The sequence below is a fragment of the Enterococcus sp. LX10 genome (assembly GCF_023539285.1).
Lineage (GTDB): Bacteria > Bacillota > Bacilli > Lactobacillales > Enterococcaceae > Enterococcus > Enterococcus faecalis.
Genome location: NZ_CP092784.1, coordinates 2,244,149 through 2,330,000, shown reverse-complemented (window position 1 = coordinate 2,330,000; position 85,852 = coordinate 2,244,149). Strand labels below are relative to the sequence as shown.

91 protein-coding genes, 2 tRNA genes, 2 rRNA genes, 1 pseudogene and 2 riboswitches (2 of these 98 cut by a window edge) are annotated in these 85,852 nt (G+C 37.9%); of the genes and pseudogenes, 83 read left to right on the top strand and 13 right to left on the bottom strand.

Features of this window, described 5'->3' with window-relative positions:
- The 29 genes from MKZ30_RS10995 to MKZ30_RS10850 form a co-directional block, all read left to right on the top strand.
- Window positions 1-21 (top strand): 23S ribosomal RNA (locus MKZ30_RS10995) (it extends 2,892 nt beyond the left edge of the window).
- 96 nt (window positions 22-117) lie between these two features.
- A 5S ribosomal RNA gene (gene rrf / locus MKZ30_RS10990) occupies window positions 118-233 on the top strand.
- Window positions 234-239: 6 nt separating this feature from the next.
- Window positions 240-313 (top strand) — tRNA-Asn (locus MKZ30_RS10985).
- Window positions 314-505: 192 nt separating this feature from the next.
- Window positions 506-1,510 carry a cell wall glycolipid biosynthesis glucosyltransferase BgsA gene (gene bgsA / locus MKZ30_RS10980; RefSeq protein WP_002416427.1) on the top strand — a complete coding sequence of 335 codons (1,005 nt, stop codon included), beginning with the start codon at window positions 506-508 and terminating at the stop codon, window positions 1,508-1,510.
- A 46-nt stretch (window positions 1,511-1,556) separates the two neighbouring features.
- Window positions 1,557-2,780 carry a cell wall glycolipid biosynthesis glucosyltransferase BgsB gene (gene bgsB, locus MKZ30_RS10975; protein ID WP_010821089.1) on the top strand — a complete coding sequence of 408 codons (1,224 nt, stop codon included), beginning with the start codon at window positions 1,557-1,559 and terminating at the stop codon, window positions 2,778-2,780.
- A 72-nt stretch (window positions 2,781-2,852) separates the two neighbouring features.
- Window positions 2,853-3,743, top strand: a complete 891-nt coding sequence (locus MKZ30_RS10970; protein ID WP_002359377.1) for an NAD(P)-dependent oxidoreductase — start codon at window positions 2,853-2,855, stop codon at window positions 3,741-3,743.
- A 100-nt stretch (window positions 3,744-3,843) separates the two neighbouring features.
- Window positions 3,844-4,074 carry a YkuJ family protein gene (locus MKZ30_RS10965; RefSeq protein WP_002379802.1) on the top strand — a complete coding sequence of 77 codons (231 nt, stop codon included), beginning with the start codon at window positions 3,844-3,846 and terminating at the stop codon, window positions 4,072-4,074.
- A gap of 389 nt (window positions 4,075-4,463) precedes the next feature.
- A complete protein-coding gene (fabT, locus tag MKZ30_RS10960) occupies window positions 4,464-4,904 on the top strand; it encodes a fatty acid biosynthesis transcriptional regulator FabT (protein WP_002362455.1) in 441 nt (146 codons plus the stop codon).
- 15 nt (window positions 4,905-4,919) lie between these two features.
- A complete protein-coding gene (locus MKZ30_RS10955) occupies window positions 4,920-5,885 on the top strand; it encodes a beta-ketoacyl-ACP synthase III (protein WP_033600830.1) in 966 nt (321 codons plus the stop codon).
- A 52-nt stretch (window positions 5,886-5,937) separates the two neighbouring features.
- Entirely contained in the window at window positions 5,938-6,165 is a 228-nt protein-coding gene (locus tag MKZ30_RS10950; protein ID WP_002356278.1) for an acyl carrier protein, read from the top strand.
- Between the two features lie 136 nt (window positions 6,166-6,301).
- On the top strand, window positions 6,302-7,258 hold the full coding sequence (fabK, locus tag MKZ30_RS10945; RefSeq protein ID WP_002356279.1) for an enoyl-[acyl-carrier-protein] reductase FabK: 957 nt from the start codon (window positions 6,302-6,304) through the stop codon (window positions 7,256-7,258).
- A 32-nt stretch (window positions 7,259-7,290) separates the two neighbouring features.
- Entirely contained in the window at window positions 7,291-8,220 is a 930-nt protein-coding gene (gene fabD / locus MKZ30_RS10940) for an ACP S-malonyltransferase (RefSeq protein WP_033600836.1), read from the top strand.
- Window positions 8,221-8,223: 3 nt separating this feature from the next.
- Window positions 8,224-8,961 carry a 3-oxoacyl-[acyl-carrier-protein] reductase gene (fabG, locus tag MKZ30_RS10935; protein WP_002356283.1) on the top strand — a complete coding sequence of 246 codons (738 nt, stop codon included), beginning with the start codon at window positions 8,224-8,226 and terminating at the stop codon, window positions 8,959-8,961.
- An 18-nt stretch (window positions 8,962-8,979) separates the two neighbouring features.
- A complete protein-coding gene (gene fabF, locus MKZ30_RS10930) occupies window positions 8,980-10,215 on the top strand; it encodes a beta-ketoacyl-ACP synthase II (protein WP_002382453.1) in 1,236 nt (411 codons plus the stop codon).
- A gap of 1 nt (window position 10,216) precedes the next feature.
- The gene (accB, locus tag MKZ30_RS10925; RefSeq protein WP_033600834.1) at window positions 10,217-10,705 is read left to right on the top strand and encodes an acetyl-CoA carboxylase biotin carboxyl carrier protein; all 489 of its coding nucleotides are present in this window, start codon (window positions 10,217-10,219) and stop codon (window positions 10,703-10,705) included.
- A 3-nt stretch (window positions 10,706-10,708) separates the two neighbouring features.
- Window positions 10,709-11,134, top strand: a complete 426-nt coding sequence (gene fabZ, locus MKZ30_RS10920; RefSeq protein ID WP_002356286.1) for a 3-hydroxyacyl-ACP dehydratase FabZ — start codon at window positions 10,709-10,711, stop codon at window positions 11,132-11,134.
- 7 nt (window positions 11,135-11,141) lie between these two features.
- Complete coding sequence (locus tag MKZ30_RS10915; RefSeq protein WP_033600833.1) at window positions 11,142-12,512, top strand: acetyl-CoA carboxylase biotin carboxylase subunit; 1,371 nt, start codon at window positions 11,142-11,144, stop codon at window positions 12,510-12,512.
- 94 nt (window positions 12,513-12,606) lie between these two features.
- On the top strand, window positions 12,607-13,473 hold the full coding sequence (gene accD / locus MKZ30_RS10910) for an acetyl-CoA carboxylase, carboxyltransferase subunit beta (protein WP_002356293.1): 867 nt from the start codon (window positions 12,607-12,609) through the stop codon (window positions 13,471-13,473).
- Window position 13,474: 1 nt separating this feature from the next.
- A complete protein-coding gene (locus tag MKZ30_RS10905; RefSeq protein ID WP_002362363.1) occupies window positions 13,475-14,263 on the top strand; it encodes an acetyl-CoA carboxylase carboxyl transferase subunit alpha in 789 nt (262 codons plus the stop codon).
- A gap of 221 nt (window positions 14,264-14,484) precedes the next feature.
- Window positions 14,485-15,012, top strand: a complete 528-nt coding sequence (locus MKZ30_RS10900; protein ID WP_002356296.1) for a YqeG family HAD IIIA-type phosphatase — start codon at window positions 14,485-14,487, stop codon at window positions 15,010-15,012.
- Window positions 15,009-16,118 carry a ribosome biogenesis GTPase YqeH gene (gene yqeH / locus MKZ30_RS10895; RefSeq protein ID WP_002381381.1) on the top strand — a complete coding sequence of 370 codons (1,110 nt, stop codon included), beginning with the start codon at window positions 15,009-15,011 and terminating at the stop codon, window positions 16,116-16,118. Before MKZ30_RS10900 ends, yqeH begins: the two co-directional genes overlap by 4 nt.
- A gap of 23 nt (window positions 16,119-16,141) precedes the next feature.
- On the top strand, window positions 16,142-16,453 hold the full coding sequence (gene yhbY / locus MKZ30_RS10890) for a ribosome assembly RNA-binding protein YhbY (protein ID WP_002376442.1): 312 nt from the start codon (window positions 16,142-16,144) through the stop codon (window positions 16,451-16,453).
- 17 nt (window positions 16,454-16,470) lie between these two features.
- Window positions 16,471-17,130, top strand: coding sequence for a nicotinate-nucleotide adenylyltransferase (locus MKZ30_RS10885; protein ID WP_002365150.1), 660 nt, complete (start codon window positions 16,471-16,473; stop codon window positions 17,128-17,130).
- Window positions 17,108-17,698: a bis(5'-nucleosyl)-tetraphosphatase (symmetrical) YqeK gene (gene yqeK, locus MKZ30_RS10880; RefSeq protein ID WP_002356300.1), complete on the top strand. Its 591-nt coding sequence runs from the start codon at window positions 17,108-17,110 to the stop codon at window positions 17,696-17,698. Before MKZ30_RS10885 ends, yqeK begins: the two co-directional genes overlap by 23 nt.
- A 46-nt stretch (window positions 17,699-17,744) precedes the next feature.
- Complete coding sequence (gene rsfS / locus MKZ30_RS10875) at window positions 17,745-18,083, top strand: ribosome silencing factor (RefSeq protein ID WP_033072556.1); 339 nt, start codon at window positions 17,745-17,747, stop codon at window positions 18,081-18,083.
- Window position 18,084: 1 nt separating this feature from the next.
- Window positions 18,085-18,825 carry a class I SAM-dependent DNA methyltransferase gene (locus MKZ30_RS10870; RefSeq protein ID WP_002356302.1) on the top strand — a complete coding sequence of 247 codons (741 nt, stop codon included), beginning with the start codon at window positions 18,085-18,087 and terminating at the stop codon, window positions 18,823-18,825.
- A gap of 80 nt (window positions 18,826-18,905) precedes the next feature.
- Complete coding sequence (locus MKZ30_RS10865; protein WP_161633693.1) at window positions 18,906-20,093, top strand: nucleotidyltransferase; 1,188 nt, start codon at window positions 18,906-18,908, stop codon at window positions 20,091-20,093.
- 86 nt (window positions 20,094-20,179) lie between these two features.
- Window positions 20,180-20,899 carry a YebC/PmpR family DNA-binding transcriptional regulator gene (locus MKZ30_RS10860; protein WP_002356305.1) on the top strand — a complete coding sequence of 240 codons (720 nt, stop codon included), beginning with the start codon at window positions 20,180-20,182 and terminating at the stop codon, window positions 20,897-20,899.
- 429 nt (window positions 20,900-21,328) lie between these two features.
- Complete coding sequence (locus tag MKZ30_RS10850) at window positions 21,329-22,159, top strand: DUF6287 domain-containing protein (RefSeq protein ID WP_033601222.1); 831 nt, start codon at window positions 21,329-21,331, stop codon at window positions 22,157-22,159.
- Window positions 22,160-22,585: 426 nt separating this feature from the next.
- On the opposite strand, the gene MKZ30_RS10845 is transcribed toward MKZ30_RS10850, so the two are convergent.
- Together MKZ30_RS10845 and MKZ30_RS10840 are read right to left on the bottom strand one after the other, a co-directional pair.
- A complete protein-coding gene (locus tag MKZ30_RS10845; RefSeq protein ID WP_010827747.1) occupies window positions 22,586-23,530 on the bottom strand; it encodes an endo-beta-N-acetylglucosaminidase in 945 nt (314 codons plus the stop codon).
- A 157-nt stretch (window positions 23,531-23,687) separates the two neighbouring features.
- Window positions 23,688-24,269, bottom strand: coding sequence for a YdcF family protein (locus MKZ30_RS10840; RefSeq protein ID WP_002359392.1), 582 nt, complete (start codon window positions 24,267-24,269; stop codon window positions 23,688-23,690).
- A 121-nt stretch (window positions 24,270-24,390) separates the two neighbouring features.
- Here MKZ30_RS10840 and MKZ30_RS10835 point away from each other — a divergent pair, with 121 nt between their 5' ends.
- The 9 genes and pseudogenes from MKZ30_RS10835 (at window position 24,391) to MKZ30_RS10795 (ending at window position 33,949) form a co-directional block, all read left to right on the top strand.
- Complete coding sequence (locus MKZ30_RS10835; RefSeq protein WP_010816743.1) at window positions 24,391-25,254, top strand: aminoglycoside 6-adenylyltransferase; 864 nt, start codon at window positions 24,391-24,393, stop codon at window positions 25,252-25,254.
- Window positions 25,255-25,400: 146 nt separating this feature from the next.
- Window positions 25,401-26,846, top strand: a complete 1,446-nt coding sequence (locus MKZ30_RS10830) for a L,D-transpeptidase family protein (protein WP_249958765.1) — start codon at window positions 25,401-25,403, stop codon at window positions 26,844-26,846.
- Window positions 26,847-27,010: 164 nt separating this feature from the next.
- Window positions 27,011-27,190, top strand: a complete 180-nt coding sequence (gene thmT / locus MKZ30_RS10825; protein ID WP_002356318.1) for a 2-hydroxymuconate tautomerase — start codon at window positions 27,011-27,013, stop codon at window positions 27,188-27,190.
- 396 nt (window positions 27,191-27,586) lie between these two features.
- On the top strand, window positions 27,587-29,524 hold the full coding sequence (gene thrS, locus MKZ30_RS10820) for a threonine--tRNA ligase (RefSeq protein WP_002359397.1): 1,938 nt from the start codon (window positions 27,587-27,589) through the stop codon (window positions 29,522-29,524).
- A 164-nt stretch (window positions 29,525-29,688) separates the two neighbouring features.
- Complete coding sequence (locus MKZ30_RS10815; protein ID WP_033600455.1) at window positions 29,689-31,827, top strand: penicillin-binding transpeptidase domain-containing protein; 2,139 nt, start codon at window positions 29,689-29,691, stop codon at window positions 31,825-31,827.
- 125 nt (window positions 31,828-31,952) lie between these two features.
- Window positions 31,953-32,102, top strand: a complete 150-nt coding sequence (gene rpmG / locus MKZ30_RS10810) for a 50S ribosomal protein L33 (protein ID WP_002356321.1) — start codon at window positions 31,953-31,955, stop codon at window positions 32,100-32,102.
- A 95-nt stretch (window positions 32,103-32,197) separates the two neighbouring features.
- A tRNA-Ser gene (locus MKZ30_RS10805) sits at window positions 32,198-32,287 on the top strand.
- An 89-nt stretch (window positions 32,288-32,376) separates the two neighbouring features.
- A pseudogene (locus tag MKZ30_RS10800) lies at window positions 32,377-32,629 on the top strand (hypothetical protein).
- A gap of 255 nt (window positions 32,630-32,884) precedes the next feature.
- On the top strand, window positions 32,885-33,949 hold the full coding sequence (locus tag MKZ30_RS10795) for an FUSC family protein (RefSeq protein WP_033600456.1): 1,065 nt from the start codon (window positions 32,885-32,887) through the stop codon (window positions 33,947-33,949).
- 277 nt (window positions 33,950-34,226) lie between these two features.
- Here MKZ30_RS10795 and MKZ30_RS13405 read toward each other — a convergent pair whose 3' ends face one another.
- The 3 genes from MKZ30_RS13405 to MKZ30_RS10780 all read right to left on the bottom strand — a co-directional run bounded on the left by MKZ30_RS13405 (window position 34,227) and on the right by MKZ30_RS10780 (window position 37,543).
- A complete protein-coding gene (locus tag MKZ30_RS13405) occupies window positions 34,227-34,958 on the bottom strand; it encodes a DUF4950 domain-containing protein (protein WP_502799339.1) in 732 nt (243 codons plus the stop codon).
- Window positions 34,959-35,311: 353 nt separating this feature from the next.
- Window positions 35,312-36,877 carry a glycosyltransferase-like membrane protein gene (locus tag MKZ30_RS10785; RefSeq protein WP_033600458.1) on the bottom strand — a complete coding sequence of 522 codons (1,566 nt, stop codon included), beginning with the start codon at window positions 36,875-36,877 and terminating at the stop codon, window positions 35,312-35,314.
- 90 nt (window positions 36,878-36,967) lie between these two features.
- On the bottom strand, window positions 36,968-37,543 hold the full coding sequence (locus tag MKZ30_RS10780; protein WP_002379789.1) for a DUF805 domain-containing protein: 576 nt from the start codon (window positions 37,541-37,543) through the stop codon (window positions 36,968-36,970).
- Between the two features lie 165 nt (window positions 37,544-37,708).
- On the opposite strand from MKZ30_RS10780, the gene MKZ30_RS10775 reads away from it, so the two are divergent.
- The 6 genes from MKZ30_RS10775 (at window position 37,709) to MKZ30_RS10750 (ending at window position 41,452) form a co-directional block, all read left to right on the top strand.
- Window positions 37,709-38,479: an alpha/beta fold hydrolase gene (locus MKZ30_RS10775; protein WP_010816737.1), complete on the top strand. Its 771-nt coding sequence runs from the start codon at window positions 37,709-37,711 to the stop codon at window positions 38,477-38,479.
- Window positions 38,480-38,566: 87 nt separating this feature from the next.
- Window positions 38,567-39,109 (top strand): 5-formyltetrahydrofolate cyclo-ligase, encoded by a 543-nt coding sequence (locus tag MKZ30_RS10770; RefSeq protein ID WP_002385677.1) that lies wholly within the window; start codon window positions 38,567-38,569, stop codon window positions 39,107-39,109.
- Between the two features lie 10 nt (window positions 39,110-39,119).
- Window positions 39,120-39,830: a rhomboid family intramembrane serine protease gene (locus MKZ30_RS10765; protein ID WP_002362481.1), complete on the top strand. Its 711-nt coding sequence runs from the start codon at window positions 39,120-39,122 to the stop codon at window positions 39,828-39,830.
- Window positions 39,831-39,847: 17 nt separating this feature from the next.
- Window positions 39,848-40,066 (top strand): YqgQ family protein, encoded by a 219-nt coding sequence (locus MKZ30_RS10760; protein ID WP_033600460.1) that lies wholly within the window; start codon window positions 39,848-39,850, stop codon window positions 40,064-40,066.
- Window positions 40,067-41,038, top strand: a complete 972-nt coding sequence (locus MKZ30_RS10755; protein ID WP_002356333.1) for an ROK family glucokinase — start codon at window positions 40,067-40,069, stop codon at window positions 41,036-41,038.
- Window positions 41,039-41,053: 15 nt separating this feature from the next.
- Window positions 41,054-41,452: a rhodanese-like domain-containing protein gene (locus MKZ30_RS10750; protein ID WP_002356334.1), complete on the top strand. Its 399-nt coding sequence runs from the start codon at window positions 41,054-41,056 to the stop codon at window positions 41,450-41,452.
- 51 nt (window positions 41,453-41,503) lie between these two features.
- On the opposite strand, the gene MKZ30_RS10745 is transcribed toward MKZ30_RS10750, so the two are convergent.
- The gene (locus tag MKZ30_RS10745; RefSeq protein WP_002407937.1) at window positions 41,504-41,902 is read right to left on the bottom strand and encodes a hypothetical protein; all 399 of its coding nucleotides are present in this window, start codon (window positions 41,900-41,902) and stop codon (window positions 41,504-41,506) included.
- Window positions 41,903-42,069: 167 nt separating this feature from the next.
- Entirely contained in the window at window positions 42,070-42,606 is a 537-nt protein-coding gene (locus tag MKZ30_RS10740; protein ID WP_033600462.1) for a hypothetical protein, read from the bottom strand.
- 309 nt (window positions 42,607-42,915) lie between these two features.
- Here MKZ30_RS10740 and MKZ30_RS10735 point away from each other — a divergent pair, with 309 nt between their 5' ends.
- Together MKZ30_RS10735 and MKZ30_RS10730 are read left to right on the top strand one after the other, a co-directional pair.
- Window positions 42,916-43,266, top strand: a complete 351-nt coding sequence (locus MKZ30_RS10735; protein ID WP_002362343.1) for a DUF488 domain-containing protein — start codon at window positions 42,916-42,918, stop codon at window positions 43,264-43,266.
- 13 nt (window positions 43,267-43,279) lie between these two features.
- On the top strand, window positions 43,280-45,118 hold the full coding sequence (locus tag MKZ30_RS10730; protein WP_033600463.1) for an FAD/NAD(P)-binding protein: 1,839 nt from the start codon (window positions 43,280-43,282) through the stop codon (window positions 45,116-45,118).
- A gap of 162 nt (window positions 45,119-45,280) precedes the next feature.
- Here the strand turns inward: MKZ30_RS10730 and MKZ30_RS10725 are convergent, their stop codons facing one another.
- Window positions 45,281-45,448 carry a DUF3042 family protein gene (locus tag MKZ30_RS10725; protein ID WP_002356337.1) on the bottom strand — a complete coding sequence of 56 codons (168 nt, stop codon included), beginning with the start codon at window positions 45,446-45,448 and terminating at the stop codon, window positions 45,281-45,283.
- A 267-nt stretch (window positions 45,449-45,715) separates the two neighbouring features.
- Between MKZ30_RS10725 and galE the strand changes: the two genes are divergently transcribed.
- The 8 genes from galE (at window position 45,716) to thiD (ending at window position 53,232) form a co-directional block, all read left to right on the top strand.
- Complete coding sequence (gene galE / locus MKZ30_RS10720) at window positions 45,716-46,708, top strand: UDP-glucose 4-epimerase GalE (protein ID WP_002388439.1); 993 nt, start codon at window positions 45,716-45,718, stop codon at window positions 46,706-46,708.
- Window positions 46,689-47,939, top strand: a complete 1,251-nt coding sequence (locus MKZ30_RS10715; RefSeq protein ID WP_025191181.1) for a UDP-glucose--hexose-1-phosphate uridylyltransferase — start codon at window positions 46,689-46,691, stop codon at window positions 47,937-47,939. Before galE ends, MKZ30_RS10715 begins: the two co-directional genes overlap by 20 nt.
- A 71-nt stretch (window positions 47,940-48,010) precedes the next feature.
- A complete protein-coding gene (gene dnaX, locus MKZ30_RS10710; protein ID WP_033601109.1) occupies window positions 48,011-49,771 on the top strand; it encodes a DNA polymerase III subunit gamma/tau in 1,761 nt (586 codons plus the stop codon).
- A 20-nt stretch (window positions 49,772-49,791) separates the two neighbouring features.
- Window positions 49,792-50,106: a YbaB/EbfC family nucleoid-associated protein gene (locus MKZ30_RS10705; RefSeq protein ID WP_002382484.1), complete on the top strand. Its 315-nt coding sequence runs from the start codon at window positions 49,792-49,794 to the stop codon at window positions 50,104-50,106.
- Window positions 50,107-50,253: 147 nt separating this feature from the next.
- A riboswitch (TPP riboswitch) is annotated at window positions 50,254-50,342 on the top strand.
- 140 nt (window positions 50,343-50,482) lie between these two features.
- Window positions 50,483-50,971, top strand: a complete 489-nt coding sequence (thiW, locus tag MKZ30_RS10700; RefSeq protein WP_002356342.1) for an energy coupling factor transporter S component ThiW — start codon at window positions 50,483-50,485, stop codon at window positions 50,969-50,971.
- Window positions 50,955-51,773: a hydroxyethylthiazole kinase gene (gene thiM, locus MKZ30_RS10695; RefSeq protein ID WP_002382486.1), complete on the top strand. Its 819-nt coding sequence runs from the start codon at window positions 50,955-50,957 to the stop codon at window positions 51,771-51,773. The genes thiW and thiM overlap by 17 nt, the downstream gene beginning before the upstream one ends.
- The gene (gene thiE, locus MKZ30_RS10690; protein WP_002368794.1) at window positions 51,770-52,405 is read left to right on the top strand and encodes a thiamine phosphate synthase; all 636 of its coding nucleotides are present in this window, start codon (window positions 51,770-51,772) and stop codon (window positions 52,403-52,405) included. Before thiM ends, thiE begins: the two co-directional genes overlap by 4 nt.
- The gene (gene thiD / locus MKZ30_RS10685) at window positions 52,402-53,232 is read left to right on the top strand and encodes a bifunctional hydroxymethylpyrimidine kinase/phosphomethylpyrimidine kinase (RefSeq protein ID WP_002382487.1); all 831 of its coding nucleotides are present in this window, start codon (window positions 52,402-52,404) and stop codon (window positions 53,230-53,232) included. Before thiE ends, thiD begins: the two co-directional genes overlap by 4 nt.
- A 92-nt stretch (window positions 53,233-53,324) precedes the next feature.
- Here thiD and MKZ30_RS10680 read toward each other — a convergent pair whose 3' ends face one another.
- Window positions 53,325-53,681, bottom strand: coding sequence for a winged helix-turn-helix transcriptional regulator (locus tag MKZ30_RS10680; RefSeq protein ID WP_002356348.1), 357 nt, complete (start codon window positions 53,679-53,681; stop codon window positions 53,325-53,327).
- Between the two features lie 144 nt (window positions 53,682-53,825).
- On the opposite strand from MKZ30_RS10680, the gene MKZ30_RS10675 reads away from it, so the two are divergent.
- A complete protein-coding gene (locus tag MKZ30_RS10675) occupies window positions 53,826-54,998 on the top strand; it encodes an MFS transporter (protein WP_002382489.1) in 1,173 nt (390 codons plus the stop codon).
- Between the two features lie 69 nt (window positions 54,999-55,067).
- Here the strand turns inward: MKZ30_RS10675 and MKZ30_RS10670 are convergent, their stop codons facing one another.
- Window positions 55,068-56,429 carry an MFS transporter gene (locus MKZ30_RS10670; protein ID WP_002382490.1) on the bottom strand — a complete coding sequence of 454 codons (1,362 nt, stop codon included), beginning with the start codon at window positions 56,427-56,429 and terminating at the stop codon, window positions 55,068-55,070.
- A 163-nt stretch (window positions 56,430-56,592) separates the two neighbouring features.
- Window positions 56,593-57,378 (bottom strand): TraX family protein, encoded by a 786-nt coding sequence (locus MKZ30_RS10665; RefSeq protein WP_033601110.1) that lies wholly within the window; start codon window positions 57,376-57,378, stop codon window positions 56,593-56,595.
- A 178-nt stretch (window positions 57,379-57,556) separates the two neighbouring features.
- A riboswitch (TPP riboswitch) is annotated at window positions 57,557-57,647 on the top strand.
- Between the two features lie 104 nt (window positions 57,648-57,751).
- On the opposite strand from MKZ30_RS10665, the gene MKZ30_RS10660 reads away from it, so the two are divergent.
- The 14 genes from MKZ30_RS10660 (at window position 57,752) to dinB (ending at window position 68,851) form a co-directional block, all read left to right on the top strand.
- Entirely contained in the window at window positions 57,752-58,315 is a 564-nt protein-coding gene (locus tag MKZ30_RS10660) for an ECF transporter S component (protein WP_002359429.1), read from the top strand.
- A complete protein-coding gene (locus MKZ30_RS10655; RefSeq protein WP_033601111.1) occupies window positions 58,312-59,670 on the top strand; it encodes an ABC transporter ATP-binding protein in 1,359 nt (452 codons plus the stop codon). Before MKZ30_RS10660 ends, MKZ30_RS10655 begins: the two co-directional genes overlap by 4 nt.
- A complete protein-coding gene (locus MKZ30_RS10650) occupies window positions 59,661-60,314 on the top strand; it encodes a CbiQ family ECF transporter T component (RefSeq protein ID WP_002359432.1) in 654 nt (217 codons plus the stop codon). Before MKZ30_RS10655 ends, MKZ30_RS10650 begins: the two co-directional genes overlap by 10 nt.
- Window positions 60,315-60,325: 11 nt before the next feature.
- Window positions 60,326-60,988, top strand: a complete 663-nt coding sequence (tenA, locus tag MKZ30_RS10645; protein ID WP_002362330.1) for a thiaminase II — start codon at window positions 60,326-60,328, stop codon at window positions 60,986-60,988.
- A gap of 175 nt (window positions 60,989-61,163) precedes the next feature.
- The gene (recR, locus tag MKZ30_RS10640) at window positions 61,164-61,760 is read left to right on the top strand and encodes a recombination mediator RecR (protein ID WP_002356363.1); all 597 of its coding nucleotides are present in this window, start codon (window positions 61,164-61,166) and stop codon (window positions 61,758-61,760) included.
- A 208-nt stretch (window positions 61,761-61,968) separates the two neighbouring features.
- Window positions 61,969-62,607, top strand: a complete 639-nt coding sequence (gene tmk, locus MKZ30_RS10635; protein WP_002356366.1) for a dTMP kinase — start codon at window positions 61,969-61,971, stop codon at window positions 62,605-62,607.
- Between the two features lie 19 nt (window positions 62,608-62,626).
- The gene (gene darA, locus MKZ30_RS10630) at window positions 62,627-62,956 is read left to right on the top strand and encodes a cyclic di-AMP receptor DarA (RefSeq protein ID WP_002356367.1); all 330 of its coding nucleotides are present in this window, start codon (window positions 62,627-62,629) and stop codon (window positions 62,954-62,956) included.
- A gap of 1 nt (window position 62,957) precedes the next feature.
- Window positions 62,958-63,908 carry a DNA polymerase III subunit delta' gene (gene holB, locus MKZ30_RS10625; RefSeq protein WP_002382494.1) on the top strand — a complete coding sequence of 317 codons (951 nt, stop codon included), beginning with the start codon at window positions 62,958-62,960 and terminating at the stop codon, window positions 63,906-63,908.
- 116 nt (window positions 63,909-64,024) lie between these two features.
- Window positions 64,025-64,864, top strand: a complete 840-nt coding sequence (locus MKZ30_RS10620) for a PSP1 domain-containing protein (protein WP_002356371.1) — start codon at window positions 64,025-64,027, stop codon at window positions 64,862-64,864.
- The gene (locus MKZ30_RS10615) at window positions 64,857-65,204 is read left to right on the top strand and encodes a DNA replication initiation control protein YabA (RefSeq protein WP_002356372.1); all 348 of its coding nucleotides are present in this window, start codon (window positions 64,857-64,859) and stop codon (window positions 65,202-65,204) included. The genes MKZ30_RS10620 and MKZ30_RS10615 overlap by 8 nt, the downstream gene beginning before the upstream one ends.
- Window positions 65,205-65,315: 111 nt before the next feature.
- The gene (gene rsmI / locus MKZ30_RS10610; RefSeq protein ID WP_002359438.1) at window positions 65,316-66,188 is read left to right on the top strand and encodes a 16S rRNA (cytidine(1402)-2'-O)-methyltransferase; all 873 of its coding nucleotides are present in this window, start codon (window positions 65,316-65,318) and stop codon (window positions 66,186-66,188) included.
- A gap of 14 nt (window positions 66,189-66,202) precedes the next feature.
- Window positions 66,203-66,865, top strand: coding sequence for an ABC transporter ATP-binding protein (locus MKZ30_RS10605; protein ID WP_002356375.1), 663 nt, complete (start codon window positions 66,203-66,205; stop codon window positions 66,863-66,865).
- Window positions 66,849-67,607 carry an ABC transporter permease gene (locus tag MKZ30_RS10600; RefSeq protein WP_002356377.1) on the top strand — a complete coding sequence of 253 codons (759 nt, stop codon included), beginning with the start codon at window positions 66,849-66,851 and terminating at the stop codon, window positions 67,605-67,607. Before MKZ30_RS10605 ends, MKZ30_RS10600 begins: the two co-directional genes overlap by 17 nt.
- Before the next feature lie 128 nt (window positions 67,608-67,735).
- A complete protein-coding gene (gene dinB, locus MKZ30_RS10595; RefSeq protein WP_023894966.1) occupies window positions 67,736-68,851 on the top strand; it encodes a DNA polymerase IV in 1,116 nt (371 codons plus the stop codon).
- 44 nt (window positions 68,852-68,895) lie between these two features.
- On the opposite strand, the gene nrdG is transcribed toward dinB, so the two are convergent.
- Complete coding sequence (gene nrdG, locus MKZ30_RS10590) at window positions 68,896-69,492, bottom strand: anaerobic ribonucleoside-triphosphate reductase activating protein (protein ID WP_002356379.1); 597 nt, start codon at window positions 69,490-69,492, stop codon at window positions 68,896-68,898.
- Between the two features lie 32 nt (window positions 69,493-69,524).
- The gene (gene nrdD, locus MKZ30_RS10585; RefSeq protein ID WP_002382497.1) at window positions 69,525-71,708 is read right to left on the bottom strand and encodes an anaerobic ribonucleoside-triphosphate reductase; all 2,184 of its coding nucleotides are present in this window, start codon (window positions 71,706-71,708) and stop codon (window positions 69,525-69,527) included.
- A gap of 405 nt (window positions 71,709-72,113) precedes the next feature.
- On the opposite strand from nrdD, the gene MKZ30_RS10580 reads away from it, so the two are divergent.
- The 14 genes from MKZ30_RS10580 to MKZ30_RS10515 all read left to right on the top strand — a co-directional run.
- Window positions 72,114-72,881, top strand: a complete 768-nt coding sequence (locus MKZ30_RS10580) for an ABC transporter ATP-binding protein (protein ID WP_002356382.1) — start codon at window positions 72,114-72,116, stop codon at window positions 72,879-72,881.
- A complete protein-coding gene (locus tag MKZ30_RS10575; protein ID WP_002419276.1) occupies window positions 72,871-74,967 on the top strand; it encodes an FtsX-like permease family protein in 2,097 nt (698 codons plus the stop codon). The genes MKZ30_RS10580 and MKZ30_RS10575 overlap by 11 nt, the downstream gene beginning before the upstream one ends.
- Before the next feature lie 203 nt (window positions 74,968-75,170).
- Window positions 75,171-75,320 (top strand): teichoic acid D-Ala incorporation-associated protein DltX, encoded by a 150-nt coding sequence (locus tag MKZ30_RS10570; RefSeq protein WP_002356384.1) that lies wholly within the window; start codon window positions 75,171-75,173, stop codon window positions 75,318-75,320.
- A 14-nt stretch (window positions 75,321-75,334) separates the two neighbouring features.
- Entirely contained in the window at window positions 75,335-76,855 is a 1,521-nt protein-coding gene (dltA, locus tag MKZ30_RS10565; RefSeq protein WP_010816723.1) for a D-alanine--poly(phosphoribitol) ligase subunit DltA, read from the top strand.
- Complete coding sequence (dltB, locus tag MKZ30_RS10560) at window positions 76,852-78,057, top strand: D-alanyl-lipoteichoic acid biosynthesis protein DltB (protein WP_002382500.1); 1,206 nt, start codon at window positions 76,852-76,854, stop codon at window positions 78,055-78,057. The genes dltA and dltB overlap by 4 nt, the downstream gene beginning before the upstream one ends.
- Window positions 78,058-78,089: 32 nt before the next feature.
- Window positions 78,090-78,326 carry a D-alanine--poly(phosphoribitol) ligase subunit DltC gene (dltC, locus tag MKZ30_RS10555; protein ID WP_002356389.1) on the top strand — a complete coding sequence of 79 codons (237 nt, stop codon included), beginning with the start codon at window positions 78,090-78,092 and terminating at the stop codon, window positions 78,324-78,326.
- Window positions 78,326-79,600 carry a D-alanyl-lipoteichoic acid biosynthesis protein DltD gene (gene dltD / locus MKZ30_RS10550; protein ID WP_002356390.1) on the top strand — a complete coding sequence of 425 codons (1,275 nt, stop codon included), beginning with the start codon at window positions 78,326-78,328 and terminating at the stop codon, window positions 79,598-79,600. The genes dltC and dltD overlap by 1 nt, the downstream gene beginning before the upstream one ends.
- Window positions 79,601-79,812: 212 nt before the next feature.
- Window positions 79,813-80,895 carry a M42 family metallopeptidase gene (locus MKZ30_RS10545; protein ID WP_002367214.1) on the top strand — a complete coding sequence of 361 codons (1,083 nt, stop codon included), beginning with the start codon at window positions 79,813-79,815 and terminating at the stop codon, window positions 80,893-80,895.
- A gap of 20 nt (window positions 80,896-80,915) precedes the next feature.
- The gene (locus MKZ30_RS10540; RefSeq protein WP_249958763.1) at window positions 80,916-81,707 is read left to right on the top strand and encodes a DUF975 family protein; all 792 of its coding nucleotides are present in this window, start codon (window positions 80,916-80,918) and stop codon (window positions 81,705-81,707) included.
- A 144-nt stretch (window positions 81,708-81,851) separates the two neighbouring features.
- On the top strand, window positions 81,852-82,592 hold the full coding sequence (locus MKZ30_RS10535; RefSeq protein ID WP_002356393.1) for an MBL fold metallo-hydrolase: 741 nt from the start codon (window positions 81,852-81,854) through the stop codon (window positions 82,590-82,592).
- A 32-nt stretch (window positions 82,593-82,624) separates the two neighbouring features.
- Complete coding sequence (gene lplA / locus MKZ30_RS10530; RefSeq protein ID WP_002356394.1) at window positions 82,625-83,629, top strand: lipoate--protein ligase; 1,005 nt, start codon at window positions 82,625-82,627, stop codon at window positions 83,627-83,629.
- Window positions 83,630-84,241: 612 nt separating this feature from the next.
- Entirely contained in the window at window positions 84,242-84,931 is a 690-nt protein-coding gene (locus MKZ30_RS10525; protein ID WP_002381418.1) for an O-methyltransferase, read from the top strand.
- 240 nt (window positions 84,932-85,171) lie between these two features.
- Window positions 85,172-85,735: an alkyl hydroperoxide reductase subunit C gene (gene ahpC / locus MKZ30_RS10520; protein WP_002367212.1), complete on the top strand. Its 564-nt coding sequence runs from the start codon at window positions 85,172-85,174 to the stop codon at window positions 85,733-85,735.
- A gap of 96 nt (window positions 85,736-85,831) precedes the next feature.
- On the top strand, window positions 85,832-85,852 hold the 5' portion of the coding sequence (locus MKZ30_RS10515) for an FAD-dependent oxidoreductase (protein WP_129226132.1). It continues 1,662 nt past the right edge of the window; only the first 21 of its 1,683 coding nucleotides appear in the window; it begins with the start codon at window positions 85,832-85,834; its stop codon lies beyond the right edge, outside the window.

Here is an 85,852-nt window from a genome sequence, read left to right as displayed (position 1 = left end):
ATCGGTCGAGGACTTAACCAAAGAATGGATAAGTAAAAGCAACTTGGTTATTTTGATTCAAACTTCAATCCAGTTTTGAGTGAATGAAGATTCAACTCAATAAGAAACAACACCCAGTGTGGTGGCGATAGCGAGAAGGATACACCTGTTCCCATGCCGAACACAGAAGTTAAGCTTCTTAGCGCCGATTGTAGTGAAGGGTTTCCCTTTGTGAGAGTAGGACGTCGCCACGCGATTATTCCGGCATAGCTCAGTTGGTAGTAGCGCATGACTGTTAATCATGATGTCGTAGGTTCGAGTCCTACTGCCGGAGTTGAGCAAAAGCAAAAACCAACTTGGTTTTTGCTTTTTTTGTTTTATTCACTATTTTTTGATAAGCTTGAAGAAGGGACTTTAAAAACATTTATAAGATTAAAAGGATCCTACCGAAGATTGAATACATCAAATTTTAGCTATGGTATAATGTGTTTATTATAGTTAGTAAAGCAGAAAAGGAGGAGCGGGTTTGAAAATATTGTTATATTTTGAAGGTGAGAAAATCTTAGCTAAATCAGGCATTGGTCGAGCATTAGATCACCAGAAACGAGCGCTCTCTGAAGTTGGAATAGAATATACATTAGATGCTGATTGCAGTGACTATGATATATTGCATATTAATACATATGGCATAAATAGCCATCGTATGGTCAGAAAAGCACGCAAACTAGGAAAAAAAGTTATTTATCATGCCCATTCGACAGAAGAAGACTTTCGTAATTCCTTTATTGGGTCTAATCAACTAGCACCATTAGTAAAAAAATATCTTATCAGTTTGTATTCCAAAGCGGATCATTTAATTACACCAACACCGTATTCTAAAACATTGCTGGAAGGTTATGGCATTAAAGTGCCTATTTCGGCGATCTCAAATGGTATTGATTTATCACGTTTTTATCCTTCAGAAGAAAAGGAACAAAAATTCCGAGAATATTTTAAAATAGATGAAGAGAAAAAAGTAATTATTTGTGTGGGATTATTTTTTGAACGCAAAGGAATCACTGATTTTATTGAAGTTGCACGACAGTTACCAGAGTATCAATTTATCTGGTTTGGTGATACACCAATGTATTCTATCCCTAAAAATATCCGACAATTAGTTAAAGAAGATCATCCAGAAAATGTTATTTTCCCAGGTTATATTAAAGGAGATGTCATCGAAGGGGCGTATGCGGCAGCGAATCTCTTCTTTTTCCCTTCGCGTGAAGAAACGGAAGGAATTGTTGTTTTAGAAGCATTAGCTAGTCAGCAACAAGTTTTAGTGCGTGATATTCCAGTTTATCAAGGCTGGCTAGTGGCTAATGAAAATTGTTATATGGGTCATTCTATTGAAGAATTTAAAAAATATATTGAAGGCTTATTAGAAGGGAAAATACCTAGTACTAGACAAGCAGGCTATCAAGTAGCAGAGCAAAGAAGTATCAAGCAAATTGGTTACGAGTTAAAAGAAGTCTACGAAACAGTCTTATCTTAACAAATATTGAAGACAGTTATTGTTAGATGAAATGGAGGTAATGAGAGTGAAAATTGGTTTTTTTACTGATACGTATTTCCCGCAAGTGAGTGGGGTAGCGACTTCTATTAAGACCTTAAAAGATGAATTAGAAAAGCACGGCCATGAAGTGTATATTTTTACGACAACCGATCCTAACGCGACTGATTTTGAAGAAGATGTCATACGAATGCCTAGTGTGCCATTCGTATCTTTTAAAGATCGCCGAGTAGTGGTTCGCGGCATGTGGTACGCCTATTTAATTGCCAAAGAATTGGAATTAGATTTAATTCATACACATACTGAATTTGGTGCGGGTATTTTAGGGAAAATGGTTGGGAAAAAAATGAAAATTCCTGTCATCCATACGTATCATACGATGTATGAAGATTACTTACATTATATTGCTAAAGGAAAAGTTGTCCGTCCATCACATGTTAAATTCTTTTCAAGAGTGTTTACAAATCATACGACAGGTGTTGTTTGTCCCAGTGAACGTGTAATAGAAAAATTACGGGATTATGGAGTGACCGCACCAATGAGAATTATTCCAACAGGGATCGAAATTGATAAGTTTTTACGTCCCGATATTACTGAGGAAATGATCGCTGGAATGCGTCAACAACTAGGTATTGAAGAGCAACAGATTATGTTGTTATCGTTAAGTCGAATTTCTTATGAAAAAAATATTCAAGCAATTATTCAAGGGTTGCCACAAATTATTGAAAAATTACCACAAACTCGTTTAGTAATAGTTGGAAATGGTCCCTATCTAGAGGATTTAAAAGGATTAGCAGAAGAACTAGAAGTCAGTGAATACGTTCAATTTACGGGTGAAGTGCCAAATGAAGAAGTCGCGATTTATTATAAAGCTGCTGACTATTTTGTCAGCGCCTCAACGTCGGAAACACAAGGCTTAACTTATACAGAAGCGATGGCTGCTGGTGTTCAATGTGTTGCAGAAGGGAACGCCTATTTAAATAATTTATTTGATCATGAAAGCTTAGGCAAAACTTTTAAGACAGACAGTGATTTTGCCCCAACATTGATTGACTATATACAAGCAAATATTAAAATGGACCAAACTATTTTAGATGAAAAATTATTTGAAATTTCTTCTACAAACTTTGGCAACAAAATGATTGAATTTTATCAAGACACATTGATTTACTTTGATCAACTTCAAATGGAAAAAGAAAATGCGGACTCAATAAAAAAAATTAAAGTAAAATTTACATCTTTAAGAAAATAAACTGCAAAACTTTCCTCCTTCGTTTATACTGAAGGAGGAAAGTTTTTTATTTTAAGAACGGAGGAAGCTACTATGTCTAAAATCGGCTTTATTGGAACGGGTGTCATGGGGAAATCAATTATTCGTAATATGATGAAAAACAATTTATCTGTCAATGTTTATAATCGAACAAAAAGTAAAACAGATGATTTAGTTGCTGAAGGAGCAGTTTGGTATGATACGCCAAAAGCAATTGCGGAAGCCAGCGATATCATTTTTACAATGGTTGGCTTTCCTTCAGATGTTGAAGGCGTGTATTTTAATGAAACAGGGATTTTTCAAGCAGATCTTACAGGTAAAATAGTAGTAGATTTAACCACAAGTACGCCCACCTTGGCTGAAAAGATTGCCAAAAAAGCAGCAGAAGTGGGTGCTCATGCGTTGGATGCGCCAGTTTCTGGTGGTGACTTAGGTGCTAAAAATGGTACTTTAACAATTATGGTTGGTGGTGATCAAGAAAGTTATGAGACCGTCTTACCAATTTTCAAAACATTTGGTAAAACATTTATGCTACATGGCTCAGCTGGAAAAGGGCAACACACTAAGATGGCGAATCAGTTAATGATTGCAGGCACAATGACCGGTTTGACTGAAATGCTCGTTTACGCAAATGCGACAGGATTAACTTTAGAAAAAGTTCTGGAAACAGTCGGTGGTGGCAGTGCTGCAAACTGGTCATTAAGTAATTATGGACCACGTATTTTAAAAGAAGATTATACGCCAGGCTTTTTTGTTAAACATTTTATCAAAGATTTAAAGATTGCGTTAGATGAAGCAAAAAAACTTGACCTTCCATTACCAGCGACGCAAAAAGCGACAGAATTATATGAAAGCCTTGCAGATAAAGGGTTTGAAAATGATGGCACACAGGCCTTAATTAAGCTTTGGTGGACAGATGGCAAGCAACCAACGAATAAAAATTAAAGAACAACAAAAAAATCAAAAAAAATGACGAAAAATCATGCAAGTTAGGCAATGTTTTGTTACAATGGTACAGAACTAGTTTGCAAAAGGAGGCCCACTGATGAAACATTCACAACTTGTGGCGATTATTAAGAGACTGGAAGCAATGATCGAAGCAGCAGATAATGAAGTACAAGTACGCCGCTTTGAACGTGAAGGCGTAGAGAAATGTATTGTAAGTTTTGATAAATCAACAGAAACATTTGAATTAACAGAATCTGATACGCACCAAAGCTATCAATTCGATAACATCGATATTGTAGCAATGGAAATTTACGACTTAATTCAATAATTAATCGTCCTACATTTTAATAAGGGAGTGGAGTAGAAGCACCAAAGCTTCTGGTTCACTCTCTTCTCGTATTATCCAGTCAAGTTGTAGCAATAGCTTAGTGGGAGTTTAAGAATTATATAACAAAAATCACTGGCACTTCTCAATCAGGGGAGTGCCAGTGATGCTTTTTAGTTGCACTTCTTTCCTTTTTCTGTGAAAATAGTTTGGGTATCAAAGTAATTGATCCTTTTTTTAAAAGCCTCGTCCCTTGAAAATGCGCCTTTTTTGAAATGTTTGAAGAATATTTCATTAAAAATATAGAAAATTCTCTTGCATTCTTTGCTTATTTACGATATAGTTTGAACATCAAATGTTTTGATAATCAAAGTATATGGATGGTGCACAGAATGGAACCTAATTTAGAAACAGTCAACGATTACTTAGTCAGTGTCTTTAATGACATCTTAACGATTGAAGAATCTGAATTGAAAAAATCACAATTTAATGATTTATCCATTACGGAGATGCACACAATCGAAGCAATTGGTATGTACAAGAAAAAAACGTCTTCAGAAGTAGCCAAGGAACTGTCAATTACCGTTGGAACACTTACTGTAGCGATTAACAACTTAGTTAAAAAAGGCTATGTTGAACGTTTGCGTAGTGAAGATGATCGACGTGTAGTAAAGCTTGGCTTAACCAAAAAGGGAAAATTACTTTTTAGAGTCCATCAGCATTTTCATCGTGAAATGGTTAAAAACATTTTGAAAGGCATGGAGCAAGAAGAAGAACAAGCGCTGTTAAGAGCACTAAAAAATCTTCATGATTTCTTGCAAGAATACAAATAAAAAGTGAGGATCCCCATGAAGAATTATGCACGAATTAGTTGTACAAGCCGTTATGTTCCAGAGAATTGTGTCACGAATCACCAACTGAGTGAAATGATGGATACCTCTGATGAATGGATACATTCGCGAACAGGCATTAGTGAACGTCGTATCGTTACGCAAGAAAATACGTCTGATTTATGTCATCAAGTCGCAAAACAGTTATTGGAAAAATCTGGAAAGCAAGCAAGTGAGATTGACTTTATTTTAGTTGCAACAGTGACACCAGATTTCAATATGCCTTCTGTTGCTTGCCAAGTGCAAGGCGCAATTGGCGCCACTGAGGCATTTGCTTTTGACATCAGTGCAGCGTGTTCTGGTTTTGTCTATGCCTTAAGCATGGCAGAAAAACTAGTCTTAAGTGGTCGTTATCAAACAGGTCTAGTAATTGGTGGCGAAACATTTTCCAAAATGTTGGATTGGAACGATCGCTCCACAGCGGTGCTTTTCGGTGATGGGGCTGCCGGCGTCTTGATTGAAGCGGCTGAGACACCGCATTTTCTAAATGAAAAATTACAAGCAGATGGACAACGGTGGGCGGCTTTAACGTCAGGCTACACGATCAACGAAAGTCCTTTTTATCAGGGGCATGAGCAGGCTAGTAAGACGCTACAGATGGAAGGACGTAGTATTTTTGATTTTGCGATTAAAGATGTTTCACAAAATATTTTATCCCTCGTGACGGACGAAACCGTGGATTATCTTCTACTACATCAAGCAAATGTGCGCATTATCGATAAAATTGCACGTAAGACGAAGATTTCCCGCGAGAAGTTTTTAACGAATATGGATAAATATGGCAATACCTCAGCTGCTAGCATTCCTATTTTGTTGGATGAAGCAGTTGAAAATGGGACCTTAATTTTAGGTTCCCAACAACGCGTGGTGCTAACAGGATTTGGCGGCGGCTTAACATGGGGCTCACTGCTCCTAACGCTGTAAAAAACTGTTCACATATAAATGAAGAAAATGACTATTTTGGAGGAATATACACATGGTATTTGAAAAAATTCAAGCAATTATCGTAGAAGAATTAGGAAAAGATGCTGAAGAGGTACAATTAACTACAAACATTCAAGAAGAATTAGACGCGGATAGCTTAGATTTATTCCAAATCATTAACGAAATCGAAGATGAATTTGATGTGAAAATCGAAACAGAAGATGGCATCCAAACCGTTCAAGATTTAGTAACATATGTAGAAAAACAACAAGCAAACTAATACATGAAAATAGGGGGCTGGGACATTTAATTGCTAAATGACCCAGTCCCTAAAAAAACAAGTAAATAAGCTGGAAAAATCCTTTTTTACTTGAATGAAGTGTACTTATCTTAGAACTAAAGGACGTATAAAATCAATGAATCAACAGTTATGTGAGTTGCTTGGAATTAATTATCCCATTTTTCAAGGCGGTATGGCTTGGGTAGCCGATGCTTCATTAGCAAGTGCCGTGTCAAACGCTGGTGGATTAGGGATTATTGCTGGCGGCAATGCCCCAAAAGAAGTCGTAAAAAAAGAAATTAAAAAAGTTAAAGAATTAACGGAACAACCCTTTGGTGTCAATATCATGTTACTTTCACCTTTTGCCGATGAAATTGTCGATTTGGTTTGTGAAGAACAGGTTCCTGTCGTAACGACAGGTGCGGGCAATCCAGCCAAATACATGGCTCGTTTTAAAGAACATAACATTAAAGTAATCCCAGTAGTTCCTTCAGTTGCTTTAGCAAAAAGAATGGAAAAAATTGGTGCCGATGCTGTCATTTTTGAAGGAATGGAAGCTGGTGGACATATTGGCAAGTTAACCACTATGAGTGGCTTACCGCAAATCGTTGACGCTGTGTCAATTCCTGTGATTGCAGCAGGTGGGATTGGTGATGGTCGTGGTATGGCTGCTGCCTTTATGTTAGGTGCTGAAGCAGTCCAGTTAGGCACACGTTTTTTAATTGCCAAAGAATGCAACGTTCATCCAGATTATAAACAGAAAGTTTTAAAGGCACGTGATTTAGATGCAGTAATTACCTGTCAACATTTTGGCCATCCAGTGCGTACTTTAAAAAATAAATTAACTGCTCAATATAATCAATTAGAAAAGCAAGAACTCCAAAAAGAAGTGCCTGATTTAGAAATGTTTGAAAAAATTGGTCAGGGCGCTTTGCGCAAAGCTGTCGTTGACGGGGATATGGATTACGGTTCCGTCATGGCGGGACAAATTGCCGGGTTAATAAAAAAAGAAGAAACAGCCCAAGAAATCATTGATTCACTCATGTCTGAATGCAAAGCGATTGTACATAAGATGAATCAGCGTTGGGGCTAAGTGAATAATTTTAACAAAAAATGAGGTGTCGTATGAAAACAGCGATTTTATTTAGTGGACAAGGAGCCCAGTATCAAGGGATGGGTGAAGAATTATATCACCAAGAAGCGATTGTTCGGGAAACCTTCGATGAAGCAAGTCATATCTTAGGTTATGAGATGGCAGAACTTTGTTTTACTGAAAATGAACGTTTAAATGAAACAGAATATACGCAACCTGCTATTTTGACAGTCAGTGTCGCATTTTACCGTCTTTTGCAACAAAAAGGACTAACGCCTGATGTCGTAGCGGGTTTAAGCTTAGGGGAATATAGCGCATTGGTTGCCAGCGGGGCTTTGCGCTTTTCAGAAGCAGTGGCCTTGGTCCAAAAGCGCGGTCAGTACATGACAGACGCAGCACCACAAGGAACTGGCAAAATGGTTGCTGTCATGAATGCTGAGCGTGAAGTAATTGAAAAAGCCTGTCAAGAAGCCAGTGCTTTCGGAATTGTGGCTCCAGCAAATTATAATACACCACAACAAATCGTGATTGGTGGTGAGGTTACTGCTGTTGATCAAGCGATGACACTTCTAAAAGAAGCTGGTGTAAAGCGAATGATTCCGTTAAATGTGAGTGGCCCTTTCCATACGGAGCTGTTACAACCAGCATCAAAAAAGTTGGCTCAGGATTTAGCAAAATTGAACTTTCAAACGATGCAAATTCCTGTCATTAGTAATACGACTGCCGAAATTATGCCTCAAGAGGCAATTCAAGCGTTATTGGAAAAGCAAGTCATGTCTGCGGTACGTTTTGAAGACAGTATCGAAACGATGAAGGCTATGAACGTAGGAACGATGATTGAAGTTGGTCCAGGGAAAACATTAACTGGTTTTGTTAAAAAAATTGACAAAACAATTGAAATGCACCGTGTGGAAGATGTTGCAACATTAACAGAAACGTTAACAGCACTTACTGGGAGGTAAAAAATGGAATTAACAGGAAAAAACGTATTTATTACTGGAAGCACTCGTGGGATTGGCAAAGCAGTTGCGTTGGCTTTTGCGAAAGAGGGCGCCAATATTGTTTTAAACGGTCGGAGTGAGATTACGCCAGAACAACGACAAGAAATTGAAGCCTTTGGGGTAAAATGTATTGGCCTTTCTGGAGATATTTCCGATTTTGATGCAGCAGGTGAGATGATTCAAGCAACCGTTGACCAATTAGGCTCGATTGATATTCTGGTGAATAACGCTGGGATTACGAATGATAAATTATTATTACGAATGACAAAAGAGGATTTTAATGCCTGTTTAGATATTAACTTGGTAGGAACTTTTAACATGACCCAACAAGCGGTTAAACGTATGATGAAACAACGAAGTGGTCGGATTATTAATATGGCTAGCGTTTCTGGTTTAATGGGAAATGTTGGTCAAGCAAACTACGCTGCGAGTAAAGCAGGTGTCGTTGGTTTTACTAAATCGGTGGCACGAGAAGTTGCGCCGCGCGGTATTACCTGCAATGCGATTGCACCAGGGTTTATCCAAACAGAAATGACGGATGTTTTATCGGAAAAAGTTAAAACACAAATGAATGCGCAAATTCCCTTACAAACGTTTGGGCAAGTCGAAGATGTCGCAGCTACAGCGATTTTCTTAGCTAAAAGTCCCTATATTACTGGGCAAGTCGTGAATGTTGATGGCGGCTTAGTCATGCACGGATAAACGAAAGGAGTCAAAAGGATGAATCGAGTAGTTATTACTGGTTACGGTGTCACCTCGCCGATTGGCAATGAACCTGAGACTTTTTTAGAAAGTTTGAAAACAGGGAAAAATGGTATCGGACCGATTAGTAAATTTGATGTTAGTGAAACAGGTGTCACCTTAGCAGCTGAAGTGAAAGACTTTCCAATGGAAAAATATTTTGTTAAAAAAGATGGCAAACGCATGGATAAGTTTTCGTTATTTGGCATTTATGCGGCCTTAGAAGCAATGGCTATGAGTGGCTTGGATACCAGTCAACTAGATGTGGATCGGTTTGGCGTTATGGTGGGTTCCGGGATTGGTGGTTTGGAAACAATTCAAAATCAAGTAATTCGGATGCACGACAAAGGACCTGAACGTGTGGCACCGTTATTTATTCCAATGGCGATTGGAAACATGGTGGCGGGAAATATTGCTTTACGTGTTGGTGCCAAAGGAATTTGTACTTCAACAGTGACAGCTTGTGCTAGTGCAACTCATTCAATTGGGGAAGCGTTCCGCAATATCAAACATGGCTACTCCGATGTCATTATTGCTGGTGGAGCAGAAGCGCCTATTACAGAAATCGGTATTTCAGGATTTGCTTCCTTGACCGCTTTAACAAAGGCGACTGACCCAGAAAAAGCCTCAATTCCCTTTGATAAAGAACGTAGTGGATTTGTGATGGGAGAAGGTGCGGGTGTCTTTATTTTAGAATCATTAGATCATGCTCTAGAACGAGGCGCAACTATTTTAGGTGAAGTGGTTGGCTATGGTGCTAATTGCGATGCCTATCATATGACATCACCAACACCAGATGGGAGCGGCGCAGCGAAAGCCATGGTACTAGCAATGGAAGAAGCGGGGATTTCTCCAGAAAAAATTGGCTATATTAACGCCCATGGAACAAGCACACAAGCCAATGACAGTGCAGAATCTAAAGCTATTGAATTGGCTTTAGGTAATGCCGCAAAAACGGCGTATGTAAGTAGTACGAAGAGTATGACGGGACATCTCTTAGGCGCCGCTGGTGGAATTGAAGGAATTGCTACCCTAAATGCTTTACAACATCAATTTATTCCGCCAACCATTAATGTGGAAAATCAAGATGAAGCAATTACGGTGAACGTTGTTTTAAACGAAAGCAAAGAGCATAAATTTGATTATGCTTTAAGTAACTCGCTAGGCTTTGGTGGCCACAATGCAGTTATTTGCTTAAAACGCTGGGAGGATTAACATGCAGTTAGAAGAAGTAAAAGCATTATTAACACAATTTGATCAATCAACTTTAACCGAATTTGATTTACGAGAAGGCTCGTTTGAATTATATATGAATAAAAATACAGCTTCTGGACGAAGTGCCGTAGAACCAGTGGCGCAACCACAAGAAACACCAGTAGCCGCTAGTAGTGTGTCAGTGCCTGTTGAAACAGTTTCTGTCGTTGAAGAAACGCCAACTAATACACCGACAGCCAATGAAAAGACAGAAGAAATTCCGTCACCCATTGTAGGAATCGTTTATTTACAACCAGCACCAGATAAAGAGAACTTTGTCAAAGTAGGAGACACTGTTAAAACGGGTGACGTTGTGTGTATCGTTGAAGCGATGAAATTAATGAATGAAATTACGGCGACAGTTGACGGTGTGATTACTGAAATATTAGTCAACAATGAAGATGTGGTTGAATTTGGTCAGCCGCTATTCCGAGTTGCTAAAGGAGAATAAAACATGAAATTAACAATTACAGAAATTCAAGAAATTTTACCACATCGCTATCCCTTTTTATTATTAGATAGTGTTGAAGAAGTCATTCCCGGGGAACGCGTTGTAGCGAAAAAGAATGTAACGGTTAATGAGCAAGTTTTTCAAGGTCATTTTCCTGGGAATCCTGTTTTGCCAGGAGTTTTAATTATTGAATCGTTGGCTCAAGCAGGCGCCGTGGCATTACTTTCAATGCCTGAATTCAAAGGGAAAACGGCATACTTTGGTGGATTAGATAAAGCAAAATTTAGACAAAAGGTAACACCAGGCGACACATTAATTTTAGAGGTTGAACTTTTAAAAGTCCGCGCTTCTGCTGGAATGGGTAAAGGTGTGGCAAAAGTTAATGGAAAAAAAGTTGCCGAGGCTGAATTAACCTTTATGATTGGATAGGTGAAAAATGTTTTCGAAAGTATTAATCGCAAACCGCGGAGAAATCGCTGTTCGTATTATTCGTGCCTGTCGCGAATTAGGCGTTCAAACAGTTGCTGTTTACTCTGAAGCGGATCAAGAAGCGTTACACACACAGTTAGCAGATGAAGCCATTTGTATTGGACCGGCGAAAGCAACTGATTCTTATTTAAATGTTCAAGCTGTTTTAAGTGCAGCGATTGTTACCAATGCTGAAGCGATTCATCCAGGGTTTGGTTTCTTATCTGAAAATAGTCAATTTGCTTCAATGTGCGAAGAATGCAACATTACTTTTATCGGTCCTAAAGCAGAAACGATTGATGCGATGGGCAATAAAATAAACGCACGTCAACTGATGCAAAAAGCCAAGGTACCTGTTATTCCTGGGAGTGATGGCGTCATTGATTCTGTCGAAGAAGCGTTGACGATTGCTGAAGAAATTGGTTACCCAGTGATGTTAAAGGCAGCTGCTGGTGGTGGCGGAAAAGGAATCCGAAAAGTTCTTTCAAAAGAAGAGTTACCGAAACACTTTACTTCAGCGCAGCAAGAAGCTAAAGCCGCATTTGGTAATGATGATATGTATTTAGAAAAAATTATTTATCCAGCACGTCATATCGAAGTGCAAATTCTAGGTGATCAATATGGGCATGTGATTCACTTAGGGGAACGTGATTGCTCACTACAAAGAAATAATCAAAAAGTGTTAGAAGAATCACCATCGATTGCTATTTCTGAAGAAAAGCGTCAGATGTTAGGCGAAACGGCCGTTCGAGCGGCACAAGCTGTGCATTATGAAAATGCCGGAACCATTGAATTTTTGATGGATCCAGCTGGCGCCTTTTATTTCATGGAAATGAATACCCGCATCCAAGTCGAACATCCAGTTACGGAAATGGTAACAGGGATTGATTTAGTCAAAGCACAATTAGAAATTGCTTCAGGTGAACCTTTAGGCTATACCCAAGAGGATGTTACCATGACTGGGCATGCGATTGAGTGCCGAATTAACGCTGAAAATCCTGCCTTTAATTTTGCTCCTTCACCAGGTAAAATTCAAAATCTCTTGTTGCCTAGTGGTGGAATGGGCTTGCGTGTAGACAGCGCTATGTATTCAGGGTATTCAATTCCACCTTATTATGATTCAATGATTGCGAAAGTCATCGTACATGGTGAAAATCGTTTTGATGCCTTGATGAAAATGCAAAGGGCTTTAAATGAAATTGTAACAGAAGGTATTATTACGAATGCCGAATTCCAATTGGATTTAATTACACATGACAATGTTTTGACAGGTGACTATGACACAAGCTTTTTACAAGAAACATTTCTACCAAATTGGGAGCCAGAAAGCAATCATTAAAGAAAGAACGCCGCAAGAGCTCTCTTGCTTGGAAAGATCAGTGATCTTTTGAAAGGAGCTGAGCTCTTGCCGCTAAAATACGAGGAGTAAGCAAATGGCATTATTTAAAAAGAAAAATTACATTCGCATTAATCCAAATCGTGCTGATGCAAATGATGCATCAAAGAAGCCTTCTGTTCCAGATAATATGTGGGCAAAATGCCCTTCTTGTAAGCGAACACTGTATACAAAAGAAATGGGTGCAGAAAAAATCTGTCCGCATTGCGGCTATAGTTTTCGGATTGGTGCATGGGAACGATTAGCGATAACCGTTGATGAAAAAAGTTTCCACAATTGGGACAGTGAATTAGTGACAAAAGATCCACTAAATTTTCCAGGTTATCTTGAAAAAATTGAAAAAATGCAAGAAAAAACTGGACTAGATGAAGCTGTCTTAACGGGAGAAGCAACAATCGAAGGACAAGCTGTTGCAATAGGAATCATGGACGCTAATTTTATCATGGGCAGTATGGGAACGATTGTTGGTGAAAAAATCACACGCTTGTTTGAGCGGGCGACAGAAAAGCATTTACCAGTGGTGATTTTTACTGCATCTGGTGGTGCCCGTATGCAAGAAGGAATTTTTTCATTGATGCAAATGGCGAAAATTTCGGCCGCTTTGCAACGGCATAACAAAGCAGGCTTGCTGTATCTTACGGTATTGACTGATCCAACGACTGGCGGTGTTACCGCAAGTTTTGCGATGGATGGCGATATTATTTTGGCAGAGCCTCAGAGTTTAATCGGTTTTGCTGGCCGCCGTGTAATTGAACAAACGATTCGTCAAGAGTTGCCAGATGATTTTCAAAAGGCCGAGTTTCTTTTAGAACATGGTTTTGTAGATCAGATTGTGCCAAGAAATCTTTTGCGTCAACGATTGAGCGACTTGTTACGTTTACATTCTTTGGAAGGGTGGCGCTAACATGGAAAAGAAAACAGCCAATGATGTTGTTACCTTGGCAAGAGCCCAAGATCGTTTGACAACTTTAGAATATATAGAAGCAATTTTTGAGGACTTTTTAGAATTTCATGGGGATCGTTACTTTGCCGATGATTTAGCTGTAGTCGGTGGTGTTGCTACTTTGCAAGGGAAACCAGTTACAGTGGTAGGTATCCAAAAAGGTCGAAATCTACCAGAAAATATTGAACGTAATTTTGGTTCACCTAATCCTGAAGGGTATCGCAAAGCGTTACGTTTAATGAAACAAGCGGAAAAATTTAATCGCCCAGTCATTACCTTTGTGAACACTGCTGGTGCCTATTGTGGGATTGGTGCCGAAGAGCGGGGAGAAGGGGAAGCCATTGCGCAAAACCTGTTAGAAATGTCTGATTTGAAAGTGCCAATCATTTCAGTCATCATTGGTGAGGGTGGCAGTGGCGGTGCTTTAGCGTTAGCAGTCGCAGATGAAGTTTGGATGTTGGAACACACGATTTATGCGGTTCTTTCGCCAGAAGGTTTCGCCTCTATTTTGTGGAAAGATGGCAGTCGTGCGAAAGAAGCAGCAGAATTGATGAAAATCACAGCGACAGAGCTGAAGGAATTAGCTATTGTAGATAAAGTAATTCCGGAAGTTATGAACGGTCAGCCTCTGGAACAAGCAAAAATTAATCGCATGTTACAAAAAGCGTTCATTTCAAAATTAACTGAATTAGCTAAATTAGATACGGAAACGTTACTAGAAAAAAGATACCAACGTTTTCGCAAATATTAGAAGTTACTACTCATCAACGAACTTTTCAGGGGTTGATGGGTGGCTTTTTTTATTTTTTCTTTTATTTTACTTGTTCTTTTACAAGGAACGACCGTCCTTTATAGAAATTTTCAGTAAAATGCAGTATAATACAATAGGTAGAGACTGAAGCATAATTGTTTAGTTATGTTTCAGTCTCTTAAAATCGAAGAAACTACATAGTGTCAGTGAGAGGAGTCACGATGTTTTCAAAATATAAACCGACATGGATGATTGATGCGATTTATAAAATTACCCCCGCACAATTAAAAAAACTGGGGATTAAGGCAGTACTAACTGACTTAGATAATACTTTAATTGCTTGGAATAATCCCGATGGAACAGAAGAATTAAAAACTTGGTTATTAGAGATGAAAAATGCAGGAATTACCGTCCTTGTTGTTTCAAACAACAAAGACAGCCGGATTAAACGCGTTGTTGAAAAGTTTGACTTAGATTATGTAGCACGTGCCTTGAAACCAACCGCACGTGGCTTCAAATTAGCAGAAAAAAAATTAGGCTTGAAGCCATCTGAAATGTTAATGGTCGGCGATCAGATTATGACAGATATTCGGGGAGCTAACGCAGCGGGTATACGCAATGTTTTAGTTCAACCGATTGTCGATACAGATGGCTGGAATACTAGAATCAATCGGTTCTTTGAACGGAAAATTATGAAATACTTATCAAAAAAACATCCAGAAATGACATGGAGAGGCGGATTAGAATGACAGAGGCAATTCATTGTATTGGCTGTGGTGCGATTATCCAAACGGAAAATCCTCATGAATTAGGCTATACACCAAAAACAGCTTTCGAAAAAGGAATGGAAACAGGGGAAGTTTATTGCCAACGTTGTTTTCGCTTAAGACATTATAATGACATTCAAGATGTCCAATTAACAGATGATGACTTTTTACGTTTATTGAATGGTTTAGGAACAGAAGATGCACTGATTGTGAACGTAGTGGATATTTTTGACTTTAATGGCTCTCTTATTCCAGGACTACATCGTTTTATCGGAGATAATCCTGTGTTGTTAGTTGGCAATAAAGTGGATATTTTGCCTAAATCATTAAAAAAACCTAAAATGGTTCAATGGATGAGAGAACGGGCCCATGAAGCAGGATTACGCCCTGTTGATGTTTTACTAACAAGTGGCAAGAAACCACAAGAAATGCAAGAGTTATTAGATACGATCGAAAAATATCGTGAAGGCCGAGACGTTTATGTCGTAGGTGTGACCAATGTTGGAAAATCAACATTAATCAATCAAATCATTCAACAAACAGTGGGTGTTCAAGATGTGATTACGACATCACAATTTCCTGGAACAACGCTAGATAAAATTGAAATTCCATTAGACGATGGCCACTTCTTAATCGATACGCCAGGAATTATTCACCGTCATCAAATGGCACATTACCTAGGTAAAAAAGACTTGAAAATTATTGCACCGCAAAAAGAAATCAAACCAAAAGTTTACCAATTAAATGCTGAACAAACCTTGTTTTTAGGTGGCTTGGCTCGCTTTGATTATGTCCAAGGTGCTAAAAGTTCCTTCATTGCCTACGTTTCCAATGACTTAAATTTACACCGAACAAAAACAGCAACCGCCGATGCTTTTTATGAAAAACATGTTGGTGGCTTATTGCAGCCTCCACGTGCCGATGAAGTCGCTGAGTTTCCTGAATTAGTGCGCTTTGAATTTTCCGTGAAAGAAAAAACGGATATTGTGTTTGCTGGTCTAGGTTGGATTACTGTCACAGAACCTGGTGTAGTCGCTGGTTGGGCGCCTAAAGGTGTCGATGTTTTACGTAGAAAAGCATTAATTTAAATTTTAGAGAGAAGGCAAACAATTTGAAACTTAGAGGAAAACAAAAACGTTATTTACGTAGTCAGGCACACCATTTACAACCTATTTTTCAAGTAGGCAAAGGTGGTTTGAATGACGCAATGATTACACAAATTGATGAAGCGTTGGAAAAACGTGAATTGATTAAAATTACGTTATTACAAAATACAGATGAAATAGCAGAAGAGGTTGCAGAAGAACTAACAGCAGCCATTCATTGCGATGTGGTACAAATTATTGGTCGCGTGCTGGTCTTATTCAAGCCATCAAGTAAAGAAAAATATCAAAAAATTTCAGCAGCAGTCAAAGAGATTTAATATTGGAGGGATGAACAATGGGAGAAAAAAGACAAGCGCGTCAAGGAGCGGACGTTCTCTTGCAAGAGGAACCGTTACGTTTTCAAACAAGAAAGCAAGTCGGCTTGTTAGGTGGTAATTTTAATCCCGTTCATTTAGCACATCTTGTCATGGCCGATCAAGTTCAAAATCAACTAGGTTTGGACAAAGTTTACTTAATGCCTACGTACTTACCACCACATGTAGACGAAAAGAAAACAATTAGCAGTGAACATCGGTTAGCGATGTTAGAACTAGCAGTGGCTGATAATCCCTGCTTAGATATAGAGCCAATTGAATTAATTCGCAAAGGCAAAAGTTACACGTATGATACAATGAAAGCCTTAAAAGAAGCCAATCCAGATACTGATTATTATTTTATAATTGGTGGAGATATGGTGGAATACTTGCCCAAATGGCATCGGATTGATGACTTACTCCATTTAGTTCAATTTGTCGGCATTCGGCGTCCTAATTATCCAACGGAATCTACCTATCCAATTATTTGGGTCGATGTTCCGCAGATGGCGATTAGTTCCACTTTGATTAGACAAAAAGTCAAAAGTGGTTGCTCAACACGCTATCTTCTTCCAGAGAATGTGATAAACTATATTCAAGAGAAGGGACTGTATCAAGATGAGCTGGATAACAAATTATGATGCTGCACAACGTGAATTATTAATGCAAAAAGTCCAAATGCAAATGAGTGAACGTCGCTTTCGCCATGTGTTAGGAGTCGAGGAAACAGCTGTGGCCTTGGCAGCGAAATATGGTGCCGATGAAGCGAAAGCCAGTATTGCTGCTTTGACGCATGATTACGCCAAAGAACGTCCAAACGATGAATTCGAGTTGATTATTCGCCGAGATGGTTTTGATTTGGCTTTATTAAACTATGGCAATGAAATTTGGCATGGCTTAGTTGGGGCGGATATTGTTCAACGGGAATTAGCCATTGATGACGAAGAAATCTTGCAGGCAATTCGTGTGCATACAACTGGGGCTGCTAAGATGAGCTTGCTAGATAAAATTATTTATGTCGCAGATTACATTGAACCAGGACGTGATTTTCCAGGTGTGAAAGAAGCCCGTGAAATTGCCCTTGTTGACTTAGATGCAGCGGTTGCTTATGAAACGAAACATACCTTGTTACATTTGATTGAACAAGAACATAAAATTTATCCAAAAACGTTAGAGACCTACAATCAATGGGTCGTTAATCAAAAATAAAAGAAGAAAGAATTACTAGGAGGGAACTATCATAGATAGCCAGAAAATTTTAGAAATTGCTGTCAAAGCAGCAGATTCAAAACGAGCAGAAGAAATTGTCGCATTAGACGTAAGAGAGATTTCATTATTAGCAGATTATTTTTTAATTTGCCAAGCCAATAGTGAACGTCAAATCAATGCGATTGTTGATGAAATTAACGAACAAGAAGCCAAAAATCAAGTAGAAGTCAAACGTGTGGAAGGTAAAGAAGGCGGAAAATGGATTTTAATTGATTTAGGCGATGTTATTGTCCATGTATTCCAATCTTCAGAACGTGCCTTTTACAACTTAGAAAAATTATGGTCAGATGCCCCAATGGTTGATCTAAGCGCTTGGGTCGACTAAAATGGCCTATGAAACGTTTGCTTTCGTCTATGACGAAGTGATGGACGAAAGCCTATACCAAAAATGGTTGGATTTTTCCAATCGTCATCTCCCACAAGGAACCCAACAAATTCTTGAAATGGCTTGTGGTACAGGCGCTTTAGCAGTTGATTTTGCAAAAAGTGGTTACGATGTGACGGCCTTAGACTTATCAGAAGAAATGTTGATGATTGCTAGTGAACGAGCTTTTGAAGAAGAAGTGCCAGTTCAATTTGTTCAGGGAAATATGCTAGATTTATCTGAAGTGGGACAATACCAAGCCATCACTTGTTTTTCTGATTCACTGTGCTACATGGCTAATCGCCAAGAAGTACAACAAGTGTTCGATGAAGTTTATCAAGCGTTAGAAGAGGAAGGAACGTTCATTTTTGATGTTCATTCTACTTACAAAATTGATTCAGTTTTTCCAGAATATAGCTATCATTATCAAACAGAAGAGTTTGCTTTTCTATGGGATAGTTATGCTGGTGAAAAAGAACACAGCATCGAACATTTCTTAACATTTTTTGTGAAAGAACAGGAAACAGATGAGCACTTTGTTCGGTATGATGAATTGCATCAAGAACGAACCTATTCGTTAGATAACTATTTACGAATGTTAGAAAGTGCTGGTTTCATGAATGTCAAAGTTTATGCAGATTTTACAGATGAAGCACCAACTGAAACAAGTGAACGCTGGTTCTTTGTTTGTCAAAGAGATTAATAAGATTTGGCTTATGAGCTTGGGACAGCGCTTAAAAACGTTTGTCTCTTTGCTGATAAGTCCATTTTTTTATAACGGAGGTGGCTAGAGTGAAAGCCTGTGGCATTATCGTGGAATATAATCCCTTTCATAATGGACATCGCTATCATGCCCAACAAGCTCGCCAACAAAGCGGAGCTGAAGTAGTGATTGCTATAATGAGTGGAAATTTTTTACAAAGAGGAGAACCAGCCTTACTAGATAAGTGGGCCAGAGCAGAAGAAGCTTTGCAAAATGGTGTGGATTTAGTCATTGAATTGCCGACAGCTTGGTCGGTACAGTCTGCGGATTACTTTGCCAAAGGCGGTATAAAGTTATTGCAGGCGTTGCAATGTGAGAGCTTATGTTTTGGAACAGATAGTACAAGCGCAATTGATTATGCGGCTTTCGGCCAGTTTGTCCAAGAAAATCAATCCTTAATTGATCAAACGTTCCACGCATTGACAGACAAACAATTGAGTTATCCACAAAAAATGACTGCTGTTTTTCGTCAAGTATATCCTGAAAGCAGGTTCGATTTTTCTTCGCCTAATCATATTTTGGGGATGAGTTATGCAAAGGAAAATGCCACGTATCCAACCCCGATGACGCTCTACCCAATTGCTAGAAAACAAGCAGGCTTTCATGATGCAACGATTTCTGGGAAAGTTGCTAGCGCCACGGCGATTAGGCAAAGTGTTTTTCAACAAGAAATAACGCAAGTGCTGCCAACGGTTCCTTCTATAACCGCACAACATTTACAAACACAAGCAATGATTTCATGGGAAAACTACTGGCCCTTCCTAAAGTATAAAATTGTTCAATCCTCGTTAGAAGAGTTACAAGCCATTTACCAAATGACGGAAGGACTTGAATATCGACTAAAAGATCAAATCCAAGCAGCAGGTTCTTTTCACGAATTAATGGAACACATGAAAACGAAGCGTTATACTTGGACAAGATTGCAACGATTAGCAACCTATATATTGTTAAATATGACCAAAGAAGAAGTTGAAACTGTTTGGCAAGACAGCTATCTCCATGTGCTAGGATTTACGCCAAAGGGACAAGCTTATCTAAAAGAAACCAAAGCACAGATTCAATTGCCGGTAATTTCCAAAGTATCTAAAGAAAACCGCGCAATGCTTTCGTTAGATATTCGCGCCAATCAACTATACCAGATGGGAGATTCTTCTTTAAAAGAACAAAATTTTGGTCGGTTTCCCTTACGATTTTCGCCAGATACCTAAAAAATACTTAACAAAAATCAGTTTCCCCAGTATAATAAACAAGGGATAAGATACTAACAACAAATCAGAGAAAGCGAAGTGAGAATATGGGCCGTAAATGGGCAAATATTAAAGAGAAAAAAGCTGCCAAAGACGCAAACAATAGCCGTGTTTATGCAAAATTCGGGATTGAAATTTACGTAGCAGCGAAGTCAGGAGACCCTGATCCTCATGCAAACCAAAAATTACGGTTTGTAATCGAACGCGCCAAAACATACAATGTACCAAAACATATTATTGATCGCGCTATTGAAAAAGCAAAAGGTTCAGCAGATGAACAATATTCTGAATTACGCTATGAAGGATTTGGGCCAAATGGTTCAATGGTCATTGTTGATGCTTTAACAAACAACGTGAACCGAACAGCAGCAGATGTGCGGGCCGCATTTGGTAAAAACGGCGGAAACATGGGTGTCAGCGGTGCTGTTTCCTACATGTTTGATAATACAGGTATCATTGGCTTTGCTGGTGACGATGCGGATGAAATTTTAGAATACTTAATGGAAAAAGACATTGATGTTCGCGATGTTGTTGAAGAAGACGGTCAAATTATCGTTTACACAGAACCAGAAGATTTCCACCATGCACAAGAAGCGTTAAAAGAAAAAGGCATTGAAGAATTCACGGTTACTGAGTTAGAAATGGTTCCACAAAACGAAGTAACATTAGAAGGCGACGATTTAGCGAACTTTGAAAAAATGTTAGACGTTTTAGAAGATTTAGAAGATGTTCAAAAAGTCCATCATAATGTAGATTTACCTGAATAATCCATTTGTTCGTTTGTTTTAAGATTTAGAAAGAGGTCGGGACAGAAGTGTTTAACTCCGAGAAATAAGAAGGAATTTCCGAAAATTGTTCTATAATTTTTGGAGAATTTCGGCTTATTTCCGAAGGACCTTCAACTCTTAGAGCTTTAGCTCTTAGAAGTTGTTGAGATCGGAGCAACGCGTAGTGTTGCTTCTGTTCCCGCCGTTTATCAATTTTTAAGCCTGGGAGAAAAATCCAAATTGATTTTTGTCCCAGGCTCTTTTTTTCATATAATACATAGAAAAAAGAAAGTTGATTGATAGGTCCATGTGACACAAAGCATTCAATGACAGGATTAACTTTTGTCTGTTCCATAAATATTTGTCTAAACAGTTGAATTAATAGTACAATAGTCTAGTAAGATAGATCATTGAACGGGGTGAATAGGCGTGAAAAAGGGAATGCTAGCGTTTTTTGTCGGGCTAGCGGTTTTATCATTAACTGCTTGTCGGGAACCAAAAGAAAAGAAAGTAACCGCTTCAACGGAGGCATCCTCTAAAGTTGAAGAGACGAATGAAAAAACCAGTGAAACAATTGATAAGACAAACGAACAAGCGAGCAGCAGTGTCGAGTCTAACGAATCAGTGAAAAATGAAGAGTCCACAGCTGATGAAGACAACAGTCAGCTAACTGTAGCTGATTTAGATACTACAGCGATTAATGCTGGCGATTTTACTACTTTAGTTGGAACATGGAAAAATGGTAAAGGAGAGAGTTTGATCATTCATCCTGATGGTAGTACAAATACCGGAGGAATGATTACGAAGGATTCACCTACTGATGAGTCGCGACCAATTACAAGCTTAAGTATTAGGTGGGGGCCTACTGGTGCTGCGCTATTATTATATAGAATTGGTGTTGAAAATCCTAACGGCGACCAATCGGATAAGACGAAACCGCGATTGTTAATTACTCAAGATAGTGGAAATTATCCTGCGGAAGAGTATTACTATCGTTCTTCTGAAGAGGAAAATCAAGACCAAAATGAAGAGGCAAAAATCATCGATACACAAGAAAAAGCAGAGGCATGTATCAGAAGTACACTGACTGATGCAGAAAATGATGATACGAACCTTGGATTTTTGGGTATGAATGGAAATGACTTCTTTTTTAGAGCCCAATCGAAACAGATGGTTGCAAATGGAGGGACAGGGACTGTCGGTTTTTACAGAGTATCACCACAAGGAGCAGTCAGAATAACGGATGCACAAGGCAACTAAAGATAGTCTCGTGGCAATCTATTTAATTCCTATAAAAGTAGCAAAATAAGAATGAAATGATCACAAAATCTTCACATTTAGTTTGTAAGATATAAGCATATCAACAAACAACCTTAACAACACAAAACACTTTTTCATTTTTAACTCCTTTCCCGTCCTTACCCAAAGGGCGGGTCTTTTTTTGTGTAAAACTATTCGCTCAAGATACCAAAAGAGCCTGGGACAAAAATCACTTTGGATTTTTGTCCCAGGCTTAAAAATTGATAAACGGCGGGAACAGAAGCAACTCCTTCGGAAATAAGCCGAAATTCTCCAAAAATTATAGAACAATTTTCGGAAATTCCTTCTTATTTCTCGGAGTTAAACGCTTCTGTCCCGACCTCTTTAACTCATTACATGTTGGCGCTTGTAGACACGAGATAATAATTAAGGTGTTGGAACAGTTGGTGAATAGTTCGTTTTTCGACCATAAAGTTCTTGTGTCGCCGCCGAGATATACGCAGATGAATCTTTTCCTGGGAGGTTATACATTAGATAAATACCATATTGCTCCGCTTTTGTACGTTTAGCATATTGCGCAGCTAGATTTTGATTGACACCAACTTCAACGGCAGAAGCACCTAAACGAGAAGCAGGCATCCCCGCAATTTGTGGCGGATTCCAGGTACTATAATAAGGATTCCAAGCATAATTAATTAAAGAACTCATTTGAGGATTAGCAGAAGAGTTCGCAGCCGCTGGTCCAATATTATAAAAAGTAATTAATTTATCATTGCCTAAGCGATTTCTTAAGGCTTGAAGTAACCAAATGAACGAAGAATTATTTGGTTGAGGCGTCCCATTTTTTCCGTATTCAGCATACTCATCATCAAAATCAATACCATCTAAATGATACGTATTAACGACTTGTTCTAATTGAGCTGCAAAGGCATCCGCACTTTCGTAAGTTGGGAAGTTAGCAAAGCCAGCGCCTTCATGGTTGCCTAAAATAGACAATAGGACTTTAGTGCCGCGTGCTTGAACTGGACGAATTTGTGTTTCAGCTTCGTTTAAAGTTTGTTGGACCCGTTCATTGAGATATAAGTAAGGTTTTTTATTGACCGTATCATAATTAATATTGGCTGCAAAAATAATCCCCATATCAAAAGCAGGTTGATTGGTTCCAGCTAAAGTATATTTTCCCACATTGTTAAAATCGTGGTTGTTTACTTCTACATACATGACTGTTTTAGGTGTAACAGTTGATGCTGCTTGTACTTCAAATGCAGGTAGTGCAAATAATAACCCACCGACTAAAAGGATCAAACTTAAAAAAGTTGAAATAATCCCTGTTTTCTTGTTAAAAAAATGAGTGCTCAATTGATGCCCCATAACTTTCTCCTCCTATAAAATAAATATTATTTGTAAGCGCTAACAAAGATATGTTATCATTTTTATAATTTAAACACAAGAAGAAGAGAACAAAAGTGAGCAAATCCACAGAATAAAAAAGCGTCCTTCGCAAAATGATCTTGCGAAGGATGCACTTTTACCAATCAAAGAGTAAGGCATAGCCTAAAGAAAGCAGCTCTCGACCAAAATTTTTGATATCTTTTGGAAAAGAAGAAGCCGCAGTGATGCCTGAAACATTTGAGATACCTGCTCGCTTGGCTAAAAGTTGCGAGCGATACATGTGAAAGTCACTAGTAACAATCACTAGCCGTTTAAAAGAAAGGAGTTTTTGTGAATTGACAATATTTTCTTTGGTGCGTGTGGCACGATTTTCTAAGAGAATCTGTTTTTCTGGAACACCTTTATTTAGCAAGTATTGTTTCATAACCGCGGCTTCCGTAGCCGGCTCATCTGCTCCTTGCCCTCCGCTAACAATAACGGGTGTCTCGGGGTGTTGTTTAATATAGGGGATAGCCACATCTAACCGAGCTTGCAAAACACGGCTGGGCAGTGCGGTTTCTTTAGACGTTCCTAAAACACGGGCCCCTAAAATTAAAATAGCATCTGGTTTATCGGTGGGTTGCGTATTTTTGCCAGTAAAAATAAGTAGACCTAAAATCAAAAGAATACAAAAGCCAAAACTGACAATGGATAAACTTGTTATTTTTAACCAATGCATGAAACATCCCTCCTTGTAATGTTAGTGTATACGAAGTACCATAGAAAAAGCGATAGAAAACAAAAGACTTATAAAAAAATCTATGTTTTAATAGAAACTTTTGAAGAGAGGGAGCGAATGCATGCGTACAGAAGAAGAAATGTTTCAACTTATTATGGATGTAGCAAAACAAGAAGAACACATTCGAGCTGTGGGAATGGTGGGTTCTCGCACGAATGTGAAAGCGCCAAAAGATAGTTTTCAAGATTTCGACATTGTTTATATTGTAGAACCATGTGCTGAGTTTTTTGAAACAGCAACGTGGACAGCAAAATTTGGTCAACCATTAATTATGCAACGTCCCAAGGAAATGACCTTATTTCCCACAGAACCGAAGACGCGGGAAACATTTTTAATGTTATTTGAAGATGGTCAACGTATCGATTTAACATTGTGTCCTCTCGCAGAAAAAGACAATTGGCATGAAGGCGATTCTTTAGCAATTATCTTGTTAGACAAAGATGAAAATTTGCCACCTTTACCTGTAGCATCTGATAAAAATTATACAGTAACAGCTCCGGATCAGCAGCAATTTAACGATTGTTGCAATGAATTTTGGTGGGTTAGTACGTATGTAGTTAAGGGGCTTTGTCGGAATGAACTATTTTACGCTGTCACACATCTCTATGAATATTGTCAGCAGGAACTGTTGCGCTTGCTTTCTTGGCAAGCGGCTTGGCAGGAACCGGAGCCAATTTCTGTTGGGAAACAATTTAAGTATCTGAAAAATTATGTCACTCCTGACACGATGGATCAATTAGCATCGTTGCTGGATTTTTCTAGTAAAGAAGCTTGTTGGAACAGCTTAATAAAGACACAAGCCTTTTTTGACGTCGTCGCTCAGGATTTTGCTAAAATGGCCCAGTTTACGTATCATTTACAAGAAGCAAAAAAAGTCACAGAGTATACAAATTCTTTAAGATTAAAGGATTTACAAGGAAAATAAGCTGAAAACAACGTAAAAATAGTGTATAATTGAAAAAATTAATCTGCGAGAGAAAGGGAACTTTTTTTGATTGTAGATCACCGCAGTTGTTTGTTGCCTAGACTCTAAGAAATAAACCTAAAATTATTGATATAAAGGATGAACAAATGAAAAAAGAAGAAATGCAAATGCGTAATACACGTCGTCAAAAATCAGGAAAAAATAATAAAAAGAAAGTAATTATTACTTCTTTGGTTGGACTAGCTCTGGTTGTTGGGGGCAGCTATGTTTATTTTCAAAGTCACTTTTTACCAACCACAAAAGTAAATGGAGTTTCTGTAGGCTGGTTAAATGTAAATGCCGCGGAAGAAAAATTAGCGCAAGTTAATCAAACCGAAGAAGTTGTGGTTCAAACGGGTGCAAAAGAAGAAAAAATTCAACTTCCTAAAAAATACCAATTGGATCAAAAATTTTTAAAAGACCATTTACACAGTAGCAAGGTGAAGCTACCGTTAAACGAGGCATTCAAAAAAGAACTAGAAGCCAAATTAGCGACTTTAAGTTTTCCAGAGGGGAAACCAAGCAAAAATGCGAGTATTCGTCGAGGCAATGGCACTTTTGAAATTGTTCCCGAAGAACAAGGCACAGTAGTGGACACACAGCGCTTAAATCAGCAGATTATTGCGGATGTTGAAGCGGGAAAAGGCAACTATCAATACAATGCCAAAGATTTTTATAAAGCCCCTGAAATTACAAAAGAGGATCAAACGTTAAAGGCAACATTGACAACGCTCAATAACAAGTTAAATAAAACAATTACAGTTGATATTAATGGTGAAAAAGTAGCCTTTGATAAAACACAAATTCAAAACGTGCTGAATGATGATGGCACAATCAATAAAGAAAAACTAACTACTTGGGTGACACAATTAGAAACAACATATGGTTCTGCTAATCAACCAGTTTTATTTACAGATGTTCACGGCACGACACGTCGTTTTAAAAACAACGGAAGTTATGGCTGGTCGATTGATGGGGCCAAAACGCAAGAACTACTAGTAAACGCGCTGAATAGCCAAGAACAAACGAATGCAATCACTGCTCCGTTGGTTGGCGATACCAAAGAAAATAGTAAAATAGCCAATAATTACATTGAAATTGATTTAAAAGATCAAAAAATGTATTGTTTCATTGATGGCAAAAAAATAGTCACCACAGATGTCATTACTGGCAGATATAACAAAGGAACCGCAACAGTACCAGGATTCCATACAATTTTATATCGGACAACCGATGTGAATTTAGAAGGTCAAATGCTCGATGGTTCTCGATACAGTGTGCCAGTAAAATATTGGATGCCGTTATTAAGTCAAGGGGGCGTTGTCACACAAATTGGGATTCATGACTCCGACCTTAAATTGGATAAGTATGGCGATAAAGAAGCCTTTAAAACCGATGCTGGTAGTAATGGCTGTATCAATACGCCAGGAACAGAAGTTTCAAAAATCTTTGATGTATCCTATGACGGAATGCCGGTAATTATTTACGGACATATCTATGATGATGCACCAGGTGAATTTGATAAACCTGTGGATTACGGCGAAGAAGTATAAAAAGAGATATTAGGTAAGACCGTACTTTGGTCCAGCGATGTATCTGAAAAGTAAAAATTGGAGACGTCAGCGTAACGACTGACGTCCCCAATTTTTTATTGACAAGCGTCATAACCCGCTCTATGATACAAACAGAACAAGCAATTTAAATTGGGGGAACGAAGATGCCATTTGTACATGTAGAATTAATTGAAGGCCGCACAGAAGAACAGTTAACTAATATGGTCAAAGATATTACAGAAGCTGTGTCAAAAAACGCTGGTGCACCAAAAGAGAATATCCATGTGATTGTCAATGAATTGAAAAAAGACCGCTATGCACAAGGCGGCGAATGGAAAAAATAAGTTTTCAGAGAATTTCTGTTGAATCACTTGCTTTTTCTGAAAATAAGTGGTTAAATAAGTGCATAAATGATTGATGAGAAAGACAACTGAACTTGCCCGCGATCTATTAGAGAGGAAAATCTTGGCTGAAAATTTTCCAGATTGGCACAAGGGATGACCACTTTCGAAACCTTTGTTGAAACAAAGGCGGTCGCACCGTTAACACGCTAGAGGAACACTGATTATTTGTGTTCAAAATTAGGTGGAACCACGATATTTTCGTCCTAGTATTCGTTAGAATACTAGGACTTTTTGTTTTTTAACAAGGGGAACAGGTGGCTGTTTCGTTTCATTGTGAAAAACAGGAACACAATGAAACGCTTCAAATCAAAAAAATTAAAAGGAGAGAATTTTATTATGTCTATTCACATTACTTTTCCAGATGGCGCTGTTAAACCGTTTGATTCTGGGGTTACAACATTTGATGTTGCTAAAAGTATTAGCAACAGTTTAGCCAAAAAAGCTTTAGCTGGTAAATTCAATGGTGTTTTAATCGATTTAGATCGTCCTATCGTAGAAGATGGTTCGCTTGAAATCGTGACACCTGATCATGAAGATGCTTTAGGAATTTTACGTCATTCATCAGCTCATTTAATGGCTAATGCCTTACGCCGTCTTTTTCCTAACATTAAATTTGGCGTAGGTCCTGCGATTGATTCTGGGTTCTATTATGATACAGATAATGGAGAATCCCCTGTGACAGCGGAAGATTTACCTGCAATTGAAGCCGAAATGATGAAAATTGTGAAGGAAAATAACCCAATCGTTCGTAAAGAAATCTCACGTGCAGAAGCGTTAGAATTATTTGCTGATGATCCTTACAAAGTTGAATTAATTACAGATTTACCAGAAGATGAAATCATCACTGTCTATGATCAAGGCGATTTTGTTGATTTATGTCGTGGTGTTCACGTCCCTTCAACAGGACGGATTCAAGTCTTTAAATTACTTTCAGTAGCTGGTGCTTATTGGCGCGGAAACTCTGACAATCACATGATGCAACGAATTTATGGCACTGCCTTTTTCGATAAAAAAGATTTAAAAGAATTTATCAAAATGCGCGAGGAAGCCAAAGAACGTGACCACCGTAAATTAGGAAAAGAATTAGATTTATTTATGGTTTCACAAGAAGTTGGTTCAGGGTTACCTTTCTGGTTACCAAAAGGCGCAACCATTCGTCGTACAATTGAACGTTATATTGTGGACAAAGAAATTAGCTTAGGTTACCAACATGTGTATACACCAATTATGGCAGATGTAGAATTATATAAAACATCTGGTCACTGGGATCATTACCATGAAGATATGTTCCCACCAATGGATATGGGCGATGGCGAAATGCTGGTATTACGTCCAATGAATTGTCCACACCATATGATGGTTTATAAAAATGACATTCATAGTTACCGCGAATTGCCAATTCGAATCGCTGAATTAGGGATGATGCACCGCTATGAAAAATCTGGTGCATTATCAGGGTTACAACGTGTTCGTGAAATGACTTTAAACGATGGCCATACTTTTGTTCGTCCTGACCAAATTAAAGACGAATTTAAACGTACTTTGGAGTTAATGGTGGCAGTCTATGCTGACTTTAACATTACGGATTATCGTTTCCGCTTAAGCTATCGTGATCCAAATAATACAGACAAATATTTTGATGATGATGCGATGTGGGAAAAAGCGCAAGCGATGTTAAAAGCTGCCATGGATGAATTAGAATTAGATTACTTTGAAGCAGAAGGCGAAGCTGCCTTTTACGGTCCGAAGTTAGATGTTCAAGTAAAAACAGCTTTAGGAATGGAAGAAACATTATCAACCATCCAATTAGACTTCTTATTACCAGAACGTTTTGACTTAACTTATGTTGGCGAAGATGGTGAAAATACACATCGCCCAGTTGTTATCCACCGTGGTATTGTCTCAACAATGGAACGATTTGTGGCTTACTTAACAGAAGTTTACAAAGGCGCTTTCCCTACTTGGTTAGCACCAATTCAAGCAACTATTATCCCAGTTTCTGTAGAAGCGCATTCTGAATATGCTTATGAAATCAAAGAACGTTTACAAGCACAAGGCTTACGTGTTGAAGTCGATGATCGTAACGAAAAAATGGGCTACAAAATTCGGGCCTCTCAAACACAAAAAGTACCTTATCAATTAGTGGTCGGGGACAAAGAAATGGAAGACGCAACGGTGAACGTCCGTCGTTATGGAAGCAAAGAAACGTCTGTCGAAGATTTATCAATTTTCATTGACAGCATGGCTGCTGAAGTTCACAATTACAGCCGTTAAAAAAAGAGAAAAAGTCAAAAGGACTTCTGAATTCAGAAGTCCTTTTGACTTTTTTCAACAACAAAATAATTAAATATTTCCTTAGAGCTGGGAATAATCCTGATTTTTTGACTATTTTTTGTTACAATGAGAATGCGAAACTTTTTAGTGAAGGGACTAGAGGTATGAAGAAAAACTCATTTATAGATAAAATAAAAAAAACAGATGCCGCAGCAAAGAGTCAACGAGGTAGAAAGCCACATATTCCTTTTCGATTGAACTTATTATTTTTTGTGATATTCACTTTATTTGTTTCATTAATTGTTCGTTTAGGGTATTTACAGATTGTAGAAGGAGAAGAGTTTAACAAAAAAATCACTGCCAATTCTTCACTACAAATCACGACACCATCCCCTCGAGGACAAATTTATGATTCACAAGGAAAAGTCTTGGTTTCTAACAAAGCCAATTTAGCAATCACTTACACACGAGGAAAAAATATTGAAGGAAAAGATATTTTACCGATTGCGAATAAAGTTAACGAACTTATTAACGTTCCAGTTGATCCAAACTTAACGGATCGTGACAAAAAAGATTATTGGTTAGCGAATCCTGAAAATTTAAAAGCAGCCCAAGCCCGCTTAACCGATCAAGATAAAGAAGATGAAAAAGGCAACAAAATTACGGACGAAGGCACATTATATGCCAAAGCAGTTGAAAAAGTCACCCCTGAAGAAATTGCGTTTGATGACCGAACCTTACAAGCAGTAACGATTTTTAAACGAATGAATGCCGCGTCACAAATGAACACGGTCTTCATCAAGAATGAAGGGGTAACAGAAGGTGAAATTGCGACAATTGGTGAACACACAGCGGAAATATCAGGTGTTTCAACAGGGACTGATTGGACGCGTGATTATTCTCAAAGTGGTGCATTACGTAGCCTGTTGGGTACCGTTTCAACTGAAAAACAAGGATTGCCAGCCGAAGAAGTCGATGAATATTTGAAAAAAGGCTATGCACGAAATGACCGTGTTGGAACTAGCTATTTAGAAAAACAATATGAAGACGTTCTACAAGGTAAAAAAGCAAAATCAGAAGTCGTTTTAGACAATAACGGAAAGATTGTTTCACAAACCCCAATTTCCAAAGGGGAAAAAGGCTCCAACTTAAAATTAACGATTGATTCAAATTTCCAAAACAAAGTTGATGAAATTTTACAACGAAACTATTCACAAATAGTCAAAACCATTGGACCATACTCAGAAAATGCATATGTCGTTGCTATGAACCCTCAAACAGGTGCTATTCTAGCAATGTCCGGAGTTAGTCATGATTTACAGACAGGAGAAGTCACACCTAATCCTTTAGGGCCTATTTTAAACTTTGAGGTACCTGGATCTGTTGTGAAAGCAGGCACTTTAACAGCTGGTTATGAGGCGAAAGTATTACAAGGAAATGATACTCTATTAGATGAACCAATTATTTTAGCTGGTACAAATCCAAAAGCTTCTTGGTGGAATAGTGGTGGTCGTAATGCACAAATGCAATTAACTGCTGAGCAAGCATTAGAGTACTCTTCTAATGCCTACATGATGAAAGTTGTGTTTAAACTAATGGGTGTAAATTACTATCCTAATATGGTCTTTCCGTATGAAATTGGCGATGATAAAGTTTTCAAAGAGCTAAGAAATGCTTATGCTGAATATGGAATGGGGATTAAGACAGGCATCGACTTACCTGGTGAAAGTCCTGGATATGTAAATAAAGATTTCAAAGATCCTGCTGAAGCGCCTAAAGGCGGAAATCTATTAGATTTATCATTTGGACAATATGATAACTACACACCGTTACAATTAGCACAGTACGTTTCCACTGTCGCAAATAATGGCATCCGCGTGCAACCCCATGTAGTAGAAGGAATCTATGGCAATGATGAAAATGGAGCTTTAGGAAAAATTTTGAAAGAAATCGAACCCAAAGTTTTGAATAAGGTAAATATTTCTCAAGACCAAATAGGAATTCTTCAACAAGGTTTTTATAATGTGGTACATGGAACTAGTCAATTTACTACGGCACCGGGTTTAAAATCAGACAAATTTTCAATTGCTGCTAAAACAGGGACCGCCGAAACGCAAGCAACAGATGCTAACGGAGTTGTTCACACAACGGTTAATAGTAACTTGGTAGCTTACGCACCTTACGAAAACCCTGAAATTGCAATTAGCGTTGTTTTACCACACTTAAATGATGAATCTTCTAAACCAAATCAAACGATTGCCAAAGAAGTTTTAGAAGCGTATATGGAAATGTACAAAAAATAAAATTTGTAAAGTAGAACTACTTTACAAATTTGCCCAAAAGGGTAGTCAAATGACAAAAAAAATGGTATGATATTCAAGTCTAAGAAATCTCTTGGAAAGATCAATTATTAGTAGGAGGGGAAAACATGCGCGTAAACATCACTTTAGAGTGTACTTCTTGTAAAGAACGTAACTACTTAACAAATAAAAATAAACGTAACAATCCTGATCGTTTAGAAAAACAAAAATATTGCCCACGTGAAAGAAAAGTTACTTTACACCGTGAAACTAAATAATTTAGTTAGATAGAGCCTAGAATCCTTGTTGTGTAAGGGTCTAGGCTTTTTATCTATTGATTCATTACATGTTCATTTGTAGATGGAATGTAGAGGGAGGATTACCCAAGTTTGGCTGAAGGGGACGGTCTCGAAAACCGTTAGGCGAGTAACATCGTGCAAGGGTTCGAATCCCTTATCCTCCGTACCGAGAAGCAGTTGAGTTATTCGTTGCAAATAAAACGACAGAGACGTACACTTAAAGTAGAAAAATACTTAAGAAGAGGTGTCTATTATGTCAAACTATGAAGAAAAAGAAGCGCAAGCATTAGCAAAAATTGCCGACGTTTTGAACAAATTGGATGCAAGTTTAGAAGAGTTGGGCTCGCTAGATGAGGATACAAAAAAACATAGTATGAAGAAATGGATTGTTGAAAAAAAAAGCCATTCATGAGATTAAAAAAATTGCACACGAAGCTGGTAAGTATGACAAGTATGATGAAAAAGAATTAGAAAAAGAAATGGATCTGTTGGAAAAGTTTATGTAAAAAAGCGCTAGCTTTTGTTCAACAGTTATTTAATTTTGAGTCTAGAATTAATCGTTTTGATTTTTTCTAGGCTTATTTTTTATGAAGTAAGCAAATCGTATCGGGAGAGGTATTGAATTAAGAAATAAAGCATGTATTGATTCAGAAAAAAAGTTGTAGTAAAATGTTCGTCACAACTACTTTTCTTATGATTTCATAGAAGGAAAAGTTGGAATAATGAATTGAGAAGAGTCGATTTTTAGGAGATGATTTTAGGTGACTTTTTATCAATTATTGCAGTTAGATCCATTTATTTTAAAACAAAAAATTCATCAAGCGGACACTAAAAAACAGCGGAGATATTTTTGGCGCGCCTTGTTAATAAGGGATATCTTATTAGTTTCGTTTGCGATTTTATGGGTGTCGACGATTACTTTTTTCTTTGGAAAAGCTGTAGCGCCTTTTTCAATTGTATTATTTTGTTTGCTGTTGAGTATCCGTTTCGTCTCATATGGCTACAGGGAAAAACAGGCCTTGCTTAGTTTAGGAATCGTGTTAACAATTCTAGGTGTTAGTCCATTAATTTCACTGATTTCTGTATCATTTTTACAATTGGGCCTTCATTTTATCTGCTTGCTGGCATTATTTTTCTTAACTGGTAAAAACCCTAAAATGGGTAATCCTGGCTTGTATACGTTCTCCTACTTATATTTAGTTGGCACGGTTCACTATCAATCGTTTCAGCAATTAGAACAAACTTTCTTTGTATTAGTGTTTGCTTATCTACTTTTAGCTTTTGTTTATCATGTGAAACATAAAAAATTGGATCAAGAGATTACTTTTATACAGATGGTTACAGAAAATGGTTTTTTTAATCAAAGAAATATTTGGTTTGGTTATTACGCTTTAGGCATTAGCTTATTACTTTTTATAGGAACGCACCTTCAGATTGACCGCTTTATGTGGGCAATATTTGCTAGTTCGTCATTATTTTCTGGGTATAATACGTTTAAATTGTCTGAACGAGCAAAAGAACGAATAATAGGGGTCGTTATTGGTTCTCTAGTATCGGCTATCTTGTTATTTTATATACCAACGAACCTACTTGGTATTTTAGGAGGACTTTGTTTAGGCTTATGCACATCTTATAAAAGTAAAACGATTTTTAATTGTGTTGGTGCTATCATGGCAGCTTCTATGATATTTGGGCTAGAAACAAGTCTTTACTTAAGAATTTTGTTAAATATGTTGGGGCTAGCTTACGGTTTGCTTTATCATTTTGTCTTTGTAAAAACTATGTCCTATTGCAATCGCAAGCAGTGGCTGAAATTGTCTGAATAAAAGGAGCCTAACATTCTTTCTTGAAAGAATGTTAGGCTCCTTAGACATTACTTTAATTATAGAGAATGGGGAAAGTTTCATTTTAGCGTATATTCCATATATGCTATTAATCAATGACCAACTGCTATATCCAATGTCGCAATTTTTGCTGAGTCAGTCGGTACAAGGTCTAGTTCCACTTCGTCAAACTGATTGCCATCAACTGGTATCCCAAAGTAAATGGTAGATGGTCCAGTTCTACTTTTATAGACTATTATCTATTAGTATACCTAAATTTCTATTTAATTCGTAATGACTGACCAGGATAAAAAACAGAAGTTTCAATGCCTGGATTTAATGCTAATAATTCTTCTAAGGTTAAACCATTTCTTTCGGCTAACTGTCGCCCACCTTCACCACTTCGTACCGTATCGTATATAGGTTGGTCTGATTTAGAATTTTGTATTTGTTCACTAGAATCAGAGTTTTGAGGTGGTTGCTGTTCAGATTGTTCAAAAACTTGCTGAGTTTGATTATTTCTTTCAATTAATTGTTCCAACGTAATATTACCTAGATAAGTGTATATTTGTCCATTAACAGTTAAAGTACCATCATTATTTTTCGTTACTGTTCGGGGCGTATTATTCAAAAGAAACGTCATTGTTTGATTACCATTCTCATCCACAGAAAAACTTACCTTTTGAAGAGGAACATTCGATTGAGTAATGTTAGTGAGTGTTCCGTCAGCATTTATAAAAAATAAGTTATCACTTTGAGGAATACCCCAACCGCCTATAAAATCAGCTAAGCTAACTTGTGGTAGCGGTTCTTTAGTAGTAGATGAAGAGGTAGATTGGTTTGTTTCAGATGAGACGTTTTGATAATTAGAGTTGGTTTCTTCCGTTTTATCTTTTTGAGTGGAAGAATCAATACTTTTCTTTATGTAAGGTTTCAAAACTAGTTTTGCTTGGTTATCAGAATTGTTTGTCTTAGTAGGAGTGAAAAGTAGATTTTGCTTTTCTTTTTTTATCTTGTAAGCTACTTCTTTTCCTTCATTTTCCCAACGAATTTGATTGTTTTTTAGATGGTATTTGACTTTGTATTCTATTTTATTTGCAATTTGTTTACCTAATTCTTCGCCTGCTTTTTCCAAATCATTTTTTGCAGTTGATGTGTGTTCATCTGTATTGATTTTGAAAGTAGCGGTATCTTCGCTGAATGATACAATCATTACTACTTCATCAACGTTGGAGTTTACGGCCCACTCGTTTGCCATTAGCTCTTTTGTGGTCACTTTATTTCTGCAAGAAGTAAGGGTCAGTAAGGATAAAAAAACAATCAACCCCAGTAAACTTTTTTTCATTTTTAACTCAATCCTCTTTTCTATTTTACTATTTTTTTGTATCTTCGAATCTCTCTCAACCCCAGCCAACCACTCGCTGATAATAAGTACCAAAACGGCATAAACTGGATTAGATAGCGAGAGCGGCCGCCTTCAAAGAGCAATAAATACAGAATAGCTCCAATGAAAGCTAATTTTAAAATCGCGTAGTTATTTTTTGAATCTTTTAGAGGGATACTGAACAATAGACCTAGTAATGTGAGTAAATAGAAAAAATGCATATAAATTCGTAGATAGTTACTTTTGGGATTTTGCGGATAATACAGTGACCGCAAGTGTTCTTGCCAACGATTTTTAGAAGGTGTTTCTGGAATTAAATCACCGCCATCCCAACCCCAGTCAAAATCACCATTGGCAGTATTATGACGATTTTTTTGAGCCAGAAAACGGAGATAACCGAAGAATCCTTTATTTTTTAAACGGTCTTGAATCGTTTTTATGGTATAAGCTTTTTTGGCTTCTTGTGTAGGCAACTGATTTACTGCTTGTGTATCTGCATCATTGTAACCGCCAGTTCCCGTCAAACCCATCATTACAAAAAGTGTCCAAGGTTTGGCTTGTTCTTTATCAATTTCCGTAATCGTTTGTTTTTCCACAAAAAATTGAAAACTATAATATGCGCTGGCGAAACCAGTCAGTAAAAAGAGAGCAACCACGGTTAATTTTACGATAGACTGTTTGTTCCGATTTACTAAAAGAAGTTGCAGCACTTTTATACAACTAAATGCAATAAAAAAGATAATAGACGAAGGTTTCATTAAAAAACACCAAGCTAGGCCAATTCCAATAAACAGTAATAAACAATATTTTACGAAGGGAGGGGAAACCTGGTCAAAAAGGCTATATGCAAAAAAGACTAGGTTGATGAACAATAAGACGGCCGTATCTGTATAAGGCGTTAGTAACCATGGAGATAATCCGAAAGAAAGAAAAAATAAACTGTAAGCAACGAAGGCCGTTAATGGATTAAAGACACGTTTAGAGGCATGATAAAAGAGAAATAAACTGCTATTAATAAACAAGCAATTAACCACTTGCCAACTAAACCAAGTATTGCTCCAGCTCTCTGTTACATCAATGAAACGCAAAAATTTATTAAGGTAATACATCATGAAAAAGAAAAATTCGTTATTGGGGTTTAAAGAAAGTACGATTTTTGAATAATCCTTATTTTCAGTGGTAATACTATGAAAGTTGTCAAAAACATCCCAACCAATCGGCACAGTAATCTGCGTCAGGAGTAAAAGTTGTAGTAAAAATAAACTGATCAAACTACAAATAATAACCACACGATCATGGGTTTTTATTAAGTGCCAGAGCGCTTGAATCTTAGTGTAAAGAAATTTTTTGTTTTTATAAATAATCAACAATAGAATAATTAATAGAGGAAGTAAAACAAGCAAGTGCTTAGGCTTTTCCCAAAGAATTTTTACCAGCGAATAGGGAGAGTTAATTGCGCCGTAAAAGACAAATAAAATAAAAAAAGTAAAAATATAATTTTCTAGATTCAGAATCCGTTTAAAAGTAGCCATATTTTCTCCTTCCATTTTTTTAGCTAGACTAGTTCTTATTTTATCATAAAGATTTTAAAATAAGAAAAAAGCCCTTCTTTTAAAAGAAAGGCTTAAAACTTTTCCTTACTTCACTTCTTTGTAACGGAAGAAGAAGCGTAAGACGCTATTTTGGCTAGTTGTTGTTAGTTTATCTGTCGGTAAGACTGTTAGTAAGAAGAAAAACAGACTAATCACAAGAGTGAAAAATAAGAAGACGGGACTGCCACCTGTTATCACAGTATCTGTTTGAACGTCATATTTAAAAGTTGACATAACAGAGAAAACTTGTGTATAGCTACAGGCAATAGAAAGTAGATATAAAACAAGCACGCCCCAACCTGTCATCCCAGCATCACGATAACGACGTACACACATTGCCCACGTTGGTAATAATAAAGCTAACCATAAAACAAGTGCAAAAAGCATCAACGGTAATAAGTTCCCAAAATCATAGGTTTCAAAATATTCAGCTGCTAAAATTGCTGACACGGCTTTGCCGACAATGGCAATATAAAAAATAAGTGCTAAAATGCTTAATACCAGTGTCATCCACCAATAACCAGCACGTGTGGTCCGACCTTTAAAATCAACATATCCACGAAAATAATCTTTAAAAGCTTGTCCAAATGTTACTTTGCCTTTTTCCTCAATTTTAACCATAAAAACACCCCTTTGTATTTAATAAAATGATTATAACGGAAAGTAATAAAATAGGAAAATGCGAATTCGCATATTTTGTGATTTTTTTGATAAATCATATAAAGAGCAGGTTTTATCAAAAAACGGTAAAATAAGAGAAGATATTTTATAATGGAGGAATCATGAATGAAAATCAGTATTAGACATCGCTACATAGCAAAAATTCCAGCATTAGAAGTGACAACAGAAGATCAAAAAAACGAAGCATTACCTCTAATTGTTTACTATCATGGTTGGCAATCGGCAAAAGAATTATCTTTAACACAAGCAAGAAAATTAGCACACGAGGGGTTTCGGGTCATTTTACCAGATGCCATGAACCACGGAGAAAGAAAAACAGGACCTATTTCCACGATTCCTTCGATTACATTTTGGAGTAGCATTCAATATAATTTGATTGAATTTCCAGTAATTATCCATCATTTTCATAAATTAGGGTTGATTAAAGAAAATTGGATTGGCGTGGGTGGTGTATCCATGGGCGGTATTACTACCAGCGCTCTTATGACCCAACATCCTGAGATTCAAGCTGCTGCTTGCTTAATGGGAACACCCTATCCGGCGCGCTATATTCAGCGAGTGATTCAACGGGCGAAAGAATTTGCTATTTTTGTGCCTAAAGACTTGCCACTATTGCTAAGTTGGGTGCATCAATACGATTTATCACAAACGCCAGAAAGACTGCAAGAACGACCGATGCTGTTTTGGCATGGAACGGAAGATGAAAAAATTCCCTATGAAGATATGGCTGATTTTGAACAATTAGTGTCTGGGAAAACGTATGCGAGAAATACGCAATTTATAACGGAAATCGGTGAGCGGCATTTAGTGAAAGGGGAAACAATGGATTTGGTTGTTGACTTTTTTAAAGAAGCGTCAAAAACGTTAGAAAAATAACGGGATTTTTCAAAGAGAAAAGGGGAATCAGCTTGTTTTTTAAGAACACTTTCTATAAACTTAACAGAAAAGGGGTTGAAGGTGTACATGGAGAAAAACAAGTTGAGAAAAGTGGGCTTAACTGCCCTGGAATGGCTAAAACAACATCCGGAAATTAAACAACATAAAGAATCAAGTCTCTATGAACAGTTGTTTGCTAGTCAGCAATGGCAACAAGCACAAACAATCGGAATGATTCGGTCGTTACCGCTAGAATTATCAACACAGCCAATTTTCGAACGGGCCATGCAAGAAGGCAAGCAAGTGGCGGTGCCGCGAACATTTAAAGGAGGCAAAATGTACTTTTATCAAGTTTTTCCAGAGACGGTTTATGACACCAGTGCATTTGGCGTGGAAGAACCTCCGTTAACAGCGGCAGAAATAACAGCTACAGCGATTGATTTATTGATTGTGCCAGGGATTGTTTTCAATCGGGCTGGCTATCGAATAGGCTTCGGCGGTGGTTTTTATGATCGTTATTTGGAACATTTTTCGGGCCATTCATGTAGTTTAGTTTTTAGTGAACAACTCCATGAACAATGGCAACCAGAAGCGTTTGATCAGCCAATCGAACAATTATTTATACAATAGGAGGAATGGAATGAATTATCAAACAGAAATGAAATTGAAACGGCTAAAAAATCAGCCGTTCATTACGTATGCCCTTTTAGGTATTTCAATCATTGTTTTCCTTGGATTGGAATTAACTGGAGGATCAGAAAATATTTTAAACTTAGTTAATTGGGGAGCAATGGTTCGTCCACTGGTAGCTCAAAATCATGAATACTGGCGGTTTATCACGCCAATGTTTCTTCACATTGGGTTTATGCATATTATTTTGAATATGGTTACTCTTTATTATATCGGCGCACAGGTTGAGGCAATTTATGGGCATTGGCGCTATTTGGGAATTTATTTATTGAGTGGGATTGCTGGAAATATCGCCAGTTTTGCCTTTGGGACACCCAACAGTGTCTCAGCCGGTGCTAGTACAGCGCTTTTTGGTTTGTTTGGCGCATTTGTTATTTTAGGACGCCATTTTAGAGACAATCCAGCGATTATGTATATGGTGCAACGCTATTCAATGTTTATTGTGATTAATTTGTTATTTAACTTGTTTAGTAGCTCTGTAGATATGATGGGTCATGTTGGCGGTCTAATCGGTGGACTATTAGTCGCGACGGCTTTTGCTGTTCCAAATCGTGAAGAAGCATTTAATAAGCACGAGCGAATTATGGCCACATTAATTTTTATTTTTCTTGTCGTAATTTGTCTGTTATTGGGTTTTAAAAAATACGGTTTACCTGTATAATAAGGAAGTGTTTTCGTATGGAAACGTTATATGATGTACAACAACTTTTTAAACAGTTTGGGATGTATATTTATGTCGGTGCACGGATTTATGATATTGAGTTAATGATGATTGAATTAAAAAAATTGTATGAAGGTCAATTGGTAGACCGAGATACGTATTTACAGGCCCAGCATATTTTGCAAAGAGAGCATCGAATAGAAGAATCTAGAGGGAAGCAGAAAGGAATCGACTAAATGGATAAGAAGATTATTGGGATTGATTTAGGTGGAACGACCATCAAATTTGCTATTTTAACAACCGATGGCGTTGTTCAACAAAAATGGAGTATTGAAACGAATATTTTAGAAGATGGCAAGCACATTGTGCCATCAATTATTGAAAGTATTCGTCACCGTATAGATCTTTATAATATGAAAAAAGAAGATTTTGTGGGAATTGGTATGGGAACACCAGGGAGTGTCGACATTGAAAAAGGAACTGTTGTAGGTGCCTATAATTTAAACTGGACGACTGTACAGCCTGTCAAAGAACAAATCGAATCTGCTTTAGGAATTCCGTTTGCCTTAGATAATGATGCCAATGTTGCCGCTTTAGGTGAGCGTTGGAAAGGCGCGGGGGAAAACAATCCCGACGTGATTTTTATTACTTTAGGAACAGGTGTCGGCGGAGGCATTGTTGCAGCAGGAGAATTACTCCACGGTGTTGCTGGCTGTGCTGGTGAAGTTGGGCATGTGACGGTTGATCCTAACGGCTTTGACTGTACCTGTGGGAAACGTGGCTGTTTAGAAACTGTTTCTAGTGCCACTGGTGTCGTTCGTGTTGCACGTCATTTATCAGAAGAGTTTGCAGGTGACTCTGAACTGAAACAAGCGATTGATGATGGACAAGATGTTTCAAGTAAAGACGTTTTTGAATTTGCCGAAAAAGGCGATCATTTTGCTTTAATGGTTGTGGATCGTGTTTGTTTCTATTTAGGCTTGGCCACAGGAAACTTAGGTAACACGTTAAATCCAGATAGCGTGGTTATCGGTGGAGGTGTTTCTGCAGCAGGAGAATTTTTACGTAGTCGTGTCGAAAAATATTTCCAAGAATTTACCTTCCCGCAAGTTCGAAATAGTACAAAAATCAAATTAGCAGAGCTAGGTAATGAGGCCGGCGTGATTGGTGCCGCTTCACTAGCATTACAATTTTCAAAAGAGAAATAGAGAGGGCTTTTTAGAATGAGTATTTTATGGGTAATCAATGGCATTTTGCTAGTTATTGTACTAGCGATGGTATTCAATGAATTATATTTGAAAATTATGGTGAAACGTTCAGCAAAAATGCTGACGGAAGAAGAATTTAAAGAAACAATGCGTAAAGCACAAGTGATTGACGTTCGTGAGAAAGATACATTTGATGCTGGGCATATTTTAGGGGCGCGCAGCATGCCATACAGCATGTTAAAAACAACAATTGGTTCTCTTCGTAAGGATCAACCTGTTTATCTTTATGATCAGAAGAAAGCTTTAAGTATTCGAGCAGCTAATTTATTACGAAAAAATGGCTATACTGATATTTATATTTTAAAAGGCGGCTATGATGGCTGGACTGGGAAAGTGAAAAAGAGAAATAGTTAATAAAAGAGACAGAACGTATTTATCATTAATGATAAATACGTTCTGTCTCTTTTATTCGTTTAAATTGTAATGTTCTCGAATGGCTTGACGAATTTCACCTAAAGTTGTGGCGTTAGGATCGGTGTCGCTATCATAGACGATTTCATCTGGTGTGCCTTCGCCTTGAATAACTTGTCCATGAATGAAGCCTTCTAAAGCATATAAAATCGTTGTATCATCTGCTGAACTTAACTGCACCATTTCACTCCATTTTTCGAGAGGGTTTTCTTGTTTTTCTGCATCTTTCAATGCTGCTTGAATAGTGGGGTTAATTTCAGTTTTTACTGCTTGCTGTGCTGACAAAGCATCTGCTTTAACTGTCAGCAAATTTTGTTTGAAAGTAAATAAGCACACGATGCTACTGACTAGGAAAAAAAGTATCAGCGCTGGGTATAGGTTCTTTTTTTTCATGTCAATACTCCTTTCTATAGTTACCAGTTCGCAACAAGATAGCTTGCACCAGGAATTGGGTTATAGGTATAATAGGTAGTCAAATTGCCTGGACCTGTATGGTAACGAGGAGAACCTGGGTAGACGCTAATTCCGTGAGCGATACCTGTTCTATACGTATTTCGTGCCTATGAAATACTACCAATCATAGCAGAGTCTTTAAATGTATACCAAAGAAGATAAGCTCCAGTGCCGCTTTGCGGAAAATAGTTATAACCAGCAAAGCGCCAACCGCGAGAACTGAAGGAATTTGAAGTAAGATAAGTATCTTTACGAACCATTATATTATAATTTTTGTTATTTGGTGCAGGTGAACCTCGTCTGATTAATGAAATAGTTAAGTCTTCGTTAAGTGAATATTTTTGTTTGTTTCGATACTCTTCGACTGTAATAGATAAAGGGGATGTTTCAGGTTCTACAACAGCAACTACATTTTGTGTATCAGGATCTATAATTTCAATGCCATTTCCAGAAACGATAGAACCATCAGGTAGAACAGCAATTTTTTCATCTGCCTGCATTTTATCAAGAAAAGTCTCCACACTATCAATATCTGGTGGTGATTGTTTTAATTCAGCGGCAGAAGTGACAATAGGAGGAAAAAACAAAGACAACAAACCAACACTTGTAAATCTGATAAAAATTTTTTCATAATACTCATCCATCCTTTTTTTATTTAATTAAATTGTAATAATTGTTGCTGTAGAAATCAATGGTTGTTTAATTATAAGAATTTATGATAGAACCAGTTATATTAACAAAATGATACAAGGTTTTTCAAAAAGCCATATTTAGTATCTCTTCGACTCATTTTTAGAATAGTATCAATTTTTTTATGGTTAAAAAATAATTTTTCTTTTTACTGCTAATATAAAGATATTCTTGATTTATTAGTATTTTAATTACAAGAACTTACTTTCTTTTTTGTCAGTCCTCACTTTTTGAGCTACAATAAAGAGAAGAGGTGAAGGCAGATGATTCAAATCAAGCGAGCATATGAAGCACCGACAGAGCAAGATGGCTACCGTGTTTTAGTTGACCGTGTTTGGCCACGAGGAAAATCCAAGGAATCTGAAAAGTTAGATGAATGGCTCAAAGAAGTGGCCCCAAGTACAGAGCTACGGAAATGGTTTAATCATGAAGCAAATAAATATCCTGAGTTTAAACAAAAATACCAAGAAGAATTGAAACATGAGCCAACTGCCACAGCGTTTAAGCAGTTACAGACAATTGTAAAAAATCAGCCAGTAGTCACGCTGGTCTATGGGGCGAAAGATACAGTGCATAATCAAGCGGTTGTCTTAAAAGAATTATTAGAAAAATAGAGTAGGTGATTGGATGAAAATTGCAATTGTAGGTGCTGGACCCAGAGGCTTATCAGCTGCAGAACGAGTCATTGAATGGGCTCGTAAAACGGAAATAAATGTTCAGCTCACGTTGTTTGATCCATACGGTCCAGGTGGGAAAATTTGGCGAGCAGAGCAACCTAATTATTTATTAATGAACACCGTGATTAGTCAAGTCACTTTATTTACAGATGAATCTTTTAGTGGCGAAGGACCAATTGTCAAGGGACCCACTCTCTATGAATGGACCCAAACAGAAGCTGCGCAGTACATTCAACAGCAACAACCCTATAATTATCTTGAGTTGTTGAAAGAATGTCATCGCCTTGGACCGAATGATCACTGCTCGAGGGCTTTTTATGGCATGTACCAAAAATGGTTTTATACGTATTTAGCCACGCGATGTAACGAACAAACATCGCTGACGTTTTTTAAAGAGCCAGTAACTGCTGTACGGGCAGGAGAGGATAACTATTATGTGTACACCCAATCCATTGAGTTTACGGCAGACAAAGTAATTTTAGCCATGGGTCACCAAGAAAATGAATTAACGACTGTTGAACAAGAGCTTGCGGACTACGCCAAGGAGCATCGTTTGTTTTATTCTTCCCCTAAAAATGCGGCGGATGCTTTATTGGCACTTGCCAATATACCCGCAAAACAACCTGTTGTGTTAAAAGGCTTAGGTTTGGCATTTTTTGACTATTTATCTGCCTTGACGATTGGCCGCGGGGGTGTTTTTTCTCGTCAAAATGGCCGCTTACGTTATGAACCTTCTGGAAGAGAGCCTATTATTATTGCTGGTTCTGGTCGCGGTTTTCCTTCTCATCCTCGAGGGAATAATCAAAAAGGCTACGGGGAAACCTATCAGCCTGTTTTTTTAACCGAAACGTATTTAGCTGAATGTCGTAAAAAAGGACAGGTTACAGGCGCAGAGTTTTTTGGGTATTTAAAAAAAGAAGTGGAATATGTGTATTACACTTGCTTAATCGAAGAAAAATATCCGCATCTTTCTAAAGAGGCCTTTCAACAGCTGTTTATTCAAACCAAGGGAGCGCCGGAAAGCTTAGCCCACTTTGAAAAACAAGATTGGTTTGATTGGCAAGCGTTAGAACATCCTGAAACAAAGAAAACCACTCATGAACGTTTTCGTTCGTTTTTACTAGAGTATTTAAAATGGGATATTCAAGAAGCAGAGAAAGGCAATCTTAGCGGTCCTTTGACCACTGCTTTAGACAGTTTAAAAGATTTAAGAGATCAGATTCGCTTTGTTTTGGATGAAGGGTTATTAACGAATGACGAGAGTCAAAAGTGGTTGTGGCATTGGTTTACCCCGTTGAATACCTTTTTGTCAGTGGGACCTTCTGTTGAAAGAACAGAAGAGCTACAGGCGTTAGTTGAACTGGGATTAGTCACGATTCTGGGGCCAGAAATGCGTGTCGAAATGAAAGCGGGTCAATTTATTACTTATGCTAATTTGTTTCCGGAAAATCGGTATAATAGTCACTTTTTAATTGAAGCACGCATTCCCAAAGTTAATAATGAAAAAAGTTTGAATCCTTTAACGAGGCAGTTGTTAGCCGATAAGCTAGCTACGCTCCATCAACTGGCATTAGCTGATGGTCAAATAGTCAAAACAGGTGCACTCTTGATTGTGCCTGCCACGAATCAAGTCATCACAAAAGATGGACAGGTGGCGACAGGCCTTTTTAGTTGTGGTATTCCAACAGAAGGGATTCATTGGTTAACAGCCGCTGCAGCTCGTCCTGGTGTGGATCCTTGGAATATGCGCGATATGGATCGGATTGCTGCCACTATTTTTAATAGTTAAGAAAAATAGTCAGCTCCTTTGGTAAAAAAGAAAGCATAACAAGTGGTCATCCATCGCTTTGATGGATGACCACTTGTTATGCTTAAGAGAATCAACCGAGCCAGAAGCGCTCCTGTTGATTTCTTGGCGTTAGATTTTTTATCTCAACGTCACAGCTATTTTTTAACGTGCAATACGTTTACGCATCGCTTTTTTACGGTTTTCTTCAATCATATCTTCTTTTTCTTCAATTGGATCAATGACTGTTTTTTTAATAGTTGTAGCCACACCGGCTAAAGCAGCAACTGTGATAGCAGTACCGACTAACATACCTGATACAAATTTTTTCATCGTTCATTCCTTCTTTCAAATTGTATTTGTTTCTATTATGACGGAAAAAAGCAAAAAAATCCAATAGTTACAATGATTTTTCATAAACTCTACGACTAATTTAGAGATTTGTTAAAATTTACCAAGTCTTTTCTGTATTTTGATAGGAAAAATGAATAAGGAGAAATGGCCAAATTAAATCCTGTTTACAAAATGAAATAATTCAGAAGTAGACCTTATTTAATGGTACAATAGAAAAAGAAATTAGAGAGTAAAAGGAGCGTATTTATGTCTATTTTAGTATTAGGTGGCGCAGGCTACATTGGCTCACATGCCGTCGATCAATTAATTTCAAAAGGATATGCCGTTGTGGTTGTTGATAATTTATTAACGGGACATCGTTCAGCAGTTCATGAACAAGCGACTTTCTATGAAGGCGATATTCGTGATAAAGCTTTTTTACGTAGTGTCTTTGAAAAGGAATCAATTGAAGGGGTGTTGCACTTTGCGGCCAATTCTTTAGTAGGAGAATCCGTGGAGAAACCGTTAATGTATTTCAATAACAATGTTCACGGCACTCAAATTGCCTTGGAAGTCATGCAAGAATTTGGAGTGAAACATATTGTTTTTTCTTCCACAGCGGCCACTTATGGCGAACCAAAAGCAATGCCTATTACAGAAGAAACCCCAACGAATCCTAAAAACCCGTATGGGGAAAGTAAATTAATGATGGAAAAAATCATGAAATGGTGCGACAACGCTTATGGAATGAAATATGTTGCTTTGCGTTATTTTAATGTTGCGGGAGCAAAAAAAGATGCCTCAATTGGTGAGGATCACACGCCAGAAACGCATATTGTGCCAATTATTTTACAAGTGGCATTAGGCCAACGAGCAGAGCTAAGTATTTTTGGGGATGATTATGATACACCCGATGGCACGTGCATTCGAGATTATGTTTATATTGAAGACTTGATTGCAGCACATATTTTGGCTTTAGAATACTTGAAAAATGGCGGCGAAAGTGACGTCTTTAACCTTGGTAGCAACAACGGCTATTCTGTTAAAGAAATGTTAGATGCTGCTCGCGAAGTAACAGGTCAAGAAATCCCTGCGACAATCGCGCCACGCCGAGCAGGGGATCCTAGTACATTAATTGCTTCTAGTGAAAAAGCCAAACGAGTTTTAGGCTGGCAACCAGAAGTAACTGAGGTCAAGGACATTATCGCCACCGCTTGGCAATGGCACCAAGCTCATCCACATGGATATCAAGAAAAGTAATAGGAGGAATGAATCGATGACCACGAGTCAAATGATTGCCGATTTTACCACACTTGCTATTCAAGCAGGTGGTTGGATGGAATTGGATCGCTTATATCTTCAGAACCGTTTATTATCAATGATTGGTGAACAAGAATTAGGCGAAGTAGACATACGGCCTGTGGCAACACCCGCCGCTGATTTGGCGGAACAATTGTGTCAAATTGCGAGTGCCAATCAACTTGTAAAAACAGAGCAACAAAAAGAACAGTTCGTGGTGCAATTGATGGATTTGTTGACACCGCCACCTTCTGTGGTTAATGCTTTTTTTGCACAACATTATGCCAAAGAGCCACAAGAGGCTACCGAGTATTTTTACCAACTTTGTCAAAAAAACGGTACGGTCATTGAACAGGAAGAACCTGTTGTTTTTTCAACAGTCTATGGTGATTTTTTAGCAAATAAGGTCCACAGTGAGGCGCCAAAAGCAACGCTCTCTGCACAAAGATATCCCCGCTGTGAATGGTGCATGGCAACAGAAGGCTACCAGGGAAGTCAGCAATTTCCTGCGACTACGAACCATCGAGTGATTCGAATGAACTTAGATGGCGAAAGCTGGGGGTTTTCCTTTGTAAAACAGGCACAATATCAGCAACAAGGTGTGATTGCGTTTGAAAAACATCAGGCAGCGAAACGTTCAGTTAAGACTTTTCAGCAATTGTTGAAAATTGTTGAGGTCTTTCCTCATTATTTTGCTGGGATTGATGCTGTCTTTGAACAAAATGAGCATGTCTATTATCAAACGGGTTTGCAACAATTTCCATTAGCCGAAGCGAGCATTTCAGAATATGTTGAGTTAGCTAACTATCCTTTAATCAACGCAGGAATGGTGAATTGGCCAGTTGCGACATTTCGCTTAGAGGGACCGAATGCGTCAGAAGTTGCCCAAGCCGCAAATGATATTTTTGAGCAATGGCAAACGCTGAAACTGCCAACGGATGAGATACAAATCGTTGCACGACGAAAAGAACTTTTATATGTCATGGACTTAATTTTTAGTCGACCTCAAGCAAAGCCTTCGTTAACGTTAGCAGAAGTCCAAGGTTTAATGACTTGGAGCAACCAGAAAACGCAGGCACTTGAAACTGTCGCTTCAGCGTATCAACAGCGACTAAAAGAAGCCAGTGCGTTTGCAGAAACAAGTGAAGGAAAAGCGGCTTTTTTAGCAATGGTTGCGCCGGTGACTCATTAAAAGAAAAAAGATGCCGAATGACTAAAAATCACGTATAATAGATAAGAATGAAAAATAAGGGAGGGTAAAAAATGGCTTATCAAGCACTTTATCGGGTCTGGCGTTCACAACGTTTCGATGACGTAGTAGGACAAAAAGCAATTACTCAGACACTGAAAAATGCGATAGTGCAAAAGAAAACATCTCATGCCTATTTATTTACTGGCCCTCGTGGTACAGGTAAAACCAGTGCCGCAAAAATTTTCGCTAAAGCGATTAACTGTAAACATAGTCAAGATGGTGAACCTTGTAATGTTTGTGAAACCTGTGTAGCCATTACGGAAGGTCGTTTAAATGATGTCATTGAAATTGATGCAGCGAGTAATAATGGCGTGGAAGAAATCCGTGATATTCGTGATAAAGCAAAGTATGCACCGACGCAAGCCGAGTACAAAGTTTATATTATTGATGAAGTTCATATGCTATCAACAGGCGCGTTCAATGCACTTTTAAAAACCTTGGAAGAACCACCACAAAATGTTATTTTTATCTTAGCAACGACTGAACCACACAAGATTCCGTTAACGATTATCTCACGGACGCAACGCTTTGATTTTAAGCGAATTAGTACGCAAGATATCGTCGATCATATGGCCCATATCATGCAGGAAATGGCTCTCGATTATGAGGAACAAGCCCTTTATGTGATTGGGCGTGCTGCGGAAGGTGGGATGCGAGATGCCTTGAGTATCTTGGATCAAACGATTTCATTTAGTGATGAAAAAGTAACACTGGAAGATGCAATGCAAGTGACAGGCAGCCTAACCTATGAAATGATGGATCATTATATTCAGTGTTGTGTCGCCGGTGATGTTGAACGAGCATTAGAAGGCTTGGAAAGTATTTTAGGCGAAGGCAAAGAAGCACGCCGTTTCTTAGAAGATTTGTTATTATATTGTCGAGATTTGCTGATGTATCAGCAAGCACCGAAGTTATTAGCAGAAAAAGCAGGAACTTTGACAGAAGCATTTAAGGAACTAGCTACACAAACACCTGCTGAAAAAATCTACCAACTAATCCAAATTTTAAGTGATACACAAAATGAGATCCGCTTTACCAACAATGCGAATATCTATCTGGAAGTAGCCACTGTCAAATTGGCTAAAACGGTGCAACCCAATAAACACAATACGCCAGAAACAGCTAATCAAGATGGTAGTGCAGAGGGAAATCCAGAATTAGCAGATTTACAAAATCAAATCGGGCAACTGAAGAAAGAACTGGCTGAATTAAAGAAACACGGTGTAACTACCAAAGAAGCAGATGCGCCACGTCAACAAGCACGACCACAAGCGCCAAAAAGTTCGTTCCGTGTACCCACAGAACGGGTATATCAAGTCCTAAACGAAGCGACTAGAACACATTTAATGAATGTGAAAAATGTCTGGGAAGACTTACTGCAAACATTATCTGTGACTCAACGAGCGATGCTCAAAGCTAGTGAACCTGTCGCAGCGAGTCCTAAGGGCATCGTGGTGGCATTTGACTATGAGATTGTTTGTGCTCGTGCAACATACGATGAAGAGATGCAGTTAGCTTTCAATAATAATTTAAGCCGTTTGATGGACTATACACCAGAGATGGTCTGCATTACTAGAGAAAGCTGGCCAAAACTAAGACAAAGTTTTATTAACCAAAATCAGGGCAGTTTGAATCATTCTGAACCTGAAAATGAAATGGCTCGTCTAGCGGACGAACCGCCTGCAACAAATGAACATTCACAAGAAAATCCAGTAGTAGATGAAGCAATTGCTATGTTTGGTGAAGAGCTTGTCGAAGTACTAGATGATTAATACGAAGGAGTCGAGGAATTATGATGCGAGGAATGGGCAACATGCAAGGCATGATGAAACAAGTACAAAAAATGCAAAAAGAAATGGCCAAAGCGCAAGAAGCGCTAAATGAAAAAGAATTTATCGGTGAAGCAACCAATCAACTTGTGACAGCGACATTTACTGGTGATCGCACAATGAAAGATTTGACCATTAAAGAGGACGTGGTTGATCCTGAAGACGTTGATATGTTACAAGATTTAGTCATTATGGCTGTCAACGATGCGTTAGTAAAAATTGAAAAAGAAACCGAAGCAACTTTAGGTAAATACACCAAAGGAATGCCAGGATTCTAAAAAATAAGACAAACGAAAGTATGAAAAACGTCATGCCCAAAAAATCGAACTTTTTGGGCATGACGTTTTTTCTGTTTTTGTGGGAAAACTCTTTGGCAATTTTAGTAGTCGCTTCCAAAAAACTATGCTATACTAAAGCCAATTAAAGAGAAACATTTGGGGTGCTATTAGCTGAGATTATACCCATGGAACCTGAAACAGTTAGGACTGGCGCAGGGAAATGTCTTGAAATTTTGACCGATTATTGCACCCAACTACGTTTATTTGTGGTTGGGTTTTTCTGTCTTTTTCAGTCGCGCCTCCTTTTGCTTCTCGCAGAAAGGAGTTTTTTTACGTGGAAAAAAATCGAATCCACAGAGTTACGTTACTGGCTTTAATGATTGCGATGGACGTTGTATTATCGCCGTTAATGCGAATTGAGGGAATGGCCCCTATGTCCAGTGTCATGAACATTATTGCCGGAGTTTTATTAGGTCCTCTTTACGGAACGCTCATGGCACTTGTCTGCGGCTTAATCCGTATGACATTCTTAGGTATTCCGCCATTAGCGTTAACAGGTGCCGTTTTTGGCGCGTTTTTTGCTGGTTTATTTTATCAATGGGGACAAAAATTAGGCTGGTCGATGCTAGGAGAAATTTTTGGTACAGGCATCATTGGCTCGTTATTGTCCTATCCTGTAATGGTTTGGTTTACTGGCAGTAAGCAGAATTTTTATTGGTTCATTTATACGCCACGATTTATTGGCGCCACACTGATTGGTTCAGTGATTGCTTGGCTTGTCTTAGTAAAACTGAAAGAAACTCGGGTATTTAAACAAACACAGGAATTATTTTTGGGAGGGTACTTTTATGAAAACAAGCGTTAAGTTTGAAACGATTTTTCCACTGACAACGGCACCATTAATTCAGTGCATTACGAATGAAATTACGTGTGAGTCTATGGCGAATGCATTACTTTATATTGATGCTAAACCCATTATGGCAGATGATCCCCGGGAATTTCCGCAGTTGTTTCAGCAAACCAGTGCCTTGGTTTTGAATTTAGGCCATTTATCACAAGAACGAGAGCAGAGCTTGTTAGCAGCTAGTGATTATGCTCGGCAAGTGAATAAACCGACCGTAGTCGATTTAGTCGGTTATGGCGCCAGTGATATTCGCAATGAAGTTGGGGAAAAGCTGGTGCACAATCAGCCAACCGTTGTGAAAGGGAATCTTTCAGAAATGCGGACTTTTTGCCAGTTGGTGAGTCATGGCCGAGGAGTGGATGGCAGCCCTTTGGATCAAAGTGAAGAAGCAATTGAGGAACTGATTCAGGCTTTACGTCAACAAACGCAAAAGTTTCCCCAGACGGTATTTTTAGCAACAGGGATTCAAGATGTTTTGGTTAGTCAAGAGCAAGTGATTGTCTTACAAAATGGTGTTCCTGAGTTGGATTGTTTCACTGGCACGGGCGATTTAGTCGGCGCATTAGTTGCCGCTTTATTAGGTGAAGGCAACGCGCCAATGACTGCGGCAGTAGCCGCAGTGAGCTATTTTAATCTTTGCGGAGAAAAAGCCCAGACTAAGAGCCAAGGGCTGGCCGATTTTCGCCAAAATACGTTAAATCAGTTATCTCTTTTAATGAAGGAGAAGGATTGGTTTGAGGCGGTGAAAGGACGAGTGCTATGAGAGAGCAATTGAAAGTTTATTTGGTGACAGGCCGGTATGATTTTAGTGATACTGAATTTTTAAAACGAATTGAAACTGCTTGTCGCAGTGGAGTGACATTGGTCCAACTGCGTGAAAAGGAAGTGTCAACACGGCGTTTTTACGAATTAGCAGTGAAAGTTAAAGCGGTAACAGATGCGTATCAGATTCCGTTGATTATTAATGATCGTGTCGATATTTGCTTGGCAGTGGATGCGGCAGGTGTGCATATAGGGGATGATGAATTACCGGTTGCTCTTGTGCGAAAACTGGTTGGGTCCACAAAAATCGTAGGTGTTTCAGCCAAAACGGTGGCACGAGGAGTTGAAGCGGAAAACGAGGGCGCCGATTATTTAGGCGTGGGCGCAATTTTCCCCACAACGACTAAGGACAGTCCGTTAACTTCTTTGCAGACACTTTCTGAAATTGCTGCAGCAGTCACGATTCCTGTTGTGGCGATTGGTGGGATCAAAGAAGAAAATATAGAACAACTTATGGGAACGGGAGTGGCTGGTGTTTCACTGGTCAGTGAAATTATGCTGGCTGAACAGATAACCGAGAAAGTTCAAGGGTTGATGCGTGTAACGGAGCGAATGTTGGAGGCGAGAAAATGACCGAATATAATTTGACCCCACAAGTAGTCACGATTGCTGGTTCTGATTCTGGTGGGGGAGCTGGCATGCAAGCAGATTTAAAAACATTTCAAGCACGGCAGGCATTTGGCTTAAATATTGTCATTGCATTGACGGCACAAAATACGTATGGCGTGCAAGATAGCTTACCGATTCCTAGTTCATTTATTGATGCACAATTTCAATCACTGGCGGCTGATTTTAAAATTGGGGCAGCGAAAACGGGGATGTTAGCAGATAGTGAGCGTGTCGAAGCTGTTGTTCGCAATTTGCAGAAAGTTGATTTTGGTCCGTTGATTGTCGATCCTGTAATGGTGGCTAAAGGTGGACACCATTTGTTAGAAGCCGAGGCAGTTCAAACGATTAAAGAGCAACTGTTGCCATTAGCAACGGTCGTGACACCTAATTTACCAGAAGCAGAAGTTTTACTAGAGACGACCATCAAGACAGAACAAGAAATGCAGACCGCAGCAAAAAAATTACAGCAATTGGGCACAAAAAATATTATTATGAAAGGCGGACATAGCACAAATCAACAAGCGGCTGATTATATATTAATGGAAGACGGTTCGAGCTTTTGGCTAAGTGCACCACGAATTGTAACGAAAAATACTCATGGAACAGGAGATACTTTTTCAGCGTGTATCGCAGCCGAATTAGCAAAAGGTACGCCGTTAGAAGCGGCGATTGTGATTGGCAAACAGTTTATACAAGGGGCCATTAGCCAAGCAATTTCTGTTGGACATGGCCACGGACCCACTAATCATTGGGCCCAATTAACGCAAGATATTCAAGTTATTAAAGCATAAGAAGAGCCTGGGGAAAAATCTAAAATGATTTTTCCCCAGGCTTTAAATAGCTTAAAGTTCCCTCTTAATATAGTTTATAAACGTTTTGTTCACTAATCTTCACATTTTAAATAAATTTCTTGGCCTTGTTCTTGCAAATGAGCCACGTGGGATTCTCCCCAATTACATAAGTTATCTAAGACAGCAGAGAGGCTTTGACCATAATCGCTTAAATAATATTCGACTTTTGGTGGAACTTGGTTGTAAACTTTCCGCTCGATAATGTTGTCTTCTTCGAGTTCCCGTAATTGTTGTGTCAGCATTTTTTGACTAATGCCAGTAATGCCGCGTTTTAAATCGCTGGGGCGCATGGCGCCGTGCCGTAAATTACACAGAATAATTGGTTTCCATTTGCCGCCAATAACATCCATCGTTGCTTCGACACCAATCGCATATGTACGAGTTTCCAAAAAACATTCCTCCTTAATAGGTTGATAATAAACAAAAGTTACTAAAAGGTACCTATGATACAAAAAAGTAGGTACTTATCAAAATTTCAATCTTAGTATATAGTAATTTTTGTTGAAATTCAAATGTTTTTTAGGAGGAAGAGAATGGAAAAGAAAATTTCACCAAATTTAACGCTCTTTGCATTAGCTATCAATGCTTTCGCAATCGGTTCAACAGAATTTATTAGTGTGGGTTTATTACCAATGATTGTTAAAAGTTTTCATATTAGTCTTTCCCAAGCAGGTTTGACTGTTTCTTTATACGCTTTAGGTGTGACGATTGGGGCGCCGTTATTAACAATTTTGACAGGAAAATGGAATCGTCGCTCATTAATGCTGGGGATTATGCTTCTTTTCATTAGTGGGAATTTAATTGCTGCGTTTGCGCCAACGTTTATTATTTTATTGGTAGGGCGGATACTTTCTGCATTGGCGCATGGTATTTTCATGTCTGTTTCGACTGTCATCGCCGCAGATGTTGTGCCGCCGTCACGTCGAGCTAGCGCTATTGCTATTATGTTTACGGGCTTAACGGTTGCAACAGTGACTGGCGTACCTTTAGGGACGTTTATTGGGCAACAAACAGCTTGGCATATGTCCTTTCTTTTTATAGCCAGTATTGGCTTGGTGGGACTGATTGCTAGTTATTTTTTAGTTCCCAAAAATTTACCGATACCAGGAAAGGTTGACTTAAAAGGAATCACGCGGATTTTTACGAACAAACCCCTCGTTTTCTCTTTTCTAATTACTGCTTTTGGTTATGGTGGAACGTTTGCTGCATATACGTACTTGTCACCGTTATTGGAAAATTTAGGCTTTTCAGCCAATGCGGTAGTGATTATTTTAGTTGTTTATGGCGTAATGGTTGCAATTGGCAATACAGTAGGTGGTCACTGGGCAAATAAAAAACCTTTAGATTCGTTAGTAAAAATGTTTAGCTTATTAATTCTGTCCTTAGTCTTTTTATTTATTACTGTTTTAATGGATAACAGTCTTCTAGGCTTATTAGCAAGTTTGATGTTGGGTCTATTTGCCTTTATGAATGTACCTGGTTTACAACTATATGTTGTAGAATTAGCGGAAAAGTATGTTCCAGAAGATATCACTTTGGCCTCAGCTTTTAATATTGCAGCCTTTAATATTGGGATTACCGTTGGCTCAATGACAGGTGGGGTAGTCACAGATCATTTATCAGTAACATATACACCGATTTTTGGTGGCTTTATCGTGTTGATTGCCGTCTTGTTCGTACTATATATTCGGAAGCAAGAAGCATAAAAAAACAACTATCTTTAGAAAACTAGAAAAAAACAGCTGGTCACTACGGAACGGACCAGCTGCTTTTTTTTAAGCTTTTTTGCGGAAATAATTCCAGCAAGCAATTAAAACAATTACTAATAAGGTTAACAAGAAAATCAGAGAAATGAGGGAGCCCATCGTTGTCCCCTGAGCAAAATTATCTGCGTGGTCTTGAGCGATATTAATAATCGTCGCTACGATGGCCGTCGCAATAGCGCCAGAAAATTGTTGAAGTGTATTAAATAACGTATTACCGTCGCCAAAATCTTTCTCCTCTAACAAGCTCATACCAGTCGTCATCATATTACTGTATGCAAAACCTAGACCAATCATATAGGTAACATGTCCAGCGACGAATCCTAATAAAACAGGCATCTCTAGTAAAATTGTTAAAGCTAGCCAACCGATTGTCGCCAAACTTAAGCCAAATAATATAGGTTTTTTAGCGCCGTATTGATCCAACACTCGTCCAGAAAGTGGTGCCAAAATGGCCCCGACTGTAGCACCTGGCAGCATGACTAGCCCAGCTACAAACGCATTTTTTCCAAGGACGATTTGAACAAAGTTTGGTAAGACAAAGGAAATACCTAACAATAAGAATTGACAAACTAAAAAGCCACATAAAAATAAAACGAAGGCGGGATTTTTTAAAATTGTCAAACGAACTAGTGGCTGTTCAGCGGTCGTTGCTCGTTTATAAAAAATAACAAAGCCAATAACGGCTGCCAGAAGTGAAAGCCAGCCAAACAATGTGCCAATTTTACTTAAAAACATCAACAAACCACTAAATAACAGGGCAATACCAATTAAACTAACCAAATCAAGAGTGGTGGTTTTTTTAACAGGTATTTCTGGAATAGCCGATAATCCCATAAACAAAGAAAGTAGTAAAATAGGAATTAAGAATAAAAAGATGGCGTGCCAAGACAGGGAAGATGTTAAGATTCCACCATACGTTGGACCAATGGCTGGAGCAATTGAAGTGGTCAATGTGCCTACCCCCATCATCGTTCCCCGTTTTTCCAGCGGGGTAAAGTTCAAAATAATATGAAACATCAGTGGCAAAGCAATCCCAGTGCTAGCCCCTTGGAAGAGTCGGCCTAATAACAAGATACTGAAAGATGGCGAATAGACATCAATCGCTAAACCAATCAAAAAGAAAAGATTCGCAACGATAAATAAGCGTCTTAGCGAATAGGTTTTTAATAAATAATTGGATAAGGGCACCATGATAGAAATAACTAATAAATAAATCGTTGTCACCCACTGCACGGTACCGGTGGAAACACCAAATTCCTTTGTTAATGTCGGAAAGGTTACATTCATTGCTGTTTCAATTAATACGCCAGCAAAAGACATAATTCCTGTCGCTAAAACGGCAGGGAATAATCGTACGTTTTTTTGTTCCATTTAATCACCTCTATAGTTTTCATTTTTTCGTAAAAAAATAGAAGCAGTTTCTATAAGAATAGAAACCGCCTCTCTCTCGACACGCAACTTGCGTGTTATCTGTACGATTTGTTTACATGTTGCATTGTAAACAGTTTTTAGGCAATCGTCAAGAAGAAAATAATTAACGTTGCATGAAGAAACTAATAATTGCAAAAATAGCAATGTGAGCTGGATAGAAAATATAAAAGAAATTCCGCATGCCACGGCCTTTTTCACCATTATAAAGAATAATTGGAATCGCTGCTAAAATCATCATCCATTGGTGATTCGCCCCGAATAGTTCTTGGAAATTATAGCTGGCTGCTGAAATCAACGCAACAACGCCAATCGCTGAAATTTGTAACCACTTTTTGTCATGGAATAAATAAAAAGCCACAGCCAAGAGAACAAATAAAAACCCGCCTTCTGTCATCATTAGTGATGGCACAATCAGATTGAAAAGTTGGAAACCAATTAAGATAGCAGGGTTGCTTAATATGTCTGGAGAACTAAAAACGACGAAAGGTAGAGCACTGATTAATAAAGGCACAATAAACCAAAGAAGCCCTTTACCAATTTGTTTTTGTTTAAAATAGTCCATAGACTGCATGTAGACCGTACCTAAAAATAACGTCCCAAAAATATTATTGATAATTAAGCCACCTGTTGAAAAATACGCATTTAAAATGCCGTTCAGAATCCCCATAATCCAGAAGCCTAACAACAACCGGAACATGTATTTTCGCCGATTGCTTGTGTGAATGAAGCCTTCAGAACTTTCAAATAAGAAAATAGGTGCAGCAATTCGTCCAATCCATCCGAACCAACCAGGCACGCCTAAAAAACTAAAAAATTGCAATAGATGGTCAAAGACCATTGAAATAACCCCAATGACTTTCAAATGAAAGCCAGTTAATGTTTTACCCATAGTATAAACGCCTCTCTTTCATAAAGAACAATATAACAAAGTTCAGAAAAACCAACCATTTATTTGCCTAACAGTTATCTTACAAAATTGTTTGATTTCTTCAGCTTTTGATGAAAGAAAAAAGTGCCAAGACTAGTTTTTATAATTATTCTATGCTATAGTAAAAGTACATTTTAATAAAAAACATTTGGGGTGCTGTTATGGCTGAGATGATACCCATTGAACCTGATGCAGTTAGTACTGTCGCAGGGAAATGCCGATTTACTTTGATTTTTCACGCACTCATTCTGTCCTAGGATGAGTGTGTTTTCTTTTATCAGGGTTTATTTAAGTCACTCCTTTTGCTTTTTGTTAAGAGAAAGGAGTTTTTTTATTGAAAAAATGGTCATTGCAACAAGTCGTCTTACTCGCTTTTTTAGCCTTTTTGTTTGGCGGTGTTTTTATGGGGGCAGGGTTCCTCTATGCGTTATTGAATGCTGCGCTGTTACCATTAGGACTGAGTCCATTTGCCAATGAGCTTTTATTTGGAATGTGGACCATGGTGGCACCAATTGCAGCGATGCTGATTCCACGAGCGGGAAGTGCTGTTTTGGCGGAAGTTTTAGCCGCTTTGGCAGAAATGCTTTATGGTTCGTATTTCGGACCTAGTGTATTAATTTCTGGTGTGATTCAAGGCCTAGGTAGTGAAAGTGGCTTTTTTGTGACACGCTACAAACGGTACGATACACTCACGTTATTTTATAGTGCGATTGGGACGACTATTTTTAGTTATGTGTATGAATACTTTAAGTTTGGTTATGGCAATTACGGTCTGGGGATGAACATTGCTTTAATTAGCGTTCGGTTCGTTTCCATTTGTTTCTTTGGTATTTTCTTAACGAAAGTTATTTTACGAATGTATCAGTCTGCGCAAGGGTTAGCTGTGAAGGCAAAATGAATAGTATCCAATTAAAAGCTGTGTCCTTTTCACGAGAACAACCCTTGTTTGAAAAGACAAATTTAGCAATTCCTCAAGGAACGTTTTCCTTATTAATTGGCGATAGTGGTAGTGGAAAATCAACGCTCTTACGATTGATTGCCGGATTTGCTCCGCTTGATTACCAAGGAGAAATTTTGATTGAAGGAATGGAGCGCCGACAATTATCAACTCGTGAAAAGGCGCAAAAAATTGGCATGCTGTTTCAAAACCCCAGTCAACAATTTACAATGAAAACCTTGGAACGAGAACTGATTTTTGCTTTAGAAAATTTAGGAATCTCGCCTGAAGAAATGAACCGAAAAATCCAAACAGCGCTTCAACTTGTTCAGACTCAAACCTTATTCACACGAGAATTAGCGACGTTATCTGGTGGTGAAAAACAAAAAGCGGCGTTGACAGTTCTGCTAGCAATGAACCCAGATATTCTTTTATTAGATGAACCTTTTGCAAGCATTGATCCAACCTCTCGAAAACAATTTATTCAAATTTTAGCAAGACTCCATCAAGCAGGCAAAACGATTTTGGTGTGCGACCACGATTTCAGCGATTACGCTGATGTTGTGGACCAAGTCGTCACGTTGAAAAATGGCCAGTTTGAAAAGCAACCGTTGACGTTTATCAAAACAAAACCGCAGACATTTCAACTGACAAATTCTGTGGTAAAACAACCAATGCTCCAATTGAAAAATTTTCGTTTGTATCAGGGAAAACGAGTGCTACTTGAAGAAAAAGAAGCGCTTTTGTTTAAAGGAATTACCACGTTGACGGGGCCAAATGGGGCGGGGAAATCCACCTTATTAAAAGCCATCGTTCAGAGACAAAAATATCAAGGAAAAATGTTCTTATCGGGCCGCCGCTTGCGGGCTTCAAAAAAATTGTATCAACACATGACATTAGCGGTGCAACAAGCCAATCGTCAGTTTGTCACGTTGACTTTACGAGAAGAGCTTTTGTTTGGTCAGAACATGACAGCAGAAAAAAGAAGAAAACAAGAGGAAGCCTTAACTTTTTTAGGTTTAAAAGAAAAACTAGAGCACAGTGTTTTTCAACTAAGTGAAGGGCAAAAAAAGATGGTGCAATTAATTAGTTTGCTGAGCTTAGATTTGGACTGTTTACTTTTAGATGAACCTTTTGCTGGATTAGATGAGCGAGCATGCAATTATTTTGTTGAATGGATCAAAGAAAAAAGTGCGCAACAAGATTTTCTAATCGTCACGCATCGGCTAGAACCTCTCTCTGGCGTGAGCAATTACCGAATAGAATTGCTGCATCAACAACTGATTATCTGGCAGGAGGGAACCACATGCAAATAAAGCAAACAAATGCAGCAATTTATGCTTCTTTGATTCTTATTTTGACCTTTGAATTATCTTTTTCTCAGTCAATTTTGGCAAATTTGGCGGTTTTTATGGGTTGTATCATTTTTTTAATAGGCCAGCGAAAATCCCGCTTACTGCTTTGGTTATTTTTCTTGCCACTTTTACCAGCAATCGGGACGTTTTGGTCTATTTATTTGCATGGTACGAGTAGTCAACAAGCCTGGCTTTTGTTTAGCCGAACGTATGCCTTTGCCGGTTTAGGACTAGCTTTTGCTGTAGGCGTTGATTTTGAAGAATTATTGTTGTTATTGGAACAAAAGGGGCTAGCACCAAACTTTGTTTATGGAATTTTAGTGGTGGTTCACGCCTTACCGGAAGTGAAAAGAGAAATTAATGATTTAAAAGAAGCAAGCCTACTCCGTGGCAAAACGTTTCATTTTTGGTCGCCGATGCTTTATGTTAAAACACTGCTCGTTGCTGTTTCTTGGCGAGATAAATATACTGAAGCAATGTCTGCCCATGGCTATGAAGAAGGAGCCACCAGAAGTCGAAAAGAGCATTTTGTGTCAGCAAAAGTCAGTCTTGGGCTTGCTATTTTGATCATCATTTTTACAAATTTGTTTATTTTTCTAACGTAAAGGAGAAACCTATGACATTTACAGAACAAGCCAAAGAACAAGCGCAAGCTTCTTGGCAAGGAAGTTTTCAGCATCCTTTTATCACAGAGTTACATGAAGGAACCTTGAGTCCAACGATTTTTCGCTACTATTTAATTCAAGATCATTACTATTTAAAACACTTTAGTCAACTTTATCGCTTGATTGCGGCACAAACGCAACAACCTCGATTGAAAAAATTACTCTTAACAAATGCGGAAAATCTCGCGTTGGGCGAATTAGCTATTCGTGAAACTTTTTTTGAAGAACTAGCGATTACGGAAGAAGAGGTTGCAGCGACACCGATTGCACCAACCGCGTATCACTATGTTTCTCATATGTATCGCCAACTTATTGAAGGAACGCCTAAGACGGCCGCAGCAAGTATGTTGCCTTGTTCTTGGCTCTATCAAGAAATTGGTGCACAGTTAGTCAAACAACACTCACCAGAGCCACTGTACCAACGTTGGATTGAAACCTATGCTGGGGAGGAAGCGTACCAACACGTCCAAGAGGAACGCCAACTGTTAGATCAATTATATGAAGAAAGTTCACCACAAGAACAAGCAGCTATGATCACCGCTTTTGTTATCAGCAGTGAGATGGAATACGCTTTTTGGGAAATGGCCTATACACACGAAACCTGGATTGGTTAATACAAAAGCAAGTCGTTTAGTGCTCGTAACTAACGACTTGTTTTTGTATTAGAAAGCAGTAATTGTCAGTTGCTTTTTTGACAGGGCGTGATAAGATATTCAGTGACGCAAAATCTGTTGTAACTCGCTCAGTAATAACAGAAACGCCTTGCTAAGAAAGGACTGTAGAAGCCTCATGAATTATCCAGAACCGATTGCAAAATTGATTGAAAGTTATATGAAATTACCAGGAATTGGTCAAAAAACAGCGACACGGCTTGCTTTTTATACAATTGATATGAAAGAAGAAGATGCTAATGCTTTTGCAAAAGCGCTAATTAGTGTCAAGAGAGATCTCCATTTCTGTAGTATTTGCGGAAATATTACTGAAGAAGATCCTTGTGAAATTTGCCAAGATAAAAATCGTGACCGTAGTATTATTTTAGTAGTGGAAGAGCCAAAAGACGTTATGGCAATGGAAAAAATGCGTGAATATCAGGGCTTGTATCACGTGCTCCACGGGGTGCTTTCACCGATGGAAGGAACAGGACCAGAAGATATTAATATTGCCTCTTTGATCAAACGATTGCACGATGATGAAGTGAAAGAGGTCATTATAGCAACCAATGCTACCACTGAAGGAGAAGCGACGGCGATGTATTTATCACGGCTCATTAAACCAGCTGGAATCACCGTTACTCGTTTGGCACACGGCTTGTCTGTCGGCAGCGATATTGAATATGCAGACGAAATAACCTTGCTGAAAGCAGTCGAAGGACGTCGAGAAATTTAAAAGAAACATCGTTGGAAAAAGAGGTTGAAATCGAAGTAGGTCGTTTCTGTGAGAAAATGTCGCAGTTCAAGCTTTTCCGTACTTCTTTTTCAGTTTCTTTTTTTCAGCGGATGCATCACTTTAAATAGGATATAAGGATTTCAATTAGACTGATAGAGCAAGATGAAGTATAATAGATACAAGTAAAAATTGATTGGAGTTTTCGCACGTGCAGGGTATTTTTATCACATTTGAAGGTCCAGATGGCGCTGGCAAAACCAGTGTTTTGAAGGAAGTTTCTGAAAGATTAGCTAAAGAGTCAAAACGAAAAATTGTCACCACAAGAGAACCAGGCGGCATACCGATTGCCGAAAAGATTCGAACAGTTATTTTAGATCCAAGAAATGACAGAATGGATGAGCGAACAGAAGCTTTACTTTACGCAGCTGCTCGTCGTCAACATTTAGTGGAAAAAATCTTGCCAGCTTTGGAAGCGGGTCATTTAGTCCTATGTGATCGTTTTGTTGACAGCTCATTAGCCTACCAAGGCGCTGGGCGTAGAATTGGGATTGCCCCCATTGCTTCAATTAATGCGTTTGCGACAGAAGGTGTCTCACCAGATTTTACAATTTATTTAGACGTTGACTCAGATACTGGCTTACGGCGGATTCAAGAAAATCGAACACAGCAAATTGATCGCTTAGATTCAGAAGGATTAGAATTTCATCAACGTGTTCGTCATGAATATTTGAAATTAGCAGAAGAAAATCCACAACGTATCAAAAAGATTGATGCACGGATGAGTTTAGAACTTGTCGTAGAAGCAACGTATCAGGCGATTATTGAACGTTATCCAGAAAACTTTTAATTATAGGAAGGTGTAGACCATGAAGATTATTTTAGCCATTGTACAAGACAAAGATAGTAACCGATTAGCCAACGAATTTATTGATGCCAATATTCGTGCTACAAAATTATCCTCAACAGGTGGATTCTTAAAAGCGGGAAACAGCACATTTATTATTGGGATTGATGATGAACGTGTCGACGAAACATTAGCTTTAATTAAAGAAACATGTCAATCAAGAAAACAATATGTTTCAACACCTGTGACTTTAGATATCACAATGGATGGCCAAATTCCTTATCCTGTGGAAGTTGAAGTAGGCGGCGCTACTTGCTTCGTCTTACCAGTTGAAGGATTCCATCAATATTAAGATGAATGAAGCACAACAGCTACAGCAAATGCAACCTTTGCTGTACAAGCAACTCCAAAAAAGTTTTGAGCATGGTCGTCTTGCCCATGCTTATCTTTTTGAAGGAGATACAGGAACTGGAAAACAAGAATTTGGCTTATGGATGGCGAAACATGTCTTTTGTACGAATTTAGTAAATCAACAGCCTTGTAACGAATGCCATAATTGTGTGCGGATTAATGAAAATGAACATCCAGATGTTTTAAGAATTGCGCCAGATGGGCAAACCATCAAAGTGAACCAAATCCGTGAATTAAAAGCGGAGTTTTCTAAAAGTGGGGTCGAGACTGCTAAAAAAGTTTTCTTAATTCAAGAAGCAGATAAAATGAGTACCGGCGCAGCCAATAGTCTCTTAAAATTTTTAGAAGAACCAGAAGGACAAATTTTAGCTATTTTAGAAACCACTTCGCTTTCTCGAATTTTACCAACGATTCAATCACGATGCCAAACCTTACATTTTCAACCATTAGTCAAAAAAACATTAATTGATCGCTTAATCAAACAGGGGGTTGGTGAAAAGACTGCAACCCTTTTAGCTGAGCTGACAAATAGTTTTGAGAAAGCAGTTGAAATCTCTCAAGATGAATGGTTTAATGAAGCTAGGGAAATCATTTTGCAATGGTTTAATTATCTAAAAAGTAATGATTTACAGGCATTTATCTACGTTCAGAAGAAAATGATCAAAGTATTTAAGGAAAAAGAACAACAAGCGCTTAGCTTTGACTTGCTCATGGTTTATTACCGTCAATTATTGGAAGAAAGTGTTGCGACACAGCAAGCCAAAAAAGTAACGGAAGAGCAGGCGGAACGGTTGGCGCTAATTTTGAAAGCACGCCAAAAATGGACTGCCAATGTTAGTTGGCAAAATGTTTGTGAACAATTAGTTATCCAAATGATTCACCCTAAATCATAAAGGAAAAAAGTGCCAAGTGGCATTCAGTTTCATAATATAGTAGGAACTTAGCTGTTTCAGCAAGTTCCTTAACCGATTGAAGCGACGTTCACTTGAACTAGATTAGGAGGAATAAAATGGTAGAAGTAGTAGGAGTTCGCTTCCGTGAAGCCGGTCATATCTATTATTTTGCTCCTGGAAAATCTGAGTATATTTATAATGAGAAAGTACTCGTTGAATCTCAACAGTCAAAACAATTAGCTACTGTTGCTATTCCTAAAAAAACAGTCGATTCAGACGATTTACCAGAGGACCTAAAACCCATTTTAAATAAAGCAACAGCCAATGATTTAGAAAAAGAACAAAAAAATTTGGCTGATGCAGAAGCTGCCAAAAGCATTGCCAATGAAAAAATTCGAGCTCATGACTTAAAAATGAAATTAGTGCGAGTAGAATATACCTTCGATCGTAGCAAAATGATTTTTTACTTTACGGCAGATGGGCGAATTGATTTTCGTGAATTAGTCAAAGACTTAGCGGCTATTTTCCGGACGCGAATTGAGTTACGTCAAATTGGTGTCCGAGATGAAGCGAAAATATTAGGTGGCATTGGCCCTTGTGGCAGACAACTATGTTGCTCAACATTTCTAGGAGATTTTATGCCAGTTTCAATCAAAATGGCTAAAGATCAAGGGTTATCTTTAAATCCTGTCAAAATTTCGGGATTATGTGGCCGCTTAATGTGTTGTTTGAAATACGAAAACGACGAATATGAAGCCGCTAAAAAAGAATTACCAGATTATGGAAAAGAAGTAATAACACCAGATGGCAAAGGTAAAGTCGTCGGGTTGAATCTATTAAGTCGGATTGTCAAAGTTCGTCTGCATGGTCGTGAAATCGCAGCGGATTATGATTACGAAGAAATCAAAGAAGCTACTGCGAAAGTTGCTGCTGAAAAAGGTGATCAAAATGGATAAACGTTCGCTCTATGATGGATTAAATTCGTTGGAAACTGATTTAGACAGTTCCGTGACACAATTAAGAGAAATTAAAGCAGCACTCCATGAGTTGGTAGAAAAAAATACCACGTTGGAAATCGAAAACCAACGCTTACGGGAGCATCTCCAAGAACTGAATAAGTTAGCAGGAAATACAACTGAAACTGAAAAACAAGAGCTATCAAAATCACGTATGAATTTGGAAAAACTTTATGAAGAGGGCTTCCATGTCTGCAATATTTTATATGGTTCAAGACGTGAAAATGATGAAGAATGTGCCTTTTGTCTTGATGTTATTTATGGGGAACGTACGCGTTAAGTCTAGTGGACACTGCAAATAAAAAGGAAAGGTTTGGTTTGACAGTCAATCGATTGTCAAATCAAACCTTTATCTATTTATAGAACGAAAAAGGAAAATGAGGGATGCGCTATGCAAAAACAGAAAAGTTTTGATAAGCAAACAACAAAAGGAAAATTGTATCTTGTCCCAACACCGATCGGCAATTTAGAAGATATGAGTATTCGTTGTTTAAACATATTGAAAGAAGCAACGGTGATTGCTAGTGAGGACACAAGAAACACACAAAAATTGCTAAATCATTTTGAGATTACAACACCACAAATTAGTTTACACGAACATAATTACAAAGAGCGAATTCCTCAACTGATTACACGATTGCTGAATGGTGAAACGATTGCCCAAGTTAGCGATGCAGGTATGCCTTCAATTAGTGATCCTGGTCATGAATTGGTTACAGCATGTCTTGAAGAAGAACTGGCAGTGATTGCCTTGCCAGGACCTACGGCAGGAATGACCGCCTTGATTGCCTCGGGTCTTTTACCACAGCCATTTACGTTTTATGGTTTTTTACCAAGAAAGAAAAAGGAACAGAAAGACGTGTTATCAGCATTAAAAGAAGAACGGCCAACACAGATTTTTTATGAGTCCCCCTATCGGATTGCTAAAACGGTCGCAACGTTTGCTGAAGTCTATGGTCAAGAACGCCCTGCTGTGATTTGTCGAGAATTAACGAAACTTCACGAAGAGTATTTACGAGGTACCTTAGGAGAACTAACAGAATATTTAGCAGAAAATACGCTAAAAGGCGAGTGTTGTTTATTAGTTAGCGGATTTACTGGTGAGAAAGAGACAATAGCAGCAATGCCAGCTATTTCCCTCAAAGAACATGTACAAGTTTTAATGGAGGAAGAGGGACGGAGTTCCAAAGAGGCGATCAAAGAAGTGGCCAAATTGAGAAATGTAAAAAAACAAGAAGTATATAAAGAATATCATTCCATTTAAAAAAGGAGAGAAACATGAGTAATTTATTGCGAGCAGAAGGCGTGTCTTATCAAGTAAATGGTCGTAGCATTCTTTCTGATATTGATTTGTCATTTGAAACAGGCAGCAATACAACAATTGTTGGTCCTTCAGGTAGCGGGAAAAGTACATTTTTAAAAATTTTATCTTCATTATTAAGTCCCACAGAAGGCGAAATTTTTTATCAAGAAGCGCCAATTACTACAATGCCAATCGAAACATACCGCCAAAAGGTTTCTTATTGTTTTCAGCAGCCAACTTTATTTGGTGAAACCGTGTATGATAATTTATTATTTCCATTTACCGTCAGACAAGAAGCGTTTAATCAGGAAAAAGTCGTGGCATTGCTCCAACAAGTGAAATTGCCCGCTGCTTATCTTGAAAAGAAAATAGCTGAACTCTCTGGTGGTGAGCGACAACGGGTTGCTTTGCTACGAAACATTATTTTTGTACCAGATGTTTTATTATTAGACGAAGTTACAACGGGATTAGATGAAGAAAGCAAACAAATTGTCAATCAATTGTTAAACCAATTAAACAAAGAGCAAGGAGTCACGCTGGTTCGTGTTACGCATGATACCGAAGAAATTCAGCAAGCACAGCAAGTGATTCGTATTGTAGCAGGAAAGGTGGCGCCGACAGATGGATTTAGCAGTTAATAATTTATCCTTATTTTTTTCAGCCATGCTAGTGGTGGTCGCATTAATTATTAGTACTAAAGAAAAATTAGGTTTTACCAAAGATATTATTATTAGTGTGATTCGAGCAGTCATTCAATTAGTCGCAGTCGGCTATTTATTAAAATATGTTTTTCAAGTCAATAACCTGATTTTAACGCTCATCATGGTTTTGGTGATTGTTTCCAACGCAGCCTTTAATGCAAAAAAACGCAGCCAGCAATTACAAAAGGGCTTTTTGATTTCTTTCATTGCGATTGGTTGTAGTACAGGAATTACCATTGGTATTTTGATTTTTTCTGGTTCTATTAAATTTATTCCTTCTCAAATCATTCCTATCAGTGGGATGATTGCCAGCAATTCGATGGTGGCAATTGGTTTATGCTATCGCAATTTAGATACTCTTTTTCAAAACCAACGGCAAGCGGTAATGGAGAAACTAGCATTAGGTGCAACTATCAAACTCGCCTCTTTACCAATCATCCAACAAAGTGTGAAAACCGGGATGGCGCCGACGATTGATTCTGCCAAAACTGTCGGAATTGTTAGTTTACCTGGGATGATGTCAGGCTTGATTTTTGCGGGCGTTGATCCTGTCCATGCGATAAAATATCAGATTATGGTGACCTTTATGTTGCTATCAGCAACAAGTATTGGTTCAGTAATTGCAACTTATCTTGCCTATAAAGGCTACTATAATCAACAAAAACAATTGGTCGTTTAATTAAAAAGCTGGAAATCTGTGTTTATAACTTCACGGATTTTCAGTTTTTTCTGGTTGAAATAAAGAAGTTTCAATTTGAAAAAGAACGGACGTTCGTATATAATGGAAGGAGGAGGCGAATCAAAATGATGAGCGAATTACGTTTTCCCTTAAAAAAAGATACGTCGAGAAAAATTATACATATAGATATGGACGCGTTTTTTGCTTCAGTTGAAGAACGAGATCATCCAGAGTTAGTAGGACATCCGTTAGTTATTGCGCGCCATCCAAGTGATACTGGGGGCAAAGGAGTGGTGACCACAGCGAATTATATTGCTCGACAGTACGGTATTCACTCGGCTATGAGTGCTCAAAAGGCGTATGAACTATGTCCAAGTGCCATTTTTAAGCCAGGTAATTATCAGAAATATAGTGAAATTTCTCAAGAAATCCGTGAAATTTTTCGCCGCTATACAGATGTGATTGAACCAGTATCTATTGACGAAGCGTATTTAGATGTAACTGAAAATAAGGTCAACAGTAAGTCGGCTATTAAAATTGCGAAAATGATTCAATATGATATTTGGCATGAATTGCAGTTAACTTGCTCGGCAGGTGTTAGTTACAATAAGTTTTTAGCCAAGTTAGCATCAGATTTCCAGAAACCAAAGGGCCTGACGGTTGTCTTACCAGAAGAGGCCGAAGATTTTTTGAAAGCATTACCGATTGAAGATTTCCACGGAATCGGCAAAAAAACAGTGCCTAAAATGCATGAACTAGGGATTTTTACTGGAGCAGATTTATACAAGCAAGATGAGATGACGTTGATTCGGTTATTCGGTAAAATGGGTTATTCATTGTATCGTAAAGTCCGTGGTATCCATGATGCGCCAGTTCAAGTGACTAGAGATCGTAAGTCGGTAGGCAAGGAACATACTTACGGCACCCCTTTAACGACGGAAGAGCAGGTTACGGCTCAATTGAGACAATTAGCAGCAGGGGTTGAGCGTGCATTGCAACGAGTGCAAAAGCATGGCAAAACAGTAGTCCTGAAAGTTCGTTATACTGACTATACGACGATTACGAAACGTGTGACATTACCTGAATATATTTCAAAAAAAGAAGAACTTTTCTATCAAGCGAATTTAATTTGGGAAGATATTCTAGGTTTAGAACAAGGAATCCGTTTATTAGGCATTACTTTAACGAATTTAGATCCACTAGCGTATGAAAACATTGTTTTACCTTTATGGGAAAAAAGTTAGCCCTTTAGCCACATCCTCAAGAGATGGCTAAAGGGCTAACTTTTTTAAATTGATTTTTTGATTTGTTCATAAGACGTTTCGGCGTCATGACATTTTTCCCAAATAACAGCTTTGCCAGCAGCAAGTGATTTGGGTACATCAATAATCCGTTGATTACTACTGCCACGAAATTGTAAATTTAAATTACGTTTTGCCAGTTCAAAGCGCCCATCAACTAAAATGTCAATTGAATGGAGTAGTTCAAGCTTATCAGGCGTTTCTAAAAGTAGTTCTTCAAAGGTATACCCTGACCAAGACCAGATATCTTTGGCTGAGCCAAATGTTTCCCGCACACGTTTGACTACACTAAGACAAACATCTGTATTCAGAAAAGGTTCACCACCCAAAAGAGTCAAACCTTGGACATAGTCATGGGACAAATCTTCAATAATTTGATTCATTAAAGATTCTGTAAACGGCGTACCGTAATTGAAATTTTGGACAGCTTTGTTAAAACAACCTTCACAAGCAAAGAGACAGCCGCTCACATATAAACTATTGCGTACACCTTCGCCATCAACAAAGTTGAACGCTTTGTAATCGGCAATCTTTTTTTGGCTGTAGTCTTCGGTTTTCCATTCTTGTGGTTTCGGATTACGCATCAGCAAAACTTCTTTCTATAGAATAATCGAGTTTAATTTTTTAAATGTTTCACACGAGAGGAAATTTCTTTGTGACGACCGTGTACCATTGGGCGAGCTTGCGGGTTACCTAAATAACCACAAGTCCGTTTAACGACATCACAAGTCTTAGGATCATGATTGCCACATTCTGGACATTCAAAGCCACGTTCAGTTGGATGGAAGTCCCCTTCAAAACCACAGGCATAACAATGATCAATTGGCGTATTGGTTCCTAAATAGCCAACTTTGTCATAAGCGTAATCCCAGACAGCTTCAAGTGCTTTGGGATTTTGCTGTAACATGGGGTATTCACAGTAGTGGATAAAACCACCAGAACAGTATTTTGGATAATCCTTTTCAAAATCAAGTTTTTCAAAAGGCGTTGGATTTTTGCGTACATCATAATGGAAACTATTTGTGTAATATTCTTTATCTGTAATATTTTCGACGATGCCAAATTTTTCAGTATCTAAACGGCAAAAACGGTCAGTCAAGCTTTCGCTCGGTGTAGAGTAGACACTAAAATGATAGCCGTATTCGTTGCCCCAGTTGTCGGCATTTTTTTTCAGTTCTTTTAAAATATCCAGTGTAAAGTTTTTGGCCTCTTGATTGTCCTCCCAAGCACCGCCGTAAAAGGCAGAAGCCACTTCATACAAGCCAATATAGCCAAGTGAAACCGTGGCACGTTTGTTTTTAAACAGTTCATCTACGGCATCCTGTGTAGCTAAACGTTTTCCAAATGCACCATACATGTATAAAATCGGTGCATTCGCTGGTTTAGCTTCTTTAACACGTTCAACACGATAAACCAAAGCATCTTTAACGATCGCTAAACGTTCATTTAAAATTTGCCAGAACTTTTCTTGACTTCCTTGCGCTTCTAAAGCGATTCTTGGTAAGTTCAAGGTCACAACGCCTAAATTCATTCGGCCAACATTTACTTCTTCACCTTGTTCGTCTTTCCAGCCTTGTAAAAAGGAACGACAGCCCATTGGTACCTTAAAACTACCTGTTAGTTCAACGATTTTATCATAGTTTAAAACATCAGGATACATGCGTTTCGTTGCGCATTCCAGTGCCAGTTGTTTAATATCGTAGTTTGGATCAGTAGGTTGCGCATTGACGCCTCGTTTAATTGTGAAAATTAGTTTTGGGAAAATAGCTGTTCGTTTTTCAATCCCTAAACCATTAATTCGGATTTGTAAAATCGCCCGTTGAATTTCTCGCTCAAACCAGTTGGTACCTAAACCAAATCCCAGAGAAGTAAAAGGGGTTTGTCCATTGGAAGTAAATAAGGTATTAATTTCATACTCAAGACTTTGCATGGCATCAAAAATATCTTTTTTCGTTTTCTTCTGAGCGAATGCTTTTTGGCGTTCTTCTCCTTCAATCCATTCTTGCGCATCTGCTAAATGTTTTTCATAATTACGTTCCGCAAAAGGCGCTAATAATTCATCAATCCGATCGGCAGAGCAACCACCATACTGACTGGAAGCTACATTGGCAATAATTTGAGAAATTTGTGCAGTGGCCGTTTGAATTGATTTTGGTGATTCGACATCAGCGTTCCCAATTTTAAAGCCATTGTTTAGCATGCCTTTAAAATCAATTAAACAGCAGTTTGTCATGGGCGTATATGGATGATAATCTAAATCGTGATAATGAATGTCGCCTTTTTGATGGGCATTAGCCACGTGTGAAGGCAACATCTTTAAACCAATTGATTTTCCAACAATCCCAGCGGTTAGATCACGTTGCGTATTAAAAACGTCACTGTCTTTGTTGGCATTTTCGTTCACGACAGTCTGATCTTTATTAATTAATTTGCCGATAGATACATTAATATCAGTTGCTTTACTACGCTCAAAATCACGTTGGGTTCTGTAATGAATGTATTCTTCGGCTAAGGCATACTCATTGTTGGATAGCAGAGTATGTTCCACAATATTTTGAATTTCATAAATTTTTACGTTATTGGTAAAACGTTCGGCAATTTCTCGATTGACATCGGCAACAATCGATTGGACTTTTTGATGTGTCAAAGGAGTGACTTGGTCATGTATTTTTTGTTCAGCTTTGATCAAAGCGTCGTATATTTTTTGATCATCGAAAGTCACTAAACGACCATCTCGTTTGACGACTTTAATTGTTGAGAGATTAACATCCTCGGCTTTTTCATCAGTAATCTTCATCATTTTATCCAGCTCCTTATATCTCGTTAGTAACTATCCTAATACAAAGGTCGGCTAAATTCAATCGATATATTGCGTATTTTTAGTAAAATATCACTAGACAAACACTATATATTGTGCTTGTGCTGTTTTGAAAAAATATGAAAACAAATGAAGAAAAGGATTGAGCAAATTTTTTTGCGTGAAAAAAATTCTTTGTCAAAATTAAAAAACAGAAAAGAGTTTTTTGCCAAATTGCTAAAAGCAACACTAAAAAATAACAATTATTAAATAATAATTGTTTGCAGATTTATTCACGAAATGCCAATTATTCTTTGACTACCGAACGATATTGTAAGATAAAACGATGTTCATTCAGATTTTTTCTTGGTAAAATAAGAGTAATAACAAAACGTTGGAGCGAGAAAAATGAAAAAAATTGTAGAAGTAAACCATGTCAGCAAGACATATGGTCGTTTAAATAATAAAACAGAAGTATTAGATAATATTTCGTTTACCGTTGATGAAGGTGAATTTGTGGGGATTATGGGTCCCAGTGGTGCCGGGAAATCGACACTGTTGAATGTCTTATCCTCGATTATTTTGCCAACCGCAGGAATCGTGCGCATCGCCGGACAAGATATTTTGAAAATGCGAGATAATCAATTAAGTGATTTTCGGAGAAACGAAATGGGGTTTATTTTTCAATCGTTTAACTTAATTGATACGTTAAATGTGAAGGACAATATTCTGTTGCCTTTAGCTGTAGAAAAAGTTTCATTAGAAGAAATGGATAAACGTTTGTTACATGTGACTTCGATTTTGGGGATTCAGGAGCTTTTATCTGCTTATCCACCAGAGATATCTGTGGGACAAAAACAACGGGTAGCAGCTGCTCGTGCTTTGATTACGAACCCTAAAATTATTTTTGCAGATGAACCAACTGGCTCGCTGGATTCAAAATCAGCAACAGAATTGTTGAAATATTTAGCTGAAATTAATCTACATGATGATGCCACAATTTTGATGGTGACACATGACCCGTACACGGCCAGTTTTTGCAATCGCATCTTGTTCATTAAAGACGGTGCGATTTTCTCAGAAGTTGTTCGTCAAGGATCACGTAAGGAATTTTTTAATCGTGTGATAGATATGCAAGCAACGATTGGTGGAGGCGGGCGCGCAAATGATTTTTAAACTATCATTAAAAAATTTAAAAGCTCATGTACCTAATTATCTAGTTTATTACATTAGTATGACTTTTGCAGCGGTCGTTTATTATTGTTTCCGTGCGATTGCTTACAACCAGCCTCTTGTCGCAGGTGCAGGCCGTGATATCGAAATTAAGCGATCTTTAGGACTCGGTAGTACCTTAGTCACCATTATTATTTTAGGCTTTATGTTGGCAGCAAATCGCTTTTTTATAGGCAAACGTAGCCAAGAAATTGGATTGTATCGATTAATTGGCTTGAGAAAGAGCCAAGTTTCACTAATTTTTTTAGTGGAAAATTTAGTTTTAGGCTTTGTTTCACTAATTAATGGGATTATTTTAGGAGTGATTTTCACCAAGTTGTTTTCAATGATTTTAGCCAAAGTTATGTTTTTAGAAGTGCCCAGTTTCTTCTATATTTCTTGGCGTTCCGTTATTGAAACCGGTGTAGCTTTTGCATTTATGATTCTGATTGTCTGCTTAAGAAGTATTTGGATGATTTATCGTTATCCATTGTCGCAGCTTATGCACCAAGAAAAAATTGGTCAAATTAATTATAGTCGTTTAACGAAACGGCGGCAGTTTCTAGGTATTTTAGGTCCTATTTGTTTACTGGCCGGTTATTTTATTGCGTTTGATTTTCGGAATTTAGCGACAGGTATTGTGTATAAACAATTAAATGATTCATTGGATATCTCGATTCCAATGATTATTACGTTGACCCCTTTTATCATTTTGGGTCTATGTGTGGTGGGAACTTATTTATTTTTCCGTTATACCATGTATTTTATCATTCGCTTATTTAATCATAGAAAAAAATGGTATTACCAAGATTTACGCATGATTACTTTAGGCAATGCCAAACGCTACTTATTTAAAAGTAGCAAAACACTCACTGGTTTGACCTTATTAATTGCGACAGCCTTGAGTGGAATCGGCGTGATGGTTTTTGTGTATACGATTAGTATGCACACGGTCAACAGTGATGGCCCCGTGGACTTTTTAGTTTCACAGGAAAGCTATCCTAAATTGAAGAAAGTTCTCGATGAAGCGAAGGACACCAAAATAAAAAATGAAGTGACACTTTCTTATAAAATTACTGGAATTGAACGCACCTTGCGAATTGGTCAAGCGCCAGAGGAACAAGAAACGATTGAAGCAGTTAATGTTTTATCCTTCTCCAATTATCGTAACTATCAAAAAATTAATCCTTATTTGAAAGATCTGCATTTAAAAAATGACCAAAGTGTAATCTATATGGATAGCTTTACCAATATCTTAAGTGGTATGTCTCGTTATGGCGCGAAACTGCAATTTGTTGAAGGAGAGACGGCACAACTACAACAAGTGCTGCCAAACTATTTAGGCAATTTTTTACTGCAATATTCCTTACCAACGATTGTCGTTTCCGATGCCCTTTATCAGAAAGTGACAAAAAATTCCATTCAATATCAGATTAACGCCGTAAATGTTGACACGAAAAGCCGTGAAAAACTTTATGAAGCCGTAAATAAACAGATTGCCACAGAATGGCAAACGCCAATTTTGTATAAGTATGAAAAAAACAACCAGCAGTTGAGTGGTTTTGCCAAACAAATGCCTAACGAAGAGGCAAAGAATACGCAAGATGATGTCACAGAAACTTGGCGGCTAAATATGAATGATCGCTACGCCTCTTTACGCTATGAACGAAAAATTAACGGCTTGACTTTATATGTCTCCATGTTTGTGGCGATTTTAGCGTTGTTTATTACGGGCAGTATTTTGATGTTACGACAACTGTTTTCAGCTGTAAGTGAGCGTCAAGATTACGTGACTTTAAAACGGATGGGTGTTTCTAGTAAAGCGATAACTAAGCAAATTTATCGACAGAATAGTTTGATTTTCTTTCCGCCGATGGTCATTGGGATTTTGCATACCACCTTTGCTATTTATTTGTTAAGCCAATTTATTAAGAGTCCAGGATATTTGTTAGTATATCTTTCTTGTGGAATCTTAATAATTGTTTATCTAATTTTTTATATTTTAACGTCTGCCATTTATGCGCGGATGATTCGACACATCCATTTTTAAAAAACTGTAAAAGCCGTTGTGAAGCGGTTTTTACAGTTTCTTTATGCGAAAAAATTATGAGAGCTCCCTTTATGAAAATCATGAAAATTTAAGAAGTGACGAAATTGTTAGTTTTTTTATTAAATTGTAAGAAATTTCAATGGACTTTGCTGAAATATAGCATAAAATAATGGATAGCGATTAACCTTAGGAGGTGAATGATAATGAAAACAACTTTTCAGAAAATTCTCAATAACGAAAGTCTTAAATTCATCGGTAAAACGTTATTTTATTCTTTCATTGTCATTGCATTAATTTATCTTTATCATTACAAGAATATCAATGGAGGAACCTTCATTTATAACGAGTTTTAAGGAGGCGGCTATACATGGAAAAAGTAATTAATATGATTCAAACGATTGATGAATGGGCACGTAAAGAACCCCAACGTCCTGTTTATTTAACCGAAGAAAAAGTCTCTACGTATGGAGAGTTAAAAGAAAAGTCAGACAATCTAGCCGCTTATTTAGCTGAGCTGAAAACGGACAAGTCAGCGATTGTCGTATACGGAGAATTAGATTTTGAAATGATTGTGAGTTTTCTAGGCGCATCGAAAGCTGGTTTTAGCTATATCCCCATTGATGCACATACACCAAAAGAACGCATTGAACTAATTCTAAACGTAGCCAAACCAACCGCAGTGATTGCTGTGCATGAATGGCCTGAGTTAGCCACCGAAGTGCCAGTAATTACGGCGGAAGAATTAACAGAAATGATGATGCATGCACCTCGACATGCGCCTGCGTTGACGCCTGTCACAGGAGCAAGTAATTACTATATCATTTTCACTTCAGGGACAACTGGCGTACCAAAAGGTGTGCAAATCAGCCATGATAATTTAGTTAGCTTTACGAATTGGTTGTTGCGAGATTTTGGTTTAGAAGAAGGGGCCCGCTTTTTAGCACAGGCACCTTATTCGTTTGATTTATCGGTGATGTCTATTTATCCCGCATTGGCGTTAGGCGGCTCATTAACTCCGTTACCCAATGAAATCATTAACGATTTTAAACAATTATTTACGCGTTTGCCACAATTAACAATCGACGTCTGGGTTTCAACACCGTCCTTTATTGAATTGTGTCTAATGGAACCAAGCTTCGATGGTGAACATCTACCAGCACTGTGCACGTTTTTATTCTGTGGAGAAGAATTACCAAAACCAACGGCTGAGAAATTAGCCGCTCGTTTCCCAACTGCGCATATTTATAATACGTATGGGCCGACAGAAGCGACTGTAGCGATTAGTGCCATTGAAATCACTCAAGAAGTTTTAAAAAGTGTTCAACGTTTACCAATCGGGTATGTGAAAGAGGATACGCAAATTTATATTATGGAAGGCATGTCAAAATTACCTGCAGGTGAAATTGGTGAAATCGTCATTGCTGGACCAAGTGTTTCCAAAGGCTATCTAAATAATCCTGCGAAAACAGCTGAAGCTTTTTTCCAATTAGATGGCGTACCAGCTTATCGCACAGGCGATGCTGGAAAGTTAGTCGATAACCTATTGCAGTATGAGGGACGCTTAGATTTTCAAATTAAATTGCATGGCTACCGCATTGAGTTAGAAGAAGTGGATCATCACTTAACGAATGTTTCCTACGTGAAACAAGCAGTTGTTGTGCCGAAATATCAAGGAAATAAAGTCCAACAATTAATTGCCTATGTCGTTCCGCAAGCACATGAATTTTCAAGTGATTTTCAATTAACTAAGGCAATTAAACAAGAATTAGCCACGTTGACAATGGACTACATGATTCCACAAAAATTTGTATATGTTGAACAATTACCTTTGACAAGCAATGGCAAAATTGATCGGAAAGGGTTGATGAATGAGGTGAATGCCACATGATGAATTTTCCTCATATGATTCCCTATAATGCACCGTATTACTTCGTTCTGCTAATTGCGGCTCTGTTGCCAATGATTTTAACCTTAGCCATTAAAGGGACACGTTGGCCTTGGTACCAAACACTCGTGACACTGGTCTTTCTATATATCAGTTTTGGTGGCGAATTTTGGCAACAAGGAGTCGCTCTGATTGTATATGTTATTTATCAAACGTTACTAACGTGGGGCTATGCGGCTTATCGAAAAAATAAAAATGCAGGTTGGGTCTTTTATCTGGCTGTCTTTTTAGCTATATTACCACTTGTTTGGGTGAAAGTTTCTCCCTTCATGACAGGCAAAACAACCTTACTTGGCTTTTTAGGGATTTCTTATTTAACCTTTAAAGCGGTCCAAGTGGTCATGGATTTACGGGATGGCGTAATGAAAGAATATCATCCGTTTCGTTACATTCAGTTTCTCTTGTTTTTCCCGACTATTTCTTCAGGACCCATCGATCGTTATCGGCGCTTTGAAAAAGATTTGAAAAACCCGCCGAGTGCGGAGAAATATTTAGACTTTTTAGAAAAAGGAATTTTTTATTTATTTCTAGGATTTTTATATAAGTTTATTATCAGTCATTATCTTGGTGGTGTCTTTTTACCACATGTGGAAAAAATGGCCTTGGCACAAGGTGGTTTATCTTGGTGGACAGTCGGCTATATGTATAATTACAGTTTGTATCTATTCTTTGATTTCGCAGGCTATAGTTTACTGGCCGTTGGCACAAGTTATTTAATGGGCTATGATACACCAATGAACTTTAACAAACCGTTCCTAAGTTGGAATATTAAAGAATTCTGGAATCGTTGGCACATGACCTTATCTTTTTGGTTCCGTGATTACATTTACATGCGCTTAATGTTTTTCTTAATGAAAAAGAAAGTCTTTAAGAGTCGGATTGTGACTTCTAATATTGGTTACTTTGCGTTGTTCTTAATCATGGGCATTTGGCATGGATTAACGTGGTTCTACATCGCTTATGGGCTCTACCATGCAACGCTAATTTGTGTGACAGATGCTTGGCTACGTTTTAAGAAAAAACATAAAGACAAGATACCATCAAACAAATTTACACATGCATTTGCAGTCTTTTTAACTTTCCAAGCGGTTTGTGTCAGCTTCCTGATTTTCTCAGGATTTTTAGACAAACTATGGTTTAAATAAACAAAAATAAAAATATAAAGGGGCAATTTACAATGAACATTCAAGAAACAGTATTAAACATTTTAGAAGATATTACAGGAACAGACGAAGTTGTGAACAATCAAGACATTCAATTATTTGAAGAAGGATTATTGGACTCTTTAGCAACGGTTCAATTATTAGTAGAAATTGAAGGACAATTAGGAATCCAAGTTCCTGTATCAGACTTTGACCGTGAAGTATGGGGAACACCAAAACAAATCATTCAACAAGTGGAAGCTTTACAATAATGTCTAGAAAAAAACGACTAATCAGAATCTTAGGTCCAGTGCTTTGTTCAGCGGTCTTGGTTGCAGTGTTCTTTTTTGCACCGTTCAGAATCAATTTAACTTCCGAAAAAACGTTGAAGGAAGCATCAACGTCAATGGCACCGAACGTTTTAAAAGGCAATGTGATTAAAAACAAAGCAGTGGCTTCTGGTAAATATGTTCCTTTTTTTGGCTCTTCTGAATTAAGTCGATTTAGTGCTTTCCACCCTAGTGTGCTCTCTGAAAAGTATCAACGGAACTACCGACCGTTTTTACTAGGAGAAGCGGGCACACAGTCATTAACCCAAGCGATGGTCATTCATTCGATGGGCGATGCGATCGCCAATAAAAAAGCGGTCTTTATTTTATCTCCGCAATGGTTTGTCAAAAAGGGTGTACCTAATGATAGTTTTGGTGCACACTATTCACAATTACAAACCTACCAATGGTTAGCTAATTTAACCGAATTAACCAGCGGTGACCAATATCTAGCACAACGTTTGACCAAATTTCCAGTTGTTCAAAAAGACAAAGTCTTAATGGAAACTTTGGCAAATCTGCAGGCAGGGCAACTTCCCCAACGCTCTCAACGAGATTATTTTATAATGAATCTCCGTTTCTTGAATCGTGAGGATGAATTGTTTAGCCAAATTGGCATGGTTAGCAGAGAACCAATTGTTGAAAAAGATATGAAACAATTACCCGCTACGTATAATTTTAATGAATTAGATCAGCTAGCTGGAAAAATTGCGGCAAAAGCCATAAATAATAATAAATTTGAAATTAGTAACGGTTTTTATCGCCAACGGATTAAACCAGTTTTACCGAAATTAGCTCATTCACAAAAGAAATGGGATTATCGTTTTTCTCCAGAATATGGTGATTTCCAAGCTGCGTTAGAACAGTTAGCAGAAAAAAATGTCGATGTTTTATTTGTAATCCCACCTGTTAACAAACGTTGGTCGGACTATACGGGCTTGTCACAAGATATGTTGCAACAAGTAGCACGCAAGCTGAAATATCAACTTCAAGAGCAAGGCTTTACTAACATTGCTGACTTCTCAACATGTAGTAATGAACGTTACTTTATGGCGGACACGATTCATTTAGGTTGGCGTGGTTGGCTCGCTGTTGATCGTCAAGTAGATGAATTTATGAAACAACCTGCGTCTAAAAAGTTAGCGTATCAAATTGATGATCGTTTTTATCAGACAGATTGGCAACAACAAAATCCATTGGTCTTACCTCAATTTTAAGAAGGCAAGATGGATTAAGTACCAAGTATTTGAAGCGGACTAGAAGCGCTTCGTAACAATGAAAATAGCCTGTACCTGCCGTTGAATAACGAGCGTGCAGGCTGTTTTTTCGTTTATTTTTAGTGGAGAACGTTGCTCAATTTATTTTTTGTAAGTATTTTTTTAGTTCGTGGTATAATGGATAAAATTGGTTTTTGAGGGGAGTTATTTTTATGGATGCAAAAGAAGAAAAAATGTTAATTGATTTAACAAGTGCTAAAGGGATTGCTGGGAATGAAGACGAAGTACGTTCGTTATTTAAAAAGTATGCAGCACCGTATGCGGATAAATTTTTATATGATGGTCTTGGCAGTATTATTGCAAAAAATGTTGGTGATAAAGAAGGACCAAAAGTCTACATTTCTGGGCATATGGATGAAGTCGGTTTCATGGTTACCCAAATCACAGAAAAAGGCTTTTTAAAATTTCAAACCGTTGGCGGTTGGTGGGGGCAAGTGATGTTGGCCCAACAAGTTCAGATTAAAACTACGACTGGTAAGGTTTACCATGGTGTCATTGGGTCTAAACCACCGCATGTGTTAACAGCGGAAGTTCGTAACAAACCCTATGAGATTGCAGATATGTTTATTGATATTGGTGCAAGTAGCGATCAACAAGTTGCAGAATGGGGGATTCATCCAGGGGATATGGTGACACCATATATTGACTATCGTCGCATGAATGATACAAAATTTTTATTGGCAAAAGCGTGGGATAACCGAATTGGTACGGCCGTTTCATTAAAAGTTTTAGAAAATTTAGCGACAGAAGGGCACCCCAATATTTTATTTGCAGGCAGTGATGTGCAAGAAGAAGTCGGGCTACGCGGTGCGCAAACAAGTACGCATCTTGTGAATCCAGACATAGCGTTTGCTTTAGACACAGGAACAGCTGGTGACACACCAGGAATGACACCTAAAGAAGCCGACTCTGTTTTAGGTGAAGGACCACAAATTTTGATTTATGATGCATCAATGATTCCGCATAAAAAATTACGTGATTTTGTTATTCAAGTGGCGGAAGAAAATAACATTCCCTTCCAATATACAGTGATTACAGGGGGAGGTACGGATGCTGGCCGCATGCATTTAACACGCAATGGGATTCCATCATTAGCCATCACGGTGCCTGTTAGATATCTGCATTCACATACCTCAGTTATTCATGAAGATGATTATTTCAACACAGTCAAATTAGTCACAGAAGTGGTGAAACGTCTAGATAAAGAAACAGTCGCTAAATTGACTAGTTATTAGTTTCAGAAAGGATGGAATGAATGAAAAGTTTAGTAACAAATTCGCAACATCGTGCCAATGCTCGCAGAGCCCTTGATGGGCAATGGGGGATCATGGCTTGGTTAACTTTCTTAGGAGTGGTTTTACAGAGCTTCTTAACATCGATTGTGCAAAATTTATTTTCTGGTGAAAATCAAGTTTTTCAAAGTAGTTTTGCCGCAGTATTACTGCAAATTTTTGTTTTATTCGCGTTAAGTTATGCGCTATATTACGCAGCCTTGAAGGTGTTGCGTGGTGAAAAGGTGCGGGTCAATATTTTAATGAGTGTTTTTCAAGGAAAATATTATGGTCCGCTATTCGTGGTCAACCTACTTCAAAAAGTACTTGAACGTGTAATTGGTTTGTTATTTTTGTTACCAATTTTATTTGGTGCAGGGACAACCTTGTATTTCAAATTGATGTTTAGTACAGTTACACCAGAGGAAATCCAAACCTTTTTCTTAAATGATTTTTCCTTTTTCCTAGCGTTTGGCGTTGCCACTATCTTGATCTTTTTAATTGGTTTGTTTGTGAGTGGCGTTTTTCAATTTGCTGTGTGGCTACGTTTTGATAATCCAGAACTGCCAATTATGATGGCGTTGAAACAGTCGTTATATTTAATGAAAAATCGTTTTTGGCAATATTTATGTTTACAATTTTCTTTTATTGGTTGGTATATTGTGGGCTTTTTAGCTATTGGTATCGGTCTATTATGGGTGATTCCTTATAACCATGTAGCGTTAGCTAGTTTTTATCAAACTGCCTTAGAAGAAAAAGGTTTAGCCGAAGAATAAAAAAGAAGCTTGAATCCTTTGTTATCTCGACAAAGGGTTCAGGTTTTTTCTTTGTCTTTTTGTGAAAATTTAAGCGTTTTAACCTCGTTTTTCCGTTATTTTATGGTAACATGGAAGTATCGTATTGAAGGAGGTTGTCCACACATGAAATTGACTGTCTTAGGCTGTTTAGGTGCTTATCCATACAAAGGAGAAGGAACGAGTTCCTATTTGTTAGAATCTGAAGGCTTTCATTTGCTTATTGATGCAGGCAGTACGACATTAGTGCGTTTAGAAAACTATCTAGATCCATTGAAATTAGATGCTGTCATTCTGTCGCATTACCATCATGACCATATCGCAGATTTAGGTGTTTTACAATATTATCGTCAGCTTTATCCAACGCTGGAACCGACTCCTATTTTGCCAATATATGGCCATACACAAGATCAAATGCATTTCAAAGAACTAACGCTTCCTAACGTTTCCGAAGGGAAAGAGTATTTTGAAGCAGAAGAGTTGGCAGTAGGACCATTTTTAATTACTTTCATGGAAACGATTCATCCTGTCACTTGTTACGCGATGCGGATTGTTGAAAAAGCGACCGGCAAAGTCTTTGTCTTTACAGGAGACTCTGGTTACTTAGCAAGTTTTGAAGACTTTGCAAAAGACGCGGATTTATTCTTAGCGGATACGTACTTATTTGAAGGTAATGAACGACATCATGCACATTTTACGTCAAGAGAAGCAGGTGAAATTGCCAAAGCCGCACAAGTCAAACAATTGATGTTGACCCATTTACCACAACATGGGTCATTGGAACAACTACGTGAAGAAGCGCAAAACTATGCTGGAACGGAAATTCCAGTGACATTAGCCCAACCAGATTTAACAGTTGAGATTTAAAAAAGTAACTATACCAAGGGAGAGAACCGATTGTGATTTTTGTACCGAATGAAAATAATGACCCACGAGTGAATTTAGCAATTGAAACATATTTGTTAACAGAAATGCCTTTAGATGAGCCCATCCTTTTATTTTACATTAACGAGCCGTCAATCATTATTGGCCGTAACCAAAACACAATTGAAGAAATTAACAAAGAATATGTAGATGAGCACGGCATTCATGTTGTTCGTCGCTTAAGTGGCGGCGGCGCCGTTTATCATGATCATGGTAATTTGAATTTTAGTTTTATTATGCCAGATGACGGCAACTCTTTCCGTGATTTTGCGAAAGTTACCCAACCAATTATTCAAGCATTGCACGACTTAGGCGTTGAAGGTGCCGAATTAAAAGGGCGCAATGACCTAGTGATTAATGATATGAAGTTTTCAGGAAATGCGATGTACGCTACCAACGGCCGCATGTTTGCACATGGAACCTTAATGTTTGATAGTGATATTGATGAAGTTGTAAATACATTGAAAGTACGGAAAGATAAAATCGAATCTAAAGGTATCAAGTCTGTTCGTTCACGGGTAACAAACATTAAACCATTTTTATCTGAAGATAAACAAGAGATGACAACGGAAGAATTCCGCCAAGAAATTCTTTTGAAAATTTTCGGCGTAGATTCGATCGACCAAGTTAAAACGTATGAATTAACTGATCAAGACTGGGCGGCTATTAACAAAATTTCAGAGCAATACTATCGCAATTGGGATTGGAATTATGGTAAATCACCTGCATTTAACTTAGAACGTCGCCATCGTTTCCCAATTGGTTCAATTGAAATGAAAATGAATGTGGCAGATGGTGCCATTCAAGAAATTAAAATCTTTGGGGACTTCTTTGGGCTTGGTGAAATTAAAGATGTTGAAGATATTTTAACCGGCGTGAAATATGATAAAGCTTCTTTAGAAGAAGCCATTGATCAAATTGACGTTAAAAAATACTTTGGCAATATCGAAAAAGAAGATTTGCTTGGGTTAATTTATTAAAAAAAGACAGCCGTTTCAAACGGTTGTCTTTTTTCTAGCTAAAAAATAATTTTTAGCTTTTAGAAAGGTAGTACTATGTGCAAAATCGTCGAAACGATTTTTATCAGGGAACTATCAAATAGCTCGCCTGCATATGTACTTGAACCAAGTCAAGTCCGGGAATTTGGTTATGTGCTTCACTATAAATCACTATCTGTAAAGAGTATACAAGATTTCCTTTCTTTTGTGATACCAAATTTTTACAGACAAAGTAGTAAAATTTGACGTTTCTTATTTTAGCAAGGTTATAGGCTTGTTTTGGGGCTTGAAATAGCAAGAATTGAGAGTGATTTAAGGGAAAATATTAACATATGTAGAAGTATTTTTATAAGAAATAACGAGAAAAAATCAATAAGTATGTTCTTGAGGGCTACTTTTTGACGTTTTCTAATTAAAACTTAATAAAAAATAGCGGAAACAAAGAAAAAATGTGCTTACAAAAAGTAATCCGCACTTAGCTAGGAAGTTAAGAATGTGTAGGTTATTTTCAAACAAATACTAAGAATCCTATTTCAATCCTTTACAGAGGAACAAGGACTTCGTATAATAAAGGGACGAAAAGGAGCGAAAGTGATGAGAAACGAAATGATGCATCGACCAGTCGTTAAACCAGAATTGGTTGAGTATATGCGTACAAAACAAAAGAAACTTCCCGGAGAATTAGGTGCAGTGGAGGCAGAAGCCAATGAAGCAGGGGTGCCGATTATTCCGCACGAAACAGTAGTTTTTCTACAATTTTTGCTAGGACAACTAAAGCCTAAAAATATTTTAGAAATCGGGGCAGCAATTGGTTTTTCTTCAAGCTTGATGGCCCAATTTGTTGGTGAAGATGGTCACGTGACCACGATTGATCGTTTTGACGTAATGATAAAAAAAGCGAAGAAAACCTACCAACGCCTAGACTTAGAAGAAAAGGTCACTCTTTTAGAAGGACAAGCAGCTGAGATTCTACCAACGTTGGAAGGACCTTATGACTTTATTTTTATGGATAGTGCCAAATCAAAATACATTGAATTTTTACCTGAATGTTTACGGTTGCTGCCAGTTGGCGGCGTTTTAATGGTGGATGATGTATTTCAAGCTGGGACAATTTTAGACCCTGCTGAGGAAGTACCGAAAAAAAATCGAGCGATTCATCGTAAATTAAACCAATTTTTAGATGTAGTCATGGCGCATCCTGATTTAACTTCTACTTTAGTTCCTCTTGGTGATGGAGTTATTTTAATTACCAAAGAGAAAGAAACGATTATTTTAGATAGTTAAAGAATGTCTTCACAAAAAGAAAGCGAATCATTAAAAAGCAAGTTCTTTTAATGATTCTCTTTCTTTTTTATGTTATTTAAAAAGTTATCTCGCTATTTCTAATTGAGAATGATAATCATAAAATTCTCAATAGGACAGTATTATGTGTTAATAAAACCTTGTTTGTTTATAATTATTCTATTGACGGAATAATTATAAACTGTTATCCTTAAAGAGTAAAAAAACAGAGGAGGAACGACAATGAATTTAATTAATCAAAAACTTTTTGACTTTGAATGTGATGCCTATCACGATGGTGAATTTACACGAGTATCAACAGAAGATATTTTAGGAAAATGGAGTATTTTCTTCTTTTATCCAGCTGATTTTTCTTTCGTGTGTCCTACGGAATTAGGGGATATGCAAGAGCATTATGCGCATTTACAGGAATTAAATTGTGAGGTTTACTCTGTTTCAGAAGATAGTCATTATGTGCATAAAGCATGGGCTGACGCTACAGAAACGATTGGAAAAATTAAATATCCAATGTTAGCCGATCCCAACGGTCAACTTGCTCGTTTCTTTGGCGTTTTAGATGAAGCTTCTGGAATGGCTTACCGTGCTTCATTTATTGTGAGTCCAGAAGGTGACATCAAATCTTATGAAATCAACGACATGGGTATTGGTCGTAATGCTGAAGAACTTGTTCGTAAATTAGAAGCTTCTCAATTTGTAGCAGAACATGGTGATAAAGTTTGTCCAGCCAATTGGCAACCAGGAGAAGAAACAATTGCGCCAAGCTTAGATTTAGTTGGTAAAATTTAAATTCGCTTTGTAAATAGAGGTCAAAGAGTTGGATAAAACAGAGAAAATGTTTTGTTCAGCTCTTTTTCTGAAACACAGAAGAAAGAGGAGAAGCAAGTGACAGAAGAAATCTACGAT

Coding starts and splice junctions, on each gene's coding strand:
- yqeK (WP_002356300.1), top strand. CDS start 17,108: ATGAGCTGGATAACAAATTATGATGCTGCACAACGTGAATTATTAATG.
- MKZ30_RS10605 (WP_002356375.1), top strand. CDS start 66,203: ATGAGTAATTTATTGCGAGCAGAAGGCGTGTCTTATCAAGTAAATGGT.
- fabT (WP_002362455.1), top strand. CDS start 4,464: ATGGAACCTAATTTAGAAACAGTCAACGATTACTTAGTCAGTGTCTTT.
- thiE (WP_002368794.1), top strand. CDS start 51,770: ATGAGAGAGCAATTGAAAGTTTATTTGGTGACAGGCCGGTATGATTTT.
- MKZ30_RS10705 (WP_002382484.1), top strand. CDS start 49,792: ATGATGCGAGGAATGGGCAACATGCAAGGCATGATGAAACAAGTACAA.
- MKZ30_RS10845 (WP_010827747.1), bottom strand. CDS start 23,530: ATGGGGCATCAATTGAGCACTCATTTTTTTAACAAGAAAACAGGGATT.
- MKZ30_RS10620 (WP_002356371.1), top strand. CDS start 64,025: ATGGTAGAAGTAGTAGGAGTTCGCTTCCGTGAAGCCGGTCATATCTAT.
- MKZ30_RS10970 (WP_002359377.1), top strand. CDS start 2,853: ATGTCTAAAATCGGCTTTATTGGAACGGGTGTCATGGGGAAATCAATT.
- MKZ30_RS10885 (WP_002365150.1), top strand. CDS start 16,471: ATGGGAGAAAAAAGACAAGCGCGTCAAGGAGCGGACGTTCTCTTGCAA.
- MKZ30_RS10745 (WP_002407937.1), bottom strand. CDS start 41,902: ATGAAAAAAAAGAACCTATACCCAGCGCTGATACTTTTTTTCCTAGTC.
- MKZ30_RS10540 (WP_249958763.1), top strand. CDS start 80,916: ATGAAAAGTTTAGTAACAAATTCGCAACATCGTGCCAATGCTCGCAGA.
- dltC (WP_002356389.1), top strand. CDS start 78,090: ATGAACATTCAAGAAACAGTATTAAACATTTTAGAAGATATTACAGGA.
- MKZ30_RS10750 (WP_002356334.1), top strand. CDS start 41,054: ATGAGTATTTTATGGGTAATCAATGGCATTTTGCTAGTTATTGTACTA.
- MKZ30_RS10665 (WP_033601110.1), bottom strand. CDS start 57,378: ATGGGTAAAACATTAACTGGCTTTCATTTGAAAGTCATTGGGGTTATT.
- fabF (WP_002382453.1), top strand. CDS start 8,980: ATGAATCGAGTAGTTATTACTGGTTACGGTGTCACCTCGCCGATTGGC.
- MKZ30_RS10615 (WP_002356372.1), top strand. CDS start 64,857: ATGGATAAACGTTCGCTCTATGATGGATTAAATTCGTTGGAAACTGAT.
- fabK (WP_002356279.1), top strand. CDS start 6,302: ATGAATCAACAGTTATGTGAGTTGCTTGGAATTAATTATCCCATTTTT.
- MKZ30_RS10900 (WP_002356296.1), top strand. CDS start 14,485: ATGTTTTCAAAATATAAACCGACATGGATGATTGATGCGATTTATAAA.
- MKZ30_RS10655 (WP_033601111.1), top strand. CDS start 58,312: ATGAATAGTATCCAATTAAAAGCTGTGTCCTTTTCACGAGAACAACCC.
- MKZ30_RS10775 (WP_010816737.1), top strand. CDS start 37,709: ATGAAAATCAGTATTAGACATCGCTACATAGCAAAAATTCCAGCATTA.
- fabD (WP_033600836.1), top strand. CDS start 7,291: ATGAAAACAGCGATTTTATTTAGTGGACAAGGAGCCCAGTATCAAGGG.
- MKZ30_RS10600 (WP_002356377.1), top strand. CDS start 66,849: ATGGATTTAGCAGTTAATAATTTATCCTTATTTTTTTCAGCCATGCTA.
- yqeH (WP_002381381.1), top strand. CDS start 15,009: ATGACAGAGGCAATTCATTGTATTGGCTGTGGTGCGATTATCCAAACG.
- MKZ30_RS10835 (WP_010816743.1), top strand. CDS start 24,391: ATGCGTACAGAAGAAGAAATGTTTCAACTTATTATGGATGTAGCAAAA.
- nrdG (WP_002356379.1), bottom strand. CDS start 69,492: ATGCGTAATCCGAAACCACAAGAATGGAAAACCGAAGACTACAGCCAA.
- MKZ30_RS10870 (WP_002356302.1), top strand. CDS start 18,085: ATGGCCTATGAAACGTTTGCTTTCGTCTATGACGAAGTGATGGACGAA.
- thiW (WP_002356342.1), top strand. CDS start 50,483: ATGATTGCGATGGACGTTGTATTATCGCCGTTAATGCGAATTGAGGGA.
- MKZ30_RS10755 (WP_002356333.1), top strand. CDS start 40,067: ATGGATAAGAAGATTATTGGGATTGATTTAGGTGGAACGACCATCAAA.
- MKZ30_RS10580 (WP_002356382.1), top strand. CDS start 72,114: ATGAAAAAAATTGTAGAAGTAAACCATGTCAGCAAGACATATGGTCGT.
- rpmG (WP_002356321.1), top strand. CDS start 31,953: ATGCGCGTAAACATCACTTTAGAGTGTACTTCTTGTAAAGAACGTAAC.
- MKZ30_RS10575 (WP_002419276.1), top strand. CDS start 72,871: ATGATTTTTAAACTATCATTAAAAAATTTAAAAGCTCATGTACCTAAT.
- thiD (WP_002382487.1), top strand. CDS start 52,402: ATGACCGAATATAATTTGACCCCACAAGTAGTCACGATTGCTGGTTCT.
- MKZ30_RS10760 (WP_033600460.1), top strand. CDS start 39,848: ATGGAAACGTTATATGATGTACAACAACTTTTTAAACAGTTTGGGATG.
- MKZ30_RS10525 (WP_002381418.1), top strand. CDS start 84,242: ATGAGAAACGAAATGATGCATCGACCAGTCGTTAAACCAGAATTGGTT.
- dltA (WP_010816723.1), top strand. CDS start 75,335: ATGGAAAAAGTAATTAATATGATTCAAACGATTGATGAATGGGCACGT.
- MKZ30_RS10965 (WP_002379802.1), top strand. CDS start 3,844: ATGAAACATTCACAACTTGTGGCGATTATTAAGAGACTGGAAGCAATG.
- dltD (WP_002356390.1), top strand. CDS start 78,326: ATGTCTAGAAAAAAACGACTAATCAGAATCTTAGGTCCAGTGCTTTGT.
- MKZ30_RS10955 (WP_033600830.1), top strand. CDS start 4,920: ATGAAGAATTATGCACGAATTAGTTGTACAAGCCGTTATGTTCCAGAG.
- rsmI (WP_002359438.1), top strand. CDS start 65,316: ATGCAAAAACAGAAAAGTTTTGATAAGCAAACAACAAAAGGAAAATTG.
- recR (WP_002356363.1), top strand. CDS start 61,164: ATGAATTATCCAGAACCGATTGCAAAATTGATTGAAAGTTATATGAAA.
- holB (WP_002382494.1), top strand. CDS start 62,958: ATGAATGAAGCACAACAGCTACAGCAAATGCAACCTTTGCTGTACAAG.
- MKZ30_RS10740 (WP_033600462.1), bottom strand. CDS start 42,606: ATGGATGAGTATTATGAAAAAATTTTTATCAGATTTACAAGTGTTGGT.
- MKZ30_RS10545 (WP_002367214.1), top strand. CDS start 79,813: ATGGATGCAAAAGAAGAAAAAATGTTAATTGATTTAACAAGTGCTAAA.
- nrdD (WP_002382497.1), bottom strand. CDS start 71,708: ATGATGAAGATTACTGATGAAAAAGCCGAGGATGTTAATCTCTCAACA.
- MKZ30_RS10860 (WP_002356305.1), top strand. CDS start 20,180: ATGGGCCGTAAATGGGCAAATATTAAAGAGAAAAAAGCTGCCAAAGAC.
- fabG (WP_002356283.1), top strand. CDS start 8,224: ATGGAATTAACAGGAAAAAACGTATTTATTACTGGAAGCACTCGTGGG.
- MKZ30_RS10715 (WP_025191181.1), top strand. CDS start 46,689: ATGGATATCAAGAAAAGTAATAGGAGGAATGAATCGATGACCACGAGT.
- MKZ30_RS10570 (WP_002356384.1), top strand. CDS start 75,171: ATGAAAACAACTTTTCAGAAAATTCTCAATAACGAAAGTCTTAAATTC.
- fabZ (WP_002356286.1), top strand. CDS start 10,709: ATGAAATTAACAATTACAGAAATTCAAGAAATTTTACCACATCGCTAT.
- MKZ30_RS10785 (WP_033600458.1), bottom strand. CDS start 36,877: ATGGAAGGAGAAAATATGGCTACTTTTAAACGGATTCTGAATCTAGAA.
- tenA (WP_002362330.1), top strand. CDS start 60,326: ATGACATTTACAGAACAAGCCAAAGAACAAGCGCAAGCTTCTTGGCAA.
- accB (WP_033600834.1), top strand. CDS start 10,217: ATGCAGTTAGAAGAAGTAAAAGCATTATTAACACAATTTGATCAATCA.
- MKZ30_RS10830 (WP_249958765.1), top strand. CDS start 25,401: ATGAAAAAAGAAGAAATGCAAATGCGTAATACACGTCGTCAAAAATCA.
- thiM (WP_002382486.1), top strand. CDS start 50,955: ATGAAAACAAGCGTTAAGTTTGAAACGATTTTTCCACTGACAACGGCA.
- MKZ30_RS10770 (WP_002385677.1), top strand. CDS start 38,567: ATGGAGAAAAACAAGTTGAGAAAAGTGGGCTTAACTGCCCTGGAATGG.
- thrS (WP_002359397.1), top strand. CDS start 27,587: ATGTCTATTCACATTACTTTTCCAGATGGCGCTGTTAAACCGTTTGAT.
- MKZ30_RS10950 (WP_002356278.1), top strand. CDS start 5,938: ATGGTATTTGAAAAAATTCAAGCAATTATCGTAGAAGAATTAGGAAAA.
- MKZ30_RS10915 (WP_033600833.1), top strand. CDS start 11,142: ATGTTTTCGAAAGTATTAATCGCAAACCGCGGAGAAATCGCTGTTCGT.
- MKZ30_RS10735 (WP_002362343.1), top strand. CDS start 42,916: ATGATTCAAATCAAGCGAGCATATGAAGCACCGACAGAGCAAGATGGC.
- ahpC (WP_002367212.1), top strand. CDS start 85,172: ATGAATTTAATTAATCAAAAACTTTTTGACTTTGAATGTGATGCCTAT.
- thmT (WP_002356318.1), top strand. CDS start 27,011: ATGCCATTTGTACATGTAGAATTAATTGAAGGCCGCACAGAAGAACAG.
- MKZ30_RS10905 (WP_002362363.1), top strand. CDS start 13,475: ATGGAAAAGAAAACAGCCAATGATGTTGTTACCTTGGCAAGAGCCCAA.
- darA (WP_002356367.1), top strand. CDS start 62,627: ATGAAGATTATTTTAGCCATTGTACAAGACAAAGATAGTAACCGATTA.
- MKZ30_RS10535 (WP_002356393.1), top strand. CDS start 81,852: ATGAAATTGACTGTCTTAGGCTGTTTAGGTGCTTATCCATACAAAGGA.
- MKZ30_RS10765 (WP_002362481.1), top strand. CDS start 39,120: ATGAATTATCAAACAGAAATGAAATTGAAACGGCTAAAAAATCAGCCG.
- accD (WP_002356293.1), top strand. CDS start 12,607: ATGGCATTATTTAAAAAGAAAAATTACATTCGCATTAATCCAAATCGT.
- galE (WP_002388439.1), top strand. CDS start 45,716: ATGTCTATTTTAGTATTAGGTGGCGCAGGCTACATTGGCTCACATGCC.
- MKZ30_RS10730 (WP_033600463.1), top strand. CDS start 43,280: ATGAAAATTGCAATTGTAGGTGCTGGACCCAGAGGCTTATCAGCTGCA.
- MKZ30_RS10650 (WP_002359432.1), top strand. CDS start 59,661: ATGCAAATAAAGCAAACAAATGCAGCAATTTATGCTTCTTTGATTCTT.
- MKZ30_RS10670 (WP_002382490.1), bottom strand. CDS start 56,429: ATGGAACAAAAAAACGTACGATTATTCCCTGCCGTTTTAGCGACAGGA.
- MKZ30_RS10675 (WP_002382489.1), top strand. CDS start 53,826: ATGGAAAAGAAAATTTCACCAAATTTAACGCTCTTTGCATTAGCTATC.
- dltB (WP_002382500.1), top strand. CDS start 76,852: ATGATGAATTTTCCTCATATGATTCCCTATAATGCACCGTATTACTTC.
- MKZ30_RS10815 (WP_033600455.1), top strand. CDS start 29,689: ATGAAGAAAAACTCATTTATAGATAAAATAAAAAAAACAGATGCCGCA.
- dinB (WP_023894966.1), top strand. CDS start 67,736: ATGAGCGAATTACGTTTTCCCTTAAAAAAAGATACGTCGAGAAAAATT.
- dnaX (WP_033601109.1), top strand. CDS start 48,011: ATGGCTTATCAAGCACTTTATCGGGTCTGGCGTTCACAACGTTTCGAT.
- MKZ30_RS10840 (WP_002359392.1), bottom strand. CDS start 24,269: ATGCATTGGTTAAAAATAACAAGTTTATCCATTGTCAGTTTTGGCTTT.
- MKZ30_RS10725 (WP_002356337.1), bottom strand. CDS start 45,448: ATGAAAAAATTTGTATCAGGTATGTTAGTCGGTACTGCTATCACAGTT.
- MKZ30_RS10780 (WP_002379789.1), bottom strand. CDS start 37,543: ATGGTTAAAATTGAGGAAAAAGGCAAAGTAACATTTGGACAAGCTTTT.